The following is a 115,343-nucleotide window of genomic DNA, read 5'->3' on the forward strand; positions in this document are numbered from 1 at the left end:
GGTGCATCATCAAATGTTAACAAAACAACATTTGGATTAGCGTCATCAATTGGTTTGAAGCTCCATACATCTGTCATTTCATATTGAGGCTCTAGTTCCTCACCTTCCTGTGGAACTTCTTCAGGTTGTTCTTCATTTGTCCCGTCGGCTGATTCATCTTCTGTACCTTCATTTTCTTTATTTTCTTCCTCGTTCTCTTCTTCATTAGTTTCTTCTGTTTGGTCATCTTGAGGTTGTTCATGTTGTGCATCCTCTTCATTCTCTAATGGCTCATTTTCAGGTGCTTGGTCATCATTTGAACAAGCTACCATAATTATGATTAAACCTACAAACAAACAGACCATTTTCATTTTGTTTTTCATCGATGTCCCCCCTATTTTCTATAATTTGATTATAAACGAAATCCAAATGAATAAATATACTTTTCGATTAGAAAAATTAAATTAGGGAAAAAGAAATATAGGTGGGTTAAAAATAATTTCTTTTACCTAACCGTTTAAAAGGTGTTTAAGGAAGGGGACTGATTTATTTGCAAGATAAGGTAACCAAAGTATTTTATATATCCTTAGCGATTGCTATCCTATTTATTATATGGGGAACGATTTCTGAAAACATATTACCGAACTGGAATTTAGGTCAGGTAACTGGAAATATCCAAAACTTCTTAGTATCAAAATTCGGGTGGTTTTATTTATTATCTGCAACGTCTTTTTTGGTGTTTGCGATTTTCTTAATTGTTTCTAAATACGGCAATATCGTTTTAGGAAAAGACGGAGATGAGCCAGAATATAATTATTTAACATGGTTTGGCATGCTCTTTAGTGCCGGCATGGGGATTGGCCTTGTTTTCTGGGGTGCAGCAGAACCCATTTCCCACTATAATACGCCACCATTTCAAGTTGGAAGCGACAGTGAAGCAGCCAAAGTAGCCATGCGATATAGTTTTTTTCACTGGGGATTACACCCATGGGCGATTTATTCTGTTTTAGCACTTGCCTTAGCGTATTTTCAATTTCGCAAAGATTCTCCAGGACTCATCAGTAGTACATTAAAGCCTTTATTTGGCGATCGTATGGATGGGGGTTACGGAACTTTAGTCAACGTCATAGCGGTTTTCGCAACTATTTTTGGGGTTGCCACTTCACTCGGTTTAGGCGCACAGCAAATCAGTAGTGGTCTCGGTTTTATATTTGATGGGTTAACCAATAACTTTACCTTACAATTCATCATCATTATCGTCGTAACAATACTCTTTATGATTTCTGCCATTAGTGGTTTGGACCGAGGTATAAAATATTTAAGTACCACGAATATATGTTTGGCTATCTTACTTTTAATATTTATGTTATTTGCGGGTCCAACAAACTTTATCATGAACTTTTTTACGACAACTTTAGGGACTTACATTCAAAAGCTACCTGCAATGAGCTTCCGAATGGCTCCATTTAGTGAGGAAAACACAGGGTGGCTCAAAGATTGGACGATTTTCTATTGGGCTTGGTGGATTGCATGGGCACCATTTGTCGGTATGTTTATCGCACGAGTATCTCGCGGCCGAACAGTACGCGAATTTGTTGTCGGTGTTTTACTTGTTCCAACAATCTTTGGTGCACTATGGTTTGCGGTATTTGGTGGTTCGGCTATTGCACTGGAGTATAATGAAGGCTTAAACCTTTTCTCAGTCATCGAAGATATAGGTACTGAGGCTGCCTTATTTACGGTTTTTGAAAATTATCAATTTACCACTATCACATCAATATTAACGATTTTCCTAATCAGTACTTTTTTCATCACATCGGCAGACTCCGCCACTTTTGTTTTAGGAATGCAAACGACTGGTGGAAGCTTAGATCCTGCTTTACGAGTCAAAATAGCCTGGGGGATTGTACAATCAGCAACAGCCGCCGTTTTATTATGGCAGGGTGGCTTAGGAGCTTTACAAACCGCTTCGATTATCGCAGCCTTTCCATTTGCGTTTATTCTAATTATGATTATCTTTTCAATCATAAAGGAATTTAAAGAAGAAGGAAGGAATTATCCGCTGAAACGGAAAAAACGAGAGGAAGGTTAAAAAGAGAAATAATAGCGAAAGCGTGCCCTTTCTAAAAACATTAAAAAACGGTCTTGATTCGAAAATCAAGACCGTTTTTACATTTAATATTACTTAGCCGTATGAATTGGCATTCCTAAAGCAACATCAGCTGCTTCCATGACTGCCTCACCTAATGTTGGGTGAGCATGAATCGTAAGGGCTAAGTCTTCAGCTGTCATACCAGCTTCAATGGCTAATCCTAATTCAGCGATAATATCACTCGCATTCGGACCAGCAACTTGAGCACCAATTACAAGCCCATCTTCCTTACGTGTCACTAATTTAACGAAACCGTCTGTATCATTAAGTGATAGCGCACGTCCGTTAGCTGCAAATGGGAATTTGGCTGATTTGACATCATAGCCAGCATCCTTCGCATCTTGTTCTGCATATCCTACGCTTGCAAGCTCTGGATCAGAGAACACAACGGCCGGGATAGCAAGATAGTCAACTTCGGATTTTTCACCACTGATAACCTCAGCAGCGATTTTACCTTCATAAGAAGCTTTATGTGCTAATTGTGGACCTTCTACAATATCACCAATCGCATAAATATTGTCAAAGTTTGTACGACGTTGTTTATCAACTTTAATGAGGCCTTTATCATCCATTTCAATACCGATATCTTCTAGACCCATTTCATCCGTATTAGGACGGCGACCAACTGTAACTAATAAGTAATCAGCATCAATAGTTTTTTCTTCACCTTTAACTTCATAAGTTACTTTAACACCATCTTTTGTTTCCTCAACGCCCTGAGCCATCGCTTCAGTTACGATTTCAACGCCTTTTTTCTTTAGACGTTTTTTAACAAGCTGTGTCATACCTTTTTCAAATCCACCAAGAATGTCTTTTGTACCTTCAAGGATGGTAACTTCTGTACCAAAGCTTGCATATGCTCCACCAAGCTCAGTCCCAATGTAGCCTCCACCGATGACTACCATTTTCTTAGGAATTTCTTTAAGGTTTAATGCACCAGTTGAATCTAATACACGTTCTGAGTAAGGGAACGGTTTTAATTCAATCGTGCGAGAACCTGTTGCGATAATGCAGTTATTGAACTTATATGTTTGTGATTGCTTTTCATCCATGATTTTTACTGTGTTTTGGTCGACGAAATAAGCTTCACCTTTTACAATATCAACTTTATTCGCTTTTAATAAGCTTTCAACACCGCCTGTAAGCTTATTAACAACTTGACCTTTCCACTCTTGGACTTTATCAAAATTAACAGATACTTTTTCTGCGACAATTCCCATATCTTCAGAATCAGAAGCTTGTTCATAACGATGTCCTGCAGAGATTAATGCTTTTGAAGGGATACAACCAACATTTAAGCAGACACCGCCTAAATTACCTTTATCGACAATCGTTACTTTTTGGCCCATTTGAGCTGCGCGAATAGCTGCAACGTATCCACCTGGACCTGCACCTACAACTAACGTATCGACTTCTACTGGAAAATCTCCTACTACCATTATCTACGCCTCCATCATGATTAATTGTGGGTCATTTAATAAACGTTTGACATGATTCATCGCATGTTGAGCTGTTGCACCGTCAATCATACGATGGTCAAAGCTTAATGAAATAGCTAATACTGGTGCAACAACCACTTCACCATCACGAACTACTGGTTTTTCTCCAATTCGACCGATACCCAAAATCGCAACTTCTGGGTGATTAATAACCGGTGTAAACCATTGTCCGCCTGCTGACCCAATATTAGTGATTGAGCAAGAAGCACCTTTCATTTCATCTGATGACAGTTTACCATCACGAGCTTTCGTTGCCAACTCGTTGATTTCGCCGGAAATTTCAAACATCGATTTACGGTCTGCGTCTTTAACAACTGGAACTAATAAACCACGATCTGTATCAGCCGCAATTCCGATATTATAGTAGTGCTTGTGAATGATTTCCTCTGTATCATCATCATAAGACGTATTAAGCTCTGGGTGTTTCTTAAGTGTCGAAACAAGTGCCTTAACCACATAAGGTAAATAAGTTAGCTTAATATCTTGCTCGGCTGCGACGTCTTTAAATTTCTTACGATGGTTCACTAACTCTGTTACATCTACCTCATCCATTAATGTCACATGAGGAGCTGTATGCTTGGATTTAACCATAGCGTTGGCAATTGTTTTGCGAATGCCACTAATTTTCTCACGCGTTTCTGGATAATCACCCGTAGGCGCTTGTGGTTGTTTACTGACTTGTTCGTCTGTTTGCTCTGTTGCCTGCTTAGCTGCTTCAGACTGATCACCGCTTAAGAACTGGTCGACATCCTCCTTAAGAATACGTCCATTTTTACCAGAACCTTGGACTTTTTGAATATCAACATCATTGTCTCTTGCGTATTTTCGTACTGAAGGCATGGCAATAACGCGTTTATTCGTATCAACATCAGAATCAGTTTTTGTTTCATCCGTTTGTGGGCTTTCTTGTTTGTCATCTTTTGATTCTTGTTTTTCTTCAGACTGAGCTTCTTCTTTCGATTCTTCTTCATCGTCAGAGCCTTCATCAGATTCATAGCCTTCAGCATCTATCTTTATGACAACATCTCCGACAACCGCCGTCTCACCTTCATCGACTAAAACGTCAAGAACTGTTCCTTCTACTGGTGATGGAATTTCAACAACGGCTTTGTCATTTTGAACCTCACAAAGGACATCATCTTCTTTTACTTCATCACCTTTTTGGACAAACCATTTGGCGATTTCACCTTCGTGAATACCCTCACCAATATCTGGCAATTTAAATTCGTAGGCCACGATCTTTCCCTCCTAATCATTAAAAGTTGATAGATTGTTTAGCTTTCTCGATAATGTCTTCGTAATTCGGTAACCACACTTCCTCAGCTTGTGAGAATGGGTAAACAGTATCTGGTGCAGCGACTCTTAATACAGGTGCTTCTAAATGTAGGATGGCACGTTCTTGGATTTCTGAAACAACACTCGCTGCAATACCTGCTTGACGTTGAGCTTCTTGAACAACAACTGCACGATTTGTCTTTTTAACTGACTCTACAATGGTTTCGATATCAATTGGAGAAACCGTACGTAGATCAATCACTTCTGCATCGATATTTTCTTTTTCTAGTTCTTCAGCCGCTTTTAAAGCAGAGTGTACCATTGCACCATATGCAATTAGTGTAATATCTTGACCTTCACGCTTAACATTTGCTTTTCCTAAATCAACTGTATATTCTTCATCAGGAACCTCTTCACGGAACGAACGATACAGTTTCATATGTTCTAAGTAAATGACAGGGTCATTTTCACGAATAGCTGAAATTAATAACCCTTTCGCATCATATGGATTTGAAGGAATAACAACTTTTAAACCTGGCTGTTGTGCCATGAGACCTTCTAAACTATCAGCGTGCAATTCAGGCGTGTGCACACCACCACCAAATGGCGAACGAACCGTAATTGGAGCGTGCCATCTGCCACCAGAACGGTAACGCATACGAGCTGCTTGTCCACTGATGGCGTCCATTGCTTCAAAAACGAAGCCGAAGAATTGAATCTCTGGGACTGGTCGTAATCCTTGAGTAGACATACCGACGGATAAACCAATGATTCCGGATTCAGCTAACGGCGTATCAAATACACGTTCTTCTCCGAATTCTTCTTGTAAACCTTCAGTCGCGCGGAATACCCCACCGTTTTGGCCTACGTCTTCACCAAAAACGAGCACATTTTCATCATTTTTTAATTCCGTACGTAAAGCATCAGTTATAGCTTGAATCATTGTCATTTGTGCCATCGCTTACTTCGACTCCTTTTCTTTATATTCTTCCAATTGTTCTTGTAAATTATATGGAAGTTCCTCATGCATAATAGAAATTAAATCCGTAACTTGCTGTTTATCCTGTTTGTCAGCTTTCTTAATAGCCGCTTTAATGTCTTCTTTCGCCTTTTCGATGACTTCATTTTCTTTCTCTTCTGACCATAAGCCTTTATTTTCTAAGTATTTACGGAAACGGACAATTGGGTCGCGTTTCTCCCATTTATCATCCATGTCCTCTGTACGATAACGTGTTGGATCGTCCCCTGCCATCGTATGCGGACCATAACGATACGTCATCGTTTCAATTAATGTAGGACCTTCACCATTAATAGCGCGTTCACGTGCTTCTTTAACAACTTGATAGACAGCTAATACATCCATTCCGTCAACTAGGAACCCAGGAATACCAACGGCCGCAGCCTTTTGTGCGATCGTCTTAGCTGCTGATTGCTTTTCAACTGGAACGGATATGGCGAACTGGTTGTTTTGCACAACGAAAATAGCTGGTGCTTGGTAAGCACCTGCAAAGTTAACCCCTTCATAGAAATCACCTTGTGATGATCCACCGTCACCCGTGTACGTAATGGCTACATTTTTCTTCCCTTGCTTTTTTAAGCCTAGAGCGACACCAGCTGCCTGTGTTATTTGGGCACCAATAATGATTTGAGGACTTACTGCGTTAACATCTTCAGGCATTTGATTTCCGTGGAAATGACCACGTGAGAATAGGAAAGCCTGGTATAACGGCAAACCATGCCAAATCAATTGAGGTACATCACGATAAGCCGGCAATATAAAATCATCTTTTTCCATTGCAAAGTGACTACCCAGCTGTGATGCTTCTTGACCAGCTGTAGGTGCATAGAAACCTAAGCGGCCTTGGCGGTTTAATGCAATCGAACGTTGATCAAGAACTCTTGTAAACACCATACGGCGCATTAATTCTACAAGATCATCATCTGATAAACTCGGCATAGCTTCCTCATTAACAATTTCTCCATCTTCATTTAAGATCTGAATCATTTCTAGTTTCTCATCAATACCTTCAAGTGGACTTTTAAAGCTCACTCTCGTCACCTCTTCCTTTCAAATAAATTCCTCATAATAGTTTGCCTAAACTCCCAAGTACTAATCCTTCTTTTTTACATTATGTACCCAATTGTGGACCTTATTAACCAAGCATCCAACTGTTACACAAATAATCATGAAGTTCACTAATACAACTCAAATCTACATGTAGTTTATCCTAATATCAGATTGCTCGTCAAACACTTTAATTTCATAGTGGTAAGCTAAATATTATTAAATTTAGACAATTTAAAATCTACCTTATCTGTTACACCTACAAATATAGACTGTACTATTACAGAAGAATACCACTGCCAAAATAAAAGCACACTATCCGAACCGAATAGTGTGCTCTGTCATATGACAATTTTATTCTTCTTCAAATTCTACATTTAATCCAGATGATTCATAAAATTCTTTTTTCAAATCATTAAATTGCCCAGTATGTTGATTAAATTTGTCCTGAGCAGATTTTACCTCTTGATAGCTTGTATTTACACGATCAACTTGCTCGTCAAGATCTGCCTTTTTTAGGTCTTCATTTTTCAACATTTCATATAGTTCAATATCCAAATTAATTGAATGAGTGTATGCATCATAAAGGTCGTTAAAAGATTGATGACGTTTTTCCATTTCTTCAATCATTTGATTAGCCTTTTCCTTCGTTTCATCACTTAATTCATCTAAGTATTGTTCAATTTGATTAAATTCTTCTTTAGCAGCATCAATGCTTTCTTTTTCTTGTTCAATTAAATCTTTTCTATTTTCAGCTAATGATAAAGCCTCATCTGCTAATCCTTGAATCTGATCTAATTCATTCATATTGATTTCCATCATTTCATCATAAATTTCATTCTCTTGCTTTTCAATTTCACCTAACTCGGATTGTGCGGATTTAAATGAACTCTCCAATTCAACAGATTTTTCTAGATGCTCGTACATGTCTTCAGCCGCATTGTAATCATCAGTACATGCTCCAAGTAGTAAAATAGTCAATAGCAATAAAGACAGCGTGATTAGACGTTTCATGATTATTCCCTCTTTCTAAGTTCGTTTACCTTATAAAAAAGTATAACACAACAACCCTGCAAAAAATAATATCAATTTGTTAATATCTTATAAAAACATATGATAAAATAATGTAGGATTAAGCTAGTTGAGAGGATGAATGGTATGATTGCAATGGATCAAATAATCAGAGAAGGCGATCCAATACTACGGCAAAAAACTGAAAAAGTGGAATTACCCGCTTCTGAAGAAGATAAAGAAACGTTAAGCGAAATGCTTCAGTTTGTTAAAAACAGTCAAGATGACGAAATGGTTAAAAAATATCAACTAAGACCCGGAGTTGGGTTAGCTGCTCCTCAAATCGGAATCTCTAAACGAATGTTAGCCGTCCATTTTACGGATTTTCACGATAAATCATATAGCTATGGTTTGTTTAATCCAAAAATTCTAAGCCATTCTGTAGAAAAGACCTATCTACAAAATGGTGAAGGCTGTTTAAGTGTTGATCGTGATGTACCTGGAATCGTTCCACGTTATGCTCGCATCACCGTAAAGGCGACAACCTTAGAAGGAGAAGAAGTCAAATTAAGATTAAAAGGTTATGCGGCCATCGTTTTACAACATGAAATTGACCACTTAGATGGGGTTATGTTCTACGATCACATTAATCAAGACAATCCATTTCAACCTCCTGAAAATTCAACACCTGCAGAGGAAATGTAAAGTGCTGATTGAATCAAATCAGCACTTTTTTTCATAAATCATTTTAAATATAGTGATTAGCAGTATATAATAATAAAAGAAGATGATAATGTTAATATATACCTTAAATGACGTTGAACCATTTTCCGCTAAATCGAAGTAGCGTTCTTATCATATAATCTAATCATAAGCTCACCACATTAGTCGTTTAATCATAAGGGTGTAGTTAACTTATATAGGTTATGATATTTACCTATAAAGGGGTTGTATGATTTATGATCAAACGCTTAAGAGAAAAAATTAAAAAACGTTTAAAAAGGTTATTACGATCACGAAAATCGCTTGAAACTTAATTTTGTTCTTTAATGCTCATTTGCATTTAGATATAGCTATACGGATAGGTAATGGACGGAGAAACATTTACAGTAAGGAGAGATAAGAAAAATGATTTTCAAAGTACTTTATCAAGAACAAGCTGAAGAAGCTCCAGTTCGAGAAGAAACAAAGACGCTCTACATTGATGCGGAAAGTGTACGAGAAGTTCGATCAAAGCTAGCTGATCGAAATTATAATATTGAATATGTCCAAGAATTGAGTGAAGACCACTTAGCCTACGAAAAACAATCCGAAGATTTCGAAGTGGAAAAACTGTAGGGGTTTATCCATAAAATGAAATTTGTAAAAAATGACCAAGTTGCTATCTTCGCTTTAGGTGGCCTTGGTGAAATAGGTAAAAATACGTATGGCATTCAGTTTCAAGATGAAATAATTTTAATTGATGCCGGAATTAAATTCCCCGAAGACGAATTGTTAGGTATCGATTATGTTATTCCTGACTATACGTATTTGATTCAAAACAAAGATAAAATTAAAGGATTGTTTATTACACATGGGCATGAAGACCACATCGGTGGTATTCCGTATTTATTAAGAGAAATTAATATTCCTATTTATGCTGGGAAGCTAGCTTTAGGCTTAATTCGTAATAAACTTGAAGAACATGGTTTATTACGTAATACCACACTACACGATATACAGGAAGACGACGTGATTAAATTCCGTAAAACTTCCGTGACATTTTTCCGCACTACGCACAGTATTCCTGATTCGTACGGTATTGTTGTTAAAACACCACCAGGAAATATTGTCCATACAGGTGATTTTAAATTCGACTTTACACCTGTGGGTGAACCAGCGAATTTAACAAAAATGGCTGAAATCGGGGCTGAAGGTGTCCTTTGCCTTTTATCCGATAGTACCAACAGTGAGGTTCCTGGATTCACACTATCCGAAAGAGTTGTAGGCGAAAGCATACAAGACATTTTCAATAAAGTCGAAGGTCGAGTCATTTTTGCGACGTTTGCATCAAATATTTATCGATTACAGCAGGTTGTTCAAGCTGCGGTCAATAATGGTCGAAAAATATGTGTTTTCGGCCGAAGCATGGAAAATGCCATTCAAATCGGTCAAGAGTTAGATTATATTCAAGCACCTAAAAACACATTTATTGAACCAAATGAAATCAGTAAATTACCAAGTGATGAAGTTTGTATCCTTTGTACGGGATCACAAGGTGAATCATTAGCCGCCTTATCACGGATTGCTAATGGTACGCATCGACATATTCAAATACAACCTGATGATACGGTCGTATTCTCCTCATCTCCAATCCCAGGTAATACGATTAGCGTCAGTCGAAGCATTAATAAACTTTATCGTGCTGGAGCTGACGTCATTCATGGATCTCTAAATGACATTCATACATCAGGACATGGTGGACAGGAAGAACAGAAGTTGATGCTACGCCTTATGAAACCAAAATACTTTATGCCTATTCATGGTGAGTACCGCATGTTAGCAGAACACATAAAGCTTGCTTCTGATTGTGGTGTTAATCCCAAAAACTCGTTCGTCATGGATAATGGTGATGTATTAGCCATTGGAAACAAACAAGTTGGCGTAGCCGGTAAAATTCCTTCTGGTTCTGTCTATGTCGATGGTAGTGGAATCGGTGATATTGGAAATATCGTCTTACGTGACCGTCGGATCCTATCAGAAGAAGGTTTGGTTGTGATTGTGGTCAGTATTAATATGAAAGAATTCAAGATCTCATCCGGACCAGATATTATCTCAAGAGGATTCGTATATATGAGGGAATCTGAGGACCTCATTAAAGAAGCACAAGTTCTCGTTTCCAAACATTTAGATAAAGTCATGGAACGTAGAACGTCACAATGGTCTGAAATTAAAAATGAAATTACAGACACGATTCAACCATATTTATATGAAAAAACAAAACGTCGTCCAATGATTTTACCAATCATTATGGAAGTTTAAATTTTATATTACCTATCCAAAATAGCAAAAACTCTCGCTGACTTCAGCGAGAGTTTTTTTTATAACAATTAGTCTTCCTCATTTACCAATGCTTTTTGGAACCTGGATATGTCTTTATCAGAACCAATAATAATCAAAATATCATTCATAATGATTTGTTCATTTGGCATCGGTGACACATTAATATCTTTGCCGCGCTTAATGGCGACGACGTTACAGCCAAATTTTTTACGAATATCTAATTCAATTAACGTTTTATCACTTAATTTTTCCCCGGCCTTTATCTCAACTACACTATACTCATCTGAAAGCTCCAAGTAGTCCAGTACATTGCTTGAAATTATACTATGGGCAATCCTTCGCCCCATATCACGTTCAGGGTGAACAACTTCATCAGCACCGATTTTTTCCAAAATTTTCTCATGATAATTATTTTGGGCTTTAACAGTTATTTTCCTTACACCAAATTCTCCTAAAATGAGTGTCGTTAAAATACTTGCATGAATGTTATCACCAATTGCCACAATCACATGGTCAATATTGCGAAAGCCAAGCTCTTTTAAAGCCAATTCATCCGTTGAATCTGCAATAACGGCATGTGTTGCGATTTCTTTATATTCGTTAACTTTATCTTCATCCATATCTATGGCAAGCACTTCTTTTCCTTCTTTACTCAGTTCTTTACAAATACTTCCTCCGAAACGCCCAAGACCAATAACAGCATATAGTTTTTTCATCTTTTGTTCCTCCCGAAAACTTTAACTGCGACTAGTTTATCACATAATCTATGATTTGTTTATTGTAGATGATATTTCAGTCTTTGAATCTATATACCTTTGTTTTTATGGGGAATTTTTCGTATTTATGTGGAATTTCATGAGCTTTACGGGGAAAATATTGATTTTATGTGGATTTAAGCACTTAAGTCTTTATATCAAAAAACGTGATCGCTTGGAGCGACCACGTTTATCCGTTCTTATAACTGATCTAACATCTGGAATTGGGATTTAACCAATCCGTAATACTCACCTTGGTGGTTCATTAATTCATTATGATTTCCTTGCTCTAGAATCCGTCCATTTTCTAATACAATTATATTATCAGAATCACGAATCGTTGATAGACGGTGTGCAATGATGATTGAGGTACGTCCTTTTAATAAACGCTTTAATGCATCTTGAATTTTAACCTCTGTTTCAGTATCGATACTAGCTGTTGCCTCATCTAAAATAATAATTTTAGGGTCAGCAAGTAACGCACGTGCGAAAGATAATAATTGTCTTTCACCTGCTGATAAAATATTTCCTCTTTCTTCGACTTCAGTTTCATAACCATCAGCCAAACGCTGAATGAAGTCATCTGCCCCAACGACTTTAGCTGCGTCGATAACCTCTTCATCACTTGCATCCGGTCGACCGAATCGGATATTCTCCATAATCGTACCAGAGAAAATAAACGTATCCTGCAGGACGACACTAATATTTTGTCGTAGCCCATCAAGTTTAACATCTCTTAAATCAGTACCATCAATTTTAACCGAACCTTGAGTCGGATCATAGAATCGGTTGATTAAGTTAGCGATAGTTGATTTACCTGAACCCGTGTGTCCCACTAAAGCAACTGTTTCACCTGGCTTCATCTCTAATGAAATTTCATGTAGAGCAATACGGTCTTCATCATATGAGAACTGTACTTTGTCAAACTCAATATGTCCTTGAATATCATCCATTTCAATGGCATCATCTTTTTCTTTTACATTTGGTTTTTCATCCAAAAATTCAAATATACGTTCAGAAGCAGACATCGCCATTAATAGCTGGTTATACATTTGACCAAGTCGAGAGATTGGCTCCCAGAACATTCCGATGAAAAATGTAAACGTAACAAAATTACCAAGTGTTACTTGAGGATCATAAATGATTAGATATGATCCATAGGCTATTAGAATAACAGACCCTATCGCATTACTCATTTCGACGAATGGTCTAAACATCGCACTCTTTTTCGTTGCGATTCTCCAGCTTTGGAACGTATCATCATTGACGCCATGGAAGTATTCTGTATTGTTATCTTCTTGTGAAAATGATTGTGTAATCCGAACACCTTGAATACTTTCATTTAAGTGTGAATTAACACGTGATTGCTGAATCCGTACCTGTTGCCATGAACGGCGGATATTCTTTCTCAGCTTCGTTGAAATATAGAACATAATAGGAATAACCACCATAATGGCTAGTGCTAGTTTTGGACTAACCACAAGTAAAATAATCACAATACTAATTAACATGATGGAATCCATTAATAGATTAATAATCCCGTTCGTAAACAACTCTTGTAACGAGTTAATATCATTCATAATTCTAACAATAATGCTTCCTGCCGAACGATTATCAAAGAATCGATTCGATAGGCGTTGGACGTGTGAGAATAAGTGGTGTCTTAAATCATAGATAACATTTTGCCCTAAAATATTGACATATTTAATCCGAACAGCATTTCCAACATAACTTAGTAAATAAAGTGCTAATATTCCTACAGCAAATGAAAGTAGTAAGTTAGTATCTCCAGTTGGTAACACTTGATCGACGACATAATTACCTATAATGACAGGAACGATCAATCTAACCGCCGTGGATACTAACATGGCAATAATAGCGATTGGTAATGCAGTTTTAGCATATGGTTTTACATATTTCAACAACCTGACAAGCTGCTGCCAGTTAAATGGTTTATCAACTGGAATATCCTGAGTGTAACGGAATCGTTTGAGATGAGGGCTTTTTGCCTTCAATGTCTCTGCCATATGTCTCCCCCCTTAAGCATGTTGTTTGTTTTCTCCTAGAATGGCTTCTTTATCTTGATATTGGATGTCGTAAATACGTTGATATGGACCGCCATTATTTAATAATTGTTCATGTAGACCTCTTTCGACTATGGCTCCATCTTCTAATACAAGGATCTCATCAGAGTGTTTAAGTGAAGAAATACGATGCGCAATAATAAATGTCGTGCGCCCCTTCATCACTTCTTTTAAAGCCTTCTGAATCTTAAATTCTGTTTCCATATCTACTGCAGATGTTGCATCATCTAACACGAGTACCTTTGGATTAATTAAAATGGCACGTGCAATCGAAATACGCTGTTTTTGACCGCCAGATAATCCCATACCTCGTTCACCTAATAAGGTGTCATAGCCATCTGGCATAGCCATAATGAAATCATGAGCTTGTGCGCGTTTAGCAGCATCTATAATGTCATCCATAGATGCTTCTGGATTACCGTAAGCGATATTATCTTTAATCGAAGTTGAGAATAAAAACGGTTCTTGTAAAACAAATCCAATATGTTTTCTCATTTCTTTTAAAGAGTAATCCTCTATTGGTCTCCCATCTAACAACAATTCACCTTGTTCCGGCTCATAGAATCTTGTGATCAATTGTGTGATACTTGTTTTACCAGAACCAGTTGCACCAATTAAACCAATCGTCTTCCCAGGTGGTGCATCAAATGAGATATTTTTTAAAGCCTGGTCATCATTTTCAACATACGTTAATGTGACATCATTAAAGGTAACGTGTCCTTTAACCCCTTGTGGATTAACTGGTTCAGAAGCATTTTTGATTTCATCTTCTGATTCTAAAATCTCTAATAAACGTTCCCCTGCTGCTTTGGATTGAGAGAAGTTGTTAATAACGAAACCAAAGTTCATTAAAGGTCCGACCAAGTACCAAATAAGAGTAAAGTAAGCAACAATAACACCGACATCAATGGCACCAGTCATCACTAAATATCCACCGAATCCTAATAAACTGACCACACAGATATTACCGATAAACTCCATTAGTGGGAAATACTTTGACCAAATCGTCGCTGTATTGAGATAGTGCTGACGGTAGTTATCTCCTTTATCCGCAAATCGGTCAATCTCAAAATCCTCCCGAGATAACGATTTAACCGTATTCATTCCTGAAACGTTCTCTTGTACTCGAGTATTTAATCGACCAAACGATTTACGGATTTTTCGGAATGCTGGGTGCACTCTTTGGTCAAATTTTCGCACCACAACAATTAAGAATGGCATTGAAGCCATTGTGACAAGTGCAAGTGGTACAGAATAATAGAACATAACGGATAAACTACCTAAAACGAGTAACGTAATTCTGACCAACTCTGAAAAACCAAAAGATAGAAAGAATCTAAATAGTTCCACATCGGCTGTTAAACGAGACATTAAATCTCCAGTTTTGGCATTGTCGTAATAATGAAATGATAAGCTTTGTAACTTTTTATACAATGAATCACGTAAATTAAATACTGTTGAAATACCAAAATAATCACCCATATATTGGTGAAAAAATGTTGATATAGATTTAACAATCATTATTCCAATAAAGACAAGTGAAAGTACTGGTACTAAACCATAATTTTCTTCTCTAATAATGTCGTCTACTGTAATTTGCATCACAATTGGATACGCCACAGTTGTTAAGACAACGAAGAATAATGAAAATAACGATAAAAAGAAATATCGTTTATAAGGCCAATAATATTGTTTAAGCTTCTTAAATGTCTCCATGATGTTCCCCCTTTTTGAACTAGCCTCTAAATGAAAAATGCTTTTAAAAAAATTGTACTTTTATAAATATATCGGGTTCCGAAATAAATTTCCACCCTTTTGCGCAAATTTCTTAAAATTTTTTATAATAAATATTCTACAATATAAATGAAAGACATTCCCTCCTATAAAGGTTTGAAAATTTCTCGGTCTTAAGGCTGAGATTCATAAAAAGGGTAAATAATACTAGGAATTAATGAAATACGAGGTGATAAACATGAAATACATAATTATAGGCGGAGATGCAGCAGGGATGAGTGCAGCAATGCAAATTGTAAGGTCTGAAGGCGAACATGAGTTAATCACATTAGAACGAGGAGAAATTTATTCCTATGGACAATGTGGCCTTCCCTATGCCATTAGTGGCATCGTAGGCGAACCAGAAGATGTCATTGCTAGAAGTGTTGATAAATTTCGCGATAAATATGGCATTGATGCAAAAGTGAATCATGACGTGAAGCAGGTTGATACAGAAGAAAAAACGGTATCCGGTTCAATCACAACATCAGGTCAAACCTTTCAATTCTCTTATGACAAATTATTAATTGCGACTGGAGCAAATCCTGTGATGCCTGATTGGGAGGGCATTCATTTAAATGGTATTTTTCATATTAAAACAATCCCTGATACAAATGAAATTCTGGATTACTTAGACCAGGATATTGATAACGTTACAATTGTCGGTGGTGGATACGTCGGTTTAGAAATGGCAGAGAATTTTAAAGCTATCGGTAAGGATGTTACGATTATCCAACGCGGAGAACAGCTTATGAAACAGCTTGATCAAGATATGGCGCAATTAATTGATGATGAAGCTAAAAAGCAGGAGATCCAAGTCATTTATGGTGAATCGGTCAAAAGCTTTTCTGGAAATAAACAGGTTGAAAAATTACACACCGACCAACAAGATTACCAGACTGATTTAGTCCTCTTATCGGTCGGGATTACACCGAATACGCAGTTTTTAGGTGATGAATTTAAATATGGTGATAAGGGCGAAATCATAGTTAATGAACATATGCAAACGAATGTTGCTGACGTATTTGCAGCTGGAGATTGCGCTAGTCAATATCATCGTATTAAACAACAACAAGACTATGCGCCTCTGGGTACGCATGCCAATAAGCAAGGCATGATTGCTGGACAAAACCTTGTCGGTGGTAATAGATCATTTAAGGGCATCGTTGGTACATCTGTCCTAAAATTTTGCGATATAGATATCGGTAAAACCGGTCTATCAGAAAAAGAAGCAAAACAACTATCGATTGATTTTGATACGGTTAAAATCACGACCCGTCCTGTTGCTGGTTACTATTCGAACAAAGAAAAACTGACTGTTAAATTAGTTTATGAAAAAGTAAGTAAAACATTACTAGGAGCTCAAATCATTGGTCATAAAGGTGTCGATAAACGGATCGATGTGGTCGCAACAGCGTTGTATCATAACATGTCGACAACTGATTTACTGGACTTAGATCTCTCCTACGCCCCGCCATTTAACGGCGTCTGGGACCCTATTCAACAAGCCGCCAAGCGGACGTTATAAATTAAAAACTCGCCTAGCCCGGCGAGTTTTACACTTTTTGAATCATTTCAGTAACAGCATTAATACCGACCTCGATCGCTCGTTCATCAGGATTTAATTGGTTATGATGTAACCCATATGAAGAGTTGACGCCTAACCAAAACATGAAGCCAGAGATGTCTTTTAGAAAATATCCAAAGTCTTCACCTGTCATCGCTTCGGGTGCTTCCGCATATTCAATGTCCGTACCATGTATCAATTGCTTAAACGCTTCAACATAATGAGCATCATTGTAAACCATGTAGTAATTGGCACCATAATCTACCGTTGTGCTACAATCGTACCTCAATTCAATACCTTTTAACATCTGTTCAATGCTTTCTTTAATCGTTGTCATCGTTTCTGGCTTAATCGTCCGAATGGTTCCTTCGACTCTAGCATTTTCAGCTATAATATTTTGCACAGTCCCTGCTTCCATTTTGCCTAACGTGACGACAGCGGGATCTAATGGATTGCGGATTCGACTTACGAGTTGTTGAAGCTGTACATTAAAGGCGCTGGCTGCCATAATCATATCCTTCGTTTCATGTGGATAGGCCGCATGCCCACCTTTTCCATGAAAATCAATAAATAACTCACTAGTATTCGCAAATAATAACCCTGGCTTAGAGCTAACTGTTCCAACTGGTAACCTCGGGTCGATATGTAAGGCAAAAATCATATCAGGGCGATATTTAGCCATCAGGTCACTCTCCAACATCGGTTGTGCTCCACCTGGCCCCTCCTCTGCTGGCTGGAATAAAAATAAAACATGATGCTTCGGTCGTTGCTGCACTACCTGACTTAAGGCTCCCAATGCAATCGTCATATGTAAGTCATGTCCACATGCATGCATATAGCCTTCATGCGCTGAAGCAAAATCAAACCCTGTTTCCTCTTTAATCGGTAGACCATCAATATCGGTACGGTAAGCAATTGTTTGACCGCCTTCAGTACCCTCTACTGACACGAATAAACCCGTATGCCATTTTTCAACAGTGATATGTTCTTGCGGTAAAGTTTCAATAAAGTCTAACAGGTAGGCTTGAGTTTTATATTCCCGGAAGCCGGTCTCAGGGATTTGGTGTAAATCCCGTCTCACTTTTATCCAATCAGTCGTCATTTTCCTCTACCTTTCAGTATAAATTAAGAAAAAGCGGAATCTATAAGACCCCGCTCCCCCATTATTCATCTAATTTTCTTAGCTCTTTTTTAATTTCAGTTTTAGATTTTGTTTGGTCATCAATTTCTTTAATGACCTTTGCAGGTGTGCCTGCCACAACTGTATTTGGTGGCACATCTTCCGTAACAATGGCACCAGCGGCAACAACTGAACCTTTACCAACTGTAACACCTTCTAAGACAACACAATTCGCACCAATCACAACTCCGTCTTCAATTGTAACAGGTTTAGCTGATGGTGGTTCAATCACTCCTGCAAGGACTGAACCTGCCCCAATGTGGCAATCCTTTCCGACAGTTGCACGTCCACCGAGTACAGCATTCATGTCAATCATTGTACCTTCTCCAATGGAAGAACCGATATTAATCGAAGCACCCATCATAATGACAACCCCATCGCCAATTTCAACCTGATCACGAATAATGGCACCTGGTTCGATACGCGCATTAATATTTTTTAAGTCCAATAAAGGAATAGCTGAATTACGGCGGTCATTTTCTACGACATAGTCATCAATTAAATGACTAAACTTTTCAATGTCTTCCTTGATGACCTTCCATTCTCCAAATAACACGCCTGTCTGCTCGTCGACAAATGCTTGAATATCATCGTTAAATTCAATAGAGCTTAGTTTATTACCTTTTAAGTATACTTTAACTGGTGTTGATTTTTTAGCATTTGAAATAAAATTAATAATCTCGTTGGCATCCATCTGTTTCATGTTGAGTCCTCCATTTATTAAATTTCAATAATATTATTATTTTGATTGTTGTCTATAAAATTCATTCCGTATCTGTTTTAAAATTTCACGACGAGTATAAATTCCTTGCATTTTTTCTTCTTCATCAACGACACATACAAAGGAATAGTTAATAAGAATGTGTAGGGCTTTTTCTAGTGAGTCCTGTTCTGTAATCGTTGGTACATCCGATTCCATGACATCTTCAACCTTTTTTTCATGCAATCGACTGACTTCAATTTGTTCAATTCCAAACATTTCTTCAACGATGTTTGACTTGCTAATAATTCCACAAAATTTGCTTTCTAAATCTAAGACTGGAACAGCATTATAGCCTGTTTTGGTTAAAACGAGTAAGGCGTGTTCTAATGGGTTTTGTAGTTGAACGTGTGCTACAATCTCAGCGTCAATCATGCTGTCCTTCACTGGTATTGATGATAAATCAAAGTTAGATAAATCTAACATTTACTCCCCTCCTTAAAGTAAACGCAGGAGTAACACCCAAAAACATTTTAACATAAAACAACGCTAAAGATAATGGTTACTTAACTATCTTTGATATTAAATATCATCTATAATCATATTAGACAGATAGAAAAGAGGGATTAATATGTCTTATCAATATACGAGAAAAGAAGAAGCCGTGAATGCCTTAACCCATGCACTTGGAGCTGTTTTAAGCATCGCAGGATTAGTCATCTTAATTATTTACTCATCAATCCATGGAAACGCTTGGCACGTTGTGTCGGTGACCGTATACGGCACATCGATGTTACTCATGTATTTATCATCGACCATTGTCCATAGTTTAAAAGATGGGCGAGCAAAAGATATCTTCTTATATATCGACCATTCGTCAATTTATTTATTTATAGCGGGTACATACACGCCGATTTTATTAGTTTTATTACGAGGATCTGTTGGATGGGTTCTGTTTGGCGTAATCTGGGGTGTGGCTATACTAGGGATTCTATTTAAAATTATATTTGTTAAACGATTTATGATTGTATCAACGCTTCTTTATATTTTATTAGGTTGGTTCATCGTATTTGCTTGGGATCCATTAGCACAAGAAATGGAGTTAAGAGGTTTAATCTACTTAATCATCGGAGGTATTTTATATTCTGTCGGCAGTATTTTTTATATGTGGAGAGGATTCCCTTACCATCACGCGGTTTGGCATTTATTTGTTGTCGCTGGCAGTGCTTTTCACTTTTTTGCCATTCTATTCTATGTGGTATTAGCATAATAACAGGGCCCAAGCAAGAGCCCTGTTTTTTCAATTAAAACGGAAACTGGTTTAACCATTGTCCACCGTCTAATGTAACGACCTCACCATTCATATAAGTGGCATCGTTCAAAATAAAGTAAGCTAAATCAGCAATTTCCTCTGGTTCACCTAAGCGACCAAGTGGAACAGATTTAAGCGTCCGTTTGGCTGCCTCCACAGATTCCCATAACTTCTCTGCACCACCTGTTCGGTCGATTGGCCCCGGTGCAATGGCATTGGTACGAATACCGTACCTTCTTCCCCACTCAACCGCTAATGTTCGTGTCATCGTTAATACACCTGCTTTGGCTGATGCGGAATGTATTACACCTGCCCCTGCATTCCATGCGTATGTAGCGACCATGTTCACGATGTTACCTTCTATTCCATTCTCAATCCAATAATTCCCCACTGCATGACTACAATAAAATGTTCCGTTTAGAACAATATCAATAACAGTATTCCAGCCATTAATTGATAATTTTTCGGTTGGTGCAATGAAATTCCCAGCTGCATTATTCACAAGATGATGAATCGCACCATATTTTTGAACGGTTTCATCAACCATTCTTTCGACATCTTCAATATTACGAACGTCCATTACAATTGGATGTACTTGCAGGTCTTTCCCTTCTAGGATATCCTCCTTTGCCGCCTGTAGTCGCGCTTCATCACGACCTGTAATCACGACTTTAGCTCCTTCATGGGCAAATTTTTTCGCCATATACTTCCCCATTCCACTCGAACCACCAGTGACGATTACGACTTCGTTTTTCATTTGGTTTCCTCCTTTTAACTCCCGAAATGAACACTCATTCATTTTCCATCTATTATCTCATATATAAAATCTAAATACCATGCTATAATGCTCTTATAGAGAAAAAATAGAGGATGAAACACATATGAGTAAAAAAGTCACAAGAAGAAGCTTTTTAAAGAGAATGACATTCGGGACATTAGGTCTTATTGGCCTTTCCTATGGTGGATATTACTATGCACACGAAATTGAACCTAAATGGTTAAAAATAATCAATTCACCGATTTCCTCTAATCGAATCCCAGAGCCCTTTAATGGGTTTAAAATCTTACAGTTTACCGATACCCATATCGGATTTCACTATAGCTTAAAAGACTTTGAAAAACTAATTCAATACATTAATAAACAATCCGCTGATTTAGTTGTGTTTACTGGGGACTTAACTGATGATCCATCTAATATTACATCACTCGAATACGACAAAATTATCGAATTATTATCGTTAATTGATGCTCCTTACGGCAAGTACTGGATTTTTGGAAACCATGATCACGGCGGTTATGGAACATCAATGATCCAAACGGTTATGAAACAAGGTGGTTTTTCACTTTTACAAAATAGTTCAGTTAAAATACCTAAAGATAACGCAGAATTCACATTATCTGGTACCGATGATGTTTTACTTGGTTCTCCTAACCTATCCAATTTAATTCAAGACGGCGAGGAAGACCTTTTCAATGTACTATTGTGCCATGAACCAGACTACGCAGAAGAAGCCATGAAATACCCGTTTGACGTTCAATTATCTGGGCATAGTCATGGTGGTCAAATTCAATTACCATTCATTGGCTACATTGTGACACCGCAATTAGGAACGGAATATGTTGAGGGCAGCTATACCCTAGGCCAAAATCCACTACAACTCTTTGTATCAAGAGGAATTGGTACGACACGTCTTCCCTTTCGTTTCTTTTGTCGACCAGAAATAAACGTTTATACTCTTAAAGCAAATACCAGCAGCTCATAATCCTGTCAAGGAATTGTTGAAAATTATTCAATTGCTTTTGCTATTAATCACTTTGCTTAGTGTTAAAATGGTAATAACGTCAGGATAGGAGTGTATCAATTATGGTATTCAATCATAAGTGGTTAAACCTAGTTCTCATTTCATCCGTGATTCTTGTTTTAACAGCATGTGGTGATGACTCGTCTGAAGCTGATACAACTGGAGATCATCAACAGGAACAAGCTATCGAACCACAATTTGATGTACAAGTAGAGAACTTCAATTATACGAATCAAGATGGTGAACAAGTTTCATTAGATGATTTAAAAGGAACCTATTGGGTGGCCGATTTTATTTTTACAAGCTGTGAAACGGTTTGTCCCCCGATGACAGCTAATATGTCTAAGCTTCAACAAAAGCTTGAAGAAGAAGGTTTAGATGTTCGACTCGTTTCCTTTTCTGTCGATCCACATGTGGACGATCAGGAGGCTTTAAAAGAATTCGGTGATAAATTTGGAGCCGATTATAGTAATTGGGACTTCCTAACAGGATATGATCAAAAAGAAATTGAAAGCTTTGCAGCAGACTCGTTCAAAACGTTAGTGTCGAAAGTCGATGGAAATGATCAAGTGAATCATGGAACGTCCTTCATGATTGTTAACCCAGAAGGTAAAATGATTAATCGTTTCAAAGGAACATCACTTGAAGAGATGGATCAGATCGTGAAATACTTAAATCACTATATGAATTAACATTAAAAAAGTGCCAGATTCTCTTACCGAGAGTCTGGCACTTTTTTTAGTCATTTCTAATGACAAGATATATAATAAGTCCGATTATAGGGAAAAATAATGTCCCAATTAAAACGACAATCGCATACTCTTTACTATTGCCTTTTCGAATGGAATCCCTGTATGCCCAAATACTAGTCACGATGTTTAATATAATAATTAACAACCCAAAAAACATAAAAAAGCCAAAAATTGATACAACTTCCATTTCGTTCTCCCCCTTCTCTAATCATATTATTATAGTTTTAGAATTATATGTAAAGAAGGAGTTTTTCCATCGCTCCCTTTAAAGCTTGGAAGTATTTTTGTTTTTTATATGTTGTGATAAACTTTTAGCTATGTAATGACATAAAAATATCAAACCGATTATAATGATGGATATCCATAAGGCCCCTAATAATTCAAACCGCTGCTGGCCGCTTATGGCTTGTGGGTTAGTTAAGACAATTCCGATTAAGATAACCACACTCGTCGTCACTGATACGACTAAATAACTTAAAGTATAAGTACATTTCTTTTTTACGAGCATTAATATAATCGGCTTAAGTAAAAAATAGGCACATGTCATTAACAGCAAAAATATAGAGATATTGTATAAATGATGTGTAAGCAAATATCCCAACTCATTCCAAAGCATTCGATCACCTCATTTATATTGCTGGAAGGAAGTATGCATCATGAATGAAGTACTTATCGGAAGTTTATTAGCAGGCTTAGCTACTGGCGTCGGTGCTTTACCCGTATTAATCATTCGTAAATTGACTCACAAATGGCGCGATATATTATTAGCATTTGCAGGTGGCGTCATGCTTGCTGCCACATTACTTAGCTTAGTACCTGAAACACTTTCCTATGGTAACTTATATCATTTAATTATCGGCTTATCCATTGGTGCACTTACGTTATCATTATTGGAAAAATCAATTCCACATATACATGTCGAAAGCTTAAATTAATCAATGGACAAGAACGGCCAGCGACACATTCATTTATATTAGGAAACCTGCTCATGGTAACCTTAATTGAAGTATTTTAAACAGAAAGACGGTGAAAATCATTGGAACAATATTTAAATCAAAACGTAAAAGAAATTGAGATATCTGGTATTCGTAAATTTTTTAACCTCGTTCAAGGACAAAAAGACATGGTTTCACTAACCATTGGACAACCAGATTTTCATACCCCCGACCATATTAAGGCATCAACTAAACAAGCATTAGATCAAAACCTAACGACTTACACCCCTAACGCAGGCATACTCGATTTAAGAAAAGCAGTATCTAATTTTGTTAAAACGAATTATAACCTAAACTATCATGCTGAAGATGAAATTATAATTACTGTCGGTGCATCACAGGCAATTGACATTTCACTACGGACGGTTATCACACCTGGCGATGAAGTTATCTTGCCTGGTCCCGTTTATCCTGGATACGAACCACTCATCAAATTGGCTGGAGGAAAACCCGTCTACGTTGATACAAGGGAAAATCAATTCAAATTGACAGCAGAATTAATAGAAAAACATATCACAAAGAAAACAAAATGTGTCATTTTACCCTATCCATCCAATCCAACAGGAGTCTCTTTGGATCAACAGGAGTTACAAGATATAGCGGATTTATTAAAAGATCAACCGATTTTTATTTTAGCGGATGAAATTTATAGTGAACTGACATACGAAAAACCTCACACTTCAATCGGTAGTTTTGATGAAGTTCGAGAACAAACTTTAATCGTACAAGGTGTTTCAAAATCTCATTCCATGACAGGATTTAGAATTGGATTTCTACTTGGACCTCAAGCACTAATAAAACATATTTTAAAGGTTCATCAATACAATGTTTCATGTGCTACTTCAACAAGTCAATATGCAGCTTTGGAGGCTTTAACCAATGGTAGAAAAGATCCTAAGATTATGCGTGATGCCTATTTGGAAAGACGAAATTATGTGATTAAACGACTAGAAATTATGGGAATTGAAGTTATTATACCTGATGGAGCCTTCTATGTTTTTCCTAGATTAGTACCTAGCAGCCAAACATCATTTGATTTTGGTTTAAAATTAGTTGAAGAAGCTCGGCTAGCATTAGTGCCTGGGGATGCCTTTTCCGATTATGGACAAGGCTATATGCGTATATCTTATGCGTATCATCAGGATATTTTGAAAGAAGGGATGGATCGATTAGAATCCTTTATGAAAGATCAATAATAACAATGCTTTGAGCATAACTCTTTTTCATCGGAGACAAGTGATTGATACACATTAAGCAAATAATCAAGCTCCTGAGAGATGCGAATTGATTCTTGGCTGGTATAGCCATGTTTATTGGCTGTTTTTACCATTTTAATGCGAAGTTGCTCTATTTCTTTTTGAAGTTGATTCAATTTCAAGTGATTAGGGCTACTCACTAAAGTCTCCTCCTTAACGTATCGAAACAGTCGCACCTAAAAGAAAATTATGGCATAAAGTACTTATAAGGTAAATAGTACAAAATACCTATAAAAACGAACTGTTTTATTAGTTTTTTAATATTATACCCGTTGATACTTTCTAATAACATAAAATTTCATACACTCAATTTGGACATTATATGGTAGGATGTATATATACTCAACAAGTGAAAGGAAGATTTCCTTGAAAAAAGAAATATGGGAATGGACTAAAGCAATAATCATTGCCGTAATCTTAGCTTTTTTCTTAAGAACGTACGTATTTGCAACGTCAATTGTTGAAGGGACAAGTATGGATCCGACCCTTCACAACGGTGAACGTGTTATTTTCAATAAAGCGATTTATCTTTTAGATGAACCTGAACGTGGAGATATTGTCATTATTCAACACCCTAATAAAAATTATGTTAAACGTGTCATTGGGTTACCTAATGAAACCATACAGGTGATTGATAATGTCTTATACATTAATGGTAAACCAACTGAGCAACCATATTTACCAGAACAACAAAAATTAGAGACTGGTGATTTTGGTCCTGTTGAAATACCTACTGGAGAGTATTTCGTTATGGGGGACAATCGCGATATTAGTAAAGACAGCCGAAATGGCTTAGGTTTTATAGAAGAAGATGATATCATTGGAAGATCAGAAATTATTATTTATCCTTTCGATAATATATCATTGACAAGATAGGGACTGGGACATAACTTAAAATATTAACTATAAAGGCGAACAATACTAGGATTTAGCGGAGGAAATATACGTAGACTCCTGCGGGAGGTGAGGCATGGGTGAGACCCCGCAGTGCGCAAGCACGTGGAGGCTCACCAGCCGCCCGCGGAAAGCGAAGTATATTTCCAGAGCGGGTTATTTGCACTAACCATTTATTCTAGTTGTTCGGATTTTAGTTTGATAAATACACTTTTGACCCAGCCACTATCTCTTTTACATAATTTTTATCTTTTTAGGTAATTTAAGGATGGATTCATTTAATTCCTCAAGTCGCTTCTCAATACGATGTAATAAATAAAATGTTACAAGGATTGGAAAGCCAACTTCTGGAATCCAATTCACCCATGATTCCATTACACATTCACCCTTTCATTACAGAAAAAGGCCTTATCACAAGGCCTTTTTCTTGTTCTATTAGTCTAAAGGAATGTCAGTAACAGCTCGATCAACAATACGAGCCTGATAAATTTCGTTTAATGCACCACCACTTGAGCTAAATACATCATTTTGAAGAATATTATCCATCGCTTGTTTAACCGCCACTGGGTCTGCCGGTTCAATTGGGTTGTCTAATGAAATCGTAACCGTTGAACCTTCTAAGTTTTTAAATTTTAATTCCAGACGTTTAGCCATTTCAACTCCCCCCTTTCATAAGTTTGCTACCAACGTTAACCTTCGTTGACCTCGAATGAATCATTTCTTACCACATTTAGTAATGGGTAAGCTTGAAGAGATGCAAGTGATTGACTGACGGAGTATAATTGATCAGCCGTTGCATCAGTCTTCACTCTGTTAAAGGATTTTTTCTTAGTGATGATTTCGCCGTCCTCATCTTGCCCCGCTTCAAAAACTAGCTGTAGTCGAGAATCCGTTATGATTTGCATTGCCATGCCCTCTCACCTCCATTTCACTCTTACAATCGAAACAAAATAAAAAAAGTGTGAAATGAATGAAACATTTCACACTTTAATAACGTCAAATAAGTATACAATCAATTTGTGAATTTGATTGGTCGTTTTTATGCCATTTTTGATTAATGACTGGCATTATCAAAAATGCAATAACCAATGAAAGTAACTAACACACCTAGACAGATAATACCTAAAGTTGTTTCGATCATTCAAATTCCTCCTTTAGCTACATTCTCTTATTAATTTAGTTTACCAAAAAAATTATATCATATATATTCTTTTTTTTATGCTGAAATATGGTGTAAAATAATTTCATATGCTAATGAAGTAATCAATAATAGATAGATTAGGTGATGGATATGTCATACTGTCCAAAATGTGGGGCCAAAACGTACGAGGAAGAACAATTTTGTGTATCTTGTGGATCACAATTACCAGATAACATAACGGAAAGATATTTAGACGAATCAAAAGGTTTTAATAAATGGTGGTTCGCTCCGATTTCAGTGGTTATTTTTGTATTAGTCTTTGCAATCGGCATCCACTTTTATCTTGAACATCAACAAAATCAAGCTGTTGAAATCTATCAAGAAGGTGTTGAGCTTGCTAATGAAGGCCAGTATATTAATGCTAAAGAGAAATTTGAACAATCGCTAGATTACAAGAGTAACTATCAAGCAGCATCAACAAGTCTAACCTTTATGGATGTCGCAATTGAAATTACGCAATCATTAGAATCAATTGAACCATTAATAGAAGAAGGATCTTATCAGCAGGCTTTTAAACTCACACATGATAATGAGAGTAAACTAAGTCAATATAATGGTGAAGTCGTTAACCAACTATTAACAGAAATTGTTTCAAAACGTAATGAAATCCAAATCGCACAGATTCAAGACCAATTAGATGAAGATGCCAGTATTGACGAGTTAAAAATGCAGCTTTGGAAAGTTGAATCCATTAAAACAGAAGAAGCAAATGAGCTTGAAAGCCAAATGAAAGAACGAATTGTTAATCACTCATTTAATCAAGCTAGTTCTGAACTTAGTGAGAACCAGTTTTCAACAGCACTGGGTATTGTAGATGACGCCTTACGTTACATACCAGACAATGAGCGTCTTCAAAGTCTTAAAACAACGATTGAAAGAGAGAGAATTGCATTCGAAACAGAACAGCAGGAACGAATTGAGCAAGCACTTAACCAATACGAAATGGAACAAGAACAGAATGCAAATAGCGCCGTTGAATTAGTTAATATCGAGGCTAGTACAAATGAAGAAGGCGACACAGTGGTAAAAGGTGAAATTAAAAGTATTGCAACCGTACCCATTTATTCGATTTCAGTTAAATATACACTCCATAATCAAGATGGAGATCAAATACTAGAAAATGAAACATTTGTATTTCCAGAAACACTATATCCAGAAGAATCTGGTGAGTTTGAATATACGCATTTCGATATTGAAGAAGATGTTGTCATAGATAACTGGGAAATTAAATGGTATTTGGAAGGTGAATAAGAAGTGATCATGATGCCACACGCAAAAAAACGCATATTTCCGATTGTATTGTCTATATTGATCCTCATGATAGCTGCCATAGTGATTTATCTTTACTATAGTCATTGGGATGAAGAAGCTTTGGCACAGACCAATGGCATGGTTGAATTCGTTGAAAACGATAAAAGTAAAAAAGACTTACAAACGATCATTCACGAGGCACAAAAGGATGTTGTCCAAATCGAAGCTATTGGTCCTTTTGGGGAAAGTACCGGTTCTGGATTTTTATATAACAACAAAGGCGATATCATTACCAATGCACACGTTGTTAAAAATGCTGATGATATCTTTGTTAAAACATCTGAAGCTCAAACATACCCGGGCGCCTTAATCGGAATCAGTAATACTCAGGATGTAGCAGTCATCCGGGTACCACAATTATCAAACCGAGTTTCATTGGAAATTGATCCGGCATTTGAGCCGTCTGTTGGGGATAACATTATTGCTGTTGGATCACCTCTCAGATTTCAAAATACGGTAACAGAAGGAATCGTTTCTGGACTAGACCGCAGCTTTACCGTTAATAATTATGAATATAAGAATTTGTACCAAGTGTCTGCTAATATTTCACAAGGAAATAGTGGCGGTCCACTCATTCATCAAGGGAATGGTTTGATTATCGGTATTAATACAGCTGCCACAACAGAAGGTAACATGGGATTTAGTATCCCCATTTCTCAGATTTATGATTTAATCCAAATGTGGTCAGCCAAAGCCGATGATGAGGAATTAAACTTTGATGGTGATCCAAATAATTATCAGTCCATCAATCCTGAATCATTAAGAGATGATGCCGAATATTTAATTAACTACTACTATGAAACTTTAAATGTTCGCGATTATTTTACGGCTTACTCTCTACTAGGAAGCAACGAACAAATAAAACGTACCTATCAAGAATTTCGGGAATTAATCGTTCGTGCAGCAAATATTGATGTTCAAAACATGGATTTTGAATTGACCGAAAATGATCGGGTTAAAGCAATCGTCTCTTCGGATCATCACATACGAAAAGATGAAGAAACGATGGAAATTCATCACTATAAATCAACATACAAAATTGGATACGAAAATGATCAACTTAAAATCCTAACATTTGAACGTGAATTACTATCCAAAACTGAAGAAAAACTCGAACCTGAACAAAATGAAGAAGTGGAATAATAAAGTGGCAACCGTTGCCACTTTTTTATTTAATCTCATCCATAAAACTGGGTTAATATCCTTACAACTGAAAGCATCATTACATATACATACATTACAAGCGCACATGGAGGTGATTTGAATGTTTGGAGCAAATTATGGACCAGGTAATGTTGCAGGAAGTAATGTAGGAGGTCACCATGGTGGTTATGGTGGATATGGTGGATACAATAACTTCGCGTTGATTGTTGTCCTATTCATCTTACTCATCATTGTTGGTGCTGCTTTTTATTGCTAAAGACAATAAAGTTTCTTTAAATTAATTATGCCAAAAAGGTGTGACCGGTTTATAACTGGCCACACCTTTTTGTAATCATCATGATAATTTCTTATTAAATAATAAATCAACTTCTTTAACCGGAACAGGCTTACTAAAGTAAAAGCCTTGAACCTCATCACAATTTTCACCATTAAGAAATAATAAGTCCTCTTCATTTTCTACACCCTCCGCAATCACCTTTAAATTAAGTGAATGTGAAAGATGAATAATCGTTTTGACAATTGCAACGTTTTGTTCAGTACGATTTTGGATAAATAAACGATCAATTTTCAGCTTACTGAGTGGAAATTGACTGATATATTTTAACGAAGAATAGCCGGTACCAAAATCATCTAAGGCAACATTAACGCCAAGCTGTTGAAACCCTTTTAGAGTTTCAATAATAAATTGTTCATTGGACATTGCCATGCTTTCGGTTATTTCTAACTCTAAATATTGTGGGTCTAATCCAGTCTCATTTAAGATTGATTCAATATTTCGTACTAAGTCCCGCTGTAGGAATTGCCGCGCTGATAGATTCACACTTACTTTTACCTTTGGCAAACCTAAATCTTGCCACAGCTTATTTTGACGGCATGCCTCACGAATGACCCAGTCTCCTAATTCTACAATCAATCCAGTTTTTTCAGATAACGGTATAAATTCTTTTGGCGGAATGAGGCCTTTTTCTGGGTGATTCCAGCGACATAAGGCTTCTAAACCTATAATCTTTTTGGATTTCATTTCAATCTGTGGCTGAAAAAACAATTCAAAGTCTTGGTTTTTAATAGCTTTATGTAGCTCGTTCTCCATCGTCAGTCTTTCTTTAAAACCTTCTGTTAATGACGTTTTAAAAATTTGATAATCGTTTTTATTCTCCTCTTTAATTAAGTGCATCGCTGTATCAGCTTGTTTGATTAATTGTGAAGCGTGATCACCTAAATCTGGGAAAAGACTGATACCTATACTCACTGATGTATATATTTCATAACCATCTACATTTAGAGGTTGCTTAAAACTATTTATCAGCTTTTGAGCAAATTCCTCCGCTTCCTCTGGCTTATCAACATCCCGCTGAAGAACTAAAAATTCATCACCTGTTACTCGTGCGATAAAGACATCCTCAACGAAAAGTCGCTTTAAACGGTCAGCACACGACTTTAATAATCGATCTCCAAAGTGATATCCTAACGTATCATTAATATGCTTAAAATAATCTAAATCAATAAAATGAACGGCTAACTTGTTTGAATTAAGTATTGCAGAATGTATTTCATCCTTTAGTACCTTTTGAAAATAGTTTCGATTCGGTAAATCCGTTAATTCATCATAATAAGCCATAAATTCAATTTGTTTTTCGTTTTCAACACGCTCTGTAATATTGCGTACAATCGCAATTCTTAATTGATTATTTTTTACATTGATAATTTCAGGAATAATCTCAGTATAAATGTCGCTACCATCTTTCCTTATTCCCTTGACGGTAAAAGAGGATGTTCGTTCAGATTCTACACTTTTTATTAATTTTTTATGGTCATTAGGATGGACTATTTTAAGTACGGATTCGCCTAACAGCTCTGAGCGATTATATCCTGATAAACTAGCAAACGCCTGGTCACAATCGACAATTTTATCACCATCATACATGACAATACCTTCGTATGGCCCATTTATCATATTGTTAAGCGAATAAACAACCGACTCTTTATTGGCTTGTAAACCGCCTTCCTTTAAAAGCATACATACATAATCGCCGAGTTGAATACTTTGCAGCAAAATTAATTTTTCTGGCTTCTTTTTAGTTCGAATCATTAATTCCTTTCCGGTAGGTGTGAGTGAATCTAAATTTAAATAATCCGTGATGTAGGGCTTCGTGTCTGACTGAAGCTGCAATAAATCATGAGTCGATTGATTTAAGGCAACAATTTGCCCCTCCTTATCCACAAATAACACGGCATCTGAAAGGTTTTCAAAAATCCAATCATGAATGGGTAGTTGTAGATTCTCCTCCGTCTTTCGCAAGTATAGTCCCCCTTGTACCTCTTATCCGATATTAATTCTTTCTGTAGGATAACGATAATTACTTTTTGTTTGTTGTTTATTAAAAGTAAATAGGAATGTTAATAAACCAATTCTCCCAATAAACATTAAGAGCATGAGAAGTATTTGACTAAATGATGATAGTTTTGATGTAATCCCTGTTGACAGCCCAGTTGTTCCGAAGGCTGAACTCACTTCAAAAATAATACTGGTAAGCGAAAATGGTTCAATTGCAGTCACAATAATTGTTACAGTGATAAACATAATAATAGCTAATAAGGTTACGACAACAGCCTTAAATAGATCCTCTTCCTCTATTTGGCGTCCAAATATTTTAATATTCGTTTGTCCTCTTGCAAAGGTCAATATGAAGATAATCACCAAGGCAAATGTCGTAGTTCGAATTCCACCACCAACACTACTCGGAGAAGCCCCAATAAACATCATACTTGATAAGAACACTTGTGTTTGTTCGGTAAACGCATTGATATCCATCGTGGTCAACCCAGCACTTCTTGCCGTTGTTGACTGAAACAAGCTTGTAAATAAAATCTCATGCCAGCTTTTATCAGCAAAATAATGATTAAATTCTAAAAATAATATAATGACAAAAGAAAAAGCTAATAATGCAAAATAGGTAAAGGTTGTTAGTTTTGTAAACAACGAAAATCGCTTAAGGTTTCGTTCTTCGGGTGAAATTTTGACATATTCTTTGACCTCAATCAAAACAGGGAATCCGATAGCTCCTGAAATAATCAACAGAATATGTACAAATTGAACAAAATAATCGTGTTGGAACGGCTGTAAGGATGATCCTGTTATATCAAAACCACCATTCGTAACCGCACTAATTGCCGAGAAAAATCCTTGATAATAGGCTTCTAAAATCGAATCATAATAATTTAAATAATAAGTACCTAAAATCATAAACCCAATAAACTCAATCGTTAAAATCAGGATTAACATGTCTTTCACTAGACGTACAATACCCGAAATCGATTGAGTGTTTTGATCCGTCATAATCATACGTCGCTCACGGAATCCTATTTTTCTCCCTAGGATTAGCCAAATTAATGTCCCTAGTGCCATAACTCCTAAACCACCAATTTGTAGAGCTAAGGCAATGACAATTACACCGAAAAAGCTAAAGGACTCAGCCGTTGAAACGACCGTTAACCCTGTCACACTAACCGAACTAACGGATGTAAATAAGACATCCATGAACGATAAACTAACACCGTCTTTATGTGCAATTGGAAGGGATAACAAAATGGTAACTAAGGTTACCGCAGCTACATAATACATCGAGATCAGCTGCACGACGGATAATCGATTAAATAGCTTTCTGACTGTCGACTTTTCTCTGTACATAATGTTTCTCCTTATTAGTCCAAAATTCCTGCTAAAACTACAAACTAATACAAAATTTATAATAAAAAAAGATCATTTAGACTAGAAATATTATATTATTTGGCAAAATGTGACATAAACCCTTGCCTGCTTATGGACAGACTAGGGTTTAAAAATTAGTAAAAGCTTTCTTGATTTTTTTCCTTAAACTTCTTTAATAATGAAACGCCTTGATAACCTGCCTCAATTAAATCCTGTAACATATGTTCAACTTGCTCACGTTCACGGTTAACTAAATTTCCGATAAGTATTACGTTGATATCCCCATCGATTTCATTAACAGAATTGACTTTAGCCACAATCGTCGCTTTAGGATTCGTTGATTTTGTAATTCTTACTTGCACCACAATCTCCTGCTGCCTCTCATGGTTCTCTTGAAACAGTTCATAATAAGATTTGGGGATTAAAAATTCTATTAACCAACGATCCTTATCAATTTCACGATCAATAATTAAACCATCTTGGATACTAATTTCTCGGTTATACAGTTCATCACCCGCTTTTTCTAAAACTTCTATTGAAATAAGCCTAAACGTTTTCATTTTATAACCTTCCTTTCACGTAAATACATTATAAAGGAATTTCTAGGAAGACAAAAGAATCATATATATCTGTCTTTCATATTATAATTTTTTCGAAAAAAATCAACACACACCATCGCATTACTTTTGCCCTATTGATTATTTATTAAACATTTTGAATTAGAAAAAGGCAGTTGAAATAAATTCCAACTGCCTAATTGTTTATTAAACTAACTAAAAATATAAATTATGTTATTGAAAAGTTTCCCGTCCTCTGTTGCCTGTTTGTTTTAATTGCTTCTTATATTTTGTGTAGGACACAATGAGTGCAAACAAAAATAAAACCCATAGGACTGGATTAGTGAATACAATACCTTTCTGTGAAACACCACCAAGTAAACTTAAAATAAGTAGTAATGAGAAAAAGTATATACCTGAAAGGAAAGTAAAAATAAATTCTTGTTTGCTTGATTTAAATACTGGCTCCCCTTTTCGGTGAGTAATACCAGCTAATGCAGTAAAGGTAACAATCCCTACCACCCCTATCGACATATCGATTCCTATATTCGGGAAGAAGTCTATTACGATCATTAAAGTGAGAAATCCCGCTGCTAAAACTTGGGATATAAAATTAACTTTTCTTTTCATACGTAACTTTCACTCACCTTTTAATTAATAATTTTTGACCCATACCGCTTGCGTATAGGCAATTCTCATGCCTGATCGTTCCATATTATTCTGGCTAACAGATGCAAATTTTGCTTGCCCAACAATGAACTCACATTCCTGCAGATAAGCCTGATAAATCCGTTCTCTAATTAAGGCACGATGAACGCCTTTATTTCTCAATGATGGCGTTGTAGCTGAAGCTGCAAGGTTGGCTACACCGTCTTTTTTAAATAAAACACCAATACCAGCTGGTGCGTCATTAATACATGCGAGATAAAAATTCCAATGATCATTATGATATAGTACTGCGTTATTCTGGGCTATGGCACTTTTTAAAAAATCCGGCATTTGGAATCCTTTTGTATATATATCGGCAAAAATACCAAATTCGTTTTCTTTTAAGTTTCTAATTGATACATTGGTATCATTGTTTTCCCGTATATTTAGAGGTTTATACAAAGTGGTATGAAAGTCCAATTGGTAAAAGCCTAATTCATTCAGGTATGTAAGTAACTCAGGTGAAGAATGTGCAGGGGTTATATCAAATCGAACCGGAATATCCTTTTGATTATAATAATCAATGATTTTCTCAACATAATGTTCGTCGCCACTTTTTAGCCCTTTAACCGTATTAAATGCCGGACCTGGTATATTTTTTACGGAGAAGGCGGTTGCACTCCCAAACTGTTCGATCTCTACTCCCATGGGATTCCCATCAAGTGATTTTATAGCGGACAGCCTGGAATATAAGGCTTCAATCACTATACGCTCTAGCTTCTCAGCAAATTCTTTATTTACAACAGTCATTCCTTCACTTCCCCATTCTTCTTACCACCATACTAACATATTTTTTCATATACAAAACAAAGGGGCTGAGACAAAACTTTATTAAAAACATAAAATCCGAACTAGATTTAGTTCAGATTTTATTCACTACGTCAAAATGCTTCGCTTGCCGCGGGCACGGCTCGAGCCTCCTCGGCAGAAAAGCGCCGCCTGCGGGATCTCGAGACTCGTGCTGTTCCCGCAGGCGTCTACGCATTTTGACTCCGTTCATTTTTAATTATATTAGATGATATTGTTCGCCTTTCATCAACCTCTAGATATTTTTGTCCCAGTCTCCCAATGTTATTCTTCATCATTATTTTTAGGATTTTTCTTTTCTTTTTTCCGCAAACGTCTCAGTCTTATTTTCTCGCGAATTGATTTATAGTCTAAAACAACTGTCTTAGGTCTAAATTTATCATCGGCTTTCAGGTCACCTGTTGAAGCTCTCATAAACGACCAGGCGAGTAGGAACATAATAAATATTAACGGAAAGCCACCGACAATACTTGCGGTTTGTAAGGTTGATAAACCACCCAAAAACATTAGAGTTAAGGGTAAAATACATAGTGTAAATGCCCAGAATAAGCGGTTCCAACGCTCTGGTTCACCATTTTCAACTTCTTTTTGAGTGACAGATGCTAAAATATACGAACTGGAATCAAAGGTCGTCGCCAAAAATACAATCGACAGAATAACAAACACAATCACCATGAATCTTGCCAAAGGTAATTGATTAATGATCGAGATAATCGCAACAGGCGCCCCTTGCTCATTCAATACGGAGACAACATCGAAGCTACCGGTTAATTGTAAATAAAGGCCAAAATTCCCCATAATTCCGAAGAATAAAATACAGCCTAATGAACCGTAAATAATCGTACCTACAATCACTTGGCGAATCGTCCGTCCGCGAGAAATACGAGCAATAAATAGACCAACGAACGGCGCATAGACTAACCACCAAGCCCAATAGAAAACGGTCCAAGACTCAGGAAAACCTGTTTCATTAAACCCTTCAATGTTCGCCAAAGGTTCCGTCCAAGTACTCATATGAAAAAAATTATCTAAAATAAGACCGATACTATTGGTAGTTGTCTCAGCAATAAATAATGTTGGACCAGTAACAAATACAAAGATTAGTAAGAAGACTGCCAAGATTAAATTAAAGTCACTTAATCGTTTGATTCCTTCTTTTAACCCTAAATAGGAACTAATCCCAAATATGGCTGTGACACTAAGTAAAATAATCGTCCGAAGAAGCATCGTATCTTCAAGTGGGAAAATATCCGTAACTCCTGTTGTTATTAAAGGTGTACCTAAAGCTAATGTTGTACCTGCACCACCAAGTAAACCGAAGATAAATAGAACATCAATGATTCGGCCAAGAACCGTGTCAGAATTTTTCCCTAAAAGTGGTCTTAATGTTTCACTTATTTTAATAACAGGTGTTTTTCTAACATAAAAGAAATAAGCCATCGGAATGGCTGGTAATGTATAGATCGCCCATGCAATGGGACCCCAGTGAAAAATCCCATAAGTAGATGCCCATTGAATAGCTTCAAGTTGTTGTTCGTTAGGGTCAATCCCAAAAGGCGGTCCTTGATAGTAGAAAGCCCACTCAATCGTTGCCCAGTATAATATACTTGAACCAATTCCAGCACTAAATAACATCCCAGCCCAAGAAGCTGTTCCGAATTCAGGCTTTTCTCCTTTTTCACCAAGTTTAACGTGACCATTCTGACTAAAAGCGACAAAAATTAAGAAGAAGAAAATCCCTAAACCCATGACGAGATATAAAAATCCGAAATTACCTGAAACAAAATCATTAAGTTTGTTAACAAATTCTGTACCAGCTTCAGGATATATAACTAGGGGTATGACAACGGCTAACAGCAATATAAATGCAGCTATAAATGTTGGCCAGTCGATAAATTTTCGATTCATATATTCCTCTCCTTCACGTGTCCTTCTTCTTTACTTTGCTGCAAATGGGAAAAAATTATAATAAAAAAAACGCTTCGGATAAAATTTCTTACCCAAAGCCCTTATGAAAATTACGGTGCTGGTTTTAATATTAATTCGTCACCGTCATATTGGTCGATTGACGTTTGATGATAATCACCTTCAACCCAGTCGATAATTTGGTCATCATACCATTGACTGCGATAATGACCAGCCTGACCTGGACCGACAATATGATAAGACTCAGTCAAGTCCGCCATATCAATGATAAATCGCCACGAAGCTCCGTGATCTGCAATGCCGTTATCCTTAAATGATGCCGCCATTACAGTAACATTACTTCCTCCTACAGGGACGGGTTCTGTTTTGCTAAAGAAACGATCTAATATCGAAATATTGGATAAGGGGTGTGCAAAATAGACTTTATGGTACTCTCCCCAACGCCAATCATCGATACTTTCACCTTGCATGGCTGATAAGTCTTCTATCGTTTTGGTAAAAGCTGTTGATAACACTTGTTCTAGCCCGCCATTTTTATCTATCCATAGGACCTCTTCGCCTTCGTACGCTTGCATGATTAGCTGATCGACATTTTGTCCGCTTCCTTTAAACATCGTTAACACATCTTCTGGGATATGCTTTTGAAATAATTCATCTTCTATATGCTTAACCAATTGATGGAATATGAGTGGTTGAGCCTTATCCTTGTCATCAACATAATCCCATTCTTCTAGTAAATTTACAGCCTTCTGTTCTTGTTCAGATAAATCTACCTGTTTTAAAACATCGATGAATATTGGTGTAAATTGTCTAGCTTGCAGATTCATTTGGTCCATTTGTAAGTCCATCATATCCTCAACAGTTAAATCATTAGAGTTCTCTAATACCTCATGAATCCTTGTATAACGGTATGGTTGCGCCCAAATATGGCTGATATGATATGGATACTGATCTGTGATAACCTTATTATTCGCCGTTGCTATAAATCCTTTTTCTGGATTGATCAAGGTCGGCAACTCATCGAATGGAATAAACTCATCTAGATCATACTCACTTTTCCAACCTGGTAATGGAAGCAACGCATGATCACGATTTACATATTTCGGTATTTTTCCATTTGCTTTATAAGCAATCGTTCCATCCTTAGATGCGAACACAAAGTTTTGCGCTGGCGCATGGAAATTTTCCAAAGCCTTCTCGAATTCTTCCCAATTGGTGGCTCTATTGAACTCAAGTACGGCTGCTAATTCCGTTGTTGGCTCAAGTGCCGTCCAATCAACAGAAAATGCAGTCGTTGTATCAACTTCATCCGTTCCATTCGCAAATTCCGAAATGATAGGACCATGCTTTGTTTCAACAATCTCATATTCTACTGGGTCCTGATCTTTGACATGAATCGTTTCAGTAATGACATCGGCTTCGACCCACTCATCATCATATAAAAATAAATGTGGATTCTCTTCATGCCTTTTTTCAAGGTACAACTGTTGTACATCTGGTCCAACATTCGTCACTCCCCATGCAATGTGCTCATTTTGACCGAGAATGACACCCGGAACGCCAGCGAAAATTACACCTGATACATTATAGTTTTCTGACTGTAAATGAACTTGATACCAAATCGATGGCGTCGCAAGTCCTAAATGAGGATCATTGGCTAATAAAGGCCTCCCAGACGCCGTTTTATCTCCGCTAACCACCCAATTATTACTCCCGTTAAATTCATGGGTCCGTGGTGCCCGAGTTAAGCTGGCTGTCACATCAACATACTCCTCATCAGAAATATTCGTTAAAGCATCTTCAGGATACGTCGGAAATAGTTCATACGCTTCTTCCTCATTGAAATGATTCAATAAGTAATAGTTGAAAGCTTGCCGTTCCCAATGGCCACCTAAATCATAGGCCATGTATTTTCCAATCGTTAGGGAATCAACCACCGTCCAATCGCGCATGTCATCAATCCCCATGAGTTTAAACTCAACAGGAAAGGCATTATTTACATTTGCTTCTTCAATGTATTGATTAACACCTTCAGCATAAGCTTCTAATGCCTTAAGTTCTTCGTCGTCATATAGTTCTAGCGATTGTTCAGCTGCACGTCTCAGGCCTAAGCTTCTGAAATACTTATCTTGATTTAAGGCGGCTTCTCCAGCAACCTCGCTTAATTCCCCAGAAGCTTGTCTCCTTGACATTTCCATTTGAAACAACCTGTCCTGTGCTGTGACATAGCCTTGAGCATAAAATAAATCGTAGTCATTTGCGGCTTTAATATGAGGAACACCTTTTTCATCTCTCACCACTTCTACAGTCTGATTTAAATCACTTAATTCAATTTCACCCTCTGTTTGGGCTAGAGACCGATTTATGTAAGCGTTAACATAAATAAGTAAAGAGGCTCCTACTACAAGCAGTAAACCCACTACAATCAATGACCATTTTACCCATGGCCTCATTTTCCTTGATTTAACTATTTCTATTTCTTTCTGTTCCTTTGGAATTGCCACTAATCATTCCCCCCTTTTATTTAATTTTACAAAAATTATAACTTTTTAACAATTTAGTGTTATCTTAGTCTATTTTATTTCCATTGCCCTCCTTTTTGTTTACAATGATAATGGGTGATAAAATAACATGTTAAAATGGATTCCTAGCTTTTTAATACTTGTATCATTCATTTCATTAATCGTTCTGATGACAACGTTCAAGACCATATGGCTGTTCATAACCGTCCCTAGTTTATTTTTCGTAACGGCTATATGGGCGTTTATTTATAGGAAGTCAAATATTAATCAACTCATTTTTTATATCGCAATTGGTGTATTGGCGGGTATGATCGCCTTTTCACTTATGTGATAGATTTCAGACGAGGTGACACTTCATGCAACCAAAACATAAAGCACTTTTAGTAGGTATAATAGGCGTAGTCGTGTTAGCAGGGATTATTTTATATTCTACGTATGTTGGACTTAAAGAAAATCCTGATCGCGTTCAGCAGGTTAAGGAGGGGGCTGAACAATACTTAAGCGAAAATTTCGATGAATCATATGAAATAGTTGATACCCTACATGATAATGTTAGTGTATACGATCAGTTTAATTATGCCGCCATAGTTGAATCAGACCAAGAAGATTTTCAATTCTTAGTCTATGAACACTCAGAAACAGGGGAATACATGGATAGTTATGTTGCCGAAACGTGGGAGTATGAGTTAGAAAGCTTTCTCAAACCTTTACTACATGAAGCCTATGATGAAAATAACATCAAAGAACTTTGGATGACATTTCCTAAAGATATCGAACATCAATTAAATATTGATAAAAATAATATTCCACCTCTTGAGGAAAATGATTTAAACCCCATTATACGTCTTACACTTGATCGAGGAGAAAAAGATCAAGATGAAGCGAAACTTGATCAAATCATTGAACAGATTCAAGAAGAATTTAACATCTCAAGTGGACATGTCACGCTTGCCTTCAATGATTCAGCCTTATTTTTCAAAGACAGTAATATATTAAAAGAATTTTAATGGAAGCTTTGATAGGCTTCCTTTAAATTATTAATTGCTCTATATCTTTTTTAATCTTATCCGGAGAAACCTGCGGCGCATATCGCCTGACAACTTGGCCATTTTGATCCACTAAGAATTTAGTAAAATTCCACTTAATCTCTCCGTTTAAGAAACCTTTCTTCTGTTCCGTTAAGAAAGTAAATAATGGGGACTGGTATTCACCTTTTACATCAATCTTCTTAAACATTGGAAAATTAACCCCATAATTGGTTTGACAAAACTCAAGGATGTCATCTTGATTAGAGTATTCCTGGTTCATAAATTGATCACACGGGAAGCCAAGCACTGTAAACCCACGGTCTTTGTGTTCATTATATAGTTCCTGCAACCCTTCGAACTGAGGCGTAAAGCCACATTTACTTGCTGTATTCACAATTAATAATACCTGTCCTTCAAAATCACTCAACGGTTGTAATTCATCTTGACTTGTCTGAACTTCTATATCATAAATTCTCAAGTCTACACCACCTTTAACTTTTATGTTCATTCGTATAACAGTTGTCACAATATAATTTTTGGCCCTCATAAACGCCATTTAAAAAGCCATTTTCACAATATACGGGCTTTTTGCAACCTTCACAGTAACCGACTAATTCCTTCATACATTCACCACCTTATCAATACCCTAACTGAAAAATAGTAAACGTTTATATATATTAAATCAGCAGTATGAAAAATTCTTCATTAATGTTCGCATATGTTTTAGCGAACTACCGTTATAACCATAATTTTAATGAATTTGGTCCACTGTTTCAAATTTTTCAATATATTCAAACAATGATATCATAAGAGGTTGACGTCAATGGGATTAAAATCAAGTCTATATAAGTTCTTGCGTATTTGGAATGATGTCGATGCGGTACGTAAAGGACGTGCCGGTAAACGAATTGGACGTAGAGCTGCAGGTAAAGCAACCGGAAAAGCATTAAAAAAATTGTTTAAATAAAATATAGGAGCGGCCCTTTAGCCACTCCTTCTATATCATCATGCTGTTAGAGCATGTTGTTATTAATCATCTAATTCAATTTCAAGAATGGAACCTGTATAGGCATCGACTTTAACCTCTGAATTTAAGGTACCTTTTAACTCAATGTCATAATATAATTGATTGTCATCTTCATCTAATTCCACTTCAGCTACTTTTCCAGCTGAGACACCTAAAGCAATTTTAACGGCTTGTTCTTTACTGATGGTGGACTGTTCTGACTGTTTCTGATTGTTGTCTTGGTTATCTTGGTTTTCTTGATTATCTTTATTTTCCTGGTTTTCTTGATTTTCTTGGTTTTCAGTTGTCTTAGTTTCCGTTTTAGTTTTGATTGTTGGCTCAGACTTCACATCGCTTTTGGTTGAAGTATTTAAATCCGTTTTAATATTGGTCCCTTGCTTAGCCTTATGTTTTCGATCATCATTATCTGATTCTTCTACTTTTAAAACCTCACCTGTGTACGCATCAATATAAAGCTCGTATTGTTTAGACTTATTATTTACCTCAACCTCAAAATAAGTATGTGCATCACCTTCTGTTTCTAATTCAACTTCTTCGATTGTTCCTTCCACTTCACTTAATACAATATCTTGTAATTCCTCTACACCAATTAATTTATTAGTATTTAATGCGGCTTGAGATCCCATTTCACTTTCCACTTCCAATCCTGATTTTGAAGAAGTTGATGTCATAGAATCACTAAGTGCTGATGCCCCTATTGCTCCACCTACTGCTACTGAACTTGCCAATGCACCGACTAATAATTTTCGTTTCACTTTGGATTACCTCCTAGGTTTTTAATGTTTCTAACTATAAGATACCTAGTCAACATGAGAAAACGAATAAGAGAAAATTAAAAAACGATTAGAAATTTATAAGAAAATGAAAAAATGATGGTTTTCAGATTATGCTTAAGTATAAAAAAGCTTGCAGAAAACTAATCGTTTTCTACAAGCTTCAAAGTTCTACTTATCATCTTGGTCATCATCGTCATCATCATCTTCGTCCCACAAAATATAGCTTTTTCCGTTTAATGCATTAATTTGAATGGTCACATCTTGCTCTAAAGCGACATCCATTTCAATCATATAATAGATTGTTCCATTGATTTCTTTTCGATCAATGTCATCGATATCGCCATCCCATTTTTGTAAGGCAATCTCTTTTGCTTCTTCCAGGTTAATTGGGGTTTCTTTCTCTAATTCTTTAATATCGACGATGGAAATTTCGCCAGTGATAGCATCAATTTCAACTTCAAATAATTCCGTGTCACTTTCTACTTCTATTTGATAATAAGGTTCTCCAGTGTCAACTAACTTTGAAAAGGTAATTTGACCATTAATTTCATTTTTTACCTTCTCCTTAACCTCTTGTTCTGATAAAACGGATTGATCATCTTCTTGCGTTGTATCATCTGCATCATTAGGTTCAGGCTCATTCTCTGGTGCATCGTTTTGTTCGTTGGGTTCACGTTTATCTTCCGTAGTATTGCTGTTGTCGTCCGTTTGTTCCTCTTTGTTTTTTTCAATCATTTCAATTTCAACTAAAGACCCTGTATGTTTATCAACCGTAACATTGTAGACCCCATACTGTACGTTAACCTCTATAATGTAATGCTTTCCATCATCGTCAATTTGACTAATATCTCCAGAAAATCTGTCTGATACGATATTTTCCGCTTCTTTCTTTGTAATTTCTTCTGCAGATGTGGATTCGAATAAAAATTGCTGTGCAAGAATAAACACAACAATGGTAATGATTGACCCTCCCAACATCCACCAAATTCTCTCTTTAACCATGAGAACCTTCCTTCTAAGCTATAATGTTATCTATATCATATCCAACCGACATTAAAATTTAATGAGAATCAAGTGAGTTTATGGTTAAAATAACGGTTGTGCCAACGTTTTCCTGGCTATCAACCTGAATATCAACTTGAATTGCTTCAGCTAATTCCCTCGCAACTGTTAACCCTAAGCCAGTCCCACCTTCATCCCGGTTTCTTGCCTCGTCCACACGATAAAAGCGATCAAACACGCGGCTTTGCGCTGATTTTGGGATACCAATTCCGTAATCAGTGATTTTAATTGCAGGTTTTTGGCTTACATGCATAACCTCAACCTTTATCAGATCATCACTATATTTTCTCGCATTATCTAAAAAAATATATAATAACTGCTTCAACTTTTGCTCGTCAGTTTGAATCGTTATATCTTCTTTAGCATCAATTTGAATGTCCCGTTTATAAGCCCGATCAAAGTTATCGCTAACTTGTTCTACTACCTGGTTAATCTGAACGTCTTCAATTTCAAGCACCCAATCCTTATCGCGATTGACTAACAATAATAACTGTTCAGTTAAGTCTTTCATTCTTAACGATTCTGAATGGATTGCCTCTATAGATTCTTTAATAAGTTCGGGTCGCTCGAGCCCTCTTCGTTTAATGAGATTGGCATAGCTCTCGATGATGGTGATCGGTGTTCTTAATTCATGCGAAGCATTAGACACAAAAGCTTCCTGTTTTTCGTAGTTTTCCTTTAATAAATCCATTAACTCATTAAACGTCTGGCTCATCGTAAATAACTCGTCGTTCGAGTGTTTATTCAGTGGTATATGTTTAAACGTATGACTGCTTTTAATATCATTCATCGTTTGAATCAGTGATTGAATAGGTCGTATGATTAAATCTGACAATAGCTTTCCTGAAACAATGATCGGAATGATTGCAATGACGGTCACTAGAGTCAGCACAAGCCTTAACGTCATAAGGTTATCTTCAACGAGTTCAAGGCTTTCAAATACTTGTAAATAGACGACCTGCCCATCTGACCAAATAGCCGGTACTTGAATGACTCCATACTTTGTATCTTGATGCGATATAATCTCTGACTGCCTACCTCTTTCAAAGGTAAAATGAATATTTGAAGTCACTTCTCCTGATGCTACTGCAGTAATAAGATTGCCTTCTGAATTCACGATTCGGGCCATTCCGTTACTTGGAACATAGACTCCGAGTATATCCTCAAATGAAAAAAACTCATTGGCTTCCTGCAATCCAGACAAAATGTTTTCCGTATCCGATTCAATACGTTCCATTTCACGATCATACGTGATGTCCGTAAACGTAAAATATATGGTTAATGATAATATGATGATGATGGTTATGAATAGAAATGTTGTATACAGGAAAATTTTATTTTTTAACTTCATAAGCATCCTTCAAAACATAGCCAACGCCTCTTACCGTATGGATTAATTCACGGTCCGTATCAGCGTCAACCTTTTTCCTCAAATAACGGACGTACACATCAACGACATTCGTATCGCCTACATAATCAAATCCCCAAACCGCATCTAACATCTGCTCACGATTTAAAACCTGACGTTTGTTGTTTAAAAAATAAACTAATAAATCAAATTCCCTCGGTGTGAGCTCAAGAGACTTGTCTCCACGATACACTTCGCGAGTCCCGATATTGAGTTTCAAATCAGCAAAAGTTAACCATTCTTCTTGGTCTTCTTGTTCACCGTGGTTATGCTGACGTAAAGCAGCTCTAATTCTGGCTAACAATTCTTCAATTTGAAAAGGTTTCGTAATGTAATCATTGGCCCCTAGATCAAGGCCTGTCACTTTATCTTCAATAGAATCTTTAGCTGTTAGAAGTAAGATTGGAGTGATTGGGTCGTCATTGCGAATACGTCTTAACAGCTCAATCCCACTCATTTCTGGAAGCATGATATCGAGTAAGATTAAATCCCATTTTTGCTTGCGATACTGTTCTAATCCTCCATAGCCTGTGTGCGCTTTTTCAACTTGATAACCTTCATAGTTTAATTCAAGTTCTAATACACGGGCAATTTTTTCTTCATCTTCTATGACTAAAATCGTTGTGTCTGACAATCCAAACACCTTCTTTCGCTAAACGTCTAAATTTTCTTTCACATATATGGTACCATATAATTAGAAAGGTGTGGTATGATGACTAAATGCCCACATTGTCGTCATTCGTATCGTTATAAGGAACTTTTACCATTTAGTTGGCGGTCCAGAATCGGGGTTGTTTGTTCAAATTGTAATCAGACTTCTTATCTTTCAGCCAAATTTAAAAAACAATCAACGATCATTGCCGTTATAACCCCTATTCTTATTTTTTCACTTAACGTATTTGAAGTTCCCATTCAACTTATGTTTGTTATATTATTAGTCTTTTTATGTGCTTTAATATTTGCACAGCCTTTTTGGGTGAGATTATCTAAGGAGGAGGAACCCTTATGGTAAAAGGAATCGTCCTGTTTGACGGTGTATGTAACTTATGTAATGGGTTAGTCCAGTTTATTTTGAAACGAGATCAACGTGACCACTTTCGCTTTGCATCGTTACAAGGCGAAACCGGTCAGCAACTTCTAAAGGAAAAACGCATTTCCACTGATTTAGACAGTTTTATTTATATTAGCGATAAACGGGTTTACACTAAGTCATCGGCTGCTTTACAGGTTGTTAAACATTTACCTGGTTTGTGGAAAGGCCTTTACATCTTTGTCGTGATTCCCAAATTTATACGGGATTGGCTTTACGCATTTGTGGCCACAAATCGATACAAATGGTTTGGTAAACAGGACTACTGTATGATGCCGAAGCCTGAGTATAAACAGAAGTTCCTCGACTAAAAAACGGAGAACACTTCCCTTGATAAAACGTTCTCCGTTTTATTTTATTTTGCGATAAAAAGCTGAGTCCAATAGGGTGCCATGTTTCCGCTGTTTTCATAACCGATACCGATGTGAGTCATTTCCTCATTCATAATATTCTTTCGGTGGCCTTCACTGTTTAACCATTGATTAACAACATTTTCTGCTGTCTGTTGACCGGCCGCGATGTTTTCAGCTGCAGCCGAATAATCAATACCAAACTGATCTAACATTTCAAATGGCGAACCATATGTTGGTGACGTATGACTAAAGTAACCGTTGTCCGCCATATCAACGGATTTTCTCTGTGCTGCGTCATTCAATTCTTGGTCAATTTTCAAATCGGAAAGGCCATTTTTTTGTCGCGCTTCGTTAGTTAAGCGAACAACTTCCTGGATGATGTTTTTGGTGTCCTGTGATTGATTAACGTTTGGCGTGTTGTTATTATTATTGTTTTGTATTGACATACCGTTGCCATTATTGTTTTGTCCTTGGTTATTGTTATTATTTTGTCCTTGGTTACCACCATTTTGATTAGGTTCGACTTCATTGTTTCTATGATTGTAATTGAACCCACGATCGGTCTCATAAGGAAATTGAGCATTCCCAGCATTATTATCATTATAAAAAGGAAAATCATTTTGGTTGCCATTGTTTTGATTGTTACCGTTATTTTGGGTTCTGTTGTTTTGATTTGCATTGTTCTGATTTGTTCCGTTATTATTACCATCACCATTGTGATTCGGATCAAAGGTGACATTTTCTGGTTCATTTCCGCCATTGTTTTCGGCACCTTGTTCCATATTACAGCCAGTCAATATCATGGCAATTAATATGAAGACATAAAACCATTTTATTTTGAACTTCATTAATTTTAAACCTCCTATACTTGTTTCATTTTTAGTTTAAAACTTCACATAAAAAATATGCTCCCAATAATAGGGAGCATTGCCATATATACGACGTACCAAGCTTTCGGCGCTTTGTAAAAAAATACCTGGGCCGAGTATGGACCAGGTTTTGTCGTTGGACTCGCCATTCTCGGCGTTGGAGTCGCCAATCTTGGCTTTCGATCCGCCAAAAACAGGAGATCACTTACCCAATTTAATCAACTACTTATAATTTAATCGCCACCACTTTCGGTTCAGTCATGGCTTCAATGGAATACCGGACACCTTCACGTCCTAAGCCGGAATGTTTCACCCCGCCAAAGGGCATTTCATCAATTCGATAGTCACTTGAATCATTGACCATAACGCCACCACAATCTAAATGTTGAACCGCATAAAAGGCATGATCAAGGTTTTTAGTAAAAACGCCTGCCTGTAAGCCGTAATCCACATCATTTGATTTTTCAACAGCTTCTTCTAATGAGTCAACCGGATAAACGGTTACAACAGGGCCAAACACTTCCTCTTTCACGATTTGGGCATGCTCTGGTACTTCTGCTAAAACAGTAGGTGAATAAAAGGCACCATCACGAATGCCTCCTGTTAAAAGCCTTCCACCTTCTTGAATGGCGTCATTCACCCAGCTTTCGACCCTTTTGGCCTCATCTTCCTTAATTAAAGGGCCAACATCCGTATTTTCAGATAATTTATCGCCAACATTTAAAGCATTCGTTTGTGAAACTAATCGCTTGGTAAATTCCTCATAAAGATCATTTTCAATATAAATCCGTTGTACACCGATACAATTTTGCCCGACCGCCCCAAATGCGCCCGATACACAGGATGAAACGGCATCCTCTAAATCACAATCGTTTAAAACAATGACCGGTGAATTAGACCCGAGCTCCATCCCAATTTGCTTAACTCCTGCTTGCTGCGCGATTGTTTTACCGACATTTATGCCACCCGTGAACGATACCATTTTAATCGCGGGATGTGTCACAAGCGTTTCACCTAATTCTCTACCTGAACCGGTAATAATGCTGAGCATTCCTTTAGGTAGACCCGCTGCCTCGAAGGCATCAGCTAATAATAGAGCACTTAATGGCGTAACGGTGGCCGGTTTAACGACAATCGCATTACCAGATGCAATCGCTGGACCAACTTTGTGAGCCACTAAGTTTAACGGGTCATTGAATGGTGTAATAGCACCTACAACACCAACGGGAAACCGATAATAATAACCGATTCGATTTTCACTACCTTCATTTTGGTCAAAATTAATGGTTTCGCCTTTTAAACGACGCGCTTCCTCGGCACTAATTTCGAGCGTTTGCATCGCTCTTTTAACCTCACCACGTGCTTCCGTGATCGTTTTACTCCCTTCAGTCGCAATCGTTTGCGCATACAATTCTTTATTCTCTTGAATATATTCAACAGCACCTTTTAAGACTTTGATTCGTTCGTGAGTTGGCCATTCCTGATGTTTTTTAAAGGCTTGCTCCGCTTCATGAATGGCCTGCTCCATATCTTCTTTTGTCGACAAAGGTACCTGTGCCACTAACCGATTGTCCTGTGGGTCATACACGTCAAACGTTTTTTCTTTATCGACCCAATTACCTGCCAACATCATTTTCTCTGCCCTGACCTGTATTTTCATCTCCCTTCACCTCACTATAAAAGAGTTGTTGGTACGACTTTGTTGAACGTGTATCATTTCAATGAGTAACGAAAAACCTGTTTCCTTAAGTCCTGCACCCGCTCCAGTCAACATAATTGGTCCCGCTAAGTCACAATCATACATAATCGCATTTGTTGCACCTTGAATACTCGCTAATGGATGATCATTTGAAATCTTTTCTGGTCCGACAGCTGCTTCGATACCATGAGGTGTCTTTTTGATTCTCGCTAGAAGCTTCCAATGCTTATTCTCCCCTAAAGCTTCTTGAATCATGTCCTGAGTCATTTCACGAATGCCTTCACACGGTATCTCTAAAGCGCTGATTGCCTCACCCATAACATAATGCGACAAAATAGCTGTCTTATATCTCACATCATAGCCTTCAATATCACTCGTCGGGTCCGCTTCAGCATACCCATATTCCTGAGCCTGCTTGAGCGCTTGGTTGAAGGAGAATCCTTTTTCCATTTCCGTTAAGATATAATTCGTCGTGCCATTTAGAATACCAACGACTTCTTTAATGTCATTACCCATTAATGTCGTTTTCGGTAAACGTAAAGCCGGCGTTCCACTCATGACTGTCCCTTCAAATCCAAAGAAACAATCATTTTCATCCGCTAACGCCTGTAATTCTTCAAGCTTTAAGGCTACAGGGCCTTTATTGGTTGTCACAACACTCTTGCCATGTTTGAATGCCGTTTCACAATGCTCAATCGCCGGTTGACCAGTTTGAACATCTGTAAATGTCACTTCAACGATCATATCTGCATTGGTATCTTTAATTGTTTGAATACTGTCGAGGCCATAAGTCTCAGCATTGGAGTATGCTTCAATATTTCCATCTTCCCGTACCGATTGAATTAATTGCGGAACGTCTAAGCCATCGGGATGATAAACTGAACCTTTCATTTTATCAGCTACTGCTACGACTTTGGCTTTTAATCCATATTCTTGTTCTAATTTTTCCTGTCTTTCATGTAAAATCTCAGCGAGTGCCTGACCAACGCCACCAAAACCGATAAAGGCAATATTCATCAAATTCCCCCTTACCCTTTAGCCATTAATTCTTCTGGTAATGATGCAAAAGCTTGCTCGAGATCATTGATTAAATCGTCAATATTTTCTATACCTGCTGAATAACGAATGAGCCCCTCAGGAATTCCCATGGCCGCTCGTTCTTCTGGCGTACATTCGATATGACTTGTTGTTCTCGCCGGACCAACAACCGTCTCAACCGCACCTAAGTTTGCTGCACGATTCGCGAATTGTAGCTTAGGTAACAAGTAGCGGACCGTATCCATACCACCTTTTACAGAAAAGCTCAACATACCACCGAAACCACGCATTTGCTGCTTCGCGATATCATGACCTATATGCTCCTCTAATCCTGGGTAAAAGACATCGTCGACCCAATCAACAGTTTTTAAATATTCCGCTATCTTATGTGCGTTTTCATTTTGTTTTTCAACACGAAGATGAAGCGTTTTCATACCACGGAGTAGTAAATATGCAGCCATTGGATCTAAAGTCGCCCCATTAATTTCACGATAATGGTAAATCTTCTCGACTAAATTCTCTGGTCCACAGACAACGCCACCTAACGCATCAGCGTGACCACCTAAAAATTTCGTCGCACTATGAATCACAAGGTCAACACCTAAGTCAATTGGATTTTGGTTAATCGGAGTCGCAAATGTGTTATCAATAATAACTAAAGCACCTACATCATGACCCGCTTGAACCATGCGTTCGATATCTGTTATTTTAACGGTTGGATTAGTTGGTGTCTCTAAATATAAGATTTTACAGCCCTTCGTAACCTCTGCTTCAATGGCTTCATGATTGCCTGTTTCACAAAGCTCCACATCAATTTGTTTTTGCGGAAGAAATTCAGTGAAAATTTTATTTGTGCCACCGTAAGTGTCCTTGATCGAGACGATTCGATCACCCGGGAATAAAAACGTTTCTAGCGTATTACTAATTGCAGCCATCCCTGTTGAAAAACTTGTTACCGCTTCTGCACCTTCTAAAATACGAATCTTTTCCTCGAACGCCTTAACCGTAGGATTGGTATTTCGGCCATAAATATGACCGTCCTTTTGACCAGTAGCAACTTCATACCACTCATCTAAATCGTCATAGCCGAAAGATACACTATGAATGACCGGCACCTGTGTCGCACCGTGTACTAACTGTTCTTTCTCTCCTGCCCAAAGTGCTTTTGTCCCCATTTTTGATTGTTCCATCTTATCTCCTCCTAACTTATTATCCCATTACTCCCATCCGGTAATTGAAATGGGCTTTGAACTAACAATTCTCTCGGGTAATTGGTAAAGAGCTCAATACCCGTCTCAGTCACTCGAAACGATTCACTCATCTCAAGACCATAATGATCCTCCCAAATACCAGGAATGAAATGAAACGTCATATTCGGCTGTAAAACTGTTTTGTCGCCTTTTCTAATACTTGCGGTATGCTCACCCCAATCTGGTGGATAATTTAAACCAAGGGAATACCCGAGCCGAGATTCTTTTTCAATCCCATACTTACGGGTCGATTTACGCCATGCTTCCTCTAATTCTTCTAAATAAATTCCCGGTTTAACCTTAGCTATAACTTCCTCCATTCCTTCTGCCACAATACTCGCAAGCCGATGATGATACTCAGGAGGTTGACCTATAAAAGCAGTGCGAGCTAATGGACAGTGATACCGCTTATAACAGCCTGCTAACTCAACGATGACGGAATTCCCTTCTTCGAAATAAGCATCACTCCAAGTCAAATGTGGTGTTGAAGTGTTCTCCCCTGTTGGCAACATTGGGACAATCGAAGGATAATCACCCCCAAATTCTTCAGTTCCTTTGACTAATTCAAAGAAAATACTAGCTGCCGCGTCGCACTCACGAGAACCGGTATGAATACTTTGAAGACCCGCTTGCATCGAACGCTCAGCTATCATAGCTGCTTTTCTCATATATTCTATTTCTTGGTCAGACTTATGAATCCTAACCCAGTTGACGAGTAACGTACCATCTTTAAACGTTGCATTCGGCAATTTCGCTTTTAATACTTCGTAAGCTTTAGCCGTAAAATAATATTGCTCTTTTTCAACTGCTATCACGCGATTACCGTGACCAATTTCTTCTAAAATTTCAGCTACGAACTCCATCGGATGATAACGATCCGACTGAACGTAGTAATCTGGATAAGCCATAATGTTTTCATCGTACATCCACGTCTTCGATTTCGCCCCGGTTGCATCCATATAACGACCAATCCAAATTGGCTGCGGTTCATCGATGATAACAACTAACATTTGATGAACATAAAATGACCATGCATCATAGCCTGATAAATAATTCATATTCGCAGGATCCGTAATGAGTAAAACTTCAATGCCCTGCTTCTCCATGCTCTTTTTAGTTCTTTCTAATCGCTCTTGATACTCCAATATATCAAAATCTAGCATCCAACTTTCCTCCCTTCATCAATTAACTGAATATTTGGATTTCTTACTTCTATTGTACGCAGATAGGTGCTAATTTGTAATGATCAAACTGTATGAACTTTTTTAATCAAGTGTTATACAAATTGATTGATATCAATAAAACTCGTCGATTGATGCGACCCTTAAGCGAAATTTCACTTTTGTGCATACTAAAAAAGACTAAACCTTTAAGGCTTAGTCCTTGAATTTATTCAGCATCCAGAGCCGAACACTAAATTCTAATAAAAATGAATCATCCGCATCCACTAACGAAAGCTGCGTTAATTTTTCGATATTACGTAACCGGTAAAGTAATGACTGCCGGTGCAAATTCAATGCTCGCGCAGTTTGACTGACGTTTCCTTTATATTTTTGATAGGTCATAAAGGTTTGAATTAAATCCGTTTTCCTTTTTTGATCGTATTCCACTAAAGGCCTTAAAATTTCTTTAACATGCGTTACAACATGATCCTCTTCCGTCAATATCATAAGCAAACGATTGACTCGTGTTTCCTCAAAAAATGTCCGCTCACCAAATCCATACTGTTTCGTATGAATATCTAACGCCGCCCTCGCCTCCTGGTAGCTTTCATAAAACACATTCCCGCTACCACGATGAAAACCAATACCCCAAGCAAAATCAATATTCGTCAGCTGATCATGAAGCCGGCGCTCCACCATATCCAAAAAATGATTCACATGTTCTTGATACACCTGCTCGTTCGTTTCTAAAAATATGACGACTTCACCCTCATCAAACGTTGACATCGTCGCTCGTTGTAGTTGCTGACTAGCGTGCGTAATCTCCTTTTGCACATAATAATTTAAACTGTGCAAAGACGATTGCATCGAGCGGTCATTTTCATGAGAATACGATTCATCCTCAACCTCTGTTGAGCGAAAATCTCCAACAATACACGCATAAGGAATCGTCAAATCATACCCTAGCAGTGCCCCTTTAGAAATGACTTGCGTCGTCAATTCCTGTTTAACTTTCGCTAAATCTAAAATAAAATTATCTTTTAAGCGAATCTCTGTTGTTTCAATCGCATTTTCAGTTAAAAAATATAATGCACATGCCGTTAATCCGTGCTCTAGGGCATTCATCGTTAACCAAGACAAATCATCCTGTTCATCTGGCATGAACAGTAAATAACCTTGCTTCTTATCATTAGAAAAAATCGTCAGCTCATAGCAAGTCTGACCATTGACCATATATTGATTCAAATGATGGTATAGCGGATGTTCTTCTAGCGGTACTTGAGGTGTTTTTAATTGAGTGATGGTTCCATCCGTGATTCCGTTTAGCGTATTAATAATCGACGTATCGAAATTATAATTCGCTCGGATCATTTGTCTTTGATCACTGATTGCAACTGGCATATTAATTTTTTCATGTAGGATTGATAAAATATCCTGTAAAGCCCCGCCGCTTAAGACACAATCCGTAAGCTGTTGCCTAATCTCCTCGCCCTGCAGTCGTTCTAACTCATTTTCACGGTTAATGGCTTCAATCACTTCTTGAATAACATCTGAAAAACGTATTTTCCAAGGAATTTCAATTAAAATAAATCCCGACCGATCAGCCAATTCAACTACACGTTCAGGGATATCTAAAATATGCCTTCCTGTCGCAACGGTTAAGGCAGAAGCTCCGGATTGAATCACGTCCTGAACAAATTTTTCAAATAAAATGGGATCATCAGCACATCCAATACCAGTCGTTAAGACAAACTCGTGTTTTCTCACAAAGTTTTCAACCGGAACCTCCATGACGGACACCCATTCTACAAGGGTCTCGTTAAGCTCCCGGTGACCAGCAACGACATGGCCTTCCGATAATATATTTAAACCGACAACCTCTTTCATTGAAATCCCCATACCCATCACCATTTTATATGACATAACTATATATTTATTATATAAAGGGCTAGTTCGTACAGTCAATTTAGAATATTAAAATATTTTCCTAATCGCCCAAAAGTCAAAAAAATCGACCGCCAGAAAGGCGGTCAATTTTTCTCATTTTTATTTTCCTACTTCCTCTAACATAAACCAGTAATGCGCGAGTGTTTCCATCCCTTTATCAAAGTTCTCTAAATTAAAGTGCTCATTCGGCGCGTGCAGGTTTTCATCTGGTAGGCCGAATCCCATCAACACAACCGGAACTTGTAAAATGCGGTCTAATTCAGCGACGATAGGAATCGAGCCACCTCCGCGAATATAGGCTGTTTCTTCATTATAAACCTTTTCATAAGCTTTAGCTGCTGTTTGAATAACAGGATGATCAAATGGTGTGACATACGGTTTCCCTTTATCAAACGGCGTCACCGTTACGTTAACACCATCTGGCTTGTTCGCTTCAACATGTTTTGTTAAAAGCTCAACGATTTCCTCTGGATCCTGATCGGGTACAAGGCGACACGTAATTTTCGCCGCAGCTTGAGAAGGTAAAACCGTTTTAATGCCTTCTCCTTGGAAACCGCCATAAATCCCGTTAATTTCTAATGTCGGTCTAACTGATGTGCGCTCGACATAAGAATAACCCTCTTCACCTGCAAATTCTGGGACATCAAGTTCCTTGCGTAATTTTTCTTCATCAAATGGTACGGCAGCAAGCGCTTGACGCTCCTCATCAGATAGCTCTGGAATACGATCATAAAAACCGTCGACTAAAATGTTATGGTTTTCATCACGGAATGAATCTAAGATTTTAACTAATGCATGAATTGGGTTCATCACACCGCCACCGTATTCCCCTGAGTGAAGGTCTCCTTTCGCACCTTGTACGTCAATTTGAATACCGGCTAATCCCCGGAGTCCGTATGTAATCGTTGGTTTGCCTCTCTCAATTAACGCAGAGTCTGATACAACAATCATATCAGCTTTAAGCATATCTTGGTGTTCTTCAGAAAACTTCGGCAAGGTTGGACTTCCGATTTCCTCTTCACCTTCGATTAATACTTTAAAGTTAACTGGTGGTGTATCAACCGTATTTAACACCGCCTCCATCACCTTCATATGCATGAATACCTGGCCTTTGTCATCAGTCGCGCCACGTGCATATAATTTATCATCTTTTATCGTTGCTTCAAACGGATCAGAGTCCCATAGCTCAACAGGATCAACAGGCTGTACATCATAGTGGCCATAGATTAATACCGTTGGCGCATTAGGATTTTTCACAACTTCACCATACACAACTGGCTTACCATCACTTGGCATCACTTCCGCTTTGTCAAAACCGATTTGAACTAAATCATCCTTCACCCACTCAGCCGCTTTAACAACATCATCATGATGTTCGGACAATGAGCTAATACTAGGAATAGCTAAGAAGTCTTTTAATTGATTTAAATGTTTTTCACGATTGTCTTTTAAATATTGAATCACTTGTTCTTGCATGAGCCTACCCCTTTCAAAATTAAAACTTATTATGAATTATCTTATCACTTTCATCATCTCAATTCACGAATGACGCAAAAAAATATCAAATAAAATGTTATAATCACCCTTAAAAAAGGTATTAAAATATAAAAGAAAACTTACTCCCTGGAGTGAACCAAATGAAACGAGCTCTCGTAAAATATATCATTATCATCGTAGCCATCTACATATTTGCTTTTTGGTTATTATTTTTAAGGCCACAACCAACTGTGGAACAAAAGCAGTTCCTAGAAAATGAAAAAGAAGGGCCATTAGTCATCGCCCATCGCGCAGGTGATATGATCGCGCCAGGAAATACTATGACGGCGATTGAAAAATCAGCCGATATAGGCGTTGATATTATTGAAGTGGATATCCATATTACAAAAGATGGCCATCTCGTCTTGATGCATGATCCATCCGTCGACCGTACAACTGATGGATCAGGATTGGTCTCTGAATTTACGTTAGAGGAATTTTTAATGCTGGATGCGGGCTTTCACTTCCTTGATATAAATGGTGAATATTCATTCCGTGGGTTAGGTGTGTATAAACCAACATTACGTGAGGTGTTTGAACGTTATCCCAACATGAAGTATATGCTTGAAATCAAACACACGAACCCACCTGAGTTGTATGACGAAATTGCCGCTAAACTATGGGAATTGATTAAAGAATTTAATATGCATGATCGCGTCATGGTTGCGTCCTTCGATCAAGAAGTCATCGACCAATTTAACCAACTGGCTAATGGTCGCGTAGCTCTTGGGACCGGTGAGCAATCAGCCTTTAACTTTGTCATTACGCATAAATTATTCGCCCGGAACCTGTTCCGACCAACCGGACATGCGCTCCAATTACCACTTAAAAACCGATATTTTCAATTTTTATCAGAAGATATTATTGAAGGGGCACAGCGATTAGGCATGGATGTCCATTATTGGACCGTTAATGATGAGGAATCGATGCGAAAGCTCATTGATGCGGGAGTCGATGGCATCATCACTGATCGGCCTGACTTGTTGATTGATATTTTAGAGGAAAAAGGGTTGAGATAAAGGGTTAATTATTAGAAGAGCGATACGTAAAATTGCCCCAATTCATTATGAATTAGGGCATTGATTATAAAATCTTTACTTATTCTTCAACAACAAATTCTAAACCAGCTGTGAAATTAACATCTTTACCGATTAACACGCCACCTGTTTCCAGAGCAGCGTTCCATTCTAAGCCATAAGCTTCACGGTTAATTTTACCTTCAACATCAAAACCAGCAATCATGTTACCTTGCATTGGGTCCTTAGCTAATCCGTTGAAATCGACTTTGAATGTTTCTTGGTTTGTCGTTCCACGGATAGTTAGATTACCCGTTACTTCATATTCAGAGTCTCCAACTTTATTAACTGAAGTACCTTCGAAAACAATTTTAGGGTGATTTTCTACATCAAAGAAATCCTCTGATTTTAAATGACCATCACGATCTTCGTTGTTGGTTTCAATAGAATCTACATCAATTGAAAAAGTAACCTTCGCTTCTTCAAGGTTATTAATATCTCCCTTGAAATCCACGTCGAAATTTTTGAATTCACCTTTTGCTTTAGAAACCATCATGTGCTTAACGGTAAAGTTAAGAGCACTATGGACTTTGTCTAATTGTACATTTGACATATTATATTCCTCCTTAAAATAATTTACTTACATTATGTAAGTAAGTATATAATTAATATTTATTAACGTCAAGTAAATTTTTCTATTTTAAAAATGTCACTTTTTAGTTATAATATAAATAAAGAGGTGAATAGTATGGCAGATACAAACATTTGCCCGAAATTCGAAAGAGCATTATCAATCATAAATAAACGTTGGACTGGACTAATCATTTTTCAATTACTAACAGGTTCCCAACGCTTTTGTAATATTGAATCTGGCATTGGAATTAGTGGTCGTGTCTTATCAGAACGCTTAAAAGATCTTGAAAAAGAAGGCATCGTTAAACGTACGGTATACGATGAAACCCCAGTTCGCATTGAATATTCATTAACCGAAAAAGGTAAAGCATTAGAACCTGTGTTACGCGAAATGCGAAACTGGTCTGATCAATGGGTGACAACTGATAAGCATGAAGTGATGTAATGAGTGAGTCCAAACTTTTTGGGCTCATTTTTTATGTTGCGGTTAAAGATTTACCAACTCTTATATTATAAGAGAGGTGGGGTTATTGTGACAAAAGTATTTAGTGATGTTTTGACGTTTAGAGGAAATCATTATGATTTTGGCTTTATGCAAGGGGAACTACTTAGAAATTCTCCAATATTACCAAACAGGCATAAACAATGGGCTTCTAAACGAAAACGTCATTTTTCCATAAATGAACAAGAATCAATCGATATACTGAGAAATTTCATACCTGGCATGTTGGATGAAATTAAAGGATTGGCAGATGCCTTGAACTGGGAGATGAAAGATGCACTTAGAGAATTCGGAGGCTACTATATTGATTATAACCGAAGTGGTTGCTCCATATTTTCGCAATCAGATTTTTTAATTCGTAATTATGATAGCCATCCCGCAGGCTACGAAGGAAGATATGTCATTTATCAGCCGACGGATTCTGGCTATGCTGTTATTGGTCCATCTATGCAAATCACTGGAAGAATTGACGGGATGAACGAAAAAGGCCTCGTCATGGGATATAATTTTACGAATCGTGTTGGTTCTGATGATGGATTTGTATGCAATATGATAGGGCGTATTATTTTAGAAACTTGCGCGAATGTTCATGAGGCAATCGGATTACTAAACGAAATCCCTCATCGTACTTCATTTAATTACGTCTTATTAGATCAAAATGGCGAATCATATGTAGTCGAGGCTTCCCCTAGGTCAGTCGCTGCCAGAAAATCTTCCATAAGTACTAACCATTTTGAACTGCTTACAGAAGAAAACCGGAATCGTATGGATGATTCAATCAGAAGGCAAGAACTTTTAAAACAGATTCAAAATGATTCGAATGTCTTTCAATCCTTTCGTTTATTAAATGATACTGAACAAGACATTTTTTCATCAAAATATGACGCCTGGGCCGGAACTCTGCACACCTCGGGCTATCAACCAAAAGAAAAAAGGGCTTGGATTGCGATTGGTTCTAAGCGCATGCCCGTCATCTTTGACTTTGACCGTTTTCTTAACGGAGAAGAAATTAATGTCACGAAAATCAAAGGAATACTTGCTTTTGATACACCATTTGCTAATATGGAAAAATTATATGAGTAGAGCTGCTTAATTTAAAATGATTTCATTAAAGTAGAGCATCAAATTGAAAATAATTTGATGCTCACAATATTTTATCGTTAAAAGCTAATAATTGAAAACTCATACCTAATTGTCAAAGCATTGCCTTATACCAATCACCTATAACTGTAACTTGTAAATCATCAATTATTTTTTTCTTCACACTAATATCTGGATTTAACAAAAACATGTCATCCTGCACCATTTTATTCACTTTTGATCTTGAAATATTAAAGATTTCCGCTATGAATTTATCAACCCTAAGACCAAAGTCGTATTTACAGCGAATTTTAATTGTAATCCCGTCAGAAGTTGAATCAAGCATATCTTTTCTTAACTCGTACCGTATATCCGTATTCACATCATGGCATAGTTTTCGTAATTGATTGATTTGAAAGGCATATTGCCAGATTGTCTCTAAATCATTATTCATAAACTTCTGATGTTCTAAAGAATCAATTTTATTGACATTTACTCTAGATATAATTGGGTAATTCCAGGTTTCCTCACAGTGTAAACAATTATAAATAAGCCAAATATCCACGATTTTCTGATTCGCATTCACCCTGAATTTCTCACTACAGTAGAATTCTGTGTTCCTTTTACATTTACTACAATTTCGTATGACATAAGGCGTTTCTTGGGGAATGATCTCATAAATTAATAATTTATTTAAATTCACTCCGCTCCTCCTCTTTATTCAGAGGAACGCCAATAACGGTTGACGGAGAAGATTTCCCATAAAAAAAGCGGAATACCCTACAGGAATCCCACTCGGAATAAAACAACTAATTATCCTGCGTTCCTGTAATGGCTAAAAATAGGCACACTTCTCCCGTGATTGAACAAAATAATCAAAAAAGAAATGTACGATAAAGTTACTTAACCATTACAAGTATGTTGGCAAATCTAAATCCACCTTCCATATTTCTCCTATAGATTATGGTACCAGTATTGTGATCTATGTCAATATATACTTATCCATACATCTTCAATTTATCTAACTTATATTAATAGTTCTAAACTCTCATATTCTCTACCATTATCATCGAATTTCATATCAACTTTTCGGAACCCTAAACTACTCCAAAGGTCTTATTTAATAATTACTAAGTACATAATCTTGATTTCTTTTACAATGACTACAGTTGATTTGTACATAATTATTTTCCTTACCACAAACACATAACCAGGATTTCTCATACTCCTTTGGATAAGTAACGATATCATGCTCTCCTGTTTGCTTTTTTAATTCTTCGGCGTCTTTAATGTTTTGTTTGATCTTATACAAATGATTTAGTTTTTCGTCATACTCTTCATGTGTTAGCAATCCTTTTGCCCTTAATTCTTGTAAATCATCTTCTGCTTGGCTATATTTTATATCATCCCTATAATGCTTAAGTTTATGGAAAACTTCTGAATTACTTATTAGACCAAACTTTTGTAGTTTCTTCATTTTTTTCGTCTTGTCATCTTCATTGAGTTCCTTTAAATACTTATGCGTATCATTTAACTGGAAAAGTATTAAAATCAAAAGTATTACAATCGCAATTAATAATAAGATAACTATCACTAAATCACTCTCCTATTTTTAAACGCCTACCTCCAAATTACTTTAGGCACTCACTGAGAAATCTAGAAAAGGTTAAGTTTAAATTAAAGCTCCAACGTCTTGTATACTTCTCCAATGATACCTTTTAACTGATGAATCCCCAAATTTGTATTTGTCATAATAACTGCCCATAAGGATACATCACTAATAAACTCTGATACCCTTCTCCCCATCCAAGTGATGAAACCTCATACTCCTATTCAGAATCATCAATAAAAACGCCTAAACCTGTGTATGGATTACACACTTGTGGTGAAATCATTTTTTTAACATATCAGCGGAAAAACTTATGACACTGTTACCATTTAGAGCATCACTTAACTCAACAACCAACTTAGCTAAATCACTTGGGAAGTTGAGGCCATGCCCGCGGAAAGCGTCCGCCGATAGCGAATCAATATCATACTAAATAGCAACAAAGTTTGCGAAAAGAGCCTTTAATAATAATTATTGACCCAAAACATGAAAGCCCCCGATTCTCGGATTTCTTAAAATATCTTGGGGGTCTTACTTTATTATGGAAAATAATAGCATCATAATGATCTTTCGGGTAACATAACATTCGTCCTAAACCTGAAAAATTCGATTCTAATAACCACCATTTTCTCTTATACCACACTTTTTTATCCGTTGTTTGACTTTCACTATCTAATGGGAGAAACAAATCATATGCTGATGAATCTAATAACAACTCTTCTAAATGGTTTTCTTTCATGAAAAATATTTCTAATTCTACTCGTATTTGTGTCGCGAAATTCCCACTTCCCGCATATAGTCCTATTGCATAAAAATCATCAGGATACTTTTTTTGTAACCAATACCCAACAGATTTAATCCCTAATAATTTTGCATATAGGGATTGTCTTTTTCGTATATGAAAATTATGAGCCCATACAATGATTTTCTCATTTTTATAAAAATGTTTCATCAGCCATTCTAAATTTTGGAACATATTAAAACCTCTTTGAACTCCAGAGGACAGATAACCTTTTAAGTTAATCTGTAACCAATTCATCCTATCTTGCATTCCTTTTTGAATTAATTGTAGCATCCTTTGTACTTCATGGTTTGTGAAAATTTCATACTTGATATCTATTAATCTTATTAGGCTTTCATATTCTTCAATTGCAAACTTCATCTTCTTTTTTAAGGGTTTTGTTATCTTTACCAGCATTTCATCCTGCAATTCAAAGTAAAGTTCTTCAACTATTTTCATCTTTTCATAGAGTTCATGATCCGTATGATTTTTTAACCACTTTATCATATGTTCAGATACGAGAGGATAAGTAGGTTGTGGATCCATCCCGGAAATTCTGATAGACTGAGCCCATTTCTCACTAAACAGGGGTTTCATTTCTTCATTATGATAAATGTCTAATAAGGAGTTTGGGATTTGTATCTCAGGAGGGTAGTCGTTTAGATATTCTTTGCAAAGGGTAGCTTCTAACAAACCGCTTTCCAAAACAACAACGTTAAATCCATGGTGTTGATGTAGATAACGAATTAAATCAATTTTGGTTTAAAGTAATCACCTATTCCATGTGAGTTTTCACCAAGAAGAATAATACGCTTATCTTCTATATAACGGTCAATATATGAAAAATCATTTCTGTCCCCTATTTCAGATGCAGATTTTTTAATTTGATTGATCCATTTATTTTTAGCGCTGCTCCCGACAAAATTCAAGGCTCGTCCTCCCCCGGATTTATAGAAACTTTAATAGTTCTTATTAAGATTTTCTACTTCCAATTGCCTAAGAATAAATTTATTTATTTTACCATTATCTTTCAATTTCCACGATTAGTTTGTCCCTACAATTAAGACTGCAATTGAAAAAAGTAGTTCATTTAAGGATGCAATAACCCTATTAGATTACTTCTTTAACGGTTCACCGTAAATTACATGCCAATGCAAATGTTTAGAGTCTTGATAATCACCTAAATTGGTCAAGACACGACATGCTCCGTATTCGTCTTTTACCATTGCAGCAACTTCCTTGATGACCTCGAAAAGTTCAATTAATAGATTATTTTCATTTTCTTTAAGTGTAATTAAAGATGATATATGTTTCTTAGGAATTGCCACAATATGTACAGGGTAGAATGGCCTTGTATGATAGTATGCTAATACATTATCAGTCTCCATCACTTTATCCACTTTTGTTTTACCACTCAGTACCTCGTCACAATAAAAATCCTCAGTCATGATATCCTCCTTTTGATCTGTATTTCGCCTTTCTTCTCTTTTCAAATTTATCTACTCATATATTTACTATACAGATTTAGTCCAGTAGCACCGACGACTAACGAGATAACCATAATGACATAAATCTCCTCTTTATTTCTAGCACCTGCTGAAATGTCAATCATTAACCAAACTACTTCAATAAACATAATAAAATTCCAGCCTAGATAAGCCCACAACAATTTCATTTTAATCTACCCCGTCTCAAAATATTTTAAATTATATTTAATATCTGAATAATAAGTAATATTTGAAAATTATATTACCACAAAACCATAAAACTAAAAATTATTTACCCAATATTCACTTTAATATTACGTTAATACTTGTGGAAATTGAAAGATTTGCAGAATTTATATGGTAAAATAAAATGTGTTGTCTATTACAACTAAGACTGTGGTAAAAGGAGTTTTATCTAATGGAAAGTATATTAAAGAAATCAGGTATTTATGGATTCGTGTTTGGATTGGCTATTTCTATTCTACTTGTCAGTTATAAGGATGTTATACAAGTAAGTAATGGAGGTTATGTAACCACTTATAAGCCTGTATTTGAATACATAATATCAATTTTACGTTTCGGAATCATTGGCATGTTTTTAGGTCTTTTTATTGGCTGGAAGCTTTACGAAAGAAACAATAAAACGGAACAGGAAAAATCATATTATCTTCCATTCTTTTTTGCTGTTTTTCTTGTTTCAATTATCATGATGGTTGTTTTTAATTGGTAATGATACTTCCCTAACGGGGGATTTCCTTTAATAATTACATAAATGTAAAACGGAACTATAGAAATGAGCATCAAATTGTTTTGTAATTCAATGCCCATTAAATGTATGCACTCAAAACTGAATTCTTATTTCACTATTTATCTCCACATTTTTTAAGAAGTTGATGTCACGCTAAATTTATCAGTGAGTTCATATATTTTGTCTATAATTTTTTGTTCATAATCATCAGTTAAACTAACCGTTTCCTGTGCCAATTTCGACAGTTCGTCATGGTGGCCAATCATAACGCTGTGTAACGCGTGATTGAACATTGGTAAATCATTGGCATCGTTACCAAAAGCAACAAAACTATTGTCTTTAACACCTAATTCTCTTAATGCAGCCCATTTATTAATTCCATTCGGACTTATATCAAGGACTTCTTCATGACGGTGTTTATTAATGAAAACATCTAATTTAAATAATTCCTCTTCTAATTGATTAAACTGTTTAGCTGAGAAAATCAATACCTTAATAATCGGATTTAGATCATCAAGTTGAACTGAATTAGCTAAATGATCAGGGTCAACATTTTGTAGTATCGGGTGATTATGATGCCCTGTATAAGCATAATCCCATTTGCCATCTATTAAATAAGTAGCATTGTATTTTTCTATCAATTCTTTTATATCATTACTGTCTTGTTGAGAAAATGCTTCGGTGTGTATAACCTTTCCATTTTTATAAATAAGTGAACCATTGCCACCAATCATTGAATAGTGGTGGTAATCCTCATGAATGACTGGTAACATATCATGAACCGGTCTGGCTGATGCAAAATAACCTCATGACCTTTTGTTGTGATGTCTTCAAGTGATCTCAATATTTTTTCTGATATAGGTTTCCCTTTAAAACAAATAGTTCCGTCTAAATCTAATACAAATTTCATAATCATGCTCACTTTCTTCGTTTATTTATGTGGGTAACATAGTAATTTTTAAGCATTCTTAATTAATAATTCCTTATCTCGCTTGTCTAATTTTTTTATAGCCGCTTCACGGCTCATGGCTTCTGATTTCGTATCAAACTTTTCATAGTAGGCTAATTCAACGGGTAATCGCGTTCTCGTATATTTTGATGCTTTTCCGACTTGATGTTTTTGGAGACGTTTTTCTAAATCGTTTGTATAGCCTGTATATAGTGACTGGTCATGGCAGCGTAACATGTAAGTATAAAACATCTATTTCGCCATCTCCCTTAATTGACGCACACGTTCATCTATTTTCTTAAGGTAATCTTCACTCAAGTGATTCGTACCACCCCGGACAATTTCATTATGATAATGATCGGGTGGGGCCAATTCGTCAACTTTATCCTTCACAATAAAGGTCAACATCGGTACCATCTCTCCATCTATCTCAACATCTACCACAGCTGGCCGGTACATCCCGCGGTAAACACCTTCTCGTTCATATAAATATGCTAATGCTTCGTTTGTAATCTCATAGACAATACCTTCTACAGCCTGTTCGTGATCCTCCACAATATCAGCTCTTCCACCATCTGATACACGGAGAGTAAATCTCAGTTCATGATGATACAGTAGCCCTCGTCCAATCGTATTAAAATCATTGAGCTTCCCAACCTGATCGATTCGCTCATCATCCATACAGGAACCGTACGCGAAGTAAAGCGGAACCCCTTTATCTAGCAACTTTTTCAATCGCCAATCACCAAACGGCACTTCCGGAAAGTCGACCTTTCTATCAGAAGGGTAAAAGTATGTCTTAGCCTTCATCACACCTGCATCTGTTTCAACCGTTCTTTCCTCTCTTAAATAGTGCGAATCACTCGGGTTTCCTGTATTTCCCTCAAGCTGATCCAAATCTATTAAAATATCATCGTTAATCTCGTAAACCTCGCCATAGACATAGTCAGAGGTCTCATTGATTAATACGGGAAAGTCATTCCCAGAATCTCTTAAAACACCTTTCGTCCGGGCTTGCTCAGCTACAAGCTTAGCGTTTTTCAAATAGTGGTGATTGCGTTCATTTTTTCTTAATGTTCCATAAACAAAAACGAGTAATTGTTTCAAGATTAGTGCCCCTTTATGCGCGAGATTTTGAAAATACGCGCGAGTTTCATTATTTATGCGCGACTTTTACAAATTATGCGCGACTTCCATTCCCCATTTACTCCATTATAATAGAAAATAAAAACATAACCACACCGAATTGATGTGGTTAGCTTAAGCCTTTTCGAATATACTCGATCGTCTTTTCAATCTCCATCTCGTCGTTCCAGTCATAGTGCGGCAAGAAAACAAACCTTGTGATGATGAACCCGATAACGGTTGTCATGATCAGTCGTAATACCGTATTAACTGGAAAGTCCTTCGAGATATCTCCACTCCTTTGGTATGTTTCAACCCATTTTATAAAATGAGGATAAACCTTCTCAAGGAAGTTTTCAGCGAATAGTTGCTGAATTTCTGGATGAAAACTAATTTCTTGAAACAAAATCTTTACAAGCGTCGTATTCTTTTGAACGAATTCAAATCGATTATAAACAATTTCACGTAAGAGGTCGTCATAGTTTTCATTTGTTTCTTTTTCAAAAACCTCTTTAACAAACCGGTCCGCAAAAAATGGTATCGCAAACCTCGTTACAACGGGGGATACAATCGAAATCAATAAGTCCTTCTTCGTTTTATAATGACGGAAAATAGTTCCTTCAGCGACACCCGCCTTTTTCGCAATTTCACTCGTCGACGTCGCGGCGTAGCCTTTTTCGGCAAACATTTCGATTGCAGCTTGTAAGATTTTCGCTTGCTTGGGTGTTAAATCCTTATCTTCTTCGCTCGCTTTCATAAGTTCTTGGAGTAAATCTTGTTCATTCATACTGACACCTCTATTGCCTTATAGTGCGCGATGCTTTTTCAATACTCTAATATTAAGTATAAAGAAAATGAGAGCAAATCCAAATAGAATTAATAATTCAAACCAAACATCTTGAATGCCTTGACCCTTGATCATCATGCTTTGCAGCGCCTCAGCACCATACGTTAACGGCATGAATTGACTTAACACTTGAATCCAAGTATCTAATGTTTCTAAATTAAAGATACCTGAGAAAAACACTTGCGGAACGATTACAATTGGGATGAACTGCATAATCTGAAATTCGTTATTCGCAAACGATGATAATAACGTTGCTAAAGTTAGTGCCGTTATCGCAAGTAAGATGGTCACTAATAGTAGCTCCCAGAAGTTCCCTACCATAAACATGTCTAATACATAAATGGAATATAACACAATGATAAGTGATTGAATAATGGTAAAAATACCAAAACCGATGACATATCCTGAGACAAGCTCCCACCTTTTAATCGGGGTCGATAACAGCTTTTCCAGAGTGCCCTGTGTTCGTTCTCTTAAAAACGAAATACCACCAATTATAAACACAAAGAAAAAGACGAAGAATCCAATTAACACCGGTCCTGTTCGGTCAAACAAACCTAAATCAGCCAAGCCATAATAAAATTCGACCTCAGGTTCCGGTATCGGGGAACCAGTATCAATTGAGCTAACCGCCTCTTGAAACAGTCGCATCACGGCCGAATTCGACGTCGGTTCACTTCCCTCTAATAAAATGATTGGTGTCGCTTCCTCAATCGTGATAAACGCATCCACTTCACCATCTTTCAGCAACTCATTTGCCTCATCAGGTTTCGCTGAAACGATCTCTTGAGCATAATCATCTATCGTGTCAACAAAAGGATTTGGTAAGTTATCGTAGGCGATTTTAGGCTCATAATCATCACCATCTAGCACAAGCCAAATAAGTGTCAGAACTAACAAAGGCGCAACAATCATTAAGCCCAACGACCGTTTATCCCGTTTAAATTGTCTTACAATCCTTCTTACAATCGCTTGGATTCTCATTACTTTCCACCTCCCACAGTTAAGAAAACTTCCTCGATGGACTGAACATCATAGGCATCCATTAACTGATGCGGTGACCCCTGTGCCATCACTTCACCGTCTCTCAGTAAAGCCAGCTCATCACATTTATTCGCTTCATCCATCACATGCGTCGTGACAATGATCGTAATGCCTTGCTGCTGTAAGCTTCTGAATTCATCCCAAATCTCTTGCCTTAAGACTGGATCAATCCCAACAGTTGGTTCGTCTAAAATCAATAACTTTGGCTGATGCAAAAGCGATGCCGCCAAAGATAATCGTCTTTTCATACCACCTGAGAATTGCTCAACTGGTTTATCTAGATGATCCAATAAGTTCACTGTTTGCAATACCGATTTTATTCGTTGTTGTAGCTCCGATTTTTTCAATCCATATATCGACCCCATAAACTCCAAATTTTCTCTTGCCGATAGTTCCTGGTAAAGCGCATCAGATTGAGCCATATAACCGGTTAAATTCATCAATTCAAAGGACGGCACCCGCTTCGAATCAATAAAAATATCACCCTCGTTTGGATCTAAAATACCAACGATCATATTAACTAAAGTCGTCTTCCCAGCCCCTGATGGCCCTAATAGTCCAAAGATCTTCCCCTCTTCAATGTTTAAATTAATGCCTTCTAATACCTTCTCCTTCCCAAACGCATGGGAAACTCCCTTGACCTCAACAAAAGCCACTTTAAGATCACCTCTTTTTATTTGTGAGTGAGTACTCACTTTTATTATATGTATAATTTTTTATAAAAGTCAATTCTTTTTCGAGGGCAACTTGGACAATTAGATTGAAAACTTGGACACTCAGGCTGCGAACTTGGACATTCGAATCCAGAACTTGGACACTCAAACTACGAACTTGGACATTCAAATTGCTAACTTGGACACTCAAGTAAACTTAAGCACTAAAAAAGGACCCCTACCATTTAGAGAGTCCAAAAAAGATAAAAACCGATCGACACCACCGCGATATCCGCACAAATATGTAGAATCCAAGAATTTAAAAAGTTATTCGTTTTGGTATTGAGCCAGCAGAAAACGATCCCGACTGTAAACAACCCGATTAATGCCAGACCTATTAACCAAATATCGAACCACGTCGCAAAAATCGCAACATGATAAACCGCAAATAGTCCAGATGAAAAAATATACCCTAGCAACTTATAATCGGATTGATAAAACTTAAGGAAAATAAAACCGCGGAAGTAAAACTCCTCAAGCAACGAATTTCCAAACGTGATATACAAGGCGATAAAAATATAAGTCTCAAACGTGATATTTAACCGTTCTCGTAAATCTAGAATAATGGTTTCAGCTTGGATGAAATCCTGCAATATCACATAAGCCAATATAATAATCACCATAGAGACAATTCCAAGACTAAAACCATACGCCAATCGTCGTTTATCGATATGATTTAATCGTAATGAATGCCATATTGGTTCCTTTAACACAATCTTTATGTACCATAACGGAATTAATAAAAATAATACAATTTTACTTCCTGTTTTAACGATGTACGAAGCCAGTAAGACTTGTTCAATAACATACAGCATCAAGCAACTAACCACCGTTAAAACGATTATATTCGTTATATGTTTTCGATTCATCGTTTCCCCTCCATTAAGAATAATATCATATAGATATAACTAGTAGGAAGATGCATAAGAATTCGTATTTAGAAAAAAATATCCTCAGACCATAACAACAGACTTCCCTCAATAGGAGGTGACAATATGGATAAGAAAAAGAAAAATACGAAAGAAGATCTCAATGTAAAATTAGGTGGTATGGGGCTTTATGGATCCACATCTAATGAGGAAATTGCGGGTTATAAGGCTTCAGGTGATATAGAGAATGCAGGACAATTGGACAAAGGATTTGAAAAACCCGACGAATCCGATAGACAACCAGATGCCTCCCTTAAAGAAGGCGAACAAGAGGACTATTAAATAAAACAAACACGCATCTGAATGAATAGACTTCATCAGATGCGTGTTTTTATAGCGTTAAGCAGTTTTCACAAAATCAATAAAGGCTTCCACTTTACGATCTAAGAAATTAAGCGTGTCTTCATCAATCAATTGACCCTCATCGAATTTCTCATTTGCAAAACTGATTAAAATTTCGTTACTACCTGGAGCAAGAACTTTGGACTGAATCCCAGGAGCTGAAAGAATTTGACGTAAATGCGTTTGAGCGCGTAACGTTCCTGCTACACCAGGAGTAACACCAAGAACCATAACGGGTTTCCCAATGAACACCTTGTCCACACGTGAAGCCCAGTCCAAAGCGTTTTTTAATACACCAGGAACAGACCAATTATATTCAGGTGTCACCATAACGATTCCATCAGCCTGTGCAATCTCTGCCTTAAAATCTTTTACAACCTGTGGCGGGTCATGCTCTTCATCTTGATTAAATAATGGTAAAGAACCGATATCAGCAATTTTTAAATTTATCTTTTCCTTAAATCGCTCTTCCATTGTATTAGCCAGTTGCTTATTAAATGACTCTTTCCTTAAACTTCCTACGATCATTACAATATTCATGAATGATAACCTCCTCTAGTATTGCTGACAATAATTATTTGCTGAATACTATGTATTATAACATTAGATTCATAATAAACTGTTCACCAATCGGTCCAACTTTTCTTCTACCTGTATCCTGAAATCCAACCTTTAAGTAAAGTTGCTGAGCAGAAATGTTTTTATGATTAACAGCTAATACAATTTCATCACAATCAGGAAATTCTGAAACAACAAACTCTTTTAATAAAAACATTGCCTTTTTAGCATAACCCTTTCCTTGTTCGGCATGATTTATTGATAATGAAGTTAGCAACATAGCACTGGGATTATCCGAATAATCTTTCACCCTGGCAGTGGCGTGTAATAAAAAGAAGCCTACTGGTTTTGTTTTATTAAGAATAACGATCCGATGCTGACCATCTTCGACTTCTTTATATTGATCCGGTAATGCCGTGAATTGTTTTTGATCTTCAGGCAATTTGAAGGAAGTTAGTGCATCTAAATGTTTATTTGAAAAATGTTCTAATGTTATGTACTCTGTTTTTTCCATTTTCATTTCCCCCTTGATAGTTATATTTTAGCAAGGGAATGTGTGTTCGTAAATGGTTTTAAAAAAAGAGCTGAAAAATCAGCTCGAAAATTCTATCACATGAATTTTTTAATTATCTCTTTTTCTAAGCAATCAGTTCAAGATGCTAAGTAACTAGTCCCCCTGATCAATAAAATACGTATCATATGGTTCATTTAAGATGTAGCCTAGTTTTTCTGCTAATTTTACCGATTCCATATTTGCGCCATCCCAACTTGGATACAACCCTCTATTAAAACACTCTAAAATTAATGCAGATGCCGCAACTGTTGCTAAACCTTTTCTCCTATGATCATGATGTGTAGCGACTTCAAACTCAATTCCATCATCGTAAATACTATATGATGTTGCACCACATACAACCTCCCCGTGATGGAGGACGGCAAATCCGATTCCTCTATCAATAAAGTCATTAACAGAATTAAATTGACTTATAAAATCTTCAGAAAGCTCATGCAGTGAAGGATCTTTTGCGATATTCAGATCAATCCGTTTTAGTTCATATTCTTCCGGTAGTTGGTTTAAATTGTTTTTGATACGAATTCGATCTAAATGGTTGGGGTTTTTATAGAATTCAAACCGTTGAAACTTCTCAAATGACCCTTTATGCACCGTTTCAACCTTCCTTTTCCATTCTTCAGTTTTAACAATAGCAAGTGTAAATTCTGGTAGATTATAAAGTAGTTGGTCAGCTTCCTCCGCGTTCGGATTCCCCGCATAGAATACAAAAATCCCCACTGTTATTTGAGCAACTGTAGGAGATCATCTACCCAGGCGTTTCCCATATGTCCTTGTAAACATGATGAAACGACAGTACTCTCAAAATCTTTAAACATTGGCTTTAATTTTTCTCTTAAACTAACATCCGCTTTATATATCACAGTTATTTGTTCCTCCTATTATTAGCAAGAACAAAAAAGTTAGGTTATGCCACAATCACCCTTTAATTCCCAATAAAAAGGACTATCGTTTACTACGAGAGCCCTTGATTTAAGTATATATTTTTGGAAGGTAAAATATTGGGTAACGTAGCTCCTTTGTTCTTGAATAAAGTTTTTGTATAACCACAATATCACCCTCCTTCTAATTGATTTCCTAACATTTTAAATATAACAAAAAGTTACCAATATGCAAATTATTTTCTTAATAATTTATCGAAAATACTCATTCAACTATTACCTGAGATTGTTCCAAAGTGGCTCTCTTCACCATTATGGAAAATCCTAATGGTTTCATAACTATTATCCACGTTCACTTTATAAAAGCGTTCATGTTTTAATGACTGATCCGAATAGTCTATTGCTTCATCACTTTCATATATTAATCTTAATGTTTCACCATCTGCTTCCACATCAAAATCAGTAAAGTAATTAACTTTTTCATCCTGGACAACATTAGAACCATTTAAATAAACATGAATAGCTTTATTATGGTTATCGAAATAAAGATGAACACCATTATCATTTTTAACGCCATGAAAAAACGACTGAACATCCTTGTTAAGCTGATCCTCACTCTCTTCTGAGAAAGATAAAGATGAGTCTGAATCACAACCAGTTAATAGAACAATACCTAACAGTATAATCGACAAAAGGTTCCTCAACATAATCTCCCCTTTTTTAGCTAATATCGTAATATCACTCCCGCAAAGTTCCCACTCAATACAGGTTTCTCCTTCTGATTTGTGCATAAGAAAGATGCCTCTATTAACATCCTCTTATGATCTTGCTCTTCAAACTTTTCAATTGTTACTTCACAAACTATTGTATCTCCCGTAAATACTGGTCTTATAAACTCAAAATTCATAGTACGGGCGAGTACATTGTTATCCCCACCTATTTTTGTTGGTAGAGTTGCCGTTAATAACCCTTGAATGACGAGTCTACCCTTTTCATCTGGGGTTCTGTGATGAGTCCCTTCATCACCTGAAACCGTTGTAAATAATTCAACATCCTTTACAGTAAAAGTCCGTTCAAACTTAATTTTGTCTCCAACTTTTAATGGCATTTAAATCTTCCTCCTAGTACATTTTATAATGAACCGGAATTTTATTATTGCTAGTTTTCATTTTTAACCTTAAAACCTCATCAACTAACCAAAAGATAATAGAAGAAATCACAGCTGCATAAAGATAAATTTCCACCTCAAGAGCAGAAAACAAAATGAATCCGTACAAGCTCCCAAAACTTATATGTATAATAAAGGCCATAATACTTCTTACTTTACCGAAAAAAAGCCGTGTTACGAAATCAGACAGCAATGAGACAGGCACACCACACACGAATATAATGGGAGTTGCAAACACAAGAATAAAACCAGTCAATTCGACCCCAATAGGATTGGCAATACTTGATAAAACGATTGCTGTTAAAAGCGATGTGATCAGGAATCCATATATTTTTCTCCGAAACATTCCTTCCCTCCTTTGGCAAGGTCAAACCTATCAAGATGCATAAAAGAGAATCTTACCCTTTATACAATTACAAACTTATCATAATGTTTAAAATTGTTAAATAAAATTAAATTGAAACAGAATTCTTGTGAGATGTTGATAACAAATGAATGAGAAGGTTTATCTAAAGGTAAAAGGTATGCATTGCCACGATTGTTCTGCAAAAGTTGAAAGGTCAGTTTCAAAAATGAGTGGTGTAACGGAGGTAGACATTGATTACCAAACTGAATCTGGAACAGTGACATTTGATAACACTTTAATAGAGCTATCCCAAATCTTTAATAGAATCAGTAAAATGGGGTTTGAGGCAAGAGAAACAAAAAAACATTTAACATAAAAGACTTTTATTCGGTTAATCGTGATGAGGTTGGGGGATGGAGCATAGGCTAATTCACAAAGGGAAGGCTTAAATGATGAGAACCAGACATCCCCGCTTCTTCTGATGACTAACAAATAAAAATTCTAAGACTTCCCTTACTGAATCCTTACAATCTATTCATTGACTCTAGTGTTCGCATAATACCTTGTCTGTATGAAGTCTTAGGTAATGGTCCAATATGTTTTTCATATTTTTCACCTGATAAGATCACCGGCTGTTCATTTAAATACATCATTTCCACAAATTCCTTCATCATCTTATCAAAAATTCCTAAAAAACGGATCATACCTCTTTTAACCGTCATGACTCGTTTGTTATAGCCAGCTTCATCTTTTAATATTTCCAAAATTTCGTGTCCCGTAATGACATCATATCCAGGAATGTTCCAATTTTGACCGTAAGCATTTTCCCTGTTTGCTAGCTCAGCAATCGCCTTTGCTCCATCTGGTATAAAGATAAATTCTCTCTTTAATTGTTTTCGACCTATGTAGATACCAGATTTATTATTTGCAGCTGCTTGCAAGGTTTGACCAAGCACTGTGTCTTCTGCATTTGGACCGTAAAAGTCTGGAAAATGAACAATTAACCAAGGGGTATTAGAAGATTTTACGATATTTTCAAGTTTAAGACGGATCACACCTTTTTTGGTATTTGGTTTTTTAGGTGAATCTTCACTAACCTTTTCTCCTTGACTCTTTCCATAAGCATAAATGTTATCAACAATTGCTAACTTGCACCCAACTTGCTCTGATGCTTTGACTATATTAGTCATGAGCGTTTCTTGTTTTTCTGCCCATTCATAATAGGGGATATTCACAGAATGGAAAATGACATCTACACCCTCCGCAGCTTGAATCAAATCTTCATATTGAAAAACATCACCAGGAACAATCGAAACCTCACTTCTCTCTCCAAATAATTTTTTTAATTTTTCTTCAGTTCTTGCAAAGGCTACCACTTTTACGCCCCTACTCTGTAATTCATTGACAATGGCTGAACCCATTCCTCCTGATGCCCCTAACACTAATGCTTTTTTCATCAAACATTCCTCCCTTTTACTTTTTTACTAACCAATGGTCAATTAAATTCAAAAAATTATATTTCTATCGTTGTTAAAATAAATTCAGCGTGTGAAGTGGCTATTCCTTTAATGTTTTCAAACGTCTCTTCACATTTAATATAATGCGTTACAAATCCATGAAGAGATAAGAAAATCGACCACATTTTTTGCGGCGTCAATACTTGTGGACCACATAGTTGATACACGGCTTTAGCAAACTTTTCATAACTTTCATTCGGTCCTCGATTCATTAACGTATTGATGTTTTCGTCTTTAATCAAAAACATAATCTCATAGTGTTTAGAATGGGTAACGCCAAACTTAATATAAGCCATAAATATTTCTATCAGCTTTTCTTTATCACTAATCCCCATATTCATTACTTTTTCCAGTTCTTGATCTAACAATGAAAAATCTTCTGCGACTATGGAGTACAAGAGACTAGCTTTATTTTGAAAGTGATAATAAATAGCTCCATGACTCACGTTTAATGTAGCTGCAATTTGACGCATCGAAACACCACGATATCCTTTTTCCACAAATAAGTCCCTTGCTACATTTAAAATCGTGTTTCGTTCTAACTGTTGATCGACAGGTTTTCTAGGTGAAATGATAAACGCCTCCTGAATTAATTGACCACTGTTCAATTAAACTGTATAGAAAAATGCTCCAATTGTCAACCTTACTTTTCGATTTAAAAACCCCCAAGCAATCAAATGCTTAGGGGCTACTTCATTTATCGATTCACACGATCATCTTTTAACCCTGACCAAAACGCCGCAATAATCGACGCAATCACCACAATAAATGGAGCCCAAGTAATTAAGAAATCGTCCATGATCAATACCTCCTCTTTTCGCCTCTAACGTAACGTTTATTAAACAAGAATAATCGAGCTAGTAAAAAGAGTGATGGAATAAGCAAAGCAAAACCAGCAATAAACGCGATAATCAGCGCTGTTGCCATTGCATCATTCGTAAAGCCATCGTAGATCGTTAAATACGGATACAATAGATACGGGTAATGCGAAGCCCCATAACCGAAAAATGCTAATGCAAATTGAATAATCAAACTCCAAAAGGCGAGGCTATAATATTTTTTGACCCATAACAGCACGACCGTGACGATGAAGAACACAAATGATAGGGCGAACACCCACCAGATGTCCATAATATTTTGAAAGTGTTCGGCATTATGCTGCTGTAGCTGCATGATGATTAAACCGGCCGATAAAATCGTCGGTCCACTCCAGGCCAACGCATATTTTCGTAGTAGTCCACGTGCTTTATCGTCCTTGGCTACATCTGCATACGCGGTTAAAAACGTTGCAGAGATATAAAGCACACTGACCACACTTAACATAACGATACTCCACGTCAACGGACTGAAGAACAATTCGCCATACATCAGCTTCGGCGCGTCATTAACCATTTCCACAAATCCACCTTCAGAGATGGTAAGCACGATTGATAGTGAGGCTGGGATAAGTAATCCTGCCAGACCATATAAAAAGATATAAACTTTACTATCCTTCGCTCCATACGTTTGAAACGCGTAATAAGACCCGCGAATCGCCAGTAATATAATCGAAATACTCACCGGCACTAACAAAGCGGTCCCGTAGTAAAAAGCCGTACTCGGGAAGAACCCAACGATCCCGACGAAGAAAAAGACGAGAAACACGTTAGTAACCTCCCACACAGGTGATAAATAACGCTGAATAATATGGTGTAAAATATGCTTCGTATGCGCGAGCTCACTGTAAGCACTGAAGAATCCAGCACCAAAGTCAATCGAGGCAATGATAATGTAACCGAACAAAAACAGCCATAAAACCGAGATCCCGACAATGGCCAAATCCATCACCATTCACCTCTTTCCCGTGCGTGGTCCGCTAATTCTTTTTCAACAGGGTTTTTCTTAAACATTTTCCTTAACACAATTACACTGGCCGTCCCTAACACGATATACAAGCCAACAAATAAAAGCAGCATCGTATCAACGTATCCAGCGGTGGTGGCGCCTTCAGGTGTTTTCATAAATCCTCTTAAAATCCATGGCTGACGGCCAAACTCGGCATAAAACCAGCCCATCTCAATCGCGATAATCGCAAGCGGCCCCGTTAACACGAGCAAGAAGTTGAAAAATTTCTTTTGCACGAACCTCCACCCTTGCCCGATCGCAAACCAATACAAGAGTGATATGAGCGTCAACCAGACCCCAATCGACACCATGATGTCGAAGAAATAATGTACAATGAGTGGTGGCCGTTCATCTTCTGGAAATTCATTTAAACCAATGACTTCAGACGTCGGATCGGAATGAGCTAGAATACTCAGGGCAAACGGGATTTCGATTGCACCTTGAACCTCACCATCGTCATCCAACCAGCCGAACATTTTCAGTGGCGCTTTTTCTTCTGTTTCAAAGTGCCACTCAGCTGCCGCTAATTTTTCAGGTTGATATTCGGCTAAGAATTTACCGGAAAAGTCACCGACAATGACGGTTGCAATCGAAAAGATGAGACCGACCTTCATCATGAGGTACAGTGATTTTTTATGATAAATATGATTTCGACCTTTTAATAAATGGAATGCTGCGATGGATGCAAGAATAAAGGCTGATGTCATATACGCCGTCGTCAACACGTGCGCTACCTTCGTCGGAGTGGCCGGATTAAACATTGCCGCAATCGGATCGACGTTTACGAGAGCGCCATTGACTATATCAAAGCCCTGCGGCGTATTCATAAACGAGTTCACCATCGTAATAAAAAACGCCGAGAAAGAAGCCCCAATCGCAACGGGGATCAGTAATAACATATGCTTCTTCTGATTCTCAAAGCGATCCCACGTGTAGAGGTAGATCCCTAAGAAAATCGCCTCAAAGAAAAACGCAAAGGTTTCCATAAAGAGCGGCAAACTAATGACATGTCCCGCAAGCTCCATAAAATTCGGCCACAGTAAAGATAACTGCAAACCAATCGCCGTACCCGTCACAACACCAACCGCAACTGTAATGACAAACCCACGTGTCCAACGCCGCGCTAGCAAGATGTAGTGTTCATCATTTTTCTTAATCCCGATCCATTGCGCAATCGCAATCATGAGGGGAACACCAACACCAATTGTCGCGTAAATAATATGAAACGCTAACGTCAGCCCGGTCAACGTCCGACTGAAAAACACTGGATCATACTCCCACATCAAACCAACCCCCTTTGATTAAAAAAACCAAGTACATGCCTTAACCGTGTAACTAGCAGTAATCCCATTTAAAAAAGTCGACCAACCAATGAAAGTAACATAATGATTGCAACTGAAAAACTGAGGATGATTAACCACTTTTCATGCTTTTTATACATTAGCATCTCCCCTTTATGTTTATCATACCCTCTTTAATCCCTTTACTAATCGAAAAATCCTTAAAGCTTTGTTACGAACCATTGATATTTTTGTGAACTTTTTCACAAACTTGTGACATTGGCGGAATGAAGTCCTGTTTTGGTGGATAGGAGGCTTGTGATGGCGGATCGAACCTTCATCTTGGCGGATAGACTCTCTATTTTGGCGGATTGATTGCCCGTGACGGCGGATCGGATGTTCGTGATGGCGGATTGAGCCACGGGTGATCCCAGAACGAATCGGCATTAGTGTAAACTCCTCGACACAATAAAACAAATTCTATCAAAAATATTCAGAACTTTACATATTTTTTAATGTATAGTAATTTAAAACTATCTGCATACATAAGGAGAAAAAAGAATGAACTACTATTTAAAGCACGAATTCAAGCTCATACTGAAAAGCAAAAAGAATCTATTATTTATCGCTTTTATCGCTATTATTCTGCTAACCTATATTTTATTAATGCTCCCAAAAGAAGAACACGTCGAAACTGTCGAACCTGAAGAAATCAAGCGCGACCTTGATCAAGTCTTTGCTCAACAGGAATTGAGGCGAGAATCAGGCCAGACATACTATAACCGATACACAGGGACCTCCTACTATGCCCTGCGCGAATCTTATTACCATTTACATAATAAAATCCTAACGTCCATTGATGATGATAACTACAGACGTTTTACGCATCTCAGACTCTACTATTTATTAGGAAATCCAAGATCATTCATTTCAAGCGCCGAAGGTTATGAACAATCCCCTTACCCAGGTAAGGACAAATTGCATCTTTATTATCAAACACTTCTCAGATATCAAAGCTATTTAGACCAAGATCAACTCATCACGTACCCGATGATTGTTGAAAAAACAACCCTGCAAAAACTTCAGGAACTATTGTTAAGCTCTTTAACGTATTTAATCATTTTTATGGCGATTTACTTTAGCTGCGATATGTTAGTACGCGACAAACAATACCAGTCCCTTACGCAAGGACTGCCGATGTCCTGGTATCGCACGATTAACTTGAAAAGTCTCGTCGCCTTTATGTTTACCTTACTCACGATAGTCGGTTTTAGCTTAATTGGCGCGATCATCATCTCGCTTCAGTACGGATTTGGCCATTTCAACCTGCCAATCCCAATTAAAACCGACCTTTACGGTTATTCGCTTGAAGCCTATAACACGATGTCCATGGGTGAATTTTCATTAAAATCAGTAAGTTTCATCCCATTACTCATATTCTTATTCATACGCTTTAACGCGCTTTTAAGCTTACTTGTTCGCAATACGTGGCTCGTCTTATCCGTTAGTACCATTATTTTACTAAGCGAGTTCATCTACTATGACAGAACGGTAAAAGAATTATTTGGTCTTGACTTAAGCTATTTCCCGCAAACCTATTTTGATTTTGGGAAGGTCGTCGCCAATGAGAAAAATTATCTCTTTAATGTCGAAACAATCACATATAGTCAAGGACTGATTGTCATATTTATCACCATCATCATCGTCGAAATTTTACTCTATACCATGACAAAGCTCATCACGAAACGAAAGTTTTATCAATCATAGATGACAGGAGACTACCATTATGTTTTGGAAATATACGCTATTTGAGCTGAAATTCATGCTCTACAATCGCAAACCCTTAATTATCGGCATCGGGCTCATCATGTTCTTTATTTTCTATTTCGTTCACTTAAGCCAAACGACACCCGAAACCATCAAACAGCAAAAGACACAGGAAGTCGACATCTATAACTCTACCTTAGACCAGATGGATTACCAGCAGAAAGACAACGAAAAAGCAGAACAAGTGTATCAAAGCCTATTAGACCAACTATCCATGGTCCGTTACCAAGGCTTTTATTACGGCGAAAACCAACACGATGATTATATTGAAACAGGTCTAAAAGTCAATGAAGAACGACTAAACGTACACGAACTAGGTAATGAAGGCGTTCCAGAGTATCTCATTTTTCCAAAGGAAGAGATTTTAAAAGAAAATGAATACTTAACCTATTTACAGGAACACAACTTACCCGTTGAAGAAAATTCTTATCAGGCGAATCAATACCTTGAGACTGCCGTCAATACCCTGAGCGGTCTTCTATTCGCCTTTATTCTTTTACTTAGCGGAAATGAAATTCTCGTCTATGAAAACAGACACCCATCCGTTATGCGAGGATTACCAATATCATTTTTGAAAAAATCAATCAGCAAAATCAGCGTGCATTTTACCTATATCATCGTGTCACTCGTACTTGGCATTGTGCTTAGCGGATGGTATGCAGCTCACAAATTAGGAGCCGGTAACTTTAAAAGCCCGATCGTCATCTATCAAAACGGTGGCTATGAAGCCATCTCAACAACACACTATTTACTTTTAATCGTACTTGGATTCGCATTGATTACCATTTGGATATTAGCCCTATCCGTACTCATGAACCTACTATTCCAAAACGCCTTTGCGAACCTGGTCGTCGGATTGAGTATTTTCTTAATTCCAAGCTTAATGATGGCGATTGATGTGAACACGGCGATTTTCCATCCATTCGCCTTAATCGATATCGCGAGCGTTTTATCTGGGTCCTTAGCCGTCGAGCTACAAAACCCAGCGATTGATTACGGATACGCCATCACATGGTTAATCGTCTTGATTATCGTGACCATGCTCATCGTAATCGCGAAAATCAAACTAGAATTTTACGATGTAAAGGCCATTTTCCGCTCAATCTTTCATCAAAAATCTATGAAAAAGGAATGAGGACCAATGCTTAAAATAAAAGATGTATCCGTATCCTTTAAAGACCATACCGTGTTAGACCAACTTTCCCTAACAGCTTATGAAGGAGAAATCATCGGTCTAGCCGCACCCAACGGTACTGGTAAAACAACATTGTTTAACGTCATTGCCAACTACCTGAAGCCGAACGAAGGGACCGTTGTCTTTAACGATCAATACGAATACAAATCAGAAAAAGATGAGGTCGATATTTACAAACAGCTTACCCCCTTTCCCGATCAAGGCGATTTATTTGAAGAACTATCAGGCGTTGACCACCTCAAACTTTACGCCAACATGTGGAAAGGAACGAGCAAGCACATCAAAGACATCATTAAAGAACTGAACATGGAAAGCTACGTCAAAAACAAAGTGAAAACCTATTCCCTTGGGATGCGTCAGCGCCTCTGTTTCGGCATGATGGCCGCAGCGGATTCGTCAATCATGTTAATGGACGAAGTCATGAACGGCTTAGACGTCTCGAACGTCGCCTTAATATCAGAAAAACTGATCGAAATGAAAAACAATCAAAAGCTCATGTTCGTCGCATCACACTTACTCGAAAACTTAGACCTTTACGCCGATCGCGTCCTGTTTTTAAAAGACGGTAAAATCATTCACGAGCATCACATTCACGACAACCATGACACCTTTATTAAGGTCAGTCTCGACCCAAACAGGTACAATGAATTTAAACAAACCTATGACTTACCAGAGGATCATCATTACATCTCAGACCGATTACTCTGCATACCATTTAGCAAGCTTACATTATCTGAACAAACGACATGGCTCGAACGCGTCATCCAATTCGACGAACGAGAATTCGAAATCGGCACACTCGGAACACTCGAATACTATGAAAAATACTACCATGACAGCTACATTCGAAAATAAGACTAGGAGTTAGATCATATGAAGTATACAATCTTAATACTGCTTATTGGCACCGCCCTACTAGCCGGCTGCCAAAGCAACATCTCGAACGCGACAGAAAGCTATATTGAAAACTATGAAATCATCGGTGAAGAAAAAGAAGGCATGCTAGAAGATGTGAGCGAAACGATCTTTGAAACCACTGACCGATCCAACGCTCAAGCAGAAGAAATACTTGAATATTATCCAGAAGAAGATATTGAAGAATTAACGATTAATCCTGGCCGATATCAGATTACCGGTGATGGATCGGGAAACGTTTATATTTATGATCAACAAGGCGACCTCCTCTTTCACGATATTTTAGGCGGTCGAAATGGTGTTGAAAGCATTACTATCGACATTGCAGAACAACACACCATTAAAATCGATGGCCTGTTTCACATCAACTTCACCCCTGTTCCAACTGAGATTAAAACCGATTTAACAGCCGGTATTTGGGAAGTTGGAACCGATGTTGCAGCAGGCACCTATGACGTGACAACACCACACGGAATCGGCTACGTCCAAATCTTTGACCCAGATGGCGACCATCAAGTCTACGAATTCATCGCCAATGAACTGAGCCAAACGAAAAGCACTATCAAACTAACAGAAGGTCAGATGGTAAGAGTAACCGACATCTCATTAGTAAAACTAAAACCCTCTGAATGAAAAAATCGTCCAGGTCCGGACGATTTTTTTACTCTTTATTAATATCTTTCGCAATTAAAATAGCTCTTTTCGCATAATGAAAAGCGAGATAACCACACATTCCAATAAATATAATACCAAAACCAAACCATAAATAACCCAAATATTGCGGCACCGATACCGCTACAGCCGCAACTAATAACCCTCCGATTAATAAATAAGTCAGAACTCGCGCTAACATAATTGAACCCCCGACCAAAAAAAGTATTGACAAGTTAAGTATAAGCTATTATATTAATATTTGTCGATAAATTTAATTGAACAAATTTCAACAATACGACTCCGTAGCTCAGCTGGGAGAGCGCCACCTTGACAGGGTGGAGGTCGGTGGTTCGAGCCCACTCGGAGTCATAGGGTGCCAAACCTAACTAGACCTCCCTCGCCCACTGGGCCCGGGAGGTCTTTTCATGTTCAAAGATATTTTGTAATGTTTACTTAAAATACTTGATTTGAATGGTTGTGGTCACATATTGGTCACATTGATTATTAAATAAAATTTTCTCTTACTGGATTGATTTATAAAAGAAATAACAGTGATTAAAAGATAAATATACGTTCTAGAGATCCTTCATCTAACAAATATCCAATCCGTTACATTTTTTTTTGGAAGTTCTCTATTAATTGATTGAACTCATCATTACTCATATTTACATAAATGTTTTTTAGATATATCTTTTTAAAGTGCGTTACCTTTCTATACGAAAGTTTACATGCTTTTATTATTTCCCACCTATGCTTTCTTTTAATTATTTTATCCTTTGGTTCTTTAAAACTCATACTTATGAATAGTTGTTGGTATTCTGAAAAGGTAGCAAAACAATATGCGATTGGAATAAAAAGAAAAGATAACGCTATAGGGATGGTAAATTTAATTAGTAGATCCAAACTATTAAAGGTAACATAATTCTCGATAGCTTTTTTTAGAGTCAACCCAAGGATTCCAAATCCTACAAATGCTGTGATAAACGATAATAACTTTTTAACCTTATAATACTCATCCTTAGTAGTAGCAACTGTTTCTAATAAAATTAAAAATGTCAAAAGAGGTAATAGGATCAATTCAGTGAGAATGCTAAATGTAATTGTACTTAATAAAAACTCAACAATAACAATAAATTTAAAATTCCTTTTTAATATATTCGTAAAATAATGATTGTTTTCATTGATTGTTATAACACCAAAACTAACCGGTACCCCAACAAAAATCACCCAGAAAGTAACATCTTTCAAATAATTCAATTCCCAGAATGAAAACAATGAAGCTATTACTATCAAAATTGTAGAGTATATAATAATAATAACCAATGGAATAATTATTTGCTTAGATGTAGCAGTTCGAACCACATTAAATACAGAGTCTCTAATTTTAGGCTTTGAAAGAATAAAGATAGTGAAGATAATAATCCAAATTCCAATAGCAATTTCACGACTAGAGAATATGTCAGGGAATGAAGCAAAATCAAGTTGAGATATTCCTTTAATAACTATACTTGTAATAGACTTAATATCCATTTCACCTAATATAAAGCCAGCTATAAAAACCAGTATAAAGCTAAATATTCGTTTCATTCCTAGTGACTCCCTTTTATTATCAATGTACCTCATTTGAAGCATGTGGGTGGTTCTTCTGCTTCGATAGGTAATATATAGGAGAGCCACCCTATGGTTAAATTAAACATTATTATCATATCGTAATGTTCTACCCCGTAAATTTCTCCTGGATACTGGGGTCAGACTCTTTTTCTTTCGATTAAACTAAAATGAATCATTGTCTTCTGTACAGTTAAAACATTTATTATTTAAAATAGCTTCTATATGATAGAATTCACCGCAAGCTTCACATCTTTTTTGTTGGTCAATGTCTGACAATATGTGTTCCTCCGGATGAAATATTCTTCTTATCCATTGCTTTTGGATAATCAAAGATGTATCTAACTTCCATTTATTTATTCTACTTCTTCTTTGATAAACTACCCTAGCTTCATCAAGTTTTTGTTTAAATTCCTTGTAATCACAATTGTTAACTTTTATATAATGCTCCTCAGCTTCATTTGCCCTACCATTTTTTTCAGCTATATTAAAATGAATTGTATCATGGCACAATCTGCATATCCCTATTATATTAACAAGCTTTTGGATATGTTTTTCTTCATCCCATTCCCATACTTCATGGGCATCTAGCATACAATCTTGTTTCCTGCAAATTTGACATTGGTTATTATATATATCATAAACTTTTTTTCGTAATATTTCCCATTCGGGTTTTGCTCTCAAATTTTGCCCAATAGCTGTCCTTGGTATAAATGCGAGTTTTAGTTTCACTTTTTTCACTCCTTATCATTTTCCAAGAAGATTATCTTACGAGTTATCTGCATGTAAAATATAGGAGGGGCAATGCTTATCAGTGTAATTACCAACCAACCCTCGCCGTTTATTAAGCAATTTATTTTTTGTTTCTAATATAGTTGTTATTTCATTAAACGAAAATAACTTATATGAAAGTATATTTCGTCTAATAGAACCATACATTTGGATTATCGTAATAAGTAAATATTTCTTTGAAATAAGTGTTTTAATTATCTTATTTTGCATCAATTTTACCTCCAACGCTATTCTATTTACTAGACAAAATACCTTAGTTACTAGTAAAAATAGTTTAAAAAACTCGTGAATCTGATTATAATTAAAGATGTTGCCGGTGATGCACTAGAAAAGTATAGTATCTTAAGTGAAAATCTACGCCTACCTAATAAATAAATTATTTCTTAAAATATTTCCGTTTTTATTTTATTTCCTTTATACTTATGAAGTTTAATCAATTGTTGTACACCAACTTATGATAATAGGTTGGATTTGGAAGCGTTCACTAACCCAAATTAAGCTTAATAAATCCTATAGATATTAAAAATATTTGTCTTCAGTTCTAGTATTAAATTGATTCAATCAGACATTTATGTTGAGCAACTTTATTTTAAAATAATCTCCCTAACTCTATCGTTTAGAAAACTATCGACAGCTCTATGTCCATTGTCTTTCATTTTACTTAACATGCTCTGTAAATCTGTATCATCTATTGGAATAATTAGTCCTCTATTATCCTTATATGTGTCAGTACATCTTTTAATAAACAGGTCTTTATTCTCTATATGTCTACAAACAAGGAATCCAGCCATTCCTCTGTTGACAGAAAACCTTCCTGATAATTGATCCAATTCTGGATTTGTTATTTCCGAAGAATAATTTTTGCATTCAACAAAAATATATTGGGAAGGTATCTTTTTAACATCGTGCAATTGGTGAAAAAAACCTTCTCTTGCTGCATTATCAAATGTTATATCAATTCTTTTTCTACCTTCATGAATTTCCTGCTCTTTAACTGGACAAATTAATTGTGGATAAAATAAGAATGCTAGTACACCCACAATATGGTCATGAAACTTATTTGCATTTTTTGTCCCTGAAGGAATATTGCTTAATTCATCTTTCATTTGATTAACAAATGATTCTAAATCTATTAAATCCTCTTCTACTTGAGTATTACTTAAAGGATCCATTTCATTCTTAATGCTTTCTCTAAACCTTTGGTAAACTTCAGGGTGCTCTTTAGTAAATTCCCTCAAGTATTCCTTGCTATTGGCGTTTTCTGTTTCTTTTAATTTCTTTTTTGAGGGTGGATGAATTTTTACTTCACCGCTTTTTAATTTCTCTACTCTTATTAATGATGTTCTTAAGCGAACATGTTCGTTTTGAAGAAAGTTTAATACAAAGTGATCACAGTATCTTTCAGGTGTATATCTAATACTAAAAGAAACAACACCCTTTGGAACTAAGAGTATTTTCTTGCCTTTTATAACTAACATTTCAGTATGGGTATTTTCCCAAGAAAGAGATTGATCGTTCCAATAATAACCCGATGGTACATCTTGAGTAAGCTCAATACCATGTAGCTGGCATTGATTCTGAGTATATTCGATTAGATGTTTTCTTATAACATTAGTGGTTAAGTCTGAGATTTTATCTTTCCCAATATTCTCTACAAAAATCGGAACATCTTCAAGGTGTCCTACTATACCAGATTCTACTGCTCTACTATTAATTATATGTTCAAATATTCTTGTAGCTTCATCAGTTCCTACACCTCTACCTTGTGGATTGCCGGTGGAAACTCCTAAACATGTTTCATTAGGCTCACTTAAGTATTGGAATAATCTCTTAGCTTGATCATAGTTCCCTTCTTTTAACAAACTAATTACGGTTTGAAAATAGTTCTGAATTGTTTTATATGCAGAGATTGACCAAAAATCATTATTGGTTGACAAAAAATACGGATCTAAAAATAATGGCAAATCTTGATCAACATCAATATTTATAAAATCTAGTTGTCTTTGATCTTTCTCTAAATTAAATAAATCATTAATTTTCAATTACATCCCTCCAGTTAAGTTTTGCCTACTCAAACTTGTTTTGTTATCCGATAAAATTTAATCACAAATTATCAGACACCTGTCAACAATTCTTTTGGATATATTAAAAAGAAGCCTTACATCATTCGACATTTGTGAGTACAACCAGTTTCTTTAAATCTAATAACCCAACTGAGTTGTGCTTTGCCACCCCTTCAGCAAAAGATGCAAAAACCACAGTTAGAGATAAATAAACATTAACATCAATTGAATTCGCCCCAAGCAATAGCTTTCACAAAATCTTCAGTCGCTTACTCAATTATTTGTTCATTGGGTTGAGGTTGATATTGCTTCGGTGCGATACAGTCGGTGTAATTCTTTTTTCTCCAAATCGATATAAGTTCGTCATTATTACCTGCTAATTTCACCACCATTTTTTAATATCATTTTCTCATTAAATCTATTAATAACTTTGAATCCCAAATTTCAATAACTTCTTTGGCAAAACATCATCTAGATTTTGAATATCAGCATCATTAAGTTCTATTAAATTAAATTCGTATTTTTTGTATATTTCCAATTTAGTTTCTTTACGTTGTATGTATTTGGGATCATTCTCATATCCCCAGTATTCAATATAAACCTTGCCGACTGGTAAATAAAAATCAGAGTAGACTTCTTCTTCAATTGGAAGCCTTCTTTCATAAGCATGAGCAATCTCTGACATATACAACCAATTATCGATTAGCATTTCCGCTTTGGATCTTACAAAATGACCATCAGCAGCTCTGTGTTTTGCAATAAACTTTTCTCTAAAACCAACTTCCTCGTTGGAGCTTATTTGTACCTCCGGGCTTCCTTCTTTTATTTCTTCAATAGTTTCCACAAGACGTTTATTTTTTAGGATAGTTTCAGGCCATTTGACATAAGGTACACCTGTTTTATTATGTTCAAGTTGCTTACCTCCAAGGCTTTCACCTAGTTTTGTTGTGATCCAGCCTTTTCTATCTTTTTCAATCCATCCTAGTTCTGAAAGTATAGGATTAATCCTTAATCTCGATACATCAAATTCTTCAGCTAATTTAGTTGTAGATAAATACTTTTCTTTAATGTTGTTCTCTTTAAGTTCTGAATCATCCATGACGGATGCTGGCCATGCAATCCATTGACGATCTCCTCTAGATTTTACTTGACCACCTTTTTCTTTACCTTTCTCTGTAAGCACCCACTGTTGATCAACTCGATCAATCCAATTATTTCTTAGTAACCGTTCAAACATTTCTTTAGTACTTATATTCATCTCTTTAGATAGATTAGTAGACGATAAATATTTATCTTTAGTGTTATTCAACTGAATACCTCCAAATAAACTATGTTAAATTAATCCAATTATATATTTCGACATTAATTGTTAAATTCCTCCAAAAAAAGAGTCCTGATAATAAAATCAGGACTCAATAATTATGTTATTTACCGTATTGTGTATACCAACCAGGTTGCTTCTTAGTAGAACGGCTTCCATTAGGTGCGTATTGGAAATAAATTTCTTCATTTGCTAGTTCTTTAAAAATTGGTTTTAACTCATTTCCACCAACAACCCATAAACTTCCACCTTTATCACGCTTATCAACTACACTTAACCCTTTATTTGCTAAATGCTCAATTAACCAGTCATTTGATTCAACACTTGAATTTTTAACACTTTCTTTCTCAAATAAATTCATTTGTTGAATACCGTCTGTTTCATCTACAAATAACTTTAATTGACTATCAGTTCTAATATTATCGTTAGTAAAAGGTTTTATTAAATCCTTATCATCTTCAAAATTATCCTGTTGATTAGAATTCCTAACTTGGGTTTCATTTTTTTCCTCAGCGTTAGCTTTAGATAAGTTTGGCTCAATTCCCAATTCATCTAATGTCAACCAAAGACTTTCCATTGCTTTCTTTCTGTTAAAGTAAAATTCTCTACCTCGAATACGCCAGAACTTCCAACCGGCTCTTTCTAATGATTCTTGTCGTTGTATATCTTCCTCAAACTTTTCAGGCCCGTGCCATTTCTCACCATCACATTCAATCGCAAGTCTGTCACGAATACCTTCAATAACAAAATCAATACGATATCCTCCAACTTTAACTTGTGGAGTTACTTTATAACCTTTAGCTAAAATCATCCTCAATACATCTAATTCAAAAGGTGATTCACATAAATGTTCTAGATCTTCAACTTCTTCATTAACCCTAGTCGGATTTTTACAATAGCTTAATAATGAGTATCTATAATCAGTATTGTTTAACTCATTTGTATCAACTGAGTGATACAATCGCATTTGATTTTTAGCGCGACTTGCAGCAACATTATAAGGTTGTTTTTCACTCGATTTTGTAAGTTGTCTGAAGTTTCTATTAGGTGCCACAACCATTGAAAGGAATACAATGTCACGCTCATCCCCTTGTAAATCATATGGGTTTCCACAGATGATTTTTCGAGCGACATATTCAGCATCACCAATTTTATCTCGAATTAAAGTCTCTAAAAGTTTATGCTGTTTATTTCCTTGTAAGGTTATAACACCAATTGTCTGACCGTTATAATTTGGATCATGAACGACTTCAAAAATATCGTTAGCTATTGATTCCGCTTCAGGTTCATTAATATCTTTATCTTTTTCATCGTTATATCCATCTTCAACTTTAACTGCCATCACTGGTGGATCTATTTTTTCTTCTTCTAAAGGTAATCTTAACGGTATCATTTCTCCACCATAGCTAAGGTCATTAGAAAATTGAATAATTTCTGGTACACACCTAAAGTGTTCTCTAAGCATTAATTTTCCTTCTTTAGGAAATGTCTGTTCAGCAATTTCATATAAGGATATATTCCCGTCAAATAGATCTGAATTTGGAATATCAGGCAAATAACGATTAACTAGTTCATTGACATCATCTTGTTTGACACCAATAGCTTGTGGACTTATTTGTTCATCGTCACCTACAACTATCATCTTTTTCCCTCTTAAAAGTACATTTGCTGAAAAAATGTCACACTGACTGCTTTCATCAAAAATAACAACGTCAAACTTATCGTTAGTAATCGGAAAGTTCTCAAGGACTTGTGTCGTTGGCATAATCCACACCGGAATAGCACTCTGAGCATCTTTCATTGACTCTCTAGCGCTATTTAAGTATTGTCTTGCATACTTACCTGTTCCCTTACCAAAACGCCTAATGTAGGATTTCCATGAAGATAAGGCCCTTTTTTCTTTATCAGAAATTCGTTCTATCTGATTCTTCCATGTTGAATCTTTTACAATATCTCGAATTAATTCTCTTTGTTTATTCTTCTCTTTATCAATTAATTTTCTTAATTTAGAAGCATTAATATCTTTAGTCTGATCAAGCCATGTTCTTAATTTTTTTAGTTCAAATGATTTTAAAAAGTTTTCAGGATACTCCCACACTTCTCCGACTGACATTTCGATAGACTTTTTAGTCAAAGGTAAAATATCATTCATTTTAGTTAATAACTCATAAAACTTGTGAACATCTTTTTTCGTTTCATATAATTCTAACAGCTGACTTAATAAACTATCCCATTTAACAGAATCTTGATTTTCAAAAGCCTCAATCATTTCATAGATAATTGAATGGGAATTGCCTTTTTCGCCAAACGATTTTAGATTAGATAATTCTTTTTGATATTGTTCAAACCATTTTTTATACTCCAAATATGTTTTTGCTTGCTTTACATTTATTAACAAAGAATTAACCTCGTCAATTGAATACAAATCAACATGATTAATTGAAAGCTTATCTTCTAAATCATTCATTATTTCAAAAACTTTTATAACGGTTTTTAATTCAGTTAATCGGTCTTCAAGGATATGAGGAAAACGCGTTTCATTTTGTTCAATATTAGGATGATTAATTTCTGACATATTTCCGTTAAAAATTCTTGCTGTTTCTGCCTTCAATTCTTGAAATTTAATATAATCTTCTATTGGTACAAAATCATCTAATGTTGATAATGGTTTATCATTTAATACAGAATCTTCAAATAAATATTTAGTTTGTTTACCTTTAAAAAGGAAAAATGTGAGATTTGGTTTTTTGCCACTTTCGAGTCGTTCTTTTGCAACTGTAATATCATTTTTTAATTCATTGAGATCTTTATCAGGTAAATTCACGGTATGAGTTACTAATTTATTATAATAGTGAAACAATTGATTACAATTATCTTCCATGACATTCACCAAATCTATCCAACGCTCTTCTCTAATTCCCCCAGCTCTTAAATCATTTAATACAGATTTATATCCATCATCCTGGATAATGTGTTTAAAGTTTAAAATGCTTTCAAGAGATTGAATATATTCGTCTACTGCAGATATTTGATCAGGTAATTGATAAGCTTCCAACTGTTTATAACCTTCGTCCTTACCTTTTGCTAATTGTTCACCATCATCAATAAATTCCTTAAAGGCTTTTTCGTTTTTTAGATCAACATCAATTTTCGGAAGAGTTGTGGTATATAATTTTAAATCAATAGCATTTAATCGATTCCTTAAATTCCAAAGTTCTTTAAGCTCAACTTCGTTCATTGGAAACTCAGATTCCATTTCTATTTCATCTAATATCCATTCATAATTAACATCTGAATCAGATAGCTGTTTTGCAACATCATATTTAAATAATTCTTCACCTTTATACTTGAGAACAGTACCTTCTTTTTCCGTGTAATCCTTCAATTGATTGATAAGCTTAGCTTCTTTTCGCTTACTTTCGTCAAGCTCTTTAAGACTTAAATTAACATTCTTATTTAATTTATCAGTGTCTAATTCTCCAAGTTTTTCGCTAATTGTATTTATTGACTTCTCTATTTCTTGTAAAGAATCTCTTCCACCACCTAAAACTGGAACACATAGATCTTGAATTTCTTTTGGTATTTTACTTTTCAGCACTCTTAGTGGGCTTTCTTTTTGACTTGTGATTAGTACCCTTTTTCCTTCTGCCAAGAAGTGAGAAACTAAATTAGCGATTGTATGTGTTTTTCCTGTTCCAGGTGGGCCTTGCACAGTTACACCATAGTTTCTTTCAATTCTTTTAACAATTTCTTTTTGTTGCTCATTGTATTCTAGCGGGAAAAACAATTGATTTTTAGTGAATTTATTTACATGGTTATTATTTGAATCTGCATCATTAATTACTTTTTGCTCAACCTTATCACCTAATATTGACTTCACAGCTTCATTCATTTCTAGTTTGCCTGAATCGATTTGTTCAATTATGTTTTCTAGGTCGTCACGTAATACACGAGTATTTTTAACTCTAAAAATAAAAACAGTATCATCATAAATAATTGGTGTATTACGAATTTCCATATCTTCATTAAACTCTTTATATTCTCCGTTTGCGTCAATCGTATGAACTAATTGAGTAAGTAAATCAGAGATATCATCTTTTATATCGAATGTTTTTAAACTATTTAATATTTCATCAACCCTGTTTTTGTTCGGCAAACTAACACCAGATAACATTTCACGTTCCACATTATTCATCTCATCGATTCTACTTGCTGTAATTATTCCCTTCTCTGCGTCTAAATCCAACTCTAATTTTTGAGTAATTAAAGGGGAGCGAATAAGCCCTATTTTTTTATCTGGATGTTTCCAAGTTAAGATACCTCTACCAAATACCAATTCAAGCGATTCACCTTCACGATCAAAACGAGAGACTAAATCAAAAAATTCATTATATAATTTTTCTAGTTTCTTTTTCTCTTTTAGATTTTCTGCCCATTCTTTCCATTTACTGATAAAATAATGATATAATTTTACTCTTTCTTCATCATCTTCAAATTTTTCTATTATTTCTTCACCATGCTCATTTAAATATCTTTTCTGACCTTCATGATTGGGAATCGTATTTTCATTGTTTAAATTAAAATCCAACCATTTTTTAATTGTCTCATTAGGGTAAGGAGGAATTTCCTCTTCTCTTCGAATTTTGGGCTTATGTATTTCCAAAAATGTGTCTTGATCATCCAATTCATTATCAACATTACAACCTTCTATTTCCTTTAATTCATTAGGGTTCCAATGTTTTTCGAACCCCCTGAAGTCTCTTATAACTTTACCAGTTAGTTTTGTTAACTCTAGTAGATATTCGTAAAATCTTTTTTCTTTAGGGATACTACTGGTTTGCACAAAATCACCTCTTTAAACCCAACTATTGTAATCTTATCTTACAATAATTAACTTATACTTTAAAATTTATAATTTAATCAATGGAATATTAATTTTAAAAAATAGAGCTAAAGATACTAGAATCTTCAGCTCACTTTCTTCAGTTAGAATTTCCATAATTCAACTACTTTTTCACATAACTGTTTAGACCTCTCTAAAACTTGATCAAACTTAAACTCACTATATTCTGCAATGTTTTTCGTGATATGAATATTAGACTTCTTATACTCCTCAACCTTTGCTTTAAAAGGATTATTTGATGCACTAATATTTAACGATTGGGCTAGAAGTGTAAGGTTACCGATTCTGTTCACATAATCTCTGTGTAAGTCCTTTGCATGCTTTCCTAAGTAACTCTCCCAATCACCAAATTCCCGTTTGGATTTTTTAGTCGTTATCTTTTGTGGAATGATGTGCTCTAAGTGTAGTTCATTACCAGCATTTAAAGTATATTCACCCTGATCGTTTATTAAATCATACTCGATTTGTTCAAGAACATATTTTGCTCTTCCTTCATTATTATTGAAACTATTGTTTGAGAACTTGTCTCTAAATTCATTATCGCTTGGTAAATGTTTAGAAAGTTTCTCTTTTACATTCGAACTTATATTTTCATTTTGTACATGTACTAAATTTGCAAAAATAGTATCCAATTCACCAGTTCTGTATTCACACACGTGTCTTCTTAACATGAATGTTTCTATAAGTTTCAGAATTTGAATTTTTTCTTTATCATGGACGTTTCGTTGAAATAAATCTAAAAGAAATATATTTGATGGGAATGACTTTATTTTCACTAAATTTCTTAAATGTCTATTAAATACTTTATTTTTAAACGCCTGATTTCTTATTTGTCTATAAATGTTCGAGGCATTCCGAAGTCGTTGAGCAAAATCTATGATTGTAATTTTCTGGTGTCCGTTGATATTGTTAGAGTCTTCTTCCTCTACATCAACATTTACATCTTCTGATACATCATCGTCTGTATCATGTGAAGGGTCTTCATATTCAGTAAATTCATTTAAGTCCTCTGCTTCCAAAACCGTACTAAAGTATAACTTCTTGAATTCAGGAATAATATTGGATCTCGTAATTTTTTTCTTTAATACATACGATAAACATTGTCTAAAGAAATCATCTGTATTTATTCCATCAAGATTAATTATCATCTTAGTCCAATAATCTTTTACCTTATCTAAGGTATTTTCATCAATTAAAGATGCATGACCTAAGACGAAATTTTTAATAATATCGGTTGGACTTAATTTAAGGCCTCGATTGTTAATGGTCTCAAATAACTTATAAGCATCTTTCGCATTGGCTACATCTAACCGAATAACAAAAGTATTGCTCTTTAATTTATGGACAAACTCAAATAACTCCCTTTCGGAGAAATTATTTAATTCACTTTTAAAGAAATTATAAGCTTCAATAAACCTTTTATTATTCAAAGACTCAATATCATGGTTTTCTAGAAACTTCACGAAATCAGGATCATCAAGATCACCCAAAGTTAATTTCCTTTTTGGTACTCTATCAAACCCTTTACAAGTAAGCATGGATTCCATCTCTTTATGCAGTTCATCGTTATTCATTTCCTTAAATTTGTCTGACAAAGCTTTTATTAATATTGTCAATGTGGTTGTTCTTTGTTGGCCATCGACTAGCTCTAACGCATTAATACCAATAGAGTGATCCGAAACTAAACATAATATATTACCTAATAAATGACTGTCGTTTTGGTTTAACAGTCTAATATCATGAAATAAATCAGCCCATTGTTTTTCACCCCAAGAATATCTTCGTTGGTAGGCCGGAATAACAAATTGTTCATTAGTACTACTTAATAACTGATTAATCGTTAAAGTAGTTGGCGTGATTTTCATAATACCTTTCCCCTCATAATCTTTTTTTATATCAATAATAGCCCTTGCTCCATGTGATGTTCTGTGACGTCTGTTCCTAATATTTCATACACATACACACGACTCTTAATCGGCTCATAATCTTCTTCAATTAATTGCTCTTTAAATGAATGAATATCATCTGTGACCACTATTAAACGACTTTCACCATCTGCTTCCTCACTGATGAAATCAACCAAACCGAATGCTGGTTGTGTTCTAACGTTCATTCTTCCATGATTCAATTCATAATCTTCAATTAAATTTAAATAGTCTTCAGGTACAACTCGGCCATTACCTACGCCATTTGGCTTAACTTTAAATTGGGCTACTCGTTTAACAGGCTTTAATTGAATGGATCGTTCACGGTCAATTTCAGATAATCGTTCTTTGCTTCGGTCTTCCATTTCATCAATTTGAGCATATGTTTGGTTAATTAAAGCACTATTCTTTCCTTCAACATTTCCTTCTTGATATTTCTTCAAGCGTTCTTGTAACGTTTCCATTTGATCTTCAAATGACTTCCTTAAGAAAACTCGTTTTCGATTAGCATAGTCTTCTCGTTTTCGTTGAATGGTTTTGAGTAGTTTTCTTGCGTGATCGATGACATGACGTTTAATATTTTGTTCTTCATTGTCATATGTGTTTATAACGTCTAGTGTTTGATTAAAAATTAGGTAAGGCGATAGTTGAATAAATTCACCATTCGCACGTCTTCCTGTTAACATTAATTTTTGTTCAAGTTCTCTTCCATTACCATCAACAATTGTCATCTGATTCAATTCCATAGTCATCACTTCTGGAATGGATGCTTGAACTTCATATAATGGTAGAACAGATTGTTGCATTTCTTTTGCTGTCAGTTTCATTACTAAACTAAATAGTGCATTATCATTTTCAACCATTGATAATGAGTCAGATTCTTTTGATGTTGTTAATGCAAACCGAATAGATTCATCGAAATTAAACATAAGTTTTTGGTCACGCGCAAAATCTCTGATACGTTTAGGAAAACGGTCAATACGTACTATAGATTGATCAGCAGACATACTCATCCTTGTTCTAGTATTTTGCAGGCTATCAACTACGAACTTTCCATAAAAGCGATTCGGAATACTGTGAATGGAAACTTCATCAAACGATCGCTTCGCACCTGGTAAGTCAAATTGATCATCTAAGCGTTCATTCTGAGCGAGCTCCAGTAAACGTTTATGTTCTTCCGATAATGTCTTTTCCATGTGTTCAATCACTTCATCTAAATCTTCACGTCCTGTAATCGCCTGTTCCATGACTGAAGATAAATCCGCTTGACGGTCTTCAAGAACTTCGCCTACGAAGTCATAGACTAAATCTTGTCCAAGATCTTCACGCATCTGTTCCATTTTAGTTAATAAGCGAGTTAGCACATCACCTTCGCGAGTATTTGTGGCAACTAAATTAAAAACAAACACTTCATTCTTCTGTCCTATACGGTGAATACGACCCATTCGTTGCTCTAAACGGTTCGGATTCCAGGGGATATCATAGTTCACCATTTGATTACAAAATTGTAGGTTGATTGATTCTCCACCAGCATCAGTAGCTATCATAATTTGGACATCATTTCGAAATTTTTCGACTTCCTCTTGTCGTCTGTCCATTGAAAAGTCCCCAACGATTTTCGCTACTTCAGGAACATAAGCTTTTAATTTCTTTTCTAAATAGTTAAGCGTATCCTTTGATTCTGTAAAAATTAATATTTTTTCACCTTGATCTAACAATCCACCAGCACCAAACAACGTTTTTTCAAGCTCTTGAAATTTACGTTCTTCATGATTTTGCCTAATCACATTGGCTTTACGAATGAGCTGATCTAACATTTCAATTTCGGCTTGTAATTCATCAAAATCAAGTTCTTCAAACTCGCCTTCAGCGTATGCTTCAAATAGCTCCTGTTCCTCTAAAGAACTGTCTTCATAATCTTCATAGTCCATCATCATTTGTTGCACTTTTTGCCCTGTTTCTAGCACTTTTTGCAACCGTTCTTTACGGCGTACTAGCGATAAATAAATCGCTTCGACTGATGAACTTAATCTTCTTTGCAAGATCATCATGGCAAAGGCAACATTCGGTTTGTTATTTTGCTGGGCGCGATTAAAATAATGTCTGACATAATCTGTTACAGCTTCATACAAGTCAATCTCAGCAGGACTTAAGTTAAAGCCTAACGTTTTAGTTGTTCGTTTTGGAAACAACGGTGTTCCATCAAAATTAACCATATTTTCTTTTAAACGGCGAATAACATAAGGGTTACTTTTCTCCAATATCTGATCTCCACGATTCAGTTGGGAAAAAATATCATGATCTACCAGACTCATTAAATGCCGAAAATTTTCTTTATCACCTTTATGGGGCGTTGCCGTTAATAAAAGACAATGCTCTGAATGTCTTAATAAATTCTCGCCTAACTGGAACATCTTGGTTCTCTTCACTTTTCTTTTCTTCTGACCAACCGTATAAGCCGCCATTTTATGTGCTTCATCCACAATGACTAGATCAAAATGAGCATTCAAGATCATGTTTTTAATATCTTCACGAGATGCCCAATACATTGATGCAATGACTTGTTGATGCATATCAAACGGATTAATCTCACCTGACGCTTTCAAGTAATCACGAGTGATAATAACAAAGTCTTCATCAAACTTCTCTTTTAACTCCGCTTGCCATTGTTTTAACACGACAGGTGGAACGAGTATTAATGTTTTTCGAATCATGTTACGTGCTTTTAATTCACGGATGAGCATTCCAGACATTATAGTTTTACCAGCACCTGGATCGTCTGCTAAAAGATAACGAACTTGTGGTGCTTGTAACATCTTGCTATAAACCGCTTCTATTTGGTGTGGCAATGGAATTAAACTCTTATTTCCGCGAACACGAGAATGTGAATATTCCTTTTCAGTTCTTAACACATGATACTGCAGGTAATGTTGGAAGCGATGTTTTAATAGATCGGACGCTTTATCTTCAGAATAATGCTCAATTTCTTGTAATTGGTATTTCTCTAAATAATTCTCAAAGAATTGATTCGACTCTCGTCCTACTGCTTCGATCAAAAATAAGTCATCATCAACATTTTCAATATGTTTGATTTGAACGGGTTCAGGCCAAAACGAAGCTCCAACAATTTCACCTTTTTTAAGCACGATAACACCTTCTTTTCCTTCTCAACTTAATACAACGCTTCATATAAACGTAAAACAAATTCTTCTTCTAAGTATGGTACATTACCTTTATTCGTTACTGTTTCGATTTTTAGCTTACATGTTTCACCGATTTTATAATGTTTTTCAATTAAATTGAATTCAACTTTTCTGTTACGCTCTCGGTTTTCACCTTTTAGGTCAAACACAAGCTCCACTTCATTTGATATGCGTTCCTCACCTTGATAAAAAGCAGCACGAATTTTACGTGACGTATATTCATCGGAAACACTTTGCTCCTGATAAAATGAAATCGGAACACGATAATTCGTAATGACCTTATTAATCATCGCAACAGCTAATTCAACTGGCTGCGCTTTATCTATACGTCGATACTCGATTAACGGAACAACCGCTTCTTGTGGTAATGCCCCTCCATGTATAAACTGAAGACCACCACCTGTTTTAAATCGGTTTAGACTCTTCGCAAGAACGGACTCAACATTTTTTAAGGGCGACTGACGCTCCGTTAACATAATCGCTCCTTCAGGTACAGACAATTCATGACCAATTGCAAAACGACGACTGCCGTCTATAACCTTTCCATCAACAGCCGGAATCTTTCCATGCTCTTCAATTTGTTTAAACTGAAATAAAAAGCCATGATCTGCTGTTATAAAGATTCGTTTCGCTTGAAGTCCTGATAATCGACCAACCGCATAATTTAAATCTTCAATAGCATTTTGAACAGCTTCGTAAGTTTCATGTTCTGTTTTATTTGAGTCGCCATGTGCATCAATACGATCATGATATAAATAAACTAACCGCTTTCTTCTTAATAACTTCTCTGCTTCACTTGATTTCATATTTAACAGATCTTTTAATTTTAAAACTTCTGTTTGAGGTTCTGTTGACCGCAATATTTTAAGACGACTACCCATTCCTTTTGTAGAGTTTCCGTCAGCATAAACTACACCTTTTTCATCAGCTTCAAGCTCACGATGTGGTAATAATGAAGCCATGCCTAATTGCGTATAAGTGGGATAACTCGCTGCCATTGGTTCAATGTTCGATGTTCCATTCTCACGCTCTGATAATTGTTCATGAAGCTCATAACCCGCTTCATAGCGAAGTGCATCTGAAATAATGACAAACACTCTAGTATTTTCTTTTTCCAAAATAGGACGAATCTTCTTCGCAAAAAACGTTCGTTGTGGCATCAATTTCGAGATATAACCATCTTCTAACTTGAAATTCATCTCTTCTGCGATTCGGCGTAAATACTCATTTTCATACCAGTTAGTTAAACGACTAGCAATTTCCTCAAGCATGTCTTTTGTTTCAAGGTGTACAAATTGATGCATAAAATGACGATAAGTCTGATCAACTTCATATAGATGCTTAGCATAACTTTCGTAAAAGTCCGGCTCTTGATGCAATCGTTGAACAACAGTTTTCAACTTCTCCATTCGAACGGCTTCATATAACGTTTCATATAGAGAGTTTAGTTTACCCTTTGAGCCCCAATGAGTTTTTAGTCGCTGATCTATCAACGATAAACGCTCATCAACATCTATCGTTTGATGATAAAGTTCATCAATACACTTCTCAATGATAAGTGCATCAATAACAGGAAAAGTTTCAGCGAGCTTATAGTTCTCAATATCTTGATCAGCTAACTGTTCCCTTACTTGATTTACCTTTTCCCATTCTTTAATTTGTTCTTCTAGTACTTCACAATCACTATGTTGTAACCATTCTTCAACGAATAGTGCACAGACGTTAGGAGAAGACGATGTCCATTGTCTGTCCCATTGCTCCACCGTAAAGTTAGCATGCCTTTCAAAATGTTGATAAATTAATACGTTTAATAGCTCAACGAGTGGTTCTTCCGAAGAATCCAATGACACACCAAAATAACGACCAATGATTTCAAAGGTGCGTTCTAACGAAAAATTACGCTTCAGCTTTTTCATATATTCCTTATCTTGGGTATTTAAACCATTCATAAGTAACTGACGTGCAATGACTCTTACATCAGGTACAGTTGCCTTGACTAATACTGCCAACATACTCAGTTCAAACTGATAGTCATCAGCTTCTTCACGTAACACTTTCCCCAACTTTCTTTTACGCTCTTGGCTATCAAAAAATAAAGGATACTGTTCCATCATTGGACGTAAAACATGATCAGATACTTGTAAGTCTTCAGATAAAATGGCTGTTTCATCTGCCTTAAATTCAGCATTATACGATAATACATCCAATAACATATTGTCTTTATCATTAGGTCTCGGTGCATCAGAATATAATAAGAATGAATCGGATTTTCGCTCAAGTTCAATTTCCACTTTCAATTGAAAAAAGTTACTGTCGGTCAAGTGTCTAACCTCAATATCAGCTAACTGAGCTTCTAGTTCATCTACGTTTACTTGTTTCTGTGGGTCATACCAAAAAACAATCGCTCGTTCTTTGTTGGCCTTTTCTTGTTGTATTTTATCCTGTAACTTCTCAATCACATTCACGGCTTTCACCTCATTATGTAAAGAGAAAGAGGGAAACTCCCTCTTTCTTGTTATTTAATCTTAGATAGCACTTTATCAAATTTGGCATAATTAACTTTGACACCATCGTCTAAGTCAATGTCAATTTGTTCATTAGCATATGTCGCTAAATGCTTATCAAATTCTTGAAGTTCATCTAGCTTCTTTTGATAATCGGTTTTCGCTTTTTCCAGACTACGTCTATCCGTTGCAGATAAACTAGGATTAGCTAAACGTGTATCAATCATATTAATTTCGTTTTGATACTTCGATTGTATCTCTTGTAAATGCTCAAAACGAATCGTTGCCATCGTATCTGGTTGATAGCGATGCATATAGATGAGTGTTCGTAACCCCTTTTGTTTACCAGATTCAACCAACCAATAAATTGGACGTTTTTGATAAGTTTTACAATGATCTTTGAAAAACTCATCTAAGAAATAACGACGCAACCGCTCCTCAGACGATTCATTTTTCTTCATGTTTAATGAATCAGCTAACCAACGCATATTCTCATCAACAGTTTCTGGACTAAATGCTACAGATAAAAACCCTCTTAAACGTAAAATAATATCGTTATCAAAGTAATGGTCATCAGTCAGTTGAATAAGACCTTCTGGGTTTGGTTTAAATGATTCATACTTTGAATCATCAAACTTACCACCTGCATAAGCGATGCCTTCAACATCTAAGGAGTAACGACCCATTAGACAACCAATAAAATATGAAAGAAATGATTTAGCTTCTCTAGTTCGATCAGCTTTTCTTAAGGTTATATCATCTTCTGTTAAGGTTATATTTAAATCATTCTCTAAATTATAAATACTAGTAAAAATTTCATTTAATTGTATCTCGTATTCAAGCAAATTTTGAACTTTCTCATCCAGACCCTTTTCCCATTTTTCAAATGCATCATTAATTTTATTTAAATTTTGATTTTCATTAATTAAAAAAGGGTGCTTTGAGAAATCGATGGAGGTTTCATATGAATTCCATTCCTCCTTTGAAACTTCAATAGCTTTTTTAACTAATCTAATGACCCTATTTTTTTGTTCAGAGTCCGCATCAATATATGGCAAATTTCTTATGTCAAACACATTTAAATTTAATGTATTATTTAAAATTCCTAAAATATCATTTGCGACTTTTGTATTAAGAAATCCCAAAATGTAGAATAAATCACTACTGCTATTAAAAAAAATTGTTGGAGCCGCTTTGTTAGAAGTATATCCTTCTTCAACATATCTAAAGGTTTTATTACTAGTTGATGAAATCATCGTCCATGAAATACCTTCTTTAAACCATAAATACTTGGGTATAAGCCTAGCAATCTTATCTTTCTTATAATGATTTAATGCCTCAGGACTCCAATCAATAACGTGTTCAACATTTCCAAACCATTTCCTTGAACTTCCACCCTTTAAATGAATAGTCCATTTATCATTAATATTGTCATACGGGACTTCCCATATAAACCTCAAATACTTATCATTATTACCTGTAATTATTTGTCCATCAGAAATTGTATGATCCTTAAGAAGTTCAACCTCTTTATAAAGGTCTGCAATTTTTTTATTTAACCAAAACGTAATTGGTGTTGATGGAATATACTGAAACTCATTACAGTCAAAATTATATCTATACTTTACATCTTTACTTTTTACTGCTTCTTTAACCTTAATAGGTTGTATTAACTCTCCCTTAAACTCCCTAAGCGTTAAATATTCACCTTTGGAATGTAAATGTTGATTTTGTATAACAAATGAACATATAGGAACAGTTGCTTCTTTGAAAGATGAGTATTCCATTTGTACTAAACTGGCAATACTATGGTTAGAAAGTATATAATTTCGTAGTCTTTCATGAGATGATATAAACATCCATGTATAAGGAGTCATTAATGCAGAATATCCATTTTCTTTTGCCATTTGACTTGTTTTATATATAAAAGCTGAATATAAATCACTTTTGTAATCTTTGTATTCCTTATTCATAAACTTCTTTAATAGTGGGTTATATTTATTATGATAAGGTGGGTTTGTCACAACCACATCATACTTTTGATATAACAGCAATGCTTGTTCCAGAACAGGCAATAATTTGTCTTTTAATTCATTAAAATAAGATTCATCAATTAAATCATTTTTTTTATTCACTAGATCATATATACGATCAATTAATTTTTCATAAGGTATTTCAATTGGATTTATTAATGAACCGAACTGTTTTCCGTTTTCAAATTGATTTAGTAATTCGTTAATTAACGATTTTTCAGTGCCATCATCTGTAAAATAATTTATTGCCTCTTCAGATAATGTTTCATCAGTATCCACAATTTCATATACATTTAAATTTGGACTTTTCCCTTTACGACTTAATCTTGAGATGAAGCGTGGTTGTTTTTCAGCAGCTTTCATTAATAATGCAAAGTTCGCAATTTGTTGAGCACGTTTATCAATGTCCAACCCGTACAAGTTTTTTTCTAGAATTAACTGTGGTATTTCTCTGGGTAGATATCCAGCTTCTTCATAAATGTCATATAACATATCAAAGGCATAAAGTAATATGTGACCTGACCCACATGCTGGATCCATGATTTTAAGTTCTTCTAATGAATCAAATTCTGGGTATAGATGATGATTTTCTTCGTGTTTTAAGTAGTACTCCCAATGCTGAGCCAAGTGATTATTTTGATACTTTTCATCGTATAATTTCCCTAATGAGTTTTGTACCATATACTGTACAATCCATTTTGGTGTGAATAATTGCGTGACGACAGGCAGGTCTTCTTTTTTCACTGCATTGTTTCGTAATCCGCCAACTTGCTCTTTCTTTTCTGACATGTAATATTGATAAAGCCAGCCTAACACTTCTACATTGTCTTTTCGGGAACCATCTTCCTGTATTTGATAAAAGTTTTCATCAGACAGATTGTTAACCATTTTACGAATGATGGATTCCTGGTCTAATAGATAGTCAGGTAATAATAATTCGGTATAATCTTCAATTTTCTCAAATAAGAAAGGTAGCAATTGATTTAGAGCATTACATTGTGCAATAAATAGGGTGCGATAAGCTTGTTCATTATCACCTTTTTGTAGCCATTCATTTATTTGTTCACGATCTACGTCTAAGTTCATTGTTTCATATTGAAGTAAAATATCAGGTTCATTTTTACCTGTACTACTCGATAATACGTTGACCCGATCAGGTAAATAGTTATTGACCTCCATGTAACGAATCGCAATAATTCGGTTAAACCAAGTGTAAGCCACTTCTTCAATGAGCTGATCATATCCCACCTGATTCAATCGTTGTTGTAACGTATGAACAGCATGTTTCATTTCTATTGGGAAGGTCTTACCATTAACGATTAATTGTCCATAGTTTTCTTCAATATTTACTTCTTGATTGTCTTTGGTAATTCCATATTGTTCAGCTTTCAATGACACTTTATCAATTAAATCTCGTCTAGCTTCAACAGCAAACTTCTTAAGTTCTGCCTTATTCATTGTTTCACCCCTATATGTAGAGGAGCAGATTGTTCTCTGCCCCGTGTTTATGATTTAACAAAATAATGAGTTTGTAATTCTTTAATCAAACTTCTCTTCAATGATTCAATGGCACGTTCTAAATCTTCTTCAGATTCAATTGTATTGACTTGACTAAAAAAGGAGTTATACAACTCTTGCTCTGTGATTGTTTTAGGTTCTCTTTTAACCGTATCTGATTCTTCCCTTAGTTCATTTAGCATGTTACGTGCTTTTGATTTTGCTGAATCAACAATGTCGATAAGTTGTTGTTGGTTAATACGTGCACTAGAGATCCGTTCGCTTTCTTTGATCTTATCGTAAATTTGTTTGGCTTGTTCTTTTCTAGTCTGAATATAATCTACAATCGTTTCATGTTGAGAATACTGATCCAGTAATTCTTCAATTGCTTCAATTGATTTATCGGATTGAACTAATACTGCTTGTTTTTGTTTGTCAGTTTCTTCTTGTATGAGATTCTGAAGGTCATTAGTTAGCTCTGGCAAACGGCTAATATCTTTTGTTGGTTCTTCCTGCAGTAAAATTTGTTTTATGCGTTGCGTGATGTCGTCTAATTCTTCGTTATGAATGATTTCTAAGTCATGTTGATGTTCTTTGAGTGCTTGAACAGCTTTGTCAAAATTGTTTATAGGATTACCGTTATAAAAGCCTTGTAGCTTTTCTAATACGTCGTACCATTCTTCAATATCATCTTCATATTGAATAAATGTTTGGCAGAGTTCTTCTGGGTCACGAATGGCAAGTAGTTTTTGTGTGTCATTTGAGACTCTGTTAATATCCTTTTCACCAGGATATAAATATCCACTTGATGGATCTTGTTGACGTCGTCTGCTTCTAATTTCTTCAATTGGATTTACAAATTCTTCTTTAACCTTTTCTCGTATAATTTCTTCATAAGCTTCATAAGTGTCATATGTTTGTGTAATCGAGAAGAAATCACGGACTAATGCAATCAAGTCTTGTTTGATTTGGCTGTCCATCTCTACGATTGGTAAAACGACAATTCGGTCACGTTCAGATACTTTTTCTAATCGATCATAGAATTTACTGGAATTAGGATTAAATGGTTCTCCTGCATAGGTAAAGCGAACTTTTCCAGCATTCATTAATCCCATTAATATGCCGATGGTGTCCTGTTCTTCCCACCCATATGGAACTGCTTTGTATTTTTGAACAACCTGTTTTAATGTTCTTTTGTCATGCGAACGTTCCAATTCTTCTATAAAATGCTTGACTTCATCTATCGCATTCTTGTTTAAATCACTGAATAAGCTTTGCTGACCTAAATTTTCTGCAACTTGTTCCCATTCGTTTTTACTATTTTTAAACGAAATCGGTTCTTCTATATAATGAAATTTCGTAAACGTGCTACGAATTAACATATCCATTGCTTGATCAACTTTACTTTCAAAATTGCCACTAAAGTCACGACGTTGACCCTGAATGTAAAATTCTGCGTTTTGACAAGCTTTCATTAACAATTCTTGGGCTTTTTGATCATACTCTTCAATCTCAGTCAGTTTTGTTTCGTAAATACGTTTTTGCTGTTGTGTTGTAGTATTGGATTGTTTACGTCGCACGTAACTATGTACCTTTTGAATATAAGCCAGTGCTCTCTCAGCTTCTGCAACATATTCTTTATCCAAGAGAATGATTAAGTGACCTGAATTTGCTTGAAGAGCTGCTTCTGAATCAGTCATTCCTTCGGTAAACACTTGCATAGTTATCTCATGGTTCATTTGACCTTTGACATAACTATCGAATCGTTTATTGTAATCAAAATGTTTCGTTTGTTCATTATGTTTGTATTCATACTTAGGATGACGGTACATTGTGTTGAAAAACAAATCTCCTAGGCGTTCTTTAACTGCTGCGGAATTATGCTCTTCTCCTAGTATTTCTCTATTGATTTCCTGTTCCTCGTCTGAAAGGAAGGAATAAGAGCCATCCGCATGTTGTTCAATGAACATAGCTGTTTGCAGACGATTTAGTGATTCCTTAATTTTGTATTCTAATGGCTGACGTTCGTCGTAAATCGTTTCAACCATAAGTGTCGCAATGTTACTAGGTGTTGATTTGATTTCATCAATCCCTTTGATTAAATAAAGGACTTGTAAGACTTTCACATCATACTCTTCTAGCCCCTCTTGGTTTCTAGCACGGTCTTGAGCACGTGCAATGGTACCAGTAATCGATGATTCTAAGTAGTCACGGATGGAAGGGTAAAATTCAGCCATCGTAACCATATTGTCAACATTTTCATCTGCATTTAATTGAGCCGCTTCTTGGAACGCTTTAAGCAATGAACGTTCCCCACGAGATGTATGTTGTCCACCTTCACCTAGGTTACGAATTTTGGTGAAAATCATTTGTAATAATTCAATCTGATAAGGAACAAACGGATAGAAGGACACAAACTCATCGATACTTCGATAGCCCGAACGAAGTTGTGTGTTCTTAGTATCGAAGGACAATCTGTTATGAATGAGTTTACCTTCTTGGTCGTGGATAGATTTTAATGTTTCCTCACCCACTTCCTTTTTCTCTAGGAGACGTTTTTTAATAACTTCATCTGTATTGGCACTCGATAAGTTAATCTTTGTCTCAAAACGACCTTGGATTTTTGAGAAGTCTTTTGTACTGTCGAGGTCTGACACAGTCGATTCTAATTTTTCTTGTGATGTCACAATGACCCATGCCTGACCTTTGCAGAGATCACCTAATTTTTCAGTAATCGTCTGTAGATTAAGCATTAGGCTTGTGTTGTTACCGATATACTGTCCAATTTCATCTGCTAAGAACACAAGACGGTAATCTGGGCCTTGTTTTTTACAATAATCAGCTACGAGTTCCGCAACACGTTGAGCATCAATCGAAAACCACTCTCTACTCATCGCAAAGAATGTTTCAGCTGTGTCTTGATCATAACCAACGGATTCTAGAGCTTTAATGACTTTTTTCTTCCGCAATAAAATCTTCAAACGAAATTCTTCCCAAGCCTTACCGTTTTGATCATAGATGGCTTGCTTAAATTCTTCGTACTTACCATCTTCATCTAACTGACGTTCCATTTCTGCCACCCAAAGTGTATCTGAATAACCTAAATGGTTATTAAACACTCGTAGAAACACTTCGATAATTCGTTCTTTTTCCGAATCTTTTGATGAAGAAGTTGAACGTGAATCAATATTGAATAATAAAGCATCTGACTTTTTCTCTGATACTTGTTGCATCATATTGAGTAACTCTTGGTTGTCCGTTTTATCCTGGAAATAATCAGCCGGAGTTCTACCTGCAATAGTTTGATTATGTAATAAATATGATAGGATTTTTAAGAAATGTGATTTACCAGATCCAAAGAAACCCGAAATCCAAACCCCTACTTTTGTGGATGGCTGATTATAAACAGCTAAATAATTTTGATAAAAACGTTCTAAATAATGTTCACTTTCTTCTGTTAACACATACTCATCTAGTTCTGTTTTGACTACGTCATCTTCCGTTTGTTCTGCCTGAACAACGTTATTTATGGGACGAAATATATCTTTCTTAAATAAATCTTTAATTTGCATGGTTTTACCCCCTCTTAAGATATACGTGATAATTGATAATCATCTTCATAGTCCAATATCCCAAATAATTTTAGTCTTAGCCCTGTAAATTCACCTGGATAAAATAACACAATTGGCTTCTTATAGCCTTTACTTGATACTGCTTTTAATAATTGACTTGATCTTAGGAATGGATGTGCTGTACCTACTCCAGTAATAAAAATAAGATCCGCATCGTCTGTGAATTCCTTGAATTGATCAATTATGGTGTTACTTTCATTCAAGATTGGTTCTATTGCATCGTTTAATCCACTTATTCCTTCTTCTGCTTCTAATTCATATAATTCTTCTAGTTCATCTTCTTCAAAGAATGAAAGCAGAAATTCAAACAAATTCACTTCTTTTATATTTAGTTTGGTGCGCTTAAGCATGTTTTTTAAATAAACACGAACCTGCAACTCATCTTCTGGTGGATAATCTAACACAAAGTGTGGGATGTCACTCCCAATCCCTTTAGGCTGCGTGAAGCCTTCTTGGTTAATCCGTTTCTCCATTTGATCTAACCGTTCATACGTCGATTTCATGATTCATTCACCTTTTCTAAAACTGAAAAAGAATATAACAGTGGAACGTTCTTTTCAGCGTATGTTTTCAAATTCTGACTTAGATGGATTGGTTTTATGGTGTATTTGGACTGATCAACTTTTTCAATCATTTTTGCTTCTAAATAAAACATCAGTAAAGTGTTTATGAGACGTTTGATGGTTTCAGGTCTCCAACCGTTAACTTTTTCACTAACATTTGCTTTGTCTTCAAAGAAATAATGAAAGTCATTACGATACAACGCTTCTTGCTGTTCATACTTGTAAACAAGAACATCTAAATAAAACTCCAGAGGCAATCGGTAAACTTGAAGAAATGAATGTAACGTTAATGCCTTTCGATCATAGTCGTTAGCTCCTAAGAAATGTTGTTTCATTTCATCGTCAAGGGCAGCTGCACGATTGTACACCATATTAAATCTATTTTTAATGCTAACTGGACTTCTTAACTGAAATGAGTTCTGCTCAGTAACTTCCTCCAATATATCTTTTTTCGATTTCCCTTGAAGAATTAGTTCAATAACGATTGCAATATCATTTTCTGACCACTTTTCTTTGGTAAATCCTGCTGAATATTGCATAAACTCTATCACCCGACCTTATTAACCGACATTAGTTTGTTTAATGACTTGATCAACAACTTCAAGTCGTCGCTTTCCACATTGTTGGCGAATAATAGTTGTGTAATCCCCTTTTTTAACGAGCTTGTTCGTATTCGTTATGTACAACTTTTGAATCAACTCGACCATTCTTGCTTCATCAATCTCGTCATTCCAGTACTTATCAATTACTAAATTAATAGACACTGCTAAATCACGCTGTGTTTTTTGAAACAGTTTAACTTCCACGTTGAAGTCACCTTCTCTTACTTTTTTTATACTTTATCTTTATTTTATAGCTAGTCCGATAGTAACACAATAGATTTGAAAAAATATGTAAAAATTTCTGTCGGTTCCACGATTTATTAATGAAAGGGGGTACCTGGCGTTTCATGCCCCACCCCTCTATATAAGACCGTCATTTATCCATTGATGATAGATGATGGTCTTTTTTGTGTTTACAGAGACGACAGGCGTGGTGAGAGGAACGCATTTGAAAGGAGGTGAGACTAATGAGCGAAGAATTGAAGCTTATTCTACTTAAAGCAAAACAGATGGATAAGTGGGTGCCTATGAATCTTCTAAAACCATACGAGGTTGATTCGGTCAACCTTTGGAGATTGGAAGATAAGGGCATGCTATGGATTAAACAACATGAGAAAGCTGGTTACTTACTGAAGCTTACACTCAAAGGCTACTATTATTTAAATCATGACGAGGAGGAATAAACATGGCAAAGCAAACTTATTTAGATGTAGAACGGGATTTGACGTTAGAGGAGGTGAAAGTTGTTTATGCCTATCTGCAGGAACAGATTGAGTTAGTAAGTAGCCAATCAAAAACTGCGATTGAACAAAACGATTATGTGAAGTTGAAGCAACTAATTGACCATCGAAAACAACTGTTAGTGGCCATTCATGAACTTGAGGACATTTACGGTGCTGATCTTCAAGTGTCACCCATGCAAGTCAAGGTCGATTCTATGAATCAATCATTACAAAAGACAGCTAGAGAATCAGTCAAATGGATGATTAAGAGACAAGAAAAAGGTCAGCAAATGATTAAGTCATGTTTAAGTAAAACCGCTTCTGGTCTTTATAAACTCGCAGATGTCCTGCATAACAAATCTTAAACGAATTGAAAGGAGGTGATCAAGATGACGACACAAGACAATATCATCCGCTTCAGAACTCATCATTCTGAAGATGAAGCATCCTTACCAAACATCATCGTATCGTCCGATGAATCCCAACGTCGTATTGATGAATTAAAAGCATTCGTCGATGACGTGATGGTACGAGGTGTTGATTACGGCTTGGTTGATGGATTCTCTAAACCAACACTTTTCAAACCTGGGGCTGAAAAACTGTGTGATGTATTTGGCTTTTCAAAGACAGCTGAAGTTGTTAATCGTATTGAACACTGGGAAGCTGGCATCTTTGCTTATGAAGTGAAGATGACGCTCACACGGAAAAACAATGGTGTTATCGAAGCAGAAGGATTAGGAGCTTGTAATAGTAAGGAATCATCATTTAGAGGACAAGATCCATACACCATCGTCAATACTGTCTTGAAGATGGCAAAGAAAAGAGCGTTAATAGATGCTGTGTTATCAGCCACTCGATCAAGTGGTATTTTCACACAAGACATCGAAGACATTACACCACCAAGATCCAACACGAAACGTGGTGAAGAACCAGTAACGAAAGCGCAGCTTCAGAAAATCTTCAGTACTGTTGAGAAAATGAATATGCCGTTTGACGTAGCTAAAGAAATGATGAAGTTATCCTTCGGCATTGAACACAGTACGATGATGACTAAATCACAAGCGTCACAATTTATTCAGGACTTGCTGACCTTGAAGGAGGTGAGGACAAATGGGTAAACAATCTCATACTGACTGAAAGACACATGGATTGCTACGCGGCCGATGTGTCTTTTTTTTGCACAAAAAAAGATGAGCTCAATACCTGAACTCATCACAAATCAACTTACAGACAGTATATCGCATCCAATCGGATGACTCAAATCGGAGAGGCGACCATCGCCTCTCCTTTTTTGTTATCACAAAACATTTAGGAGGAATTTATAATGAACAAATCAATGGATAAAATGACATTTAAACACTTATTAGCTACAACTACACGCGAAAAGGAAGACAGTTACGTCGTCAATGAGTTATTCACTCGTTACCCTTCCATTCAAGAGTTACTAGATGTAACTGAAGAAGAATTGTTACAAATGAATGGTATCGGTAAGGTTAAGGCACAACAAATTATTGCAGCTCTTCAGTTAGCACGTATGAATCCTAACCCTTCGGAAGAACGTTTTACAATCCGTTCACCTGAGGATGCTTATGAGTATTTAAGAGATATGCAGTATCTAAACCAAGAACACTTTGTCGTACTTGGATTAAATACTAAAAACGAGATCTTGTACCGAGAAACTATCTTCGTTGGGACATTAAACAGTAGTGTCGTGCATCCACGAGAAGTGTTTAAATCACTTATTCGTCGTAGTTGCGCTAGCGCCATCGTTTCACACAACCACCCAAGTGGGGATGTGTCACCTAGCCAAGAGGATGTCCACGTCACTAAACGACTACATGAGGCCGGTAAAACCATTGGTATCGAAGTATTAGATCACATCATTGTGGGCCATGAACGATATGTGAGCTTAAAGGAAAAAGGATACCTATAAAAATTTTTAAGGGAAGTCAGTCGATTTACTGGGATCCAGTGCCATCACTGGCTTCCCCACTTATTTAAGTAAACTTGGGCTAAAGATGATTTATTTCAATAGTCATTCAATGAGTACCATGTATTAATTTACTAAAAACCCTTGTCAAAACAGCATTTCCGTTATTATTACCTAATTAATAAATATCTACGACAGGTGTAATTACAAATTTACTTTATATATATCTGAAAAAATGAAAATTGTAACAATGGGTTAATAATAAAACAGTCTGGAAAAATGCCTCTAGTATATGTTGCATATTATGTGTAATTAAATATAACGTAAACCCTTGATATCATGGTCTTGAGATGCGATTACATATGTTTCTCATTTCAATGAGATACTTACGTTTGCCTTATCCTTAGATTGCGGTATCTTAATCAACTCGAGTTCTTCAATATTTCGAGTATAATCATTGTGTAATTCATTAAGAATCGGTGTATATGTTTTAGCCATGTTATCCAGATCTTTAGATATGACAGACCCTTCAAAACACATCTTTAATGCTCCGATACTAGTAACTATATTAAAACCATCTACTCTCAAAGCCTCCGATATGTCGTAATGAATTAGCTCAATATGTGGGTAAAACAATTCAGCATCCACCCCATCAATTAAGTAAGGGCTCTTCTTTAGAGAGAGGTGTGTTGTAAGACCAGCAAAATCCAGTGCTGATCGATTCGCATTTAGCTCTTTAATACTGACATCAAGTTCATCAGAGGGTTTATTTTTAGCTCTGACCTTAATTGATTTATTTACCTTGCGAACTTTCACATGAAAAATAGCAGCATCATTTTCTATCACTTCAGAATTAATACCATCAATAATAGCTTTAGTAGTCTCTAATAGTGATAAGTCATCATTACTTCTTTTCGATTTTAATAGTATTTCAACCCCATACTCCCCTCCACGTAACGGTAAACGGACGCCTTTATCTCTCGCAATAGCACGAAATACCATTGATATTCGACTTTGGAAATCCAACATACTGATATCTTGTAATCGTAACGAGTTATAAGTACTTGAATGTGGCATTTCTAATGGTTCATCTAGGATTTTAATAAAACTGCTACCATTATGCTGTATGTTTAAACTTTGATGATTAATTGTTTTTAGCATCATATAATAATTAACCCCTTTTTCTCCCTAAGATGTTTATGGTTCACTTTCTTATCTGCTAAATAATAGTGTCGAAGTACATATTTAGTAGTTGAATGGTCAGGCTGTCCAACAATCTCGGTATCTCCGACATACTTCCCTTTTATAAATGTCACTTGCACAATTTTAAAATAGTCAATCTTTAGAAGTCTTCTAATACTTTTCTTCACTTGATGTTCTGTTTTTTTAAGGTTATAACACAAACTAGGGTGAACCGATAAATCATTTAAGTTTTCCTCAATATGCACTGTATCTGGATTTATACCTCCGAAGTATCCCAACCAACAATGAGCATATAGCATTATTAAAACTTTTAGATTTTGGTAATTCCACATTTTATTAATATGATAATCGTCAATCAGCATACGATTATTTATCGCATCAGCAGGTATCATCACATAACCTTGTATTCTGTCTTTTAATTCTCTTGTATCAAATCTAATATCCTCTATAGGCTCGTAAACCTTTGTAAAGGGATTATAATCTGGTACAGGCAAAAGCTCTGCTTGATACATTTGTTGTTTGTGGGTATTAGTTCGTTTAAGAAAGTGATGTTTTTCTAACCATTGCAGACTACGGTCTAGCTGACTGCGACTAAGTTGTAAATCTTTCATCATTTCACTCTTCGCTTTTGTTACTCGCCTAACTTTCCATTGATATGACTTACAGAGATACAAATATAACTTAAAGATCATAGTGTTTGGGAAATCTGGATAAATGTCTGAAAAGATCTTTCGTTGAACAATAAATTGTCCATTCTTTGATATTTGGAATGGATTATTATCTGTTTGACTTACTAAGTATGAATTCACAAAAATCACCTATTTATTTTCATTTTTAAATTATATAGTTGATTATATATTAAAACATTGCTATACTTAAATCAAGATAAAATTAAGGAGTTGTTATCATGCCTCGGATACATATAACCAGTAATGATTTTGAGTTTCTCAAAAATTCTACTGTCGGTGAACGACTGAGATTTTTTAGACTTCACATTATGCAACATAGCCGGGAACCAAATAAATTTAAGATTGCTTCGATTGGTAAACGATTAGAAGTATCACCTCAGACCATTTCATCAATAGAATCAGGAAGCTCCAAAAACCCTTCATTCAAGTTAGTTGATCGTTTAACAGAAGATTACGGTGTTCCCTTAGCTGCTGTATCGGATCGATTTTATCAGGGAGAAGAAAAGCTTTTTGCAATTGGTCATTCTGAAGACACGATTGTTGTAGAGGATGAAGAGTTTATTGATTTACTTACTTCAGATGATGTTCAACTTGTAGGTGTAAATTTTGAGAATGTTAACGAAAACTTCTTTAGCGCAAAAGATACAATGGGTCTATTACTCTATAGAAGCTACGATAAAAACTTGATTGATGTGATGTTTCATCAACATTTAAAAACGAATATCACTAATAATCAATTAGAACAATTGACCTCAAGGCTAGTATTTGAAACTGATATATTGATCAATGAACCGAACGTAGTTTACTCAACTCACCCAATTAACAAAGGTAAAAAATTAATAAATCAACACAATAAATCTTTATCATTAGAAGAATTAATTGCACTAATAAGAAATGACTTACAATAAATGAAAGGAGTATTTTAAAGTGAGTAATTATCCTGAAGTGTTAAACGTTACTGACATCCAAGAAATTTTAGGAATAGGAAGAAGACAAGCCTATGAATTAGTTAATTCTGGTGAGTTTCACGTCGTTAGAGTTGGAAGACGAATTAAGGTGTCTAAAGACGTATTTTTTCAATGGCTCAATGGTGGAGAAGATTAAACTTCTCTACCATTTTTATAATGATTTATGATTGGAGGAGAAATTGATGTTCAGTGGATCAATAGGTAAAGATGAAAAAACTTCTACATGGTATTTCGTCATTGAACTAGGTAAAGGTATTGATGGTAAACGCAAACAAAAGAGAAAACGAGGATATAAAACGAAGAAAGAAGCTCAAAAAGCGTTAACAGAGATGCTACACCA

Annotated in this window: 112 protein-coding genes, 1 tRNA gene and 3 pseudogenes (2 of these 116 only partly in view); 37 read left to right on the plus strand and 79 right to left on the minus strand. The window is 36.1% G+C overall.

From position 1 onward, the window contains the following. On the minus strand, positions 1-362 hold the 5' end (the start) of the coding sequence (locus BLP77_RS03955; RefSeq protein WP_245686796.1) for a polysaccharide deacetylase family protein. It extends 544 nt beyond the left edge of the window; 362 of the gene's 906 nt are visible here — the first part of the coding sequence; the start codon lies at positions 360-362; the stop codon falls past the left edge of the window. A 167-nt stretch (positions 363-529) separates the two neighbouring features. Here BLP77_RS03955 and BLP77_RS03960 point away from each other — a divergent pair, with 167 nt between their 5' ends. Next, a complete protein-coding gene (locus BLP77_RS03960; protein WP_093855814.1) occupies positions 530-2,071 on the plus strand; it encodes a glycine betaine uptake BCCT transporter in 1,542 nt (513 codons plus the stop codon). 89 nt (positions 2,072-2,160) lie between these two features. Here BLP77_RS03960 and lpdA read toward each other — a convergent pair whose 3' ends face one another. From lpdA to BLP77_RS03985, 5 genes are all read right to left on the minus strand, one after another. Continuing rightward, a complete protein-coding gene (gene lpdA / locus BLP77_RS03965; RefSeq protein ID WP_093855815.1) occupies positions 2,161-3,570 on the minus strand; it encodes a dihydrolipoyl dehydrogenase in 1,410 nt (469 codons plus the stop codon). A gap of 3 nt (positions 3,571-3,573) precedes the next feature. Beyond that, on the minus strand, positions 3,574-4,866 hold the full coding sequence (locus BLP77_RS03970) for a dihydrolipoamide acetyltransferase family protein (protein WP_093855816.1): 1,293 nt from the start codon (positions 4,864-4,866) through the stop codon (positions 3,574-3,576). 19 nt (positions 4,867-4,885) lie between these two features. After that, on the minus strand, positions 4,886-5,863 hold the full coding sequence (locus BLP77_RS03975; RefSeq protein ID WP_093855817.1) for an alpha-ketoacid dehydrogenase subunit beta: 978 nt from the start codon (positions 5,861-5,863) through the stop codon (positions 4,886-4,888). A 3-nt stretch (positions 5,864-5,866) separates the two neighbouring features. Beyond that, positions 5,867-6,910, minus strand: coding sequence for a pyruvate dehydrogenase (acetyl-transferring) E1 component subunit alpha (gene pdhA, locus BLP77_RS03980; RefSeq protein WP_093855992.1), 1,044 nt, complete (start codon positions 6,908-6,910; stop codon positions 5,867-5,869). Between the two features lie 414 nt (positions 6,911-7,324). Beyond that, positions 7,325-7,984 (minus strand): YkyA family protein, encoded by a 660-nt coding sequence (locus tag BLP77_RS03985; protein ID WP_093855818.1) that lies wholly within the window; start codon positions 7,982-7,984, stop codon positions 7,325-7,327. 144 nt (positions 7,985-8,128) lie between these two features. On the opposite strand from BLP77_RS03985, the gene def reads away from it, so the two are divergent. The 3 genes from def (at position 8,129) to rnjA (ending at position 11,002) form a co-directional block, all read left to right on the plus strand. Then, positions 8,129-8,686: a peptide deformylase gene (gene def, locus BLP77_RS03990; protein WP_093855819.1), complete on the plus strand. Its 558-nt coding sequence runs from the start codon at positions 8,129-8,131 to the stop codon at positions 8,684-8,686. A gap of 423 nt (positions 8,687-9,109) precedes the next feature. Further along, positions 9,110-9,319, plus strand: coding sequence for a DNA-dependent RNA polymerase subunit epsilon (locus BLP77_RS03995; protein WP_093855820.1), 210 nt, complete (start codon positions 9,110-9,112; stop codon positions 9,317-9,319). Between the two features lie 15 nt (positions 9,320-9,334). After that, positions 9,335-11,002, plus strand: a complete 1,668-nt coding sequence (rnjA, locus tag BLP77_RS04000) for a ribonuclease J1 (RefSeq protein ID WP_093855821.1) — start codon at positions 9,335-9,337, stop codon at positions 11,000-11,002. A gap of 68 nt (positions 11,003-11,070) precedes the next feature. Here rnjA and BLP77_RS04005 read toward each other — a convergent pair whose 3' ends face one another. From BLP77_RS04005 to BLP77_RS04015, 3 genes are all read right to left on the minus strand, one after another. Further along, positions 11,071-11,739, minus strand: a complete 669-nt coding sequence (locus BLP77_RS04005) for a potassium channel family protein (protein WP_093855822.1) — start codon at positions 11,737-11,739, stop codon at positions 11,071-11,073. Positions 11,740-11,978: 239 nt separating this feature from the next. After that, entirely contained in the window at positions 11,979-13,805 is a 1,827-nt protein-coding gene (locus BLP77_RS04010; RefSeq protein ID WP_093855823.1) for an ABC transporter ATP-binding protein, read from the minus strand. 12 nt (positions 13,806-13,817) lie between these two features. Further along, positions 13,818-15,578, minus strand: a complete 1,761-nt coding sequence (locus tag BLP77_RS04015) for an ABC transporter ATP-binding protein (protein ID WP_093855824.1) — start codon at positions 15,576-15,578, stop codon at positions 13,818-13,820. 256 nt (positions 15,579-15,834) lie between these two features. Between BLP77_RS04015 and BLP77_RS04020 the strand changes: the two genes are divergently transcribed. Then, positions 15,835-17,163 (plus strand): FAD-dependent oxidoreductase, encoded by a 1,329-nt coding sequence (locus tag BLP77_RS04020; protein WP_093855825.1) that lies wholly within the window; start codon positions 15,835-15,837, stop codon positions 17,161-17,163. Positions 17,164-17,191: 28 nt separating this feature from the next. On the opposite strand, the gene BLP77_RS04025 is transcribed toward BLP77_RS04020, so the two are convergent. The 3 genes from BLP77_RS04025 to cbpB form a co-directional block, all read right to left on the minus strand. After that, positions 17,192-18,304, minus strand: a complete 1,113-nt coding sequence (locus BLP77_RS04025) for an N-acetyldiaminopimelate deacetylase (RefSeq protein ID WP_093855826.1) — start codon at positions 18,302-18,304, stop codon at positions 17,192-17,194. Positions 18,305-18,365: 61 nt separating this feature from the next. Then, complete coding sequence (gene dapD / locus BLP77_RS04030) at positions 18,366-19,085, minus strand: 2,3,4,5-tetrahydropyridine-2,6-dicarboxylate N-acetyltransferase (protein ID WP_093855827.1); 720 nt, start codon at positions 19,083-19,085, stop codon at positions 18,366-18,368. Between the two features lie 36 nt (positions 19,086-19,121). Next, complete coding sequence (gene cbpB / locus BLP77_RS04035) at positions 19,122-19,568, minus strand: cyclic-di-AMP-binding protein CbpB (protein WP_093855828.1); 447 nt, start codon at positions 19,566-19,568, stop codon at positions 19,122-19,124. A 139-nt stretch (positions 19,569-19,707) separates the two neighbouring features. On the opposite strand from cbpB, the gene trhA reads away from it, so the two are divergent. After that, positions 19,708-20,352 carry a PAQR family membrane homeostasis protein TrhA gene (trhA, locus tag BLP77_RS04040; protein ID WP_093855829.1) on the plus strand — a complete coding sequence of 215 codons (645 nt, stop codon included), beginning with the start codon at positions 19,708-19,710 and terminating at the stop codon, positions 20,350-20,352. Positions 20,353-20,386: 34 nt separating this feature from the next. On the opposite strand, the gene fadH is transcribed toward trhA, so the two are convergent. After that, positions 20,387-21,151 carry a 2,4-dienoyl-CoA reductase gene (gene fadH / locus BLP77_RS04045; RefSeq protein WP_093855830.1) on the minus strand — a complete coding sequence of 255 codons (765 nt, stop codon included), beginning with the start codon at positions 21,149-21,151 and terminating at the stop codon, positions 20,387-20,389. A 124-nt stretch (positions 21,152-21,275) separates the two neighbouring features. Here fadH and BLP77_RS04050 point away from each other — a divergent pair, with 124 nt between their 5' ends. Next, complete coding sequence (locus BLP77_RS04050; RefSeq protein WP_093855831.1) at positions 21,276-22,157, plus strand: metallophosphoesterase; 882 nt, start codon at positions 21,276-21,278, stop codon at positions 22,155-22,157. Between the two features lie 101 nt (positions 22,158-22,258). Beyond that, on the plus strand, positions 22,259-22,888 hold the full coding sequence (locus BLP77_RS04055) for an SCO family protein (protein WP_093855832.1): 630 nt from the start codon (positions 22,259-22,261) through the stop codon (positions 22,886-22,888). Between the two features lie 46 nt (positions 22,889-22,934). Here the strand turns inward: BLP77_RS04055 and BLP77_RS04060 are convergent, their stop codons facing one another. Then, positions 22,935-23,135: a PLDc N-terminal domain-containing protein gene (locus BLP77_RS04060; RefSeq protein ID WP_093855833.1), complete on the minus strand. Its 201-nt coding sequence runs from the start codon at positions 23,133-23,135 to the stop codon at positions 22,935-22,937. Positions 23,136-23,604: 469 nt separating this feature from the next. Here BLP77_RS04060 and BLP77_RS04070 point away from each other — a divergent pair, with 469 nt between their 5' ends. Continuing rightward, positions 23,605-23,883 carry a ZIP family metal transporter gene (locus BLP77_RS04070; RefSeq protein ID WP_093855835.1) on the plus strand — a complete coding sequence of 93 codons (279 nt, stop codon included), beginning with the start codon at positions 23,605-23,607 and terminating at the stop codon, positions 23,881-23,883. Positions 23,884-23,984: 101 nt separating this feature from the next. Further along, a complete protein-coding gene (locus BLP77_RS04075; RefSeq protein ID WP_093855836.1) occupies positions 23,985-25,139 on the plus strand; it encodes an aminotransferase A in 1,155 nt (384 codons plus the stop codon). On the opposite strand, the gene BLP77_RS04080 is transcribed toward BLP77_RS04075, so the two are convergent. Beyond that, on the minus strand, positions 25,133-25,339 hold the full coding sequence (locus BLP77_RS04080) for an aspartyl-phosphate phosphatase Spo0E family protein (protein WP_261753259.1): 207 nt from the start codon (positions 25,337-25,339) through the stop codon (positions 25,133-25,135). The two genes, BLP77_RS04075 and BLP77_RS04080, sit on opposite strands and share 7 nt — an antisense overlap. 190 nt (positions 25,340-25,529) lie before the next feature. On the opposite strand from BLP77_RS04080, the gene lepB reads away from it, so the two are divergent. Next, positions 25,530-26,075: a signal peptidase I gene (gene lepB, locus BLP77_RS04085; RefSeq protein ID WP_093855837.1), complete on the plus strand. Its 546-nt coding sequence runs from the start codon at positions 25,530-25,532 to the stop codon at positions 26,073-26,075. 252 nt (positions 26,076-26,327) lie between these two features. Here the strand turns inward: lepB and BLP77_RS04090 are convergent, their stop codons facing one another. Genes BLP77_RS04090 through BLP77_RS04100 form a run of 3 tightly spaced genes read right to left on the minus strand, consistent with a single transcriptional unit; the run spans position 26,328 to position 27,004 of the window. Beyond that, positions 26,328-26,468, minus strand: coding sequence for a YvrJ family protein (locus BLP77_RS04090; RefSeq protein ID WP_093855838.1), 141 nt, complete (start codon positions 26,466-26,468; stop codon positions 26,328-26,330). 60 nt (positions 26,469-26,528) lie between these two features. Beyond that, on the minus strand, positions 26,529-26,747 hold the full coding sequence (locus BLP77_RS04095; RefSeq protein ID WP_093855839.1) for a DUF2922 domain-containing protein: 219 nt from the start codon (positions 26,745-26,747) through the stop codon (positions 26,529-26,531). A 35-nt stretch (positions 26,748-26,782) separates the two neighbouring features. Next, complete coding sequence (locus BLP77_RS04100; protein WP_093855840.1) at positions 26,783-27,004, minus strand: DUF1659 domain-containing protein; 222 nt, start codon at positions 27,002-27,004, stop codon at positions 26,783-26,785. 380 nt (positions 27,005-27,384) lie between these two features. Here BLP77_RS04100 and BLP77_RS04105 point away from each other — a divergent pair, with 380 nt between their 5' ends. From BLP77_RS04105 to BLP77_RS15990, 3 genes and pseudogenes are all read left to right on the plus strand, one after another. Then, a complete protein-coding gene (locus BLP77_RS04105) occupies positions 27,385-28,545 on the plus strand; it encodes a zinc-ribbon domain-containing protein (RefSeq protein ID WP_093855841.1) in 1,161 nt (386 codons plus the stop codon). A gap of 12 nt (positions 28,546-28,557) precedes the next feature. After that, positions 28,558-29,748 (plus strand): S1C family serine protease, encoded by a 1,191-nt coding sequence (locus BLP77_RS04110; RefSeq protein ID WP_176752950.1) that lies wholly within the window; start codon positions 28,558-28,560, stop codon positions 29,746-29,748. Positions 29,749-29,947: 199 nt separating this feature from the next. Then, a pseudogene (locus tag BLP77_RS15990) lies at positions 29,948-30,025 on the plus strand (YjcZ family sporulation protein); the annotation flags it as partial. Positions 30,026-30,103: 78 nt separating this feature from the next. Here the strand turns inward: BLP77_RS15990 and BLP77_RS04120 are convergent. From BLP77_RS04120 to BLP77_RS04150, 7 genes are all read right to left on the minus strand, one after another. Then, positions 30,104-32,068 (minus strand): EAL domain-containing protein, encoded by a 1,965-nt coding sequence (locus tag BLP77_RS04120; protein ID WP_093855844.1) that lies wholly within the window; start codon positions 32,066-32,068, stop codon positions 30,104-30,106. Between the two features lie 21 nt (positions 32,069-32,089). Beyond that, positions 32,090-33,457 carry a TrkH family potassium uptake protein gene (locus BLP77_RS04125; protein ID WP_093855845.1) on the minus strand — a complete coding sequence of 456 codons (1,368 nt, stop codon included), beginning with the start codon at positions 33,455-33,457 and terminating at the stop codon, positions 32,090-32,092. Positions 33,458-33,612: 155 nt separating this feature from the next. Further along, a complete protein-coding gene (locus BLP77_RS04130; protein WP_093855846.1) occupies positions 33,613-34,038 on the minus strand; it encodes a YwpF family protein in 426 nt (141 codons plus the stop codon). Positions 34,039-34,269: 231 nt separating this feature from the next. Continuing rightward, positions 34,270-34,665 carry a hypothetical protein gene (locus BLP77_RS04135; protein ID WP_093855847.1) on the minus strand — a complete coding sequence of 132 codons (396 nt, stop codon included), beginning with the start codon at positions 34,663-34,665 and terminating at the stop codon, positions 34,270-34,272. 24 nt (positions 34,666-34,689) lie between these two features. Then, positions 34,690-35,493 (minus strand): GNAT family N-acetyltransferase, encoded by an 804-nt coding sequence (locus tag BLP77_RS04140; RefSeq protein ID WP_093855848.1) that lies wholly within the window; start codon positions 35,491-35,493, stop codon positions 34,690-34,692. A 321-nt stretch (positions 35,494-35,814) separates the two neighbouring features. Further along, positions 35,815-37,458, minus strand: a complete 1,644-nt coding sequence (locus tag BLP77_RS04145) for a BCCT family transporter (protein ID WP_093855849.1) — start codon at positions 37,456-37,458, stop codon at positions 35,815-35,817. 110 nt (positions 37,459-37,568) lie between these two features. Then, a complete protein-coding gene (locus tag BLP77_RS04150) occupies positions 37,569-39,929 on the minus strand; it encodes a penicillin acylase family protein (protein ID WP_093855994.1) in 2,361 nt (786 codons plus the stop codon). A gap of 178 nt (positions 39,930-40,107) precedes the next feature. Between BLP77_RS04150 and BLP77_RS04155 the strand changes: the two genes are divergently transcribed. Together BLP77_RS04155 and BLP77_RS04160 are read left to right on the plus strand one after the other, a co-directional pair. Further along, positions 40,108-40,329 (plus strand): hypothetical protein, encoded by a 222-nt coding sequence (locus tag BLP77_RS04155; RefSeq protein ID WP_093855850.1) that lies wholly within the window; start codon positions 40,108-40,110, stop codon positions 40,327-40,329. 25 nt (positions 40,330-40,354) lie between these two features. After that, on the plus strand, positions 40,355-41,005 hold the full coding sequence (locus tag BLP77_RS04160; RefSeq protein WP_093855851.1) for a hypothetical protein: 651 nt from the start codon (positions 40,355-40,357) through the stop codon (positions 41,003-41,005). A 22-nt stretch (positions 41,006-41,027) separates the two neighbouring features. On the opposite strand, the gene BLP77_RS04165 is transcribed toward BLP77_RS04160, so the two are convergent. Beyond that, positions 41,028-41,504, minus strand: a complete 477-nt coding sequence (locus BLP77_RS04165) for a glutathione peroxidase (RefSeq protein WP_371859611.1) — start codon at positions 41,502-41,504, stop codon at positions 41,028-41,030. A gap of 13 nt (positions 41,505-41,517) precedes the next feature. Then, positions 41,518-41,649: a hypothetical protein gene (locus BLP77_RS16105; RefSeq protein WP_261753382.1), complete on the minus strand. Its 132-nt coding sequence runs from the start codon at positions 41,647-41,649 to the stop codon at positions 41,518-41,520. A gap of 200 nt (positions 41,650-41,849) precedes the next feature. Between BLP77_RS16105 and BLP77_RS15770 the strand changes: the two genes are divergently transcribed. Continuing rightward, entirely contained in the window at positions 41,850-41,993 is a 144-nt protein-coding gene (locus BLP77_RS15770; RefSeq protein ID WP_176752951.1) for a hypothetical protein, read from the plus strand. 62 nt (positions 41,994-42,055) lie between these two features. Here the strand turns inward: BLP77_RS15770 and BLP77_RS04170 are convergent, their stop codons facing one another. The 4 genes from BLP77_RS04170 to BLP77_RS04185 form a co-directional block, all read right to left on the minus strand. Beyond that, the gene (locus BLP77_RS04170; RefSeq protein WP_093855853.1) at positions 42,056-42,808 is read right to left on the minus strand and encodes a PepSY domain-containing protein; all 753 of its coding nucleotides are present in this window, start codon (positions 42,806-42,808) and stop codon (positions 42,056-42,058) included. Between the two features lie 189 nt (positions 42,809-42,997). Continuing rightward, positions 42,998-43,831 carry a PepSY domain-containing protein gene (locus BLP77_RS04175; RefSeq protein WP_093855854.1) on the minus strand — a complete coding sequence of 278 codons (834 nt, stop codon included), beginning with the start codon at positions 43,829-43,831 and terminating at the stop codon, positions 42,998-43,000. 58 nt (positions 43,832-43,889) lie between these two features. Beyond that, positions 43,890-45,242 (minus strand): sensor histidine kinase, encoded by a 1,353-nt coding sequence (locus tag BLP77_RS04180; RefSeq protein ID WP_176752952.1) that lies wholly within the window; start codon positions 45,240-45,242, stop codon positions 43,890-43,892. Further along, positions 45,226-45,933, minus strand: a complete 708-nt coding sequence (locus BLP77_RS04185; RefSeq protein WP_093855856.1) for a response regulator transcription factor — start codon at positions 45,931-45,933, stop codon at positions 45,226-45,228. The genes BLP77_RS04180 and BLP77_RS04185 overlap by 17 nt, the downstream gene beginning before the upstream one ends. A 78-nt stretch (positions 45,934-46,011) precedes the next feature. On the opposite strand from BLP77_RS04185, the gene BLP77_RS16230 reads away from it, so the two are divergent. Both BLP77_RS16230 and BLP77_RS04195 read left to right on the plus strand, forming a co-directional pair. After that, a complete protein-coding gene (locus BLP77_RS16230) occupies positions 46,012-46,311 on the plus strand; it encodes a TIGR04104 family putative zinc finger protein (protein ID WP_176752953.1) in 300 nt (99 codons plus the stop codon). Next, on the plus strand, positions 46,305-46,700 hold the full coding sequence (locus BLP77_RS04195) for a thiol-disulfide oxidoreductase DCC family protein (RefSeq protein WP_093855858.1): 396 nt from the start codon (positions 46,305-46,307) through the stop codon (positions 46,698-46,700). Before BLP77_RS16230 ends, BLP77_RS04195 begins: the two co-directional genes overlap by 7 nt. Before the next feature lie 44 nt (positions 46,701-46,744). Here the strand turns inward: BLP77_RS04195 and BLP77_RS04200 are convergent, their stop codons facing one another. From BLP77_RS04200 to BLP77_RS04230, 7 genes are all read right to left on the minus strand, one after another. Next, positions 46,745-47,590, minus strand: coding sequence for a CAP domain-containing protein (locus BLP77_RS04200; RefSeq protein WP_245686798.1), 846 nt, complete (start codon positions 47,588-47,590; stop codon positions 46,745-46,747). A 247-nt stretch (positions 47,591-47,837) separates the two neighbouring features. Next, entirely contained in the window at positions 47,838-49,271 is a 1,434-nt protein-coding gene (locus BLP77_RS04205; RefSeq protein ID WP_093855859.1) for an aldehyde dehydrogenase family protein, read from the minus strand. Between the two features lie 6 nt (positions 49,272-49,277). After that, positions 49,278-50,327 (minus strand): homoserine dehydrogenase, encoded by a 1,050-nt coding sequence (locus tag BLP77_RS04210; protein WP_093855860.1) that lies wholly within the window; start codon positions 50,325-50,327, stop codon positions 49,278-49,280. Positions 50,328-50,338: 11 nt separating this feature from the next. Next, the gene (locus BLP77_RS04215) at positions 50,339-51,538 is read right to left on the minus strand and encodes a cystathionine gamma-synthase family protein (RefSeq protein WP_093855861.1); all 1,200 of its coding nucleotides are present in this window, start codon (positions 51,536-51,538) and stop codon (positions 50,339-50,341) included. A gap of 11 nt (positions 51,539-51,549) precedes the next feature. Further along, positions 51,550-52,761, minus strand: coding sequence for a M24 family metallopeptidase (locus BLP77_RS04220; RefSeq protein ID WP_093855862.1), 1,212 nt, complete (start codon positions 52,759-52,761; stop codon positions 51,550-51,552). Positions 52,762-52,974: 213 nt separating this feature from the next. Beyond that, on the minus strand, positions 52,975-54,648 hold the full coding sequence (locus BLP77_RS04225; RefSeq protein ID WP_245686799.1) for a PucR family transcriptional regulator: 1,674 nt from the start codon (positions 54,646-54,648) through the stop codon (positions 52,975-52,977). A gap of 159 nt (positions 54,649-54,807) precedes the next feature. Continuing rightward, on the minus strand, positions 54,808-56,184 hold the full coding sequence (locus BLP77_RS04230; protein WP_093855864.1) for a dipeptidase: 1,377 nt from the start codon (positions 56,182-56,184) through the stop codon (positions 54,808-54,810). A 161-nt stretch (positions 56,185-56,345) separates the two neighbouring features. Here BLP77_RS04230 and BLP77_RS04235 point away from each other — a divergent pair, with 161 nt between their 5' ends. Continuing rightward, entirely contained in the window at positions 56,346-57,263 is a 918-nt protein-coding gene (locus tag BLP77_RS04235; protein WP_093855865.1) for a glycerophosphodiester phosphodiesterase family protein, read from the plus strand. A gap of 79 nt (positions 57,264-57,342) precedes the next feature. Here the strand turns inward: BLP77_RS04235 and BLP77_RS04240 are convergent, their stop codons facing one another. After that, positions 57,343-57,873, minus strand: a complete 531-nt coding sequence (locus BLP77_RS04240; protein ID WP_093855866.1) for a YceI family protein — start codon at positions 57,871-57,873, stop codon at positions 57,343-57,345. Positions 57,874-58,008: 135 nt separating this feature from the next. Between BLP77_RS04240 and BLP77_RS04245 the strand changes: the two genes are divergently transcribed. After that, positions 58,009-58,338: a winged helix-turn-helix transcriptional regulator gene (locus tag BLP77_RS04245; RefSeq protein WP_093855867.1), complete on the plus strand. Its 330-nt coding sequence runs from the start codon at positions 58,009-58,011 to the stop codon at positions 58,336-58,338. An 87-nt stretch (positions 58,339-58,425) separates the two neighbouring features. Beyond that, positions 58,426-59,478, plus strand: coding sequence for a C45 family autoproteolytic acyltransferase/hydrolase (locus tag BLP77_RS04250; protein WP_093855868.1), 1,053 nt, complete (start codon positions 58,426-58,428; stop codon positions 59,476-59,478). 112 nt (positions 59,479-59,590) lie between these two features. Here the strand turns inward: BLP77_RS04250 and BLP77_RS04255 are convergent, their stop codons facing one another. From BLP77_RS04255 to BLP77_RS04285, 6 genes are all read right to left on the minus strand, one after another. Further along, the gene (locus BLP77_RS04255) at positions 59,591-60,061 is read right to left on the minus strand and encodes a DUF1062 domain-containing protein (protein WP_245686800.1); all 471 of its coding nucleotides are present in this window, start codon (positions 60,059-60,061) and stop codon (positions 59,591-59,593) included. Positions 60,062-60,595: 534 nt separating this feature from the next. Next, positions 60,596-61,069, minus strand: a complete 474-nt coding sequence (locus BLP77_RS04260) for a hypothetical protein (protein WP_093855870.1) — start codon at positions 61,067-61,069, stop codon at positions 60,596-60,598. Between the two features lie 439 nt (positions 61,070-61,508). Next, entirely contained in the window at positions 61,509-62,621 is a 1,113-nt protein-coding gene (locus tag BLP77_RS04270) for an erythromycin esterase family protein (RefSeq protein WP_093855871.1), read from the minus strand. Beyond that, a complete protein-coding gene (locus BLP77_RS04275; RefSeq protein WP_093855872.1) occupies positions 62,612-62,794 on the minus strand; it encodes a hypothetical protein in 183 nt (60 codons plus the stop codon). Before BLP77_RS04275 ends, BLP77_RS04270 begins: the two co-directional genes overlap by 10 nt. 186 nt (positions 62,795-62,980) lie before the next feature. Further along, the gene (locus BLP77_RS04280; protein ID WP_093855873.1) at positions 62,981-63,313 is read right to left on the minus strand and encodes an HIT family protein; all 333 of its coding nucleotides are present in this window, start codon (positions 63,311-63,313) and stop codon (positions 62,981-62,983) included. Between the two features lie 47 nt (positions 63,314-63,360). Further along, complete coding sequence (locus tag BLP77_RS04285) at positions 63,361-63,540, minus strand: hypothetical protein (protein ID WP_093855874.1); 180 nt, start codon at positions 63,538-63,540, stop codon at positions 63,361-63,363. A 230-nt stretch (positions 63,541-63,770) separates the two neighbouring features. On the opposite strand from BLP77_RS04285, the gene BLP77_RS04290 reads away from it, so the two are divergent. Next, positions 63,771-64,082: a hypothetical protein gene (locus tag BLP77_RS04290; RefSeq protein WP_093855875.1), complete on the plus strand. Its 312-nt coding sequence runs from the start codon at positions 63,771-63,773 to the stop codon at positions 64,080-64,082. A gap of 152 nt (positions 64,083-64,234) precedes the next feature. Here the strand turns inward: BLP77_RS04290 and BLP77_RS04295 are convergent. The 7 genes and pseudogenes from BLP77_RS04295 to BLP77_RS04325 form a co-directional block, all read right to left on the minus strand. Next, positions 64,235-65,010, minus strand: a pseudogene (locus BLP77_RS04295) (HAD-IIB family hydrolase). Between the two features lie 48 nt (positions 65,011-65,058). Continuing rightward, on the minus strand, positions 65,059-65,301 hold the full coding sequence (locus tag BLP77_RS04300; protein ID WP_093855876.1) for a GIY-YIG nuclease family protein: 243 nt from the start codon (positions 65,299-65,301) through the stop codon (positions 65,059-65,061). Then, positions 65,302-66,156 (minus strand): gamma-glutamylcyclotransferase family protein, encoded by an 855-nt coding sequence (locus BLP77_RS04305; RefSeq protein ID WP_093855877.1) that lies wholly within the window; start codon positions 66,154-66,156, stop codon positions 65,302-65,304. It abuts the gene before it with no gap. Between the two features lie 148 nt (positions 66,157-66,304). After that, positions 66,305-66,961 (minus strand): TetR/AcrR family transcriptional regulator, encoded by a 657-nt coding sequence (locus BLP77_RS04310; protein ID WP_093855878.1) that lies wholly within the window; start codon positions 66,959-66,961, stop codon positions 66,305-66,307. An 18-nt stretch (positions 66,962-66,979) separates the two neighbouring features. Beyond that, entirely contained in the window at positions 66,980-68,005 is a 1,026-nt protein-coding gene (locus BLP77_RS04315) for an ABC transporter permease (RefSeq protein WP_093855879.1), read from the minus strand. After that, positions 68,005-68,721: an ABC transporter ATP-binding protein gene (locus BLP77_RS04320; protein ID WP_093855880.1), complete on the minus strand. Its 717-nt coding sequence runs from the start codon at positions 68,719-68,721 to the stop codon at positions 68,005-68,007. The genes BLP77_RS04315 and BLP77_RS04320 overlap by 1 nt, the downstream gene beginning before the upstream one ends. 242 nt (positions 68,722-68,963) lie before the next feature. After that, positions 68,964-69,647: a CPBP family intramembrane glutamic endopeptidase gene (locus BLP77_RS04325; RefSeq protein WP_093855881.1), complete on the minus strand. Its 684-nt coding sequence runs from the start codon at positions 69,645-69,647 to the stop codon at positions 68,964-68,966. A gap of 126 nt (positions 69,648-69,773) precedes the next feature. Between BLP77_RS04325 and BLP77_RS04330 the strand changes: the two genes are divergently transcribed. Continuing rightward, positions 69,774-69,989, plus strand: a complete 216-nt coding sequence (locus BLP77_RS04330; RefSeq protein ID WP_093855882.1) for a hypothetical protein — start codon at positions 69,774-69,776, stop codon at positions 69,987-69,989. 57 nt (positions 69,990-70,046) lie between these two features. On the opposite strand, the gene BLP77_RS04335 is transcribed toward BLP77_RS04330, so the two are convergent. The 6 genes and pseudogenes from BLP77_RS04335 to BLP77_RS04360 all read right to left on the minus strand — a co-directional run bounded on the left by BLP77_RS04335 (position 70,047) and on the right by BLP77_RS04360 (position 73,573). Then, positions 70,047-70,589 carry an NADPH-dependent FMN reductase gene (locus BLP77_RS04335; RefSeq protein ID WP_093855883.1) on the minus strand — a complete coding sequence of 181 codons (543 nt, stop codon included), beginning with the start codon at positions 70,587-70,589 and terminating at the stop codon, positions 70,047-70,049. Positions 70,590-70,644: 55 nt separating this feature from the next. Then, entirely contained in the window at positions 70,645-71,121 is a 477-nt protein-coding gene (locus BLP77_RS04340) for a GNAT family N-acetyltransferase (protein ID WP_093855884.1), read from the minus strand. A gap of 153 nt (positions 71,122-71,274) precedes the next feature. Then, positions 71,275-72,041 (minus strand): annotated as a pseudogene (locus BLP77_RS04345) (GNAT family N-acetyltransferase). A gap of 287 nt (positions 72,042-72,328) precedes the next feature. Further along, the gene (locus BLP77_RS04350; RefSeq protein ID WP_093855885.1) at positions 72,329-72,763 is read right to left on the minus strand and encodes a hypothetical protein; all 435 of its coding nucleotides are present in this window, start codon (positions 72,761-72,763) and stop codon (positions 72,329-72,331) included. 20 nt (positions 72,764-72,783) lie between these two features. Further along, on the minus strand, positions 72,784-73,167 hold the full coding sequence (locus BLP77_RS04355; protein ID WP_093855886.1) for an FAS1-like dehydratase domain-containing protein: 384 nt from the start codon (positions 73,165-73,167) through the stop codon (positions 72,784-72,786). Between the two features lie 13 nt (positions 73,168-73,180). Then, a complete protein-coding gene (locus tag BLP77_RS04360; RefSeq protein ID WP_093855887.1) occupies positions 73,181-73,573 on the minus strand; it encodes a hypothetical protein in 393 nt (130 codons plus the stop codon). Positions 73,574-73,718: 145 nt separating this feature from the next. Here BLP77_RS04360 and BLP77_RS04365 point away from each other — a divergent pair, with 145 nt between their 5' ends. Continuing rightward, a complete protein-coding gene (locus BLP77_RS04365; protein ID WP_093855888.1) occupies positions 73,719-73,949 on the plus strand; it encodes a cation transporter in 231 nt (76 codons plus the stop codon). A 148-nt stretch (positions 73,950-74,097) separates the two neighbouring features. On the opposite strand, the gene BLP77_RS04370 is transcribed toward BLP77_RS04365, so the two are convergent. The 5 genes from BLP77_RS04370 to BLP77_RS04385 form a co-directional block, all read right to left on the minus strand. Continuing rightward, positions 74,098-75,030, minus strand: a complete 933-nt coding sequence (locus tag BLP77_RS04370) for an SDR family NAD(P)-dependent oxidoreductase (RefSeq protein ID WP_093855889.1) — start codon at positions 75,028-75,030, stop codon at positions 74,098-74,100. 56 nt (positions 75,031-75,086) lie between these two features. Further along, positions 75,087-75,662 carry a TetR/AcrR family transcriptional regulator gene (locus BLP77_RS04375; RefSeq protein ID WP_093855996.1) on the minus strand — a complete coding sequence of 192 codons (576 nt, stop codon included), beginning with the start codon at positions 75,660-75,662 and terminating at the stop codon, positions 75,087-75,089. Positions 75,663-75,787: 125 nt separating this feature from the next. Next, entirely contained in the window at positions 75,788-75,889 is a 102-nt protein-coding gene (cydS, locus tag BLP77_RS16235; protein ID WP_371859610.1) for a cytochrome bd oxidase small subunit CydS family protein, read from the minus strand. A gap of 2 nt (positions 75,890-75,891) precedes the next feature. After that, on the minus strand, positions 75,892-76,914 hold the full coding sequence (locus BLP77_RS04380) for a cytochrome d ubiquinol oxidase subunit II (RefSeq protein ID WP_093855890.1): 1,023 nt from the start codon (positions 76,912-76,914) through the stop codon (positions 75,892-75,894). Then, a complete protein-coding gene (locus BLP77_RS04385) occupies positions 76,914-78,257 on the minus strand; it encodes a cytochrome ubiquinol oxidase subunit I (protein ID WP_093855891.1) in 1,344 nt (447 codons plus the stop codon). The genes BLP77_RS04380 and BLP77_RS04385 overlap by 1 nt, the downstream gene beginning before the upstream one ends. A gap of 558 nt (positions 78,258-78,815) precedes the next feature. Between BLP77_RS04385 and BLP77_RS04390 the strand changes: the two genes are divergently transcribed. From BLP77_RS04390 to BLP77_RS04405, 4 genes are read left to right on the plus strand one after another with little or no spacing between them, the layout of a single operon-like run. Beyond that, complete coding sequence (locus BLP77_RS04390) at positions 78,816-80,021, plus strand: hypothetical protein (protein WP_093855892.1); 1,206 nt, start codon at positions 78,816-78,818, stop codon at positions 80,019-80,021. Positions 80,022-80,040: 19 nt separating this feature from the next. Beyond that, positions 80,041-81,216, plus strand: a complete 1,176-nt coding sequence (locus BLP77_RS04395; RefSeq protein WP_093855893.1) for an ABC transporter permease — start codon at positions 80,041-80,043, stop codon at positions 81,214-81,216. Between the two features lie 6 nt (positions 81,217-81,222). Further along, a complete protein-coding gene (locus BLP77_RS04400; RefSeq protein ID WP_093855894.1) occupies positions 81,223-82,131 on the plus strand; it encodes an ATP-binding cassette domain-containing protein in 909 nt (302 codons plus the stop codon). An 18-nt stretch (positions 82,132-82,149) separates the two neighbouring features. Continuing rightward, entirely contained in the window at positions 82,150-82,824 is a 675-nt protein-coding gene (locus BLP77_RS04405; RefSeq protein ID WP_093855895.1) for a hypothetical protein, read from the plus strand. Between the two features lie 28 nt (positions 82,825-82,852). On the opposite strand, the gene BLP77_RS04410 is transcribed toward BLP77_RS04405, so the two are convergent. Beyond that, positions 82,853-83,044: a hypothetical protein gene (locus tag BLP77_RS04410; protein WP_093855896.1), complete on the minus strand. Its 192-nt coding sequence runs from the start codon at positions 83,042-83,044 to the stop codon at positions 82,853-82,855. A 97-nt stretch (positions 83,045-83,141) separates the two neighbouring features. Between BLP77_RS04410 and BLP77_RS04415 the strand changes: the two genes are divergently transcribed. Beyond that, positions 83,142-83,214 (plus strand) — tRNA-Val (locus tag BLP77_RS04415). 240 nt (positions 83,215-83,454) lie between these two features. Here BLP77_RS04415 and BLP77_RS04420 read toward each other — a convergent pair. From BLP77_RS04420 to BLP77_RS04485, 13 genes are all read right to left on the minus strand, one after another. After that, entirely contained in the window at positions 83,455-84,432 is a 978-nt protein-coding gene (locus tag BLP77_RS04420) for a hypothetical protein (protein WP_093855897.1), read from the minus strand. 186 nt (positions 84,433-84,618) lie between these two features. Then, complete coding sequence (locus BLP77_RS04425; RefSeq protein ID WP_093855898.1) at positions 84,619-85,185, minus strand: hypothetical protein; 567 nt, start codon at positions 85,183-85,185, stop codon at positions 84,619-84,621. Between the two features lie 644 nt (positions 85,186-85,829). Beyond that, positions 85,830-87,287 carry a hypothetical protein gene (locus tag BLP77_RS04435; protein ID WP_093855900.1) on the minus strand — a complete coding sequence of 486 codons (1,458 nt, stop codon included), beginning with the start codon at positions 87,285-87,287 and terminating at the stop codon, positions 85,830-85,832. A 442-nt stretch (positions 87,288-87,729) separates the two neighbouring features. Continuing rightward, positions 87,730-88,617, minus strand: a complete 888-nt coding sequence (locus tag BLP77_RS04440; RefSeq protein ID WP_245686802.1) for a helix-turn-helix domain-containing protein — start codon at positions 88,615-88,617, stop codon at positions 87,730-87,732. A gap of 115 nt (positions 88,618-88,732) precedes the next feature. Beyond that, positions 88,733-93,472, minus strand: coding sequence for an AAA domain-containing protein (locus tag BLP77_RS04445; RefSeq protein WP_093855901.1), 4,740 nt, complete (start codon positions 93,470-93,472; stop codon positions 88,733-88,735). Between the two features lie 143 nt (positions 93,473-93,615). Continuing rightward, positions 93,616-95,397 carry a DUF262 domain-containing protein gene (locus BLP77_RS04450; protein ID WP_093855902.1) on the minus strand — a complete coding sequence of 594 codons (1,782 nt, stop codon included), beginning with the start codon at positions 95,395-95,397 and terminating at the stop codon, positions 93,616-93,618. Positions 95,398-95,423: 26 nt separating this feature from the next. Then, positions 95,424-98,603 (minus strand): DEAD/DEAH box helicase, encoded by a 3,180-nt coding sequence (locus BLP77_RS04455; protein WP_093855903.1) that lies wholly within the window; start codon positions 98,601-98,603, stop codon positions 95,424-95,426. A gap of 26 nt (positions 98,604-98,629) precedes the next feature. After that, on the minus strand, positions 98,630-101,125 hold the full coding sequence (pglZ, locus tag BLP77_RS04460; protein WP_093855904.1) for a BREX-1 system phosphatase PglZ type A: 2,496 nt from the start codon (positions 101,123-101,125) through the stop codon (positions 98,630-98,632). Between the two features lie 50 nt (positions 101,126-101,175). After that, positions 101,176-104,655 (minus strand): BREX-1 system adenine-specific DNA-methyltransferase PglX, encoded by a 3,480-nt coding sequence (gene pglX, locus BLP77_RS04465; protein WP_093855905.1) that lies wholly within the window; start codon positions 104,653-104,655, stop codon positions 101,176-101,178. 47 nt (positions 104,656-104,702) lie between these two features. Further along, a complete protein-coding gene (brxC, locus tag BLP77_RS04470) occupies positions 104,703-108,266 on the minus strand; it encodes a BREX system P-loop protein BrxC (protein ID WP_093855906.1) in 3,564 nt (1,187 codons plus the stop codon). Between the two features lie 14 nt (positions 108,267-108,280). Next, entirely contained in the window at positions 108,281-108,829 is a 549-nt protein-coding gene (locus tag BLP77_RS04475) for a DUF1788 domain-containing protein (protein ID WP_093855907.1), read from the minus strand. Beyond that, positions 108,826-109,428 (minus strand): DUF1819 family protein, encoded by a 603-nt coding sequence (locus BLP77_RS04480; protein ID WP_093855908.1) that lies wholly within the window; start codon positions 109,426-109,428, stop codon positions 108,826-108,828. Before BLP77_RS04480 ends, BLP77_RS04475 begins: the two co-directional genes overlap by 4 nt. 21 nt (positions 109,429-109,449) lie before the next feature. Then, positions 109,450-109,695 (minus strand): TIGR04540 family protein, encoded by a 246-nt coding sequence (locus tag BLP77_RS04485; protein ID WP_093855909.1) that lies wholly within the window; start codon positions 109,693-109,695, stop codon positions 109,450-109,452. A gap of 263 nt (positions 109,696-109,958) precedes the next feature. On the opposite strand from BLP77_RS04485, the gene BLP77_RS04490 reads away from it, so the two are divergent. From BLP77_RS04490 to radC, 4 genes are all read left to right on the plus strand, one after another. Further along, positions 109,959-110,174 carry a hypothetical protein gene (locus tag BLP77_RS04490; protein WP_093855910.1) on the plus strand — a complete coding sequence of 72 codons (216 nt, stop codon included), beginning with the start codon at positions 109,959-109,961 and terminating at the stop codon, positions 110,172-110,174. Positions 110,175-110,176: 2 nt separating this feature from the next. Next, the gene (locus BLP77_RS04495) at positions 110,177-110,578 is read left to right on the plus strand and encodes a hypothetical protein (protein ID WP_093855911.1); all 402 of its coding nucleotides are present in this window, start codon (positions 110,177-110,179) and stop codon (positions 110,576-110,578) included. Positions 110,579-110,602: 24 nt separating this feature from the next. Then, positions 110,603-111,331 (plus strand): hypothetical protein, encoded by a 729-nt coding sequence (locus tag BLP77_RS04500; RefSeq protein ID WP_093855912.1) that lies wholly within the window; start codon positions 110,603-110,605, stop codon positions 111,329-111,331. Between the two features lie 206 nt (positions 111,332-111,537). After that, positions 111,538-112,146: a RadC family protein gene (gene radC, locus BLP77_RS04505; RefSeq protein ID WP_093855913.1), complete on the plus strand. Its 609-nt coding sequence runs from the start codon at positions 111,538-111,540 to the stop codon at positions 112,144-112,146. A gap of 366 nt (positions 112,147-112,512) precedes the next feature. Here the strand turns inward: radC and BLP77_RS04510 are convergent, their stop codons facing one another. Continuing rightward, entirely contained in the window at positions 112,513-113,307 is a 795-nt protein-coding gene (locus BLP77_RS04510; RefSeq protein ID WP_093855914.1) for a hypothetical protein, read from the minus strand. Then, positions 113,304-113,957 carry a hypothetical protein gene (locus BLP77_RS04515; protein ID WP_143001394.1) on the minus strand — a complete coding sequence of 218 codons (654 nt, stop codon included), beginning with the start codon at positions 113,955-113,957 and terminating at the stop codon, positions 113,304-113,306. Before BLP77_RS04515 ends, BLP77_RS04510 begins: the two co-directional genes overlap by 4 nt. A gap of 296 nt (positions 113,958-114,253) precedes the next feature. Here BLP77_RS04515 and BLP77_RS04520 point away from each other — a divergent pair, with 296 nt between their 5' ends. The 3 genes in view from BLP77_RS04520 to BLP77_RS04530 are tightly spaced (at most 46 nt apart) and all read left to right on the plus strand, a layout consistent with a single transcriptional unit that may run on beyond the window. Further along, positions 114,254-114,943: a helix-turn-helix domain-containing protein gene (locus BLP77_RS04520; protein ID WP_093855916.1), complete on the plus strand. Its 690-nt coding sequence runs from the start codon at positions 114,254-114,256 to the stop codon at positions 114,941-114,943. Between the two features lie 19 nt (positions 114,944-114,962). Beyond that, a complete protein-coding gene (locus BLP77_RS04525) occupies positions 114,963-115,139 on the plus strand; it encodes a helix-turn-helix domain-containing protein (RefSeq protein ID WP_093855917.1) in 177 nt (58 codons plus the stop codon). A 46-nt stretch (positions 115,140-115,185) separates the two neighbouring features. After that, on the plus strand, positions 115,186-115,343 hold the start of the coding sequence (locus tag BLP77_RS04530; protein ID WP_093855918.1) for a site-specific integrase. 1,036 nt of this gene lie beyond the right edge of the window; only the first 158 of its 1,194 coding nucleotides appear in the window; it begins with the start codon at positions 115,186-115,188; its stop codon lies beyond the right edge, outside the window.

This window comes from Tenuibacillus multivorans (assembly GCF_900103915.1).
Classification (GTDB): domain Bacteria; phylum Bacillota; class Bacilli; order Bacillales; family Alkalibacillaceae; genus Tenuibacillus; species Tenuibacillus multivorans.

What these genes read in the sequence shown, in the direction of transcription:
- lpdA (WP_093855815.1), bottom strand. Translation starts at nt 3,570, where the DNA reads ATGGTAGTAGGAGATTTTCCAGTAGAAGTCGATACGTTAGTTGTAGGT.
- BLP77_RS03975 (WP_093855817.1), bottom strand. Translation starts at nt 5,863, where the DNA reads ATGGCACAAATGACAATGATTCAAGCTATAACTGATGCTTTACGTACG.
- pdhA (WP_093855992.1), bottom strand. Translation starts at nt 6,910, where the DNA reads ATGATTCAGATCTTAAATGAAGATGGAGAAATTGTTAATGAGGAAGCT.
- BLP77_RS03985 (WP_093855818.1), bottom strand. Translation starts at nt 7,984, where the DNA reads ATGAAACGTCTAATCACGCTGTCTTTATTGCTATTGACTATTTTACTA.
- def (WP_093855819.1), top strand. Translation starts at nt 8,129, where the DNA reads ATGATTGCAATGGATCAAATAATCAGAGAAGGCGATCCAATACTACGG.
- BLP77_RS03995 (WP_093855820.1), top strand. Translation starts at nt 9,110, where the DNA reads ATGATTTTCAAAGTACTTTATCAAGAACAAGCTGAAGAAGCTCCAGTT.
- rnjA (WP_093855821.1), top strand. Translation starts at nt 9,335, where the DNA reads ATGAAATTTGTAAAAAATGACCAAGTTGCTATCTTCGCTTTAGGTGGC.
- BLP77_RS04005 (WP_093855822.1), bottom strand. Translation starts at nt 11,739, where the DNA reads ATGAAAAAACTATATGCTGTTATTGGTCTTGGGCGTTTCGGAGGAAGT.
- BLP77_RS04010 (WP_093855823.1), bottom strand. Translation starts at nt 13,805, where the DNA reads ATGGCAGAGACATTGAAGGCAAAAAGCCCTCATCTCAAACGATTCCGT.
- BLP77_RS04015 (WP_093855824.1), bottom strand. Translation starts at nt 15,578, where the DNA reads ATGGAGACATTTAAGAAGCTTAAACAATATTATTGGCCTTATAAACGA.
- BLP77_RS04020 (WP_093855825.1), top strand. Translation starts at nt 15,835, where the DNA reads ATGAAATACATAATTATAGGCGGAGATGCAGCAGGGATGAGTGCAGCA.
- BLP77_RS04025 (WP_093855826.1), bottom strand. Translation starts at nt 18,304, where the DNA reads ATGACGACTGATTGGATAAAAGTGAGACGGGATTTACACCAAATCCCT.
- dapD (WP_093855827.1), bottom strand. Translation starts at nt 19,085, where the DNA reads ATGAAACAGATGGATGCCAACGAGATTATTAATTTTATTTCAAATGCT.
- cbpB (WP_093855828.1), bottom strand. Translation starts at nt 19,568, where the DNA reads ATGTTAGATTTATCTAACTTTGATTTATCATCAATACCAGTGAAGGAC.
- fadH (WP_093855830.1), bottom strand. Translation starts at nt 21,151, where the DNA reads ATGAAAAACGAAGTCGTAATCGTCACTGGTGGTTCGAGTGGAATGGGG.
- BLP77_RS04050 (WP_093855831.1), top strand. Translation starts at nt 21,276, where the DNA reads ATGAGTAAAAAAGTCACAAGAAGAAGCTTTTTAAAGAGAATGACATTC.
- BLP77_RS04055 (WP_093855832.1), top strand. Translation starts at nt 22,259, where the DNA reads ATGGTATTCAATCATAAGTGGTTAAACCTAGTTCTCATTTCATCCGTG.
- BLP77_RS04060 (WP_093855833.1), bottom strand. Translation starts at nt 23,135, where the DNA reads ATGGAAGTTGTATCAATTTTTGGCTTTTTTATGTTTTTTGGGTTGTTA.
- BLP77_RS04070 (WP_093855835.1), top strand. Translation starts at nt 23,605, where the DNA reads ATGAATGAAGTACTTATCGGAAGTTTATTAGCAGGCTTAGCTACTGGC.
- lepB (WP_093855837.1), top strand. Translation starts at nt 25,530, where the DNA reads ATGTATATATACTCAACAAGTGAAAGGAAGATTTCCTTGAAAAAAGAA.
- BLP77_RS04090 (WP_093855838.1), bottom strand. Translation starts at nt 26,468, where the DNA reads ATGGAATCATGGGTGAATTGGATTCCAGAAGTTGGCTTTCCAATCCTT.
- BLP77_RS04095 (WP_093855839.1), bottom strand. Translation starts at nt 26,747, where the DNA reads ATGGCTAAACGTCTGGAATTAAAATTTAAAAACTTAGAAGGTTCAACG.
- BLP77_RS04100 (WP_093855840.1), bottom strand. Translation starts at nt 27,004, where the DNA reads ATGGCAATGCAAATCATAACGGATTCTCGACTACAGCTAGTTTTTGAA.
- BLP77_RS04105 (WP_093855841.1), top strand. Translation starts at nt 27,385, where the DNA reads ATGTCATACTGTCCAAAATGTGGGGCCAAAACGTACGAGGAAGAACAA.
- BLP77_RS04110 (WP_176752950.1), top strand. Translation starts at nt 28,558, where the DNA reads ATGCCACACGCAAAAAAACGCATATTTCCGATTGTATTGTCTATATTG.
- BLP77_RS04125 (WP_093855845.1), bottom strand. Translation starts at nt 33,457, where the DNA reads ATGTACAGAGAAAAGTCGACAGTCAGAAAGCTATTTAATCGATTATCC.
- BLP77_RS04130 (WP_093855846.1), bottom strand. Translation starts at nt 34,038, where the DNA reads ATGAAAACGTTTAGGCTTATTTCAATAGAAGTTTTAGAAAAAGCGGGT.
- BLP77_RS04135 (WP_093855847.1), bottom strand. Translation starts at nt 34,665, where the DNA reads ATGAAAAGAAAAGTTAATTTTATATCCCAAGTTTTAGCAGCGGGATTT.
- BLP77_RS04140 (WP_093855848.1), bottom strand. Translation starts at nt 35,493, where the DNA reads ATGACTGTTGTAAATAAAGAATTTGCTGAGAAGCTAGAGCGTATAGTG.
- BLP77_RS04145 (WP_093855849.1), bottom strand. Translation starts at nt 37,458, where the DNA reads ATGAATCGAAAATTTATCGACTGGCCAACATTTATAGCTGCATTTATA.
- BLP77_RS04150 (WP_093855994.1), bottom strand. Translation starts at nt 39,929, where the DNA reads ATGAGGCCATGGGTAAAATGGTCATTGATTGTAGTGGGTTTACTGCTT.
- BLP77_RS04155 (WP_093855850.1), top strand. Translation starts at nt 40,108, where the DNA reads ATGTTAAAATGGATTCCTAGCTTTTTAATACTTGTATCATTCATTTCA.
- BLP77_RS04160 (WP_093855851.1), top strand. Translation starts at nt 40,355, where the DNA reads ATGCAACCAAAACATAAAGCACTTTTAGTAGGTATAATAGGCGTAGTC.
- BLP77_RS16105 (WP_261753382.1), bottom strand. Translation starts at nt 41,649, where the DNA reads ATGAAGGAATTAGTCGGTTACTGTGAAGGTTGCAAAAAGCCCGTATAT.
- BLP77_RS15770 (WP_176752951.1), top strand. Translation starts at nt 41,850, where the DNA reads ATGGGATTAAAATCAAGTCTATATAAGTTCTTGCGTATTTGGAATGAT.
- BLP77_RS04175 (WP_093855854.1), bottom strand. Translation starts at nt 43,831, where the DNA reads ATGGTTAAAGAGAGAATTTGGTGGATGTTGGGAGGGTCAATCATTACC.
- BLP77_RS04180 (WP_176752952.1), bottom strand. Translation starts at nt 45,242, where the DNA reads ATGAAGTTAAAAAATAAAATTTTCCTGTATACAACATTTCTATTCATA.
- BLP77_RS16230 (WP_176752953.1), top strand. Translation starts at nt 46,012, where the DNA reads ATGACTAAATGCCCACATTGTCGTCATTCGTATCGTTATAAGGAACTT.
- BLP77_RS04195 (WP_093855858.1), top strand. Translation starts at nt 46,305, where the DNA reads ATGGTAAAAGGAATCGTCCTGTTTGACGGTGTATGTAACTTATGTAAT.
- BLP77_RS04200 (WP_245686798.1), bottom strand. Translation starts at nt 47,590, where the DNA reads ATGAAGTTCAAAATAAAATGGTTTTATGTCTTCATATTAATTGCCATG.
- BLP77_RS04205 (WP_093855859.1), bottom strand. Translation starts at nt 49,271, where the DNA reads ATGAAAATACAGGTCAGGGCAGAGAAAATGATGTTGGCAGGTAATTGG.
- BLP77_RS04210 (WP_093855860.1), bottom strand. Translation starts at nt 50,327, where the DNA reads ATGAATATTGCCTTTATCGGTTTTGGTGGCGTTGGTCAGGCACTCGCT.
- BLP77_RS04215 (WP_093855861.1), bottom strand. Translation starts at nt 51,538, where the DNA reads ATGGAACAATCAAAAATGGGGACAAAAGCACTTTGGGCAGGAGAGAAA.
- BLP77_RS04220 (WP_093855862.1), bottom strand. Translation starts at nt 52,761, where the DNA reads ATGCTAGATTTTGATATATTGGAGTATCAAGAGCGATTAGAAAGAACT.
- BLP77_RS04225 (WP_245686799.1), bottom strand. Translation starts at nt 54,648, where the DNA reads ATGAAAGAGGTTGTCGGTTTAAATATATTATCGGAAGGCCATGTCGTT.
- BLP77_RS04230 (WP_093855864.1), bottom strand. Translation starts at nt 56,184, where the DNA reads ATGCAAGAACAAGTGATTCAATATTTAAAAGACAATCGTGAAAAACAT.
- BLP77_RS04235 (WP_093855865.1), top strand. Translation starts at nt 56,346, where the DNA reads ATGAAACGAGCTCTCGTAAAATATATCATTATCATCGTAGCCATCTAC.
- BLP77_RS04240 (WP_093855866.1), bottom strand. Translation starts at nt 57,873, where the DNA reads ATGTCAAATGTACAATTAGACAAAGTCCATAGTGCTCTTAACTTTACC.
- BLP77_RS04245 (WP_093855867.1), top strand. Translation starts at nt 58,009, where the DNA reads ATGGCAGATACAAACATTTGCCCGAAATTCGAAAGAGCATTATCAATC.
- BLP77_RS04280 (WP_093855873.1), bottom strand. Translation starts at nt 63,313, where the DNA reads ATGACTGAGGATTTTTATTGTGACGAGGTACTGAGTGGTAAAACAAAA.
- BLP77_RS04285 (WP_093855874.1), bottom strand. Translation starts at nt 63,540, where the DNA reads ATGAAATTGTTGTGGGCTTATCTAGGCTGGAATTTTATTATGTTTATT.
- BLP77_RS04290 (WP_093855875.1), top strand. Translation starts at nt 63,771, where the DNA reads ATGGAAAGTATATTAAAGAAATCAGGTATTTATGGATTCGTGTTTGGA.
- BLP77_RS04300 (WP_093855876.1), bottom strand. Translation starts at nt 65,301, where the DNA reads ATGTTTTATACTTACATGTTACGCTGCCATGACCAGTCACTATATACA.
- BLP77_RS04310 (WP_093855878.1), bottom strand. Translation starts at nt 66,961, where the DNA reads ATGAATGAACAAGATTTACTCCAAGAACTTATGAAAGCGAGCGAAGAA.
- BLP77_RS04315 (WP_093855879.1), bottom strand. Translation starts at nt 68,005, where the DNA reads ATGAGAATCCAAGCGATTGTAAGAAGGATTGTAAGACAATTTAAACGG.
- BLP77_RS04325 (WP_093855881.1), bottom strand. Translation starts at nt 69,647, where the DNA reads ATGAATCGAAAACATATAACGAATATAATCGTTTTAACGGTGGTTAGT.
- BLP77_RS04330 (WP_093855882.1), top strand. Translation starts at nt 69,774, where the DNA reads ATGGATAAGAAAAAGAAAAATACGAAAGAAGATCTCAATGTAAAATTA.
- BLP77_RS04335 (WP_093855883.1), bottom strand. Translation starts at nt 70,589, where the DNA reads ATGAATATTGTAATGATCGTAGGAAGTTTAAGGAAAGAGTCATTTAAT.
- BLP77_RS04340 (WP_093855884.1), bottom strand. Translation starts at nt 71,121, where the DNA reads ATGGAAAAAACAGAGTACATAACATTAGAACATTTTTCAAATAAACAT.
- BLP77_RS04355 (WP_093855886.1), bottom strand. Translation starts at nt 73,167, where the DNA reads ATGCCATTAAAAGTTGGAGACAAAATTAAGTTTGAACGGACTTTTACT.
- BLP77_RS04360 (WP_093855887.1), bottom strand. Translation starts at nt 73,573, where the DNA reads ATGTTTCGGAGAAAAATATATGGATTCCTGATCACATCGCTTTTAACA.
- BLP77_RS04365 (WP_093855888.1), top strand. Translation starts at nt 73,719, where the DNA reads ATGAATGAGAAGGTTTATCTAAAGGTAAAAGGTATGCATTGCCACGAT.
- BLP77_RS04370 (WP_093855889.1), bottom strand. Translation starts at nt 75,030, where the DNA reads ATGAAAAAAGCATTAGTGTTAGGGGCATCAGGAGGAATGGGTTCAGCC.
- cydS (WP_371859610.1), bottom strand. Translation starts at nt 75,889, where the DNA reads ATGGACGATTTCTTAATTACTTGGGCTCCATTTATTGTGGTGATTGCG.
- BLP77_RS04380 (WP_093855890.1), bottom strand. Translation starts at nt 76,914, where the DNA reads ATGGATTTGGCCATTGTCGGGATCTCGGTTTTATGGCTGTTTTTGTTC.
- BLP77_RS04385 (WP_093855891.1), bottom strand. Translation starts at nt 78,257, where the DNA reads ATGTGGGAGTATGATCCAGTGTTTTTCAGTCGGACGTTGACCGGGCTG.
- BLP77_RS04390 (WP_093855892.1), top strand. Translation starts at nt 78,816, where the DNA reads ATGAACTACTATTTAAAGCACGAATTCAAGCTCATACTGAAAAGCAAA.
- BLP77_RS04395 (WP_093855893.1), top strand. Translation starts at nt 80,041, where the DNA reads ATGTTTTGGAAATATACGCTATTTGAGCTGAAATTCATGCTCTACAAT.
- BLP77_RS04400 (WP_093855894.1), top strand. Translation starts at nt 81,223, where the DNA reads ATGCTTAAAATAAAAGATGTATCCGTATCCTTTAAAGACCATACCGTG.
- BLP77_RS04405 (WP_093855895.1), top strand. Translation starts at nt 82,150, where the DNA reads ATGAAGTATACAATCTTAATACTGCTTATTGGCACCGCCCTACTAGCC.
- BLP77_RS04410 (WP_093855896.1), bottom strand. Translation starts at nt 83,044, where the DNA reads ATGTTAGCGCGAGTTCTGACTTATTTATTAATCGGAGGGTTATTAGTT.
- BLP77_RS04420 (WP_093855897.1), bottom strand. Translation starts at nt 84,432, where the DNA reads ATGAAACGAATATTTAGCTTTATACTGGTTTTTATAGCTGGCTTTATA.
- BLP77_RS04450 (WP_093855902.1), bottom strand. Translation starts at nt 95,397, where the DNA reads ATGAAAATCACGCCAACTACTTTAACGATTAATCAGTTATTAAGTAGT.
- pglX (WP_093855905.1), bottom strand. Translation starts at nt 104,655, where the DNA reads ATGAATAAGGCAGAACTTAAGAAGTTTGCTGTTGAAGCTAGACGAGAT.
- brxC (WP_093855906.1), bottom strand. Translation starts at nt 108,266, where the DNA reads ATGCAAATTAAAGATTTATTTAAGAAAGATATATTTCGTCCCATAAAT.
- BLP77_RS04475 (WP_093855907.1), bottom strand. Translation starts at nt 108,829, where the DNA reads ATGAAATCGACGTATGAACGGTTAGATCAAATGGAGAAACGGATTAAC.
- BLP77_RS04480 (WP_093855908.1), bottom strand. Translation starts at nt 109,428, where the DNA reads ATGCAATATTCAGCAGGATTTACCAAAGAAAAGTGGTCAGAAAATGAT.
- BLP77_RS04490 (WP_093855910.1), top strand. Translation starts at nt 109,959, where the DNA reads ATGAGCGAAGAATTGAAGCTTATTCTACTTAAAGCAAAACAGATGGAT.
- BLP77_RS04495 (WP_093855911.1), top strand. Translation starts at nt 110,177, where the DNA reads ATGGCAAAGCAAACTTATTTAGATGTAGAACGGGATTTGACGTTAGAG.
- BLP77_RS04500 (WP_093855912.1), top strand. Translation starts at nt 110,603, where the DNA reads ATGACGACACAAGACAATATCATCCGCTTCAGAACTCATCATTCTGAA.
- radC (WP_093855913.1), top strand. Translation starts at nt 111,538, where the DNA reads ATGAACAAATCAATGGATAAAATGACATTTAAACACTTATTAGCTACA.
- BLP77_RS04510 (WP_093855914.1), bottom strand. Translation starts at nt 113,307, where the DNA reads ATGATGCTAAAAACAATTAATCATCAAAGTTTAAACATACAGCATAAT.
- BLP77_RS04515 (WP_143001394.1), bottom strand. Translation starts at nt 113,957, where the DNA reads ATGAAAGATTTACAACTTAGTCGCAGTCAGCTAGACCGTAGTCTGCAA.
- BLP77_RS04520 (WP_093855916.1), top strand. Translation starts at nt 114,254, where the DNA reads ATGCCTCGGATACATATAACCAGTAATGATTTTGAGTTTCTCAAAAAT.